Source organism: Pseudomonas sp. LBUM1655 (assembly GCF_059716085.1).
Window position 1 is genome coordinate 2585381 of sequence record NZ_CP166801.1, and the last position, 115343, is coordinate 2700723.

The window sequence follows — 115343 nt, forward strand, 5'->3', positions numbered from 1 at the left end:
AGGGACTATGCCGCTTGTGTATTACCGTTATGGCAACAGGATGTCGCCAAGACCTCGCAGACTTCGATTTCCAACGGCTATCGTATTACTGCGCCAAGCATTATCACGGCTGACGAGATTCTCGATATCGTGAAGTACAAGGACGGTAGCCGCGTGTCGTTGTACCAGGGGCCGCCATGGGCAAAATCCGGGTCGTTGCGCAAATCGGTGCGCGATTGCCTGTAACGCCATTTATGAGCGTAAAAAAAGCAGAAACCGCATCAACGGTTTCTGCTTTTTTTTGGCTTTTCAGGGGCGGTCAGTCTGAAATGTCGGTCAGTGGGATAGTACCGAAATTGCCCTTTTTCTCGCGGCGATCCTGAATCCAGTCCTCCACTTGCTGGCCGAACTCCGCTGGCGCTTTGCGTCCGACTTTTCTCGCAATGTCGAGAATGGTTTGCTGCGAAAGCGCTTCTTCCATGCGGTTTTGCGCGGTCATCATGGCCGCGTGGATCGAGCAGGTGCCTTCAATCGCCCACTCCGGGGGACTGCCTTCAAACAGCGCGCAACGCCCGCGAATGTCCCGGCATTCGAAAATATTCTTGCGACCATCGATGGCTTTGACGATATCGAGCAGGGTGATTTCGTCGGCCGGCCGCGCCAGGCTGAACCCGCCGCGCACACCTTCAGACGCCACTACCAGTTTGCCTTTGGCCAGTTTGGTGAAGATCTTCGCCAGATATTCCACTGGCACGCCTTGCAATTCTGCCAGGTCACGCACGCTGGCTTCGCGGCTGTCGCCTCCGCTACCCACCAGAAAAGTCAGGCAATGAATGCCGTATTCGACGCCTGCGCTGTAAAGAGACATATATAAGTCCGACTTGATTTGTCGTAAATGCTAACAGTCTGATGCCGACTCGGCAATCTGTCAGTTCAAATGCAGTTGCATCCTTCTGTGTCATTGCTCCAATAAATATTAGGTTTTTCGCAGGTCATCAAGCGCGATAAATATCTAATATTTCGTTTAAATCTATCAGTAAATCTGACTTGTTGGATTTATATCCGACCAATAGAGTCGGCGCTATTGGGTTGGTATTGTGTGGTTTTAGGCAACATCGATCACCTCTCTTTCAGCGGTTTGGCTTTTTCTGGAGAAACACAATGAAGCAGCAGATTCTGATTATCGGCGCGGGTTTTGGCGGTATGTGGTCGGCGTTGAGTGCGACGCGTCTGGTGGATCTTCACGGTCGTGATGACGTCGAAGTCAGCGTTCTCGCGCCGCAGGCCGAGTTGCGTGTACGTCCGCGATTCTACGAGCCGAATGCTCATCAACTGGCTGCACCGCTGAGTGAACTGTTCGAAGTGGTCGGCGTTCACTTCATCAAAGGCGCGGCCGAGACCATCGATGTCGCGCAAAAAACGGTCGGCTACACCGATGCCTCTGGCGTGAAGCAAGTGTTTCACTGCGACAAACTGGTGTTGGCGGCCGGCAGTGGCCTGGCACAATCAGACACACCTGGTGTCAGCCAGCACGCCTTTGATGTGGACCGGATCGAAGCGGCCATTCACCTGGAAACTCACCTCAAAGCCCTGAAAAATCTGCCGGAAAACCAGGCGCGCAATACCGTCGTGGTCGCGGGTGGCGGTTTCACCGGTATTGAAACGGCGACGGAAATGCCGGCGCGTCTGCGCGAGATTCTCGGTGAGCAGGCTGATATCAAGGTTATCGTCGTCGATCGTGGACAGAAGATCGGTGCCTCGATGGGCGAGGAAATCAGTAAATCCATCGTCGAAGCCAGCGAGGAGCTGGGGGTTGAATGGCGCTTGGGCGTTTCGGTGCAATCAATCGACGCTAACGGTGTGACCCTGTCGGACGGTCAGCACATCGACGCGAAAACCGTCATCTGGACAACCGGTGTGTGCGCCAGCTCTCTGACTGAACAAATCCCCGCCGAACGCGATAAGCAAGGGCGCCTGCACGTCGACGCGCACCTGAAAGTCATCGGTCAGGACGACATCTTCGCCACCGGCGATGTGGCCTACGCCGCTACCGACGATATCGGCAACTACGCGCTGATGACCTGCCAGCATGCGATCTCGCTCGGTCGTCACGCCGGCAATAACGTTGCGGCGCAGATTCTCGGTGTTGACCCGACGCCGTACAGCCAGCCGAAATACGTAACGTGTCTGGACCTTGGTGCCTGGGGCGCGGTGTACACCGAAGGCTGGGATCGTCAGGTGAAACTGGTTAAACAGGAAGGCAAAGCTTTGAAAACCCAGATCAACACTCAGTGGATCTATCCGCCGGCGGCTGATCGCGTGAGCGCTCTGGCGGCTGCCGATCCGATGATTCCTGTGGTTGCGTAAAGCCTCTTCGTTTCAAAAAAATCCCGCGCCGGTTCAATCCGGACGGGATTTTTTCTCAGATGCCGCAAGATGCTTCGCTGAGCACGATCCGACCGAACTCGGCATTGGCATCCTGCGGCGTGATTGCGAAGAGTTGGTCGAGACGGATGTCCTGTTGCGCACCTGCCTGTTCGATAACCAGGAACTCCTCTTTGTCGCTGGAGGTGCGAGTGGTGATGGCCCGGGCAACCAGCCGCTGACCATCGATCAACTCGATATCCAATTGATAGCCGCGCATGCAGGCGATTTCCAGATAGTCGTGCAAATCGCAGTTCAGTGGCTGATAGCGGGTCATGGCGTTACTCCTCGAAGCCTTGCAGAGTGATGATGAAATAGCCTTTTTCGTTGATCGCCGCAGCGACCTGCGGATTGGCCGGTTCGCTGTGGCAGAACTGGCACTGGCTCTGGGAAATGTCCTCGTCTTGCAAGCCGTTGTCGATCAGAAACTGCCGTGCGTAGGACTTCGCCGCGTCTGCCTGGCGATCGGTGAGCACATCGAAGTGCAGGTAGCGGCCATCTTTGGTCCGCACGTGGGTATCGAACACTTTGACGAACACTATTTACCCTCCTTCATTTTCCAGGTGCCCGGCAGCGAGAGGTCGCCAGAGGCAATGTCATAGACGCTGCTGACGCACAGCAACGGGTTGTGCAGGTCGGCGTTGACCTTCAGTGTGTATGAACCAGATCGAAAGCCGCATCGGCTTTGCCTGGCTCGCTGTGAATGCCTTCAGGCCCGTGAGCCAGGGCTTGCGTCGCTAGCAGCCTTTCTCCAGTTGTCTTCAAGGGGCCATGACTAAAAGTCATTGCCCCATGATTTTTAATGGTTACAGCCGGCTTATGGCCCGGTGTTAAAAAATCGCAAACACAGCTCATCAATAACAACCAGAGAGCGTTTGCAGCCATGTCGCATTTTCCCCGCCGCACCTCCCCATGCCCGTTATTGATCACGCTCGCCATCCGGCCCGCGTGAGCTGCCGATCACCCGAACAATCCCTCTGCATCACAAAGAGTAATGACTGATGAAAGAACTCGACCTGTACATCGGTGAAGGTTTCGAAGGCCCGGGCGTGAACGCTGCGCACATCAATATTCTGATCGGCCCGCGCAATGGTCCGGCGGGGCAGGCTTTCGCCAACAGCCTCGCGTCGCCGAGCCAGGGCCATTGCCCGTTCATGGTGATTGCGCAGCCGAACATCCCGGTCAAGCCGATGACCCTGTATGTGAACAAAGCCGCGATCAGTAGCGACCTGCACGGCAACGCAACGTGGGGCGCTTCGCAAGCCGGGATCGCTAAAGCAGTGCTTGAAGCATTGCTCGACGGCACGCTGCCACCGGAAGCCGAAGATGAGTGGGCGATCGTCACGGCCAATTGGGTCAACCCGGCCTGCGACGATCTCGACGCTGTGTATCTGAACAACTACAACGCCTGCCGCACTGCGATTCGCGCAGCCCTGACCGGCAAGCCGGAAACCGCGCAACTCAAAGATGTTGTCGCGCACATCAGCAACCCTTTCTACACGCCGAAAGCCTGAGGTCAGAGCCATGCAATACATTCGTTTGGGCAACTCCGGCCTGCAAGTTTCCCGCTTGTGCCTGGGCACCATGAACATGGGCACGCCGGACTGGAAACCGTGGATCTTCAATGAAAAGCAGAGCGAGCCGATCGTCGCGCACGCACTGGATAACGGCGTGAATTTCATCGACCTCGCAGACTTCTATTCTGCCGGTGTCGGTGAAGAGGTGGTGGGGCGCATCGTCAAGCGTCTGGCTCGTCGAGAAGACCTGGTGATCACCACTAAGGTCGGTTACGGCACGCGCACCGGCATCAATGCCAGCGGCCATTCACGCAAGCACATCATGGACAGCATCGATGCGTCGCTGAAGCGTCTGGACATGGATTACGTCGACGTGTTCATGCTGCATTACTTCGACGTGAACACCCCGGTCGAAGAAACCATGAGCGCCTTGAACGATATCGTGCGCTCGGGCAAGGCTCGCTATATCGGCGTATCCACCATGCTCACCGGGCAATTGGCGAAGATCCTCATGGCTTGCGAGCGCAATGGTTGGGTCAAGCCGATCAACATGCAGCTGCAATTGAATTGCGCCTACCGCGAAGAAGAGCGCGAGATGATTCCGTTCTGCCGCGACCAGGGAATTGGTGTCTCGGTGTTCAGTCCGCTGGCTCGCGGCTTGCTGACCGGTGACGTGCAGTCGACCCGCAACCAGACCGACTTCTTTACCCAGCAGATGTACAGCGACGAAGCCTCGTTCGAGATCGCCCATTCGGTGCAGCGCGTAGCCCGTGCTCGCGGCGTGTCGAATGCGCAAATCGCGCAGGCCTGGGTGGCCAATCACCCCGGTGTCGACTGCATGCTGGTCGGCGCTGATACCACGGCGCAGTTCGACAGTGCGCTGGCCGCGCTGGAAACCAGGCTCGACGCTGACGAGCTGCATGAACTGGAACGCAATTACACGCCGTGCGACGTGATAAACGATTACACCGCTGGCAAACGCATCTTGCGCATGGCCCGTCCGGGGCTGGAGCGGTTCACCCTGCAAGGAGCGGTGGCATGAGCGATTTGATCCGGTACGGCAACTTCATCGATGGCCAATGGGGCAGGGGTGGCTCGACTTATCCGGTGCGCAATCCGGCCAATGGCGAGTTGATTGCCGAGGTGCAAAAGGCCGGTGCCGAGGAAACCGTTCTGGCCATCGAGGCTGCCAACCGTGCGTTGCCGGCGTGGCGAAAACTGACGGCGAAGGAGCGCAGCCAACGGCTCAAGCGTTGGAGTGACTTGATGCTCGCCAACCAGAAAGATCTGGCGACTTTGCTCAGCCGTGAGCAGGGCAAGCCGTTGGCCGAGGCCATGGGCGAAGTAGTGTATGCCGCAAGCTTCCTCGAATGGTTCGGCGAAGAGGCCAAGCGGGCCTACGGTGATGTGATCCCGAGCCACAAGGCGGATGCACGGATCATTGTGGTCAAGGAAGCCATCGGCGTGGTTGCGGCGATTACCCCTTGGAACTTCCCGTTGGCAATGGTCACCCGCAAGGTGGGGCCGGCGTTGGCGGCGGGTTGCACGATGATTCTCAAACCTTCGGAAGAGACGCCATTGTCGGCGTTCGCCCTGGCGGTACTGGCTGAACAGGCCGGCATTCCGGCGGGTGTGCTCAATATAGTGTCCGGCGATGCCGTCGCTATTGGTGGCGCGCTGCAAGCTTCCAGCGTGGTGCGCAAACTGTCGTTCACCGGTTCCACGCGCACTGGCAAATTGCTGATGCGCCAGGCCGCCGATACGTTGAAAAAGGTCTCGCTGGAGCTGGGCGGCAACGCGCCGTTCATTGTCTTCGACGATGCCGATCTGGACGCTGCCGTCAAAGGTGCGATGGCCTCCAAATTTCGCAACACCGGGCAGACCTGCGTGTGCGTCAACCGCTTCTTCATTCAAGACAGTGTGTACGAGGCCTTCACCGGCAAACTGGCTGAAGCCGTTGCGGCGATGCGTGTCGGCAGTGCATTGGAAGGTGATACCGAGCAAGGCCCATTGATCAACGCTGCCGCGCTGGCCAAGGTTGAAAGCCACGTCAGTGATGCACTGGAGAAGGGCGCCACGCTGTTGTGCGGCGGGCGTCGTCATGCCTTGGGCGGCACGTTCTACGAGCCAACCATCCTCACCGAGGTCAATGGCGACATGCTGATCGCGCAGGACGAAACCTTCGGGCCGGTCGCCGCGTGTTTCCGCTTCAAGGATGAAGCCGAAGTATTGCAGCGCGCCAATGACACGCCATTCGGGCTGTCGGCGTATTTCTACAGTCGCGATATCGGCCGGGTGTGGCGCATGGCCGAAGGACTTGAGGCCGGGATGGTCGGGATCAACGAAGGGATCATTTCTACGGAAGTAGCGCCGTTCGGCGGGATCAAGGAATCGGGCCTCGGGCGCGAAGGTTCGAAGTACGGTCTGGATGACTATCTGGAGATCAAATACTTGTTGATGGGCGGTCTCTGACTTCTCCTGATGAAACCTTGTGAGGCGTTATGTGGCGAGGGGATTTATCCCCCGATGAGTTGCGCAGTACTCCCCTGCTTTTTGATTCAAAAGAAGGGCTGCTTCGCACCCCATCGGGGATGAATCCCCTCGCCACAGGGATCGCGTCCACCGTAAAAACAAGAGCAATCGATTTCTCCGTCAATAACAACAATTGGAGATGAACATGTCCGCTCAACCGATAAAAATCGACGACCTGCCCATCGGTCGCTTCCACATCAAAATCGCCGGCCTCACCTTCGGCGCGCACTTCACCGACGGCTATATCCTTGGCCTGATCGGCATTGCGTTCACCTTGCTCAGCCCGCAAATGCAACTGGATGCGTTCTGGCAGGGATTGATTGGCGCTTCGGCGTTGATCGGGCTGTTTTTCGGCAGTCTGTTTTTCGGCTGGATCTCGGACAAGGTCGGCCGGCAGAAAATCTTCCTGGTCAGTTTCGTGCTCATCACTGTTGCCTCGGTGATGCAGTTCTACGTTGAAACGGCGATGAGCCTGTTTCTCTGCCGCGTGCTGATCGGCATTGGGCTGGGCGGTGATTTCAGCGTCGGTCACGCGATGCTGGCCGAGTTCTCGCCGAAGAAGCATCGTGGCGTGTTGCTCGGGTCGTTCAGCGTGATCTGGACGTTTGGTTACGTTGCCGCCACCTTCGTCGGCACCGCGATGCTCAGCCTTGGCGATGATGCCTGGCGCTGGATGCTGGCCTCGTCAGCGATCCCCGCTGCGTTGATTCTGATTGCGCGGATCGGCACGCCGGAGTCGCCACGCTGGTTGGTCAATCAAGGGCGGGTGGCCGAGGCGCGGGCGATCGTCAAAAAACATCTGGGCGATAACGTAGAGCTGGATGAAACCCGCTCCACGGAAACCCGTTCCGGCTATGCGGTGTTGTTCAGCCGCGAGTACCGCAAACGCACCGCGTTCAACTGCCTGTTTTTCGTGTGCATCGTGATGCCGTACTTTGCGATCTACACATTTCTGCCGTCGATCCTGCAGCAGATGGGCCTGGCGGAAGGCTTTGGCACCGAACTGATGCTGAACATGCTGCTGATCCTCGGTGCGCTGATCGGCATCTGGTGCACGATCAAGTTCACCCGCCGCGGATTTCTGATCAACTCGTTCATCATCCTTGCGGTGGCGTTGCTCCTGCTGGCGGTGTTGCCGGGCAGTGCGGCGTGGCTGATGGTGCTGGTGTTTGGCGTGTTCACACTGGTGTTGTCGGCGGTGAGCAATCTGGTCGGGGTGTTCCCGGCAGAGAGTTTCCCGACCGAAGTGCGCGCCAGCGGTATTGGCCTGGCAACAGCAGTGAGTCGCTTGGGCTCGGCAGTGAGTACGTTCCTGCTGCCGGTCAGTGTGGCGGGGATTGGCCTGAGTCCGACCATGGGCATTCTGGCAGCGATTCTGGCGATCGGTGCGTTGCTGTCGTGGGCATGGGCGCCGGAGACCAAGTCGTTGACGTTGAGTCAGGCGTGCAAGGCGCAGAGTCCGGTGGAGGGCAGCGCGGTTGTCGTGACCAAGGTCGCCACCCCGATCTGACAAACCACTCTGCAGGAGTTGCCGCAGGCTGCGATCTTTTGACTTTCAAGATCAAAAGATCGCAGCCTGCGGCAGCTCCTACAGAGGATGTGAGATGTTCAAGGGTTACTGACCAGACTCAACCAGTCAGTAAACAGCTTCACTTTCGACAAGCCTTGCTTGTCATTCGCCACATCCAGCCAGTAACCGTAGGGGCCGATCACTTCAATCGGGGTGATCGGTAACAGGCTGCCGTTAGCCAGTTCCTTCTCGATCATCTGCCGATCGATCACCGCCAGGCCACCTCCGGACAGCGCGGTGTGGATCACCTGATCCAGTGTGCTGAATTCCAGTCCCTGCCCGGCATCGATGTCCTCCCGACCCATGGCCTCCAGCCAGTTCTCCCAAACCTTCAGGCGCTTGCCGTCGTGGAGGATGTGCAACAGTGGAAACTTCCTCAAATCCGGCGCTTGATCGCCATTGAATAACTCAGGGCTGGCCACTGCGATGTGCCGTTCCATCACCAACAATTGACTTGCGCAATGCGTAGAGGCGCAAAGGCCGAAACGGATGTGGCAGTCGATTTCTGCGGCGCTGTCGTGGCTGGCCTGATTGGTCACGCTCAGGCTGATGTCTGGATAGCGCTGACAGAACGCACGCAAGTGCGGCGATAGCCAGCGTGTCGCCCAGGTTGGCGGTGCGAGCACGCGCAGGCGTTGACGCAGGTTGGGCACGCGCACCGCTTGCAGCGCACGTTCCATGTGGTCGAACGCTTCGGCCAGATGCGGTTTGAGGTTGCTACCGGCTTCGGTCAGTGACAGGCCTTGCGGGGTGCGGACGAACAGCGCCACGCCCAGGTAGTCTTCGAGTTGTTTGATCTGGCGACTGACTGCGCCCTGAGTGACGTTCAGTCCTTGTGCGGCTTGACTGAAACTGCGATGGCGCGCGACTTCTTCGAACACGCGCAGGGTGTTGAGCGAGGGCAGTTGACGCATGGAGGCAGAACCCCGGATCGAGCGTTTAGCTCGGTTTTATTTTTGTAAGTTTGGTTTGTAGGGCCTATCTGACTATTGGTGAGGGGCGGATGCAAGTGGTGTTTGGCAGGACGCCTTCGCGAGCTTGCTCGCGAAGGCTGACTTTGATACGCAGTCAATCCCGGATCAGAAGTAATACCCAATGTTCACATACATCTGGTTCTCCCACTGATCCAGTCCGCCGGCACCCAGGCTCTGGGTGTAACTGCTGCCGCCGATGTAGGGATCGTTCTTGCCGATCAGCCATTCGGCGGCCACCCACAACTTGCTGACCGAAAACGAGCTGCCGAGGATCATTCGTTCCGACGTCTTGAAGCCGCTGGCAGACTTGTCGAAAGCGCTGTAGTTGGCGTAGAGCTTGATCCCGCTGACTTGATCGAAAAGGTACTTGCCGGCGACGTCATAACTCACATCCGCGACGTACAAATTGCCGCGACTGGCAACGTTGTAGGTGCCGTCGTAACCGCCGAGCGTTACCACTTCATCGCTGCCGGGGTTGCGCGGCGACATCTGCTGTCGCGCCGCCTGAAGTTGCACGCCCCACGGGCCGTTCTTGCCCAGATAGTGGACGGCGACGGCGTTGCGTCGCCCATCGTTGTCGGTGTCTCTGTTCTGAAGGCTTGAAGTCAGACCCGAGACGCCGACTTCGGATTTCCAGGGGCCAAGATCCATGGCCTTGGCCACTCGCAGCACCAGGGTGTTGCGCTCCTGGTTGTCGCTGCCGTCAGCGACGTAGCTGTCAGCCTCGGACACCACGCTGGAATAGGTCACGCCATTGCTGGTGCCTTTGCCTTGCCAGGCAGGACGCAGGTAGTAACCGGCCTGGAAATTCCAGTCGCCACTTTGCTGGATGTATTTGGCGCCGACCTGCTGCACATCTTCCAGGCCGATGACGTTGCCCAGGGTTTCGTAAAAGGTGCTGCCGAAATAGGGCTGCAAACCGAACGGCACCGTGTTCAAGCCCACCTGCACTTGCTGATCGGGATTGAATTTGTACCCGGCCCAAGCGAACTTGGCCAAGCGGATGTCGCCGTAGTTTTTGCTGTACTGGTAAGGGTAGGAGCGACCGTAGAAGCGGTATTGCGCCTCGCCGATCCAGGTATCGGAGTTGTACTTGGCGCTGAGGAACACCGTGTCGAGGCCGAACTTTTGAATGTCGCGATCAGGATCGACATCCCAGCGCGCGCGAATGGCGCCGCCCAGGTCAAGATTATCGGTGACCTGCACCGCCATTGCCGGAGCGGCAAAGCTGCAGAACAGAGCGATGGAGGTCGTGCGCAGGCGAAACAAAGAGGGGAAGGGCATGGAGCGGCTCTCGATTGTTTTTATTAGAGATGCCGCGCAGTTTTGCCATCCGACAGATCTTGAACAAACGATAAAAACGACGGAAGAACCTGCGTCGAATGCATGTTACTCGGAAATTCCTGTAGGACAGTCCGTCAAACTCGTGGGATGCTTCGCGTCTTGTCAGTGGTTTTCGAGTGCCTTGATATGAAACGCAAAATGCCCGGCCTGAATGCGCTCAAAGCGTTCGAAGTGGCCGGTAGCGCCGGCAGCTTCACCCGCGCCGCCGAGTTGCTCAATGTCACCCAAAGCGCAGTGAGCCGTCAGGTCCGGCAGTTGGAAGAGCAGCTCGGCGAAAACCTGCTGGAGCGTCGCCATCATCATCTGGAGCTGACCAGTGCCGGCAAGGTTCTGCTGCGGGCACTGCATCAGTCATTCGACAAGATTGAGCTGACGGTGCGCAGCATCCAGCAGAAAACCCACTCCAATCGTCTGCACATCAACGCGCCGCCAACCTTTACCAGTCGCTGGTTGATGCCGCGGCTGGGGCGTTTGCGCGAGCAGCACCCGGAACTCGAGTTGAGCATCACCACGCGCTTGCAGGACAGCCTGGCGGAAACCAGCAACCTGGACTGTGCGATCCGTTTTGGCGACGGCGAGTGGGACGGGCTCGACAGCTCTTTGCTGATCCAGGAGCGACATATCGCCGTGTGTGCGCCTTTTCTATACACCCGCGAGGGTAGCGAGCAGGGCATCGATCTCAATCGCCTGACACTGCTGCATGTGTTGGCCAAGGAAGATCAGCGTTACCTGACCTGGAAACACTGGCTCGACGCGGCACGTATCAGCGGTGTCGATACCCAGGGCGGCTATGAGTTCGACCTGCTGGATCTGGCGATACAAGCGGCGACCGATGGGCTGGGGATTACCATTGCCGACTGGCACATGGTCGCCGCAGAGTTGGCCAGCGGTCAGTTGACCCAAGTGCTGAACGTGCATGTCGAGGGGCATCAGTCGTATTGGCTGGTAACCCGGCCGGAGCAGACTGAAATGCCGCAGTTGCAGGTGTTCAGTCAGTGGTTGCAGGAAGAGATCTGGTTGGCCCAGCGCCAGTTGGAGCCTTCGACTGCGGCCATCTGAGACATCGCTATTGGGAGTAACCTGCATTTTTCGAATGTTCTGGCGCCCGATAAATCGTTTGTTCAACCTGCCATCGATGACAAGACTGGTGGCATTGATAAAAACAACGATGGGCGATGCACATGCGAACCGAGCGAAATTTTGTTAACGGCCAATTCATCGAGCCTGCCAGCGCGGCGCTGATCGCGGTCTACAACCCGGCCACCGAAGCGCTGCTCGGCCATGTGTCGGGCGCCACTGCTGAAGAGGCCACCGCCGCCGTCGACGCCGCCGCAGCGGCGCAAAAGGTCTGGGGCAAACTCACCAGCATCGAACGCGGCGAACATCTGCGAGCGCTCGCCACGGCTCTTGAGGATCGCGCCGAGGCCATCGGCGCCGCGTTGGCAGCGGAGTCCGGCAAAAGCATCAGCGATGCCAGCAACGAATCCCGCTACGCCGCACAGATCACCCGCTACCACGCCGAGTGGGCGCGGCGTATTGAAGGCGAAATCATCCCCAGCGACAGTCCCGACGAGAACCTGTTTCTACACCGCGAGCCCATTGGTGTCGTGGCCTGCCTGATCCCGTTCAACTACCCGGTTTATACCTTGCTGCGCAAAATCGCCCCGGCGCTGATTGCCGGCAATACCGTGGTGGTGCGTCCGAGCAACAACACACCGACTTCGGCGTTCGAAATCGCCAAAGCGGTGCAGCAGTCGGGCATGCCGGCGGGTGTCATCAATATCCTGACCATGGATCACGCCACCGCAGCGGCGGTTTGCACTCATAAAGCGGTGGGCCTGATTACCCTGACCGGCAGCGTCAACGCCGGGCGTATCGTGCTCGACTACTGCAAGACCAACATCGCCAAGCCGTCGCTGGAGTTGGGCGGCAAGACTCCGGCGATCATCGAGGCGGATGCCGATCTGGAAGCTGCCGCGAGCGCGATCATTGCCTCCAAGACCACCCATTGCGGCCAGTTGTGCACGGCGGTGGAGCGGGTCTATGTGCAGGAAAGCATCTACGAGCAGTTCCTTGGTCTGCTCAAGACCAAAATCGCCAACGTCAAATTCGGCGATCGCGCGACCGACGCAAACCTCATGGGCCCGCTGGTCAACGCCAGTTCGCAGAAGAACATCCACGCCATGGTCCAGCGCGCCGTTGCACAAGGCGCGATCCTCGAAAGTGGCGGTGTACTGCCGCAAGGACCGGGGCATTTCTACCCGCCAACGCTGCTGAGCGGCTGCCGTCAGGACATGGAAATCGTTCAGGAAGAAATCTTCGGCCCGGTGTTGCCGGTGCTCAAGTATCGGGATATCGACGAGGCGCTGGCCATGGCCAACGACCACCAGTTCGGCCTGGCGTCGGTGCTCTACACCGAGAACTATCGCACCGCGCAGAAAATCGCCAATGCCATCGAGGCTGGCGAGTTGTACGTCAATCGCACCCCGGCCGATCCGTATCAGGGCTACCACGCCGGCTGGAAACGCTCCGGGCTGGGCGGCGATGACGGCAAGCACGGCATGCTCGAATTTACCCAGACCCGACTCGTGGTCATGAAGTACTGATCCACCGCAACACGCCTCACGCTGCACCTATAAAAACAATTATCAGGGGCGCCCGGAGCACCGGGTTGCCCGAGGTCACTTCAATGTCCAAGCATGCATCCTCTGCTGCCGCTGTTCAGGGTTCCAATTCGGCTGTGAAAAGCCAAAGTGACAAAGGAAGTCGCTATTTCCAATTGATGTTGCTGGTGCTCGCCGCCGGCGCGATCTATCCGATTCTGTATCTGCGCCAGGTCTACCAGACCACGATGCTCGAGGTTTTTCAGATCAGCCACAGTGAACTGGGCTATCTGTACTCGATGCTCGGCACGATCTTCCTGCTCAGCTATTTGCCGAGCGGCTGGCTGGCCGACCGAATTGCGCCACGCTTTCTGATTTTCTTCTCGCTGGTTGCCACCGGCGCCTTGGGCCTCTGGTATTCGACCGCGCCGTCGATGACCGGGCTGATGATCATCTTTGGCTGCTGGGGCCTGACCACCGGTTTGACCTTTTGGGCCTCGGTGCTCAAGCGGGTGAAGATGATTGCTCACCACACCGAGCAGGGGCGTTTCTTCGGCATCCTTGATGGTGGTCGCGGTCTGGTTGAAGCGTTGCTGGCGACGGTCGCATTGGCGCTGTTTGCGTTCGCCACCGAGACCCGTGGCGAGTCCACTGCCGAAGGCTTCAAGCATGTGGTCTACCTCTACGCCTTTACCTGTATCGCCATCGGCTGTGTGCTGGTGTTGATCAAGGATCCGAAATCGATGGAGGACACGCCAGCGGTGGAGAAGGGCAAGTTCAACCTGCTCCAGGACCTGACGACGCTGGTGAAAATCCCTGAGTTGTGGCTCGTCACCGCCATCGTGTTCTGCGGTTACCACATCTTCTGGGCCACCTACAGCTTCTCGGATTACCTGCAAGGTGGCGGTCTGACGGCGGTCATGGCGGGCACCATCACCACGATCAAGTTGTGGATGCGCCCGCTGGGTGGCATTGGCGGGGGCTGGTTGGGCGACAAGTTTTCCAACATCTCGGTGCTGATCGTTGCTCTGCTGCTGGCCTCGCTGGCGATGATCGGGCTGATCGTGTTTCCGGCACTCAACAGCATGGGCTTGTTGATTGCCACGGTGATTTTCATCGGTTTGATGACCTACGCGATTCGTGGTCTGTACTGGGCGATCCTCGACAGCTGTGACATTCCGCTGCGCATCACAGGCCTGGCCATCGGCATCGTCTCGGTAGTGGGTTACATGCCGGATGCCTTTATTCCGCTGATCAATGGCTACCTCACCGAACACTACCCGGGCGCCCTCGGCTACCAGCTGTATTTCGGCTACATCGCCTTCGTCGGTCTGCTCGGCACTTTTGCCGCGCTGACCCTGCGTGCCCGGATCAACCGCAAATCACTGAAAAAGACAGGTGCCTGAGATGAAAGTCATCGCCCTTGAAACTCACATCGTCGCCGTACCACCGCCGCACATTGGCGGCATGTATTGGCTGTTCGTCAAACTCAAGACCGATTGCGGTATCGAAGGCGTCGGCGAGATCTACGCCGCTACTTTCGGTCCCAAAGCCATGCTGCCGATCATTGAGGACGTGTTCGAGCGCTATCTGCTCAATCAGGACCCGCACCACATCGAGCGCTTCTTTCGTCAGGCCTATTCCAGTGGTTTCACCCAGCGTCCCGACCTGACCATGATGGGCGTGGTCAGCGGCCTGGAGATGGCTTGCTGGGACATCATCGGCAAGGCGGCGAACAAACCGGTTTACGAATTGTTAGGCGGCAAAGTCAACGAGCGCCTGCGTTCCTACACCTATCTGTACCCGCTCAACAGTCGTGGCGAATACGACTACGACGATGCGGATCTGGCGGCCGAATGCGCCATCGACAACATGAACAAAGGCTTCACCGCCGTGAAATTCGACCCGGCCGGGCCGTATACCGCGTACTCCGGGCACCAGATCTCACTGGAAGTGCTGAAGCGCTGCGAAACCTTCTGCCGCAAGATTCGCGAAGCGGTGGGCGACAAGTGTGACCTGTTGTTCGGCACTCACGGGCAAATGGTGCCGTCGTCGGCGATCCGTTTGGCCAAGCGCCTGGAAAAATACGATCCGCTGTGGTTTGAAGAGCCGGTACCGCCGGGCCAGGAAGAGGCCATGGCGCAAGTCGCGGCCAAGACCAGCATCCCGATTGCTACCGGCGAGCGTCTGACCACCAAGTACGAATTCTTCAAGTTGTTGCAGGCGGGTGGTGCATCGATTTTGCAGATGAACGTCGCACGCTGCGGCGGCCTCCTGGAGGCCAAAAAGATCGCCAGCATGGCCGAGGCCTATTACGCGCAAATCGCCCCGCACCTTTACAACGGGCCGATCGGTGCGGCGGCGAGTTTCCAGTTGGCGACTTGCACGCCGAACTTCCTGATTCAGGAAAGCATCGAGACCTGGGGCGGTTTCCACGCCGAGGTGCTGACCAAACCGTTGCAGTGGGAGGACGGCTACATCATTCCGTCCACCGAGCCGGGCCTGGGGGTTGAGCTGAACATGGACGTGGTGCGCAAGCACTCGCCTTACACCGGCGAACGTCTGCACCTGCAAATGGCGCCGACGCCGGTGGATGTCAAAGACACATCGCCGGCCCGAGGCTGACACGGTTCCTGTAGGCCTTCGCCTGCTCGCGATAGCTGTGTGCCAGACATGCAAATGTCGACTGCCACGCCGCCATCGCGAGCAGGCTCGCTCCTACAGGGGATCGCAGTGTTCATTCCGATTTTTGTACAACGACTTACGCGGTAACCGTGCATGACATACGACTACATCATCGCTGGCGCAGGCGCCGCGGGTTGCGTGCTGGCCAACCGGCTCTCGGCCTCGGGGAAACACACCGTGCTGCTGCTGGAGGCGGGCGGCAAGGACAGCTCCTTGTGGTTCAAGATCCCGGTCGGGTTCGCCAAAATGTATTACAACCCGACCTTCAACTGGATGTATTACAGCCAGCCACAGAAGCAGTTGGGCAACCGCGAAATCTATGCACCACGCGGCAAGGTCCAGGGCGGTTCGGGCTCGATCAATGCCATGATCTATGTGCGCGGCCAGGCTCATGATTTCGACGATTGGGCAGCCAATGGCAATGACGGTTGGGGCTTCAAGGATGTGCTGCCGTACTTCCGCAAACTGGAAAACCATCCGCTGGGCGACAGCGAATACCACGGCGGCAGCGGCCCGATCAGCATTACGCCGATGAAGGGCCAGACTCATCCGATTTGTGATGTATTCCTTCAGGGCTGCTCTGAGCTCGGCTATCCGCGTAGCGAAGATTTCAACGGTGCGAAATTCGAAGGCGCCGGCCTTTATGACGTCAACACCAAAAATGGGCAGCGCTGCTCCAGCAGCTTCGCCCACCTGCATCCGGCACTGAAGCGTGCGAACCTGACGGTTGAGCATTACGCGTTGGTGGATCGGGTGTTGTTCGACGAAACCCGGCAGCGCGCGACGGGCATTGCCATTACCCAGCACGGCGTGGTGCGAACCTTCACAGCGCGCAAGGAAGTGATCCTCTGCGCGGGAGCAGTCGATACACCAAAAATTCTGCAACTGTCCGGTGTGGCTGACCGCGCGTTGCTGGCCAGGCACCAGATTCCTCTGGTCAAACATCTGCCGGCGGTCGGGCAGAACCTGCAGGATCACTTGTGCGCCAGTTACTACTACAAGGCCAATATCCCGACGCTCAACGATGAACTGAGTTCGCTGTTCGGCCAGCTCAAGCTCGGTGTGAAGTACCTGCTGACGCGCAAAGGTGCACTGGCGATGAGCGTCAATCAGGCAGGCGGTTTCTTCCGTGGCGACGAGCAACAGAATCATCCGAATTTGCAGCTCTATTTCAATCCGCTTTCGTACCAGATCCCGAAAAACAACAAGGCCAGTCTCAAGCCCGAGCCGTATTCCGGTTTCCTGTTGTGTTTCAACCCGTGCCGCCCGACCAGTCGTGGGCACATCGAGATCGCCTCAAAAAATCCCCGTGATGCAGCGCTGATCGATCCGAATTATCTGAGCACGCAGAAGGACATCGACGAAGTCATCCAGGGCAGTCGCCTGATGCGCAAAATCATGAACGCCCCGGCGCTCAAGAGCATCACCGTCGACGAAGTTCTGCCGGGACCTGCGGTAGAGACCGACGAACAGATGTTGCAATACTTCCGCGAGAACTGCGGCTCGATCTATCACCTGTGCGGCTCTTGCGCGATGGGCGCGGACGAGCAGACTTCAGTGGTCGACAACCGTCTCAAGGTGCATGGCTTTGAAGGGTTGCGGATTGTCGATGCGTCGATTTTCCCGAATGTGACGTCGGGCAATACTCACGCGGCGGTGCTGATGGTGGCGGAGAAGGGAGCGGATCTGATCTTGCAGGATGCTTAGGTTTTTCGGTCTCGGGTAATGACCTGTGACAGTTGGCGGCGAGCATTTTTTCAGCGTGCACTAGGCTTTTAAGTGCCAGCCCTCAATCGGGGGCGGCATGTCTTTCAAGGAGCCGCAGATCATGGATGATCTGGTCAAAGAAGTTATTCGGTTGCTGCAGTACCTCATCCCCGGATTTGTCTCAACCTGGATTTTTTACACGCTTACCGCATTCAAGCGGCCTGATACCTTCGGGCAGATTGTGCAGGCGTTGATATTTACGTTTGTGATTCATGGGGCGGTAACAGGTATTGGTGGGGTCTGTTTGTGGTTGGGGGCGAAGGGACTTTCTGTAGGAATATGGGATGGCAAGGCGCAGACGTCATGGGCATTCCTTTCTTCGCTGTTACTTGGATTGCTGTCCTGTTATTTTGCTACCAATGACAGGTTGCATGGCTGGTTGCGTCGCAGAAACGTAACGAAACAATCTTCCTACCCGAGTGAATGGTTCTGCGCATTTGCGCAATTTGATCGGCTCATCACCCTGCATTTGCATGACGAAAGGCGCGTCGCTGGCTGGCCGGCCGAGTGGCCGCCGGAGTCAGCCAATGGGCAGTTCCTGATCCATAATCCGCGTTGGCTCGATGGCAATGGCCAAACGGTGCCTTTTGGCGCTGAGTTTTTGCTGATAGATTCCGCGAAGGTTAAATGGGTTGAGTTCAGCCCGGCATCAGAGGGTTCGTCATGACCGCCAGAGCTATGCAGTTAATGCCAAAGAAATACGAATATCTATTCTTTGGACCCGACGGAAAGCCGTTGGAGAAACCACTGTTCAAGGGGCCGAGTGCGCCTCCACCGCTAAAGCGCTGATGCGGGTCAGAGCGTATCCACCAACCAATCCCGAAACGCCTTCAGCGATGGCAGCGCTTCATTGCGCGGCGGATACACCAGGTAATAGCTGCGACGACTGGTGATCGGTTCTCCGAGTTGCAGCAGCTCACCGCTGAGCAATTCATCCTCGACCAGAATGCGCGGCACCAAGCCAACACCAATATTCGCTCGCACCGCCTGAATCAAATGCGCAGTCATTTCAAAACTTGGGCCGATGCGCATGCTCCGATGCGGCAACCCGTGATGAGTGAACCACTCGGTCCAGGCTTGGGCGTTACTGCTGACATTGAGCAGCAATTGCCCGGCGACGTGCTTTTCGGCGTCATCGCGCTCGGCGGCGGACAATTGCGCACTGGCAATAACTACCAGTTCTTCAGTGTGCAGGGGCAGGGCGCTCAGCCCCGGCCAGTCCCCCGCGCCCACACAAATCGCCGCATCGATTTCACTGGTATCAAAGTCGATGGCTTCAATGCGTGAATGCAAGTGCACGGTCATGCCGGGGTGGGCGGTGTAGAAGTCCTTGAGTCGCGGCAGCAACCATTTCGAACCGAAGGTCGGTAGCGTCGCCAGCCGCAAGCTGTGGATGCCCGAACCAAACGCCATGGCTTGCAGAGTGGCGCTGCGAATTTGCCCAAGGGCCTCGGCGAGTTCGCGTTGATACATGCGTCCGACATCCGTCAGGACGACTTTGCGTCCCTCCCGATTGAACAGGCGCATGCCGAGCATCTTCTCCAGAATCTGCACCTGACGGCTGACCGCACTTTGCGTCAGCGACAGTTCATGGGCGGCACGGGTATAGCTTTCGTGGCGCGCGGCTGCCTCGAAGGCGAGCAATAGCGACATGGACGGGGTGAGCGTTCGCGGATTCATTCGTAAAAGTCATTAATAACGGGTCGAATTTACGGTTGTCCCAAGAACCTTCAGCAATGAATATGGACAACATGAGATGGCGGAGCCTGACGCAATCATTCGTTGCGTACAACTGTTCACCGCCACACGGCCTGATTTTGACCCGAGATACCCTGACCGATGATTGCCCAGCTGTCGCCCTCTACCGCTCTGACCTCCGATTATCAGCAGTTCCTCAAAGCCCTGAAGGCCAGTGGATTTCGCGGTGAAATCAGCGCCGACTACGCCAGTCGCGTGGTGCTGGCCACCGACAACTCTATCTATCAGCGCTTGCCGCAAGCTGCGGTGTTTCCCATGGACGCCGACGATGTGGCGCGCGTTGCACGACTGATTGCCGAACCGGCCTACCAACAAGTGGTCATCACCCCCCGTGGCGGTGGCACCGGCACCAATGGCCAATCGTTGACAGACGGCATCGTGGTCGACTTGTCGCGGCACATGAACCGTATTCTGGAAATCAATGTTGAAGAGCGCTGGGCGCGGGTGCAGGCCGGGGTGGTCAAGGATCAGCTCAACGCCGCGCTGAAATCCGCCGGACTGTTTTTCGCTCCAGAATTGTCGACCTCCAACCGTGCCACCGTCGGCGGCATGATCAACACCGACGCCAGCGGCCAGGGCAGTTGCACCTACGGCAAGACCCGCGACCACGTACTCGAGCTCGACATGATTCTGCGTGGCGGTGAGCGTCTGCACGGTTTACCGCTTGAGGACAGCGAACTTCAGACACAGTGCGCGCGCGAGGATCGGGTCGGCGAAGTCTATCGTTGTGCGCGGCAGATCATTGATGAGCAGGGCGCACTGATCAAACAGCGTTTCCCCGATCTCAACCGTTGCCTGACCGGTTACGACCTCGCACATCTGCGCGAGGCAGACAATCGTTTCAACCTCAACAGCGTGTTGTGTGGCGCCGAAGGTTCGCTGGGTTTTGTGGTCGAGGCCAGGCTCAACGTGCTGCCGATCCCCAAGTACACGATGCTGGTGAACATCCGCTACGCCGGGTTCATGGACGCGTTGCGCGACGCTCGCGCCTTGATGGCACTCAAGCCGCTATCGATTGAAACCGTGGACTCGAAGGTGTTGCTGCTGGCAATGCAGGACATCGTCTGGCACGGCGTTGCCGAGTATTTTCCGCAGAGCGCCGAGCGACCGACCCTGGGGATCAACCTCGTCGAGTTTTGCGGTGATGATCCCGAGGATTTGCAGAAAAGGGTCGAAGCCTTCATCGAGCACCTGGCCAGTGACCGCACTGTCGAGCGACTCGGCCACACCCTGGCCGTCGGTCACGCGGCAGTGAACAAGGTCTATGGCATGCGCAAACGTGCGGTCGGTCTGCTCGGCAACGTCGCCGGTGAAGCACGGCCGCAGCCGTTTGTCGAAGACACCGCCGTGCCGCCGCAGCACCTGGCCGAATACATCGCCGAGTTGCGCGAGCTTCTCGACAGCCACGGTTTGCAGTACGGCATGTTCGGCCATGTTGACGCGGGCGTGCTTCACGTGCGGCCGATTCTCGACATGAAAGATCCACAGCAAGCGGCGCTGGTGCGTCCAGTGTCCGATGGCGTTGCGGCGCTGACCCAACGTTACGGCGGCCTGCTCTGGGGTGAGCACGGCAAAGGCCTGCGCTCGGAATACGCGCCGGCGTTTTTCGGCGAACTGTATCCGGCCCTGCAAGCGTTGAAGGCGGCGTTTGACCCGTTCAATCAGTTCAACCCGGGCAAGATCGCCACCCCAGCCAACACCGGCGCGGCGTTGTTGAAAATTGACGAAGTGACTCTGCGTGGCGAACTGGATCGGCAGATCGACGAAAAAGTCTGGCAGAGCTACGGCGCGGCCATGCATTGCAATGGCAACGGCGCCTGCTACAACTTTGACCCTGACGATGCGATGTGCCCGTCATGGAAAGCCACCCGCGAACGCGCGCAATCGCCCAAGGGGCGGGCATCGTTGATCCGTGAGTGGCTGCGGTTGCAGGGCGAGGCGGGTGTAGATGTATTGTCGGATGCCGTTCGCCGACCGGCATTTTTCTCTTCGTTGTGGCAGCGCTGGCGCAATAGCCGCGCGCAGTCCGAAGACTTCTCCCATGAGGTCTACGACGCCATGGCCGGTTGCCTGGCGTGCAAGTCCTGCGCGGGGCAATGCCCGGTGAAGGTCAATGTGCCGGAGTTTCGTTCGCGGTTTCTTGAGCTGTATCACAGCCGGTATCTGCGCCCGGCGCGGGACTATCTGATCGCCTCGCTGGAATACACCATCCCCTGGATGGCGCGAATTCCCGCGTTGTACAACGGTTTGATGGGCGCCTCGTGGGTTCGCGGCATGCTTGAGCGTGTCGGCGGAATGGTCGATGTGCCGTTGCTCAGTCGCTTTGATTTTCACGCGGCGATGCGTCGTTGGCAGGTGCAACCGGCGACGGTGTCGACCCTGTCTGGCCTGACCCAGGCACAGCGTGAACGCAGCGTGGTGCTGGTGCAGGATGCGTTTACCCGCTATTTCGAAGCGCCGCTGCTGGCGGATCTGGTCGAGCTGATTTCGCGTCTGGGTTATCAGGTGTATCTGGCGCCGTTCAGTGCCAACGGCAAACCGCTGCATGTGCAGGGTTTTCTGTCGGCATTCAACCGTGCGGCGGTGCGCAACGCGCGGCAATTGCGAGCGCTGGCGGATGTCGGCGTGCCGCTGATAGGGCTGGATCCGGCGATGACACTGGTTTATCGCCAGGAATATCAGAAAGTGCCGGGCATGGAGCAATGCCCGGAGGTCGCGCTGTTGCAGGAATGGCTGCTCGACGTCATGCCGGAACAGACCAGCCAGAGCAGGGCCGAGACCTTCCGGTTACTGGCGCACTGCACCGAGAAAACCAATGCCCCGGCTGCCACTCGGCAATGGGAGCAAGTGTTTGAGCGCGTGGGGTTGAAACTGGCCACTCAGGCCACCGGTTGCTGCGGGATGTCCGGCACCTATGGCCACGAGGCGCGTAACCGCGAAACCTCGGCGGTGATCTACGAACAATCGTGGGCGCGTCAAGTCGATGCACCGGCAGAGAAGGGCGAGGCATTGGCGACCGGTTATTCGTGCCGCAGCCAGGTCAAGCGCCAGTCGGATCGGGCGCTACGCCATCCATTGCAGGTGCTGCTGGCGCTTCTGCGTCGCTGAGCGGTTCGTCGTCGGGGGCGTTGTCCCAGATCAGCCGCGGGTCAAAGCTCATTGCCGAGAGCATGGTGAACACCACCACCATGCCGAAAAACAGGATGCCCGGGCGTGGCTCGATATCGCCCAGCGCCTGGAATTTCACCAGCGCCGCGACCAGTGCGACCACCAGCACGTCGAGCATCGACCAGTAGCCGATCAACTCGACGAAACGGAACATTTTCGAGCGCTCGCGGCGGGCCCAGCCACTGTCGCGCTGCACAGTAATCAGCAGCAGCGACAGGGCGACGAACTTGACGCCCGGCACGGCGATACTCGCGATGAAGATGATCAGGGCGATGTCCCAGGCGCCGTGCTGCCAGAACTCGAGCACGCCGCTCATGATCGTGCTGTCGGAGCCACTGCCAAGCATGGTGGTGTTCATCACCGGCAGCAGATTGGCCGGGATATAAAACACCAGCGCAGCGAGCAAATAGGCCCAGGTGCGCGTCAGTGAATTGGTCTTGCGCCGGTGCAAGGGGGCGTCGCAGCGGGGGCATTCATGCGGTTCGTCGGTCATGTCGCAGGCCAGGCCGCAGCTGTGGCACAGGCACAGATTGAGTTCGCTGGCGGTCGCTGGTCGATTCATGGCATGTCCCAGAGGTCACGGATATCGCGGCCGGCAATACGGATCATCATCAGGCTCAGCACGGCCAGCGCAAAAAGGCCGATACCGGGCAAGACATCGAGCAGTCCGGCGAGTTTGAACACTGCCACCATCGCTCCCAGCAAACACACTTCAAGCATGCTCCACGGGCGCAGGGTTTCCAGCCAGCGCATGCACACCTTGAATCCCGGTGCGCGGCGCGACGACAGGGCGAAACTCAGCACCCAGATCAGCAGCACCAATTGAAAGGCAGGAGCAATGATGATCGAGATCGCCGCGACCATCGCCATGAACGTGATCGGCCCCTGACTCAGCGCGAGCACCGAATCCCACAGCGTCGCACTGTTTTTCAGGCCTTTGAGGCTGATGCTCATCACCGGATAGAAATTGGCGAACAGCCACAGCATCGCCGCCGTGAACGTCAGGGCCAGACGTTGTTCAACCGTCAGGCCGTTGTAGCGCTGGAGCACCCCGCCGCAACGTTGGCACAGGGTTTTCTGATGTTTGGCGAGCGCGACTTTTTCATACACGCAATCGCAGTGTTCGCAAATGATCAGGTGTTCGGTGTTGACCATGGACAGCGCTCGACAGCAGGCCACGAGGGCAATGGATTAATCCACTATAGACCTTCACTTGACGGTAGGTGCAGCGTCGGCACACACAGATAAAATTCGGTGTCTACTGTCAGACCTTACAGTAGACGGAAAAGACTGATGGGTAGCTACTTGAGTCGAGATCCCCCTCAAGGAACGCTCCATGAGCCACTCGAACAACACTGTGCGGACCCCCGGGTCGCTTGATGAAAGCTTTGCCGATGCCGGTATTTTTCGCCTGGATATTCCTCGTGTAGGGTCGCAAACCTTAATCCATGACGTCGCAGTGCAACGCTCTGCAAACCTTGAATACCTTTATTTTGCGGGCTATGCGATCGGAGGCGCTTTCGGTTATCCGTACGTATTGGGCCGCTTGATGCCGGATGGAACACTGGATGAATCCTTCGGTGTGGATGGCATTTCCAGCGGCTCATTTGCCCTCAACATGAACTCTGCGGGTAGATCCATCGCGTTGCTCGCTGACGGCAAAATTCTCCTGACAGGACAGGTGGGCACAATCCCCGCACTGGCCCGTTTCCTCTGCGACGGCACGCTGGACAGCGATTTTGGCTCTGAAGGCTTGGTTATTCTCCGATTGCCCGAAGACATTCAGGCGCAACGCGCCCCGCAATCGCAAGGCGAGATTCAAGACCATGCGTGTAGCCTCACGGCACTGGAAAGCGGAAAAATCCTGGTCGTGCACAACTATGTCGTCTCTCATGAGGCGGACACCCGTGCGTTGATCTTTTTGCTGAACAGCGATGGCTCTGCGGACGAATCTTTCAATCAGAAAGGCCATGTCCAAGTGGTTTACCCGGGAGGCGTCCCGGCGGATGTGAAACTGCGCAACGGCTTCATTGATCCCGACGGCAAGATCGTGGTCGGCGGCAATCTGGCGCCCCGTTCAGGTACGCCGGCGCCATTTTTCGCGCGCTATAACATCGATGGCCACCTTGATCGAACCTTTGGCGATGACGGGTTTGTCGTTGTGTCATTGCCGACACTGCAGACCCCTACGATCAACGCGATGATCGGGCAACCGAACAAGCGGCTATTGGCGATCGGGAGAACGGCTGCGGGTCAAGGCCTGCTGATCAGCCTCGAGCCGGATGGCAGCCCCAATATTCAGTTCAACCGTGGTCAACCGTTGCTGACCCGACTGGATAACGTCGACACCCTCTGGCGCCGCGCCGCCATGCAACCTGACGGAATCCTTGTTTTGCTTGGCAAGATCCAACGGCCAGAAGAGCAAGGGGAATTGGTTGTGGCCAGACTGCTTAGCGATGGTTCGCTTGACACTACGTTCAACGGCGTCGGCTGGGTCAGCACTTCACTGGAGCGGGTCGGCTCTTTTGACGGCATAGACCTGCAGGGCGATGGAAAAATCGTGATCGCAGGCTTTCTATCCACGCCAGATTCCCAATGCCTGGTACTACGTTATCACGGGCGAAATTGAATCAGGACAGATCATCGCGTCGGCTAAACGCACAAGGAGCAATCAGCATGAAAATCGACGCCTTGTTTTTGCGCGATGAAGGTCAGCTCGACCCGACGTTCGGGGAGGGCGGGTTGGTGTTGTTGAAAGGACCCGATGAGCCAGGAGACAACATTTCCCCCCGAGGTATGGCTGTCGATTCTGCGGGTCGTTTTTACGTCTGCGGCAGTATCCGCACCTCCACCAGGCGATTTGCCTACTACTGCGTCAGGCTGAAGGCAAACGGGGCGATCGACCCGACATTCGGTCAGGCGGGCTATGTGATCGCAGAGTTTGTCCAAAATAACGGTGGGCGCGCTTATTCACAGATCAACGAAGTGGTCGAGTTGCGCGACGGAAAGCTATTGCTGATCGGCAACTACCACGACGGCACTTTCAATACCTGGAAAGGCCTGATCCGTCTGCACCCTGATGGCAGTCCGGACCAGACGTTTGGCAAAAACGGGACAGTGCTGATCGCGCTCGGCAGTATCGGTGAGGGGCAGGATGACAGTTTCGGCAGCTTGCACAGTTCGTCCATGGCGCGAGCCACCGGCAACAGCGCGATTCTGCCCGACGGTAGAATCCTGTTGCATGAGCTGATTTATGACGGCATAGAAGAAACTCAAACCGCGATCATTCGACTGACACCTGATGGCGTACTTGATCCGGATTTCAACGAGAGCGGCATCGTCTGGGTCGCTCATCCGGACTTTACCCATACCCAAGTCACGAACATTCTCCTGGCGGACGATGGTAAGTATGTGCTGGTCGGTAACTGCCAGGAAATGTACATCCCGCACGCCCGGGCACTGTTCACGAGGTTGCATTCCACGGGTAAAACCGACACCTCATTTGCCGACAATGGTTATCTGTTGATTGAACCGCTAAGTGGCGAAATGAACTTTCTGATGGAAAACCTTGTTAAGCAGACGAACAAACGTCTATTGGGGATTGGTTACACCTCTGATGAGGATGATTGCGGGCTATTGATCAGCCGGGAGTCTGATGGCAGTGCAAACATACAGTTCAATCGCGGCAAACCATTGCTGGTGAAACTGGGCGACCGCGAAACCAGTTGGCATAACGCTTGTGTCCAGAAAGATGGCAGCATTCTGGTGTACGGACATCTTTATGGTCCCGGCCAGGTAGTGGTCGCGAAATTCACTGATGCGGGAGTTCTGGATAACACCTTCGGTGGGGGCAAAGGTTGGCTGCAATTCAGTGTCAGCCCCGCCGGGATGGCTTCGGCCTTGTTCACTGACTACACGTTGCTGTTCTTCGGAGCTGCCACCGTCGATGGTCAACAAGTGCCGTGTGTCGCCCGCGGTCTGATTGCTCAGAAAGTCTGAGTAAGCGGTTGCTGAACCCAAAGCCCCGTCATGTGAATGGCCGGGCTTTTCACTGTTCGAAGATCAAAAGATCGCAGCCTGCTATAGCTCCTGGCTGGTTTGGGGGCGATTGCGGGAGAAGTCGATGAAAGCCTTGAGCGGTGCCGGCACATGGCGGCGGCTCGGGTAGTACAGATGCAGGCCGGGGTAGTAGGGGCACCAGTCTGCCAGTACCTGGACCAGACGCCCGGAACGCAGATGTTCGCTGACCATTTCTTCGAACACATAGGCCAGCCCCAATCCTTGCAGCGCGGGGCCGACCATCAGGCTGACATCGCCCAGGGTCAGCGGGCCATTGACTTCGATTTCCTGGGTGATGCCGCCGCGTTCGAACTCCCAGCGGTACATCGCGCCGCTGGGGAAGCGGTGGCGGATGCACGGCAGATCATGCAACTCCTCGGGTTTTTGTGGCGTGGCGTGGCGCTGAAAAAATGCCGGCGAACCGACCACCACCGAGCGCATCGTCGGACCAATCGGCAGGGAAACCATGTCGGCCTCCAGTCGATTGCCAAAGCGCACGCCGGCATCGAAACCGCCAGCGACGATATCCAGCAGTGCATCGCTTTCGACTACTTCCAGACGAATATCCCCATAGACCTGCAAAAACTCACTGGCAATTGGCAGCAGCACCAGCTCACAGGCCTGGCGGCCGGCGGTGATACGCAGGTTGCCGGAGGGTTTGTCGCGAAAATGGTTGAGGTCTTCCAGTGCATCATCGATGTCGCGAAACGCCGGTTTCAGGCGCGCATAGAGGCGTTCGCCAGCCTCGGTCAACGCCACGCTGCGGGTTGTGCGGTTGAACAGTCGCACGCCGAGACGATTCTCCAGCGCTTTGACCGAGTGGCTCAGGGCCGACGGCGTCAGGCCAAGTTCAATCGCTGCTTTGCTGAAATTCAAATGCAGCGCCGTGCACAGGAATACCGAGAGGTCTGCCGCTGAGGGTGATTTCATCTGTGAATTCCTTTCACAAAGTCATGCAAAATTGCTGGGATTATCACATCAGTAGCACGCGCTTAAAGTCGCATCAACTCATCGAGAAGACCCGGCACCATCGCCAAGGGTCGCTGACAGGAGGAGTTGCTATGCGTACCTGGTTCATTACTGGAGCCTCCCGTGGTTTCGGCACACTCATCGCAGAACGCGCCTTGCGTTTTGGTGACGCCGTGATTGCCACTGCCCGTAACCCACAAGACATCACTGATCGCCTCGGCGATCACCCGAATCTGCTGGCGGTGCGTCTCGACGTGACCCGAGAAGAGGAAGCGCATCAAGCGGTCGCGGAAGGGATCAAGCGTTTCGGCCGCATCGATGTACTGATCAACAACGCCGGGTTTGGTGTGCTGGGCGCGGTGGAAGAAACCAGCGCGAGCGAGACCGAGCGCCTGTTCGCCACCAACGTGTTTGGCCTGCTCAACGTCACCCGCGCCGTTCTGCCACATATGCGCTCGCAACGCAGTGGCCATGTGATCAATATCTCGTCAATTGGCGGCTATCAGGCGTACATGGGTTGGGGCGTTTACGGTTCCACCAAGTTTGCGGTGGAAGGCATCAGCGAAGCGCTGCATCAGGAACTGGCACCGCTGGGCATCCATGCCACGGTGGTCGAACCGGGTTTCTTCCGCACAGACTTTCTGGATGAGCAGTCGCTGATCAAAACCGCACTGGTGCTGCCGGATTACGACGAAACCGTGGGCAAAATGCGCACCTTAGCCGAGGCCGCGAACCACTCGCAGCCGGGTGATCCACTGCAGTTTGCCGAGGCGATCCTCGCGCTGGTCAACGCACCGAATCCGCCACAACGCCTTGCGTTGGGTAGCGACACGGTTGCGCGAATCGAGGCGAAGAATCGGTTGGTGGCGCAAGAACTGGCCGAGTGGAACGAGTTGGCACTGTCTACCGACTTCAAAAACTGACGAACCTGTGTAGGAGCTGCCGCAGGCTGCGATCTTTTGCTCTTGTCCTAAAAAACAAGATCAAAAGATCGCAGCCTGCGGCAGCTCCAGGGTTTTAGGTGTCCGGATTATTTGCGATCCAGCCACACGGTTTGCGCATTGCAGAACTCGCGCACACCAAAGTGCGACAGCTCACGGCCGAAACCGCTTTTCTTCACGCCACCGAAGGTCACGCGAGGGTCACTGGCGGAGTAGCCGTTGATGAACACGCCGCCGGTTTCCAGTTCGCTGGTCAGTTGCTGGGCCAGTTGCACATTGGCGGTGTAGATCGTCGCGGTCAGGCCGAACTCGCTGTCGTTGGCCAAAGCGATGGCATGCGCGCAGTCACGGGCGGTGATGATCGAGGCGACCGGGCCGAACAGTTCCTGTTTGAACGAGGTCATGCGATCAGTGACGTCGGCCAGCACGGTCGGTTCGTAGTAGTTGCCCGCACCTTCAGCCTTGCCGCCACCCAGCAGCAGGGTCGCGCCTTCTTCGAGGGTATCGCGCACTTGTTGATCCAGTTCGTCACGCAGATCGAAACGCGCCATCGGGCCGATGTACGTGTCGGCGGACAGTGGATCGCCGACTTTCAGCTTGCGCGTGGCTTCGACGAACTTGCGGGTGAACTCTTCGACCACGCCTTGCTCGATAATCAAACGCTTGGCTGCGGCGCAGACCTGGCCGGAGTTCTGGTAGCGACCGATCACGGCGGCTTGCACCGCTTCGTCGATATCAGCGTCGTTGAGCACGATAAACGGATCGGAGCCGCCGAGTTCCAGCACGCATTTTTTCAACGCAGCGCCGGCCTGGGCGCCGATCGCCATGCCGGCGCGCACGCTACCGGTCAGGGTGACGGCGGCAATGCGCGGGTCAGCAATGGCGGTGGAAACGCCTTCCGGGGTGACGTTGAGCACTTCAAACACGCCATCGGCGAAACCGGCGCGCTTGAAGGCATCACGCAGCAGATAGGCGCTGCCCATCACGTTCGGCGCATGCTTGAGCACGTAGGTGTTGCCGGCGAGGAGCGTCGGTACTGCGCCGCGCAGCACTTGCCAGATCGGGAAGTTCCACGGCATCACCGCCAGAATCGAGCCGAGCGGACGGTATTCGATGCGCGCCTTGCCGCCTTCGACCTGGGTCGCTTCGGCGTCAAGCATGGCCGGGCCGTGTTCGGCGTACCACTCGCACAGCTTGGCGCATTTTTCGATTTCGCCACGAGCCTGGGCAATGGGCTTGCCCATTTCCAGGGTGATCATGGTCGCCATGGCTTCGGCGCCTTCACGCAGAGCGCCGGCAAGGGCGGTCAGCGCGCGGGAGCGATCCTGCAGCGGCTTGCGCTTCCATTTCGAGAAGCCGAACGCGGCCCGGGTCAGCGCGGCATCGAGGGCTTCTGCGGATTCAAAGGCGTACTGACCGATCTGCTCGCCGGTGGCAGGGTTGATCGAGATGGCGTGGGTCTGGCTGGAAATCTGGCTCATGGCTTTCGTCCTGCGTGTCGAATGTGATGGGCCTAGAGTAGGGTGGTGTTTGTTTTCTGGAAACTGAATAATAAAGATCGTTTCTTTCACGATTGGAGAATGACTGTGGATCTGGTGCAGCTGGAAATCTTCAAAGCCGTTGCCGAACACGGCAGCATCAGCGCCGCCGCGGCGCAGATCCATCGCGTGCCGTCGAACCTGACCACGCGCATCAAGCAGCTGGAGCAGGATCTGGGTGTCGACCTGTTTATTCGCGAGAAAAGTCGTTTGCGACTGTCGCCTGCTGGCTGGATTTTTCTTGAATACGCACGGCGCATTCTCGATCTGGTTCAAGAGGCGCGAGCCACCGTGGCGGGGGAGGAACCGCAAGGCGCGTTTCCCCTGGGTTCGCTGGAGAGTACGGCGGCGGTGCGCATCCCCGAACTTCTGGCGGCGTACAACCAACTGCATCCGAAAGTCGATCTGGACCTGTCCACCGGGCCGTCCGGGACGATGATCGAAGGCGTACTGTCCGGGCGTCTTGCGGCCGCGTTCGTTGACGGCCCGGTGCTGCATCCGGCGCTGGAAGGCGTGCCGGCGTTTGAAGAAGAAATGGTCATTATCGCGCCGCTCCATCACGCCGCAGTGCAGCGTGCGGCGGATGTGAACGGCGAGAACATTTATGCATTCCGCTCCAACTGCTCTTACCGTCATCACTTCGAAAAATGGTTCAGCACCGACGCTGCGGTGCCTGGCAAGATCTTCGAAATGGAGTCCTACCACGGCATGCTCGCCTGCGTCAGCGCGGGCGCCGGCCTGGCCCTGATGCCGCGCAAAATGCTGCAGAGCATGCCCGGCAGCGCAACGGTCAGTGTCTGGCCGCTGACGGCAGATTTTCGTTATCTGACCACCTGGCTGGTGTGGCGGCGCGGGACGGTGTCGCGCAGTTTGAGCATGTTTGTGCGCTTGCTGGAGGAGCGTGGGGTGGTGCGGGCAGGGGAGTGACTGGCGCCTCGCAGTCCGCAACGACCTACGCAGCGCCCACCAGACTCATTTCGATTCACCCTGTGGCTTGAGGCTGGCGATCAGTTCGTCGGTGCTGGCGATGACGTGGGCGAAGGTCGGGCCGTTGAGCTCGTGGGCGGCGTGCATCATCTCCGCTTTGAAAGCGGCGGTGGCATCGCGCACCAGGGTCACGTGGTAACCCAACTCCGACGCATAGCGGGCGGTGGCCTCGATGCAGGTGTTGGCCAGCAGGCCGACGATGATCACGTGGGTGATGCCTTTCTGCTTCAGCCGAAAATCCAGGTCGGTGTTGGCGAAACCACTGGAGCCCCAGTGTTCCTGCACGACGATGTCGCCATCCTTCGGTGCGAAATCCGGGTGCCATTCGCCGCCCCATTCGCCACGGGCAAAATGGTGCATGTGCATGATCTTGCATTGGGTCGGGGTGGGGTGATCCCAGTTTTCGTAGTCGCCTTTTTCCCAGCGGTGATGGGGTACGATGACCACCGGAATGTCTAGCTCGCGCACCGCGCGGTCGAGTTTGCGCAGGTTATCGAGCAAGCCGTTCTGCTCGGCCATCGGTTTGATCAGCGGGAAGATCTTGCCACCGTCCGAGAGAAAGTCGTTGTACGGATCGACCAGCAGGTAAGCGGTGCGGTCGAGTGGATAGAGAGAATTCGACATGGCTGTTGCTCCGGCAATTGGATTGATCGTTGCGCAGGACTTCTCCCGACATTGAGTTGATATGATAATCATAGTAAATGTAAATGAGGCAAGCACTGATGGTTGTAAACGATAGCTCTCCTGCGCAGACCCTTTGCCCGATTGACCGGGCCGAGGCGATCGTCGGCGACCGCTGGACGGTGCTGGTTTTGCGCGAGTTGTTCATGGGCAACCATCGTTATGACGAGATCCAGGCGCAGACCGGGGGCACCCCGCAAATGGTCGCCGCTCGTCTGAAAAGCCTGGAGGCGGACGGACTGGTCGAGCGTCGCTTGTACAACGAGCGGCCGAAACGCTACGAGTACCACCTCACCGCGAAAGGCGAGGCGTTCTACCCGGTGGTCATTGCTTTGCGAAAGTGGGGCGAAACCTGGTGCAAGGCACCGGAGGAAGGGCTGGCGGTGAACATGACCCACAAGCATTGCAATCACAGCGCAGGTCTCGGTCCGCTGTGTGATCACTGTGGCGAGCCGTTGCGGCGTGAAGACCTGATCAGCCAGCCGCAAGAAGCCTACGCCGCCGAACGGCAGGCGCGGCGTGAGGCGTTCAAGGCGAAATAGCGTCGATCACGGCGTGCCGTTGCGTCCGTGCAGCAGAAAGCCGGGCCGTTGGCTCAAACGCTCGTAATAGGCGTTAACCGCCGACAGGTGCGGATGCTTGAGCGGGGTTTCGAACCAGCGATTGACCGACAGCCCGATGGGGATATCAGCAAGAGAAAACTGCTCGCCGCTGACGTAGGCGCCGGTTTTTTCCAGCTGTCGGTCGAGGATTTCCATGTTCTTCGACCACTGCTCGATCCCGGCGGCCAGCGCGGTGCTGTCCTGATAGTCCGGCGAGTGGCGCACCAACGACATGAAGGGATACGACCACGAGCGGTTCAGTTCCGAAGCCTGCCAGTCAATCCACTGATCAACCCGCGCCCGGACTTGTGGTTCGGCTGGATAGAGGTGCAAGCCTTGGAAATTAGCCGCCAGATAACGAATGATCGTGTTCGATTCCCACAGGGTGAAATCACCGTCCTGAATCACCGGCACCATGGCGCAGGGATTCAAGGCGAGAAACTCCGCTGACTCGGTCGACCGAAAGCCTGTGCCCCAGTCCTCACGCTCGAATGCAATGTCAATTTCAGCGCAGGCCCAGAGCACTTTGCGCACGTTGATCGACGAAGCTCTGCCCAGTATTCGCAGCATTGGATTTCCCTGTCCGGTAGTGATTGGTCGCAAACAAATACCACACTCCAATGCAGAAGGCCCGCACACGGCGGGCCTTCCGTTTTCATCAAAGCAACCTCAATGACTGCTCGCCAACGGAGAGGTTGAAGCTGCCACGGGTGAGGAAATCATCGGTCTGAATGTGCGTGAAGATACAGCCGAAGCCGACGACGATGCCGATCCCCAGCACCCACGTACCGATGCGGTTGAGCACATGGATGAAGCGGTAGCCGATGATGCCGATGATCCCCGAACCTAGGGCACCGATGACGATGCCGACCGGCACCGGAACACTGTCGACCACGTTTGCAGCCTGTAGGCGGAAAAAGGCCGGGACATGCCCGGCCTGATTGACGAAAAAACAGTGCCTGCTGTCAGCGGTTAAGGAATGCCAACAGATCTTCATTCAACGCTTGCGCGTGAGTCACCGCAAAACCGTGCGGTGCGCCCGCGTAGACCTTCAACTCGGCACCCTTGATCTGCGCAGCCGCCTGCTTGCCAGTGGTTTCGAACGGCACGATCTGATCGCCGTCACCATGAATCACCAAGGTCGGTACATCGATCTTGGCCATGTCCGGGCGGAAGTCGGTTTCCGAGAACGCGGTGACGCAATCCACGGTGCCTTTGAGCGAGGCCAACAGGGCGACGTTCAGCGTCTGGGTCAGTACGCCGTCGGAGACCTTCTGGCCCTGATTGGTGCCGTAGAACGGCGCAGCGAAATCCGCGATGAACTGCGCACGATCCTTGAGCAGGCCAGACTTGATGCCATCGAACACCGATTTCTCGACGCCTTGCGGGAAGTCCGGCTTCTGGCCGAACAGTGGCGTCACGGCGCCCAGCAACACCAGCCCTGCAACGCGCTCGCTACCGTGACGGGCGATGTAACGGCTGACGTCGCCGCCGCCCATGGAAAAGCCCACCAGTGTCACTTCACGCAGGTCCAGATGATTGATCAATTGCGCGATGTCATCGGCAAAGGTGTCGTAGTCATAACCGGTCCAAGGCTGATCGGAACGGCCGAAACCGCGGCGGTCGAAAGCGATGGTGCGGTAGCCGCGGCTGCTCAGGTATTCCATCTGGTATTCCCACATGTCGGCATCCAGCGGCCAGCCGTGGCTGAACAGCACGGGCTTACCGCTGCCCCAGTCCTTGTAATAGATCTCGGTGCCGTCTTGCGTGGTGAACGTGCTCATGGAAGCTCCTTGGGTCAGGATTCTTTTGAAAGACATGCCGAAATGGCAGCGTTCACTATCCGCGCAATCATGACGAACCACTTGTATGCAGGTGCTGGGTTCGATTGCCGTTCAGGGTTGTATGATGCAACCCTGAGCCGCGAGGCTGATCACCGATTCGATGGAGTACTTAGACGTGAAGCGCAAAAGCCTGCAAGGCAATGCCTGCCCGGTCGCCCGGACACTGGACCTGATCGGCGACTGGTGGTCGTTATTGATCATTCGCGATGCGCTGGACGGGATTCGCCGGTTCAGTGATTTTCAGAAGAACCTCGATATCGCCAAGAACATGCTCAGCGCTCGCCTCAAGGCGCTGGTAGAGCAGGGGATCCTGCAAACGGTGCCAGCGGCCGAAGGTGGAGCCTACAAGGAATATGTGCTGACGGAACGCGGCAAGGCGTTGCAAACCGTGATCGTCGCGCTGTCGCAATGGGGCGGCGAGTTCATGTACGCGCCGGGTGAGCCGGGCTCGGTGATGGTTGATGCGAAGCATCGTCAGCCGATTCGCAAGCTGCAATTGATGGCCGAGGACGGACGTTTGCTGGCACCCGAGGACGTAGCCACCCGATTGAGCGTTGAGCACTGACGGACGGTTGCAACATAGATTTGACGTCAAAATGATGGCCATCTAATATCGCGCCACTATTTTGATGTCATTCTCCGTCTCGAGGGATCGAACATGTACCCACCCGCCCTCATGGCGAGGTTGTGCGTAGCTTTGCTGTGCCTGTCTCCGCTCCAATTCGCCGCCGCTGCACCCACCCCCGGCGACACCGATTTGATCCGCGAACGCCAGAACCGTCTGCTCGAAGAGCAGCAACGGCGTCTCGAAGAACTCAAGGACCTGCCCGGCAAGGACGTCAAACCCGCACAACCGGCAGCGCCGACCGACACCCGCTGCTTCCCGATCAAGGACATCGAACTCAAGGGCGCCGACAGCCTTTCCGAGCGCGACAAGGCTCGCCTGCTCAAACCCTACATCGGCGAATGCCTCGGTGTGCCGCAGCTCAACGAGTTGCTCAAAGTCATCACCGATTACTACATCGAGAAAGGTCTGGTCACCAGCCGTGCCTACCTGCCGCAACAGGATCTGTCCGGCGGACATCTGAAGGTGCTGGTGGTCGAGGGCAAGCTTGAAGGCATGAAAGGCGCCGAGAACAGCAAGCTGTCGGAGCGCGAACTGGCCATGGCGTTTCCCGGCAAGTCGGGCGAACTGGTCAACCTGCGCGAGATCGAGCAGATGGTCGATCAGCTCAATCGCCTGCCGTCCAATCAGGCAAAAATGGAACTGGCGCCGGGCCAGAACGTCGGCGGCAGCACCGTGCTGGTCAACAATACCCCACAGAAACCCTGGCGTGCAGGCTTGTCGCGTAACAACGACGGCCAGCGCAGCACCGGCGAGCAACAGTGGGGCACGACGTTCGACTGGGACAGCCCATTGGGCCTGGCCGATCAGTTGAGCCTGCGCGGCGGTCACGATGCGATGACCGATCACCAGCACACCTCCAACAACGCCATGCTCAATTACAACCTGCCATGGGGTTGGTGGAACTTCAGCTACACCTACAGCCAGAGCGAATACCGCTCGCAGATCGCTGCCAACGGCTACAACTTCAAGCAGACCGGCGACAGCGAAAACCATCAGATCCGCGCTGAGCGTGTGATCCACCGCGACGCCGTCAGCAAGACCTCGCTCAACGCCGGCCTGTCTTATCTGCGCACCAACGCCTATATCGAAGACAGCAAACTCAAGCTGAGCAGCAACCGCATCAGCGAAGCGCAGTTCGGCTTCAACCACGGCCGCCGTGTCGGCAGTGCGTTCGTCAACTTCGACGCCGGCATGCAGGAAGGCATCGGCGCATTCGATGCGCAGGGCAGCCACGATCCAGGCCCCGGCGAACCGAACGCACGCTACCGCAAATACACCGCCACCCTGAGCTACTTGCAGCCGTTCAAGGTGTGGGGTGAGTCCTTCAGCTTCAGCAGCCTGATGACCGGCCAGCGCAGCGAAGACCTGCTGTTCAGCTCGCAGCGCACCAGCCTTGGCGGGTCGTCGTCGATCCGTGGCTACAAGGACCAATCGTTGTCCGGCGACAGCGGCGGTTACTGGCGCAACGACCTGCGCTGGGCGCGTCCGGTCACCCTCGAATGGCTGCAACCGGTGTTCGCCGAATACGGCACCAGCCTCGGTTACGACCAGGGTGTGATTCGTGGCGATCGTTACAACGGCGATCAGCACGGGCGCATGTCGAGCAACTCGCTCGAGCTGTTCGCCCGTGGCCAGCACGTCGCTGCCAGCGTGACGTTCGCCCATTCCCTGGAACGACCGGACGCGCTGACCGAGCGCGAAGCACCGATCTATTTCCGCCTGGATTTCTTCATCTAATTTTTGCCTGCCCCGAGATTCTGACATGGACATCCGTCAATTCGCCTACCCGGCCGGTCAGCCTTCTGCTGCCGTAAAACACCGCGAACACTTCCTGGGCATGCCAAAACGCGGTCTGGCGTTCCTGCTGGCGAACGTCATGTTCTGGCAACCGATGTGGGCGCAGGCGGATGGAATTGTCGTGGCCAACCCGAACACCTCGCTGGATCGGGCCGGCAACGGCGTGCCGATCATTAACATCGCCACGCCCAATGGCAGCGGGCTGTCGCACAACCAGTTTCACGATTACAACGTCGGCGCTCAGGGCGTGATTCTCAACAACGGTGCGACCCAGACGTCGAACACCCAGTTGGGGGGGCACATCATCGGCAACCCGAACCTGAAAAACAGCGGTTCGGCGCAGGCGATTCTCAACGAAGTCGTCAGCGGCAATCCGAGCCAGTTGCGCGGTTATACCGAGGTAGCGGGGCAGTCGGCACGGGTGATCGTCGCCAACCCGTATGGCATCACCTGTAATGGCTGCGGTTTCATCAACGCGCCACGGGTGACGTTGACCACCGGTAAACCGGTGCTCGATAACGGCCACCTGGATCGCTTCCAGGTCGATCAGGGCTCTGTGGTCATCGAAGGTTCCGGCCTCAACGCGAATAACGTCGACCGCTTCGAAATCATCACCCGCAGCGCGAAGATCAACGCCGAGATTCAGGCGCAGAACCTGACCATCGTCGCCGGGCGCAACGACGTCAACGCGCAAACCCTCAATGCCACGGCGCGCGCCGATGATGGCAGCGTCAAACCGCAATTGGCCATCGACTCCTCGGCGCTGGGCGGCATGTACGCCGGGGCGATCAAACTGGTCGGTACCGAGGCCGGGGTCGGGGTGAAACTGGCGGGCAATCTGGCCGCCAGTGGTGGTGATATCCAGATCGATGCCAACGGTCAATTGACCCTCGCGCAGACTTCGGCGGCCACTGCCGTGAACGTCAAGGCCAGCAGCCTTGATGCCCACGGTCCGGTCTACGCCGGCACCGCGCTGAACGTACGAACCCAGGGCGACCTGAGCAACCAGCAAAGCCTCGCCGCGCGCGACAGCATCAGCCTCAGCGCCGGCGGCACCCTGATCAACAACGGCATCATCGAAGCCGGGGTCAACGCCGACAACAGCCGCAACAGCACGGGCGATGTGAGCCTGCGTGCGCAGAATCTCAACAACAGTGGCAAAAGCGTGATCGCCAGTCGCAACGTAACGGCGAACGTAACGCAAACCCTGAACAATCAGGGCGGCGCTTTGAACGCCGCGCAATCCGTCGACATCGTTGCCGGCACGCTGGACAACCAGAACAACGGCAGCGTCCTCGCTAATACCACCGTGCAACTGAGCGCCGGAAAAGTTCTCAACACGCAGGGCGTGATTACCAGCAGTGGCAACCTGAAGGCCGATATCGGCGAGCTGAACAACCACGATGGCGAGATTTCCAGTACGGGTACCCTCGGTATCAACGCGGTCACCCTCGACAACAGCGACGGCCAGGTCACGGGTGACGTGGCGCTGAACATCGGTTTGATCGGTGCGCTGAACAACCGCAACGGTGTGTTGGGTTCCGCTGCGAACGTCAGCATTACCGCCGCCAGCCTGGACAATAGCCACGAGGGCAGTCTCGTCAGCGACGGCAGTCTGACCGCGCGCATCACTGGCGTGTTCGACAACCAGAACGGCGACCTGAGCGCCAAAGGGCTGGTCGATGTCCAGAGTGGCAGCCTCGACAACCGCGGCGGCAGAGTGGTCGGCAAGGATCGCCTGACCCTGCGCAGCGATTCCGTGGACAACCGCGGCGGTAAAGTTCGCGCGACCAAAGACCTGCAACTCAGCGTTGGCACACTCGACAACCGCGACACGGGCCTGCTCGATAGCCAGGCCGCCGTCAACTACAGCGGCACGCAACTGGATAACCGTGGTGGCTTGCTCAGTGCGACAGGGCCGATGATTATCGGCGTTACGCGCATCGATAACAGCGCCGGGCGCATTTCCAGCCAATCCGATCTCACCGCCAACGTGGCGCAGTTCGTCAACCAGGGCGGTAAGCTGGTAGCCCCGGGCACCTTGTTGCTCACCGGCCAGTCACTGGATAACCGTAAGGGCGGTCTGGTAGCCGCCACAAACGCGCTGAAACTGACGGTCGATGACGTCGACAACCGCGGTGGTGAAATCTCCAGCACCGTCGATGTGACCGTCACCGGTCAAAGCCTGAACAACAGCGACAGCGGCAAGATCCTGGCCGGGACCACCCTTGGCCTGACCGTGGCCCGGGTCATCAATCAGACACTCGGACAACTGTTCAGTGTGGGCACCTCGACGCTGGTCGGGCAGAGCCTGGACAACAGCGGCGGCAGCTTCGTTACTCGACAGGGCAATCTGGACATTCGTCTCGACAACGCCTTGAGCAATATCGAGGGTCTGATCAGCAGCGAGGGGACGCTGACTGTAAACGCGGGCAGTCTCGATAACACGCGCGGTCACCTAGCGAGCGCCGGCGCCTTGGCGCTGACCACCACGGGCAACCTGAATAACCAGGCGGGTTTGATCGCCACCGACAGCGGACTGATCCTTGGCTCACAAAGTCTGGATAACAGTCAGGGCGGCTTGATCAGCGGCAAGAAAGCGACCGCGCTGACCACCGGTGTCTTCAACAACGCGTCCGGCGGCAGTTTGATCAGCGGCGACACCCTGGACCTTGACGCGACTGGAGTGAGCAACGGCACCGGTAGCCGGATCGCCAGCGAAAAAGCACTGACCGCGACCGTTACCGGATTCGATCAGCAGGGCGGTCAACTGTTCAGCAAAACGTCCCTGAGCCTCGACCTCAATCACGGCCAGTTGAACAACCGTAACGGCCTGATTAACGCACCGCTGCTGGTGCTGAAAAACCTCAAGGATGTCGATAACCAGGGCGGTGAAATTTCCAGCGCCCAGGCGTTCACCTTGACCGCGCAAAACCTCGATAACAGCAACGGCAAGTTGATCAGTAATCAGGGCCTGACCCTGCGCATCGAACAACTGCTGGCCAGCGTCAAAGGCCTGATTTCCGCGCAGAGCGTGGATGTCAAAAGCGCTCGCCTGGACAACGGCGGCGGCCTGATCACCAGCCGTGGCACCCTCGGGGTTACGGTGGACGGTCAACTGGTCAACCAAGGCGGTACGCTGATCGCTGATGATGAACTGAACCTGAAAGCCGACAGCGTCGACAACAGCGAAGGGCACATCGCCGGTAAAGCCGAGGTTATCGCCAACGTGGCGACTCTCAATAACCAGCACGGTGAGTTGGTGGCAACCGCTGGGCTGAAGCTCACCGGCAGCAGCCTCGACAACCGTAACGGCGGCCTCGTCGGCGCGAATAATGCGCTGCAACTGACGGTCGCTGCCGTCGATAACCGTGGCGGAGAGCTGTCCAGCCAGGCTGACGTGACGCTGGTCGGCAGTCGTCTGGACAACAGCGATGGCGGCAAGCTGATTGCGCAAGGTGCGTTGAGCCTGACCGTTGATGAAGTGCTCAACCGCGCCAAAGGCCTGCTTTCGGGCAAGACCGACCTGACGCTGACCGGACGCAGCCTCGACAGCACTGCGGGCGCGCTCCTGAGCCAGAGCAATCTGAAACTCGACCTGAGCGGCGACCTGAATAACAGTCAGGGCCTGATCAGTGCCGAGGGCAGCCTTGGCGTGACGGCGGCGAGTGTGACCAACAACCTCGGCAGCCTGTCCATTGCCGGGCCGTTGACATTGACCACCACCGGCGTGGTGCTCAACCGCGGGGGCCAGATCGTCACCGACGCCAGCCTCAACCTCACCAGTGCCAGCCTCGACAACAGCAACGGTGGCAGCCTCAGCGCCAAAGGCGCGGTAGTGGTGCAGACCGGTACGCTCGATAACAGCCACAACGGCAAGCTGAACAGTGGCGATACGCTGGACCTGAAGGCGACCCAGTTGACCAACCAGGACGGCGGGCGCATCGCGAGCGTCGCCGCGCTGACCGCGAACGTTACCGGTCTGGATCAACAGGGCGGCCAGCTGTTCAGCAATACCTCGCTGGCGCTGGATCTGAATCACGGTCAACTGAACAACCAGAACGGCCTGATCGGCGCGCCGTTGCTGATGCTCAAGAATCTTCAAGACGTCAACAACAACGGCGGTGAGATCTCCAGCACCCAGGCGTTCACCGTGACGGCGCGTAGCCTCGACAACAGCAACGGCAAACTGCTCAGCAATCAGGCGGTGACACTGCGCATCGATCAGGCGCTGACCAACATCAAAGGCCTGATTGCCGCCGCCGCGCTGGACATTAAAGCCGCCAGCCTCGACAACAGCGGCGGCACACTGACCAGCCGCGCGAATCTTGACTTGAACGTCGACGGCTTGCTCACCAACCAGAACCAGGGGCTGATCAATGCCACCACTGGCCTGACCGTCAACAGCAATGGCCTGAACAACCAGAGCGGTTCCCTGTTGGGCAGTGCCATCGCCATTGATTTCGGCGCGACCACTGCTGACCTGAACAACGACGGTGGCCTGATCACCACCGAAGGCCAGCTGAGCATTCAACACCTGCGTGACCTGACCAACCGCAGCGGCAAGATCGCCAGCAGCCAAAGTATCGATCTTGTCGCCCGCAGCCTCGACAACAGCGGCGGCAAGCTGGTGAGCAATCATCTGCTGAATATCAACACCGGTGCACTGGTCAACCAGAACGGGGTGATCTCCGGTGTACAAGGACTGACGGTCAACGCTGCCAGCCTCGATAACCGCAACAAGGGCACGCTGTCTGCCAGTGATGGCAACCTCAGCGTGACGTTGAGCGGGGACTTGCTCAACAGCGGCGCCGGAGCACTGGTTACCCAGAAGAACCTCAGCGTCACCGCAGCGAATCTGGATAACAGCAACAACGGCGTGGTCTCCAGCACCGGTGCGCAAACCCTGACTGTCAGCGGTCTGCTGAACAATGCGGCGGGTGGTCTAATCGCCACCGATGCGACCTTGGCAATGCAAGCCATGACGCTGGGCAACGCCGGCGGCACCGTCAACGCCACGCAGGATTTGAGCTTCACCGGCACCACCCTGGATAACACCGGTGGCAGTCTGGCCGGAAATGCCGCCGTTACCCTCGACCTGCTTGGTGCCCTGACCAACACCAACGGCAAACTCGCCAGTGGTGGCGCGCTGCTGCTGCAACGCGCCACGCAGATCAACAACCAGGGCGGCCAACTGGCCAGCCAGGGCCTGATGACCCTGTTGAGCGGTGGTCTGGACAACCGCAATCGTGGCACCGTCGCCGCCAGCGGCCTGTTGACGATCACCACGCCGGGCGCCATTCAGAACAGCGCCGACGGCTTGATCTACAGCCAGAACGGCGACCTCCAAGTCCAGGCCGCCAGCCTTGCCAACGCCAAGGGCACCGTACAGGCCCAAGGCGCAGTCACCGTTGTCAGCAACGGCGATATCGATAACCAGAGCGGCCGGATCCTCGCTACCAACGGTGATCTTTCCATCAAAGCCGATCATCTCGATAGCCGTGGCGGTGTCCTCGCCAGCCTGCAAGCGGCGTTCACCGCACGCCTGACCGGGGTACTGAAAAACGGCTATGACCTGAACAACAATCGTCAGGGTGGGGTGATCCAGGGCCAGCGCTTGAACCTCAATGCGGCGATGGGCCTCGACAACTATGGCGGCCGCATTTCCGCACAAAGCGGCGACGCTATCGTCGTCACCGGAAACTTCGATAACCGCAATGGCGGGCTCTACGCCAAAGGCAAAATCAACGTCACCGGCAATAACTTTGACAACAGCGGCGACAACGACGGCCAAATCGCCGGCCAACAGATCGACCTCAACCTGACCGGAGCACTGAACAACCGCCTGGGCATCATCGAGAGCGACAGCACCCTGGCCATCAAGGCCGCCAGTCTCGACAACCAGACCGGCCAGTTGCGTGCCCTCGGCATCAGCGGCAAAACCAACTTCCAGATTGGCGGCCTGTTCGACAACCGCAATGGCACGCTGGAAACCGCCAACACCGACCTGATGCTCGGCGCCGGCAGCTTCCTCAATACCGGTGGCAGCCTGTTGCACGTCGGCACCGGCATGTTCGACATCTCCACCAACAACGTCATCAACGCCGGCGGCACACTCGTGACCCGTGGTGGCCTGACCATCAACACCGACACCTGGACCAACAGCAGTTCGATTCAGGCCGGGCGCCTGACCGTCAACGTCAACAACCTGACCCAGACCGCCAGCGGCCAGTTGCTCGCCTCCGACAGCTTCACCGGCAACGGCGTCAATTGGTTCAACGAAGGTCTGCTGGCCAGTGACGGCAGCATGAACGTCGGCCTAGGTGCCGCTTATTGGGGCGCGGGGCGCCTCACCAGTCAGGGCAACCTGACCCTGAACGCGGCGCAAGTCAGCCTTACGGGCGCCACCTCCAGCATCGCCGGGGGTGGCCAGACCACGCTCAATGTCGGTGGCCAACTGGACAACGCCGGTCGCCTGACTTCCGGCGCGGGCATGACCATCAATGCCGGCAGCGTGCGCAACTACGGCACCACGGCTGCCGGCACTGACCTGACTCTGACCACCGGTAATCTGGTCAACGCCAAGGGCCTGATTTTCAGCGGCAGGAACATGTCGCTGCGGGTCGCCGATTTCAATAACTACTACGGCAACGTCTACAGCCTCGGCAATCTGATGATTGACCGCGATGGCCAGGGCGGGCTGGCCAACACTATCGTCAACCGCTCCGCATCGCTGCAAAGCGACGGCAGCATGACCTTGGCGGCGAGCTCGATCCAGAACATCCGCGACGTGCTCACGGTCAACAACGCCGGCATCTACACCGCGCGCATCGGTGAAGTCACCTGTATCGAAGGGGTCAACGCCGGTGACTGCAGCGGCAAGCAGAACCACGCGTGGGAAATCGTGCAGCGCGAAAAACTCGAGGTCACTGCGGCCAGCGCTGCGTCCAGCATCACCGCGGGTAGCAACCTGATCATCAATGGCGGTGACCTGCTCAACCAGAGCAGCACCATCGCCACGGCGGGCAACTTCAATGCCAGCGTGGCGAACCTGACCAACAGTGGCGTGGAAACCGGTGAAACCGAAACCACCCGCATCTACATGTCCGAGCGCACCCGCGGCGCCGGTGCCTGGTACAACGCCGCAAGCGCCTTCACCAACCAGTACTGGTATGAAAGCAGCGGCTACGACGCCAATAATCTGGGTGGTCTGCAGGGCGGTATCGCCAACTTCATCGGCATGACTGAACGGGAAATCCCGGGGCTGGGCAGCACCCGCAAAATCGCCGGCAGCGACCAGAGCTACGCCGCCGTGATCCAGGCCGCAGGCGCGGTCAACATCACCGCCCAGAACAACATTGATAACAGTGTTGTACGCCCGGGCTACACCTATATCGGCAGCGGTCCGCGCACCGGCACCGGTGCGGGTGGCAGCCAGTTCTCAACGCGCGTCACCGTCAATCAGCAACTGCCGCCGAACCTCGCCCAGCAGCAGGTCAATCCGGTGGTGTTGCCGGGCTTCGCGCTGCCGACCGGGCAGAACGGCCTGTTCCGCCTGAGCGGTCAGGAAAGCACCGCCCCGGTAGCGACCGGCCCGCAGAGCTGGACCATGGGCGGCGCCAGCGTCAACCCGAGCCAGCGCGATCAAACGTTGCCAGGCGTGCAGACGCGCAACATTCTCCTGACCAACAATGCTTCGGCCTCTGCCAGCAGCGTCAACCTGAGCACCGTCGATCACCAGGCCCAGCAACAGGGGGTTGGTGCCAGTGCGATCGACGTCAGCACGCCGGCAGCTGACGTCAGCGGCGCGACCCTGCCGGGTCGCTCCACCGCGTTCACCATCAACCGGGTGCAGGGCGTTCCGACCAGTACGGGCAAATCCAATCCGCAGAAATACCTGGTTGAAACCAACCCGGTACTGACCGACCTCAAGCAGTTCATGAGTTCGGACTACCTGCTGTCCAATCTCGGCTACGACCCTGATCAAAGTGCCAAACGTCTGGGTGATGGCCTCTACGAGCAGACCCTGATCCAGCAAGCCGTGGTCGCCCGTACCGGTCAGCGTTTTATCGACGGTAAAACGTCTAACAGCGAGTTGTTCAAATACCTGATGGACAACGCGCTCACCAGCAAAAACGAGCTCAATCTTTCGGTGGGCGTCAGCCTGACCTCCGAACAAGTCGCGGCGCTGACCCACGACATCGTCTGGATGGAAAACGCCGAAGTGAACGGCGAGCAAGTACTGGTGCCAGTGCTGTACCTGGCCAATGCCAACAATCGCCTGGCCCCTAATGGCGCCCTGATCCAGGGCAGCGACGTGACGCTGATCGCCGGCAAGGACCTGAACAACGCCGGTACCTTGAAGGCAAACAACAACCTTTCGGCCAGCGCCACCAACGACCTGGTCAACAGCGGCCTGATCGAGGCAGGCAATCGCCTCGACCTGCTGGCCGGCAACAACCTGATCAACAAATCCGGCGGCGTCATTGCCGGTAAAGAAGTCTCGTTGACCGCCACCCGTGGCGACATCATCAACGAGCGCACCGTCACCACCCACGAAAGCGACAGCGGCTACCGCAGTGAGCGCAGCGACTTTGTGGACAGTGCTGCGCGTATCGAAGCGGCCAACAGTCTGACCATCAAGGCTGGACAGGACTTCAACAACACCGGTGGCGTTCTGAAAAGCGGCTTGGACACCACGATCAATGCCGGGCGTGACGTCAACCTCGTTTCGGCCGAGCAGGTCTCAGGCGGGCAACGTGGTCTGCACACGGATCAGAATATTACTCAGTATGGTTCGGCCATTAATGCCGGTCAGAGTCTGATCGTAAGTGCAGGTCGCGATGTCACCGCCATTGCCAGCCAGATCGACGCCAAACGCGACGTAGATATGAGCGCCGTGGGTGACCTGACCCTGGCCTCGGCGGCGGATGAAGAGCACTCATACACCAAGACCAAAAAGGTGACCAGTCAGGAGGATCATGTCAGTCAGGTTTCCACAACCCTGACTGCTGGCGGGACTGTCTTGCTCAACGCCGGTAAAGACTTGAGCCTGATTGCCAGTCGGGTCAGTGCAGGGAATGAGGCTTATCTGACGGCGGGTGCCAATCTGGCGCTGCAATCGGCGCAAGACACGGATTACAGCTTCTACAGCAAGACCAAGAAAAGCTCTTCCGGTAAGAAAAGCCGCCTTGACGAGCAATCCAGCACCACCAATATCGCCAGCTCGGTAACGTCGGGGGGCAATGCAACGCTGGTTGCCAATAACGACATGCTCATCAAGGGCAGTGAAGTTGCCTCTGAAAAAGGTGGTGTGAAACTGGTCGCAGGCAATGACATGCAAATCGTTGCTGTCACTGACTCACAAAGCGTCCGCCATGAAAGCAGCTCCAGCAAAAGTAGTTGGGGCGGCTTGAAGTCGAGCAAGGTCAAGGATCAGGTTTCCGAAACGCAAACGACGGCAGTCGGCAGCATGATTTCGGGTAACACTGTAGATGTGGTGGCCAGTCGAGACGCGACGATTACCGGTTCAGCCTTGGTCAGCACCCAGGATCTAAAGGTACAGGCCGGTCGCGACTTGACCATCAACGCCGCGGAAAACACGTTTACCCGTAATGAACTGCACAAGGAAAAGAACCGCGACCTGACCGGTATATTGACCGCTAACAACCTTGGGGTCGATGACATCACCGGTAACCAGCATCTGTCTGTCGGTAGTCAGAATCATACTGGCCAATCGTCCCAGACCACTTTGACTGGCAGCACCATTGGCTCTAGTGCTGGCAACGTCAGCCTTTCCAGTGGTCGTGAGCTTAGCGTGATCGCCAGCGATCTGGTCAGCACTAAAAACATGAGCCTGACCGGCTCCAAGGTGGCCATTGCTGCGGGCATGGAAAGCTCGAGCCAAAGCAGTACCGACAAATCCAGCAGCCTGGGGGTAGGCCGGGTTATTGGTGGCATGATCGTTGATACGGTCAACACGATTCACAACTCGGTCGAAGCAGCGAAAAACGCCGATGATCCGCGCCTTAAAGCGGTCAAATACGCTCAAGCCGCCATGGCGTTGAACGACCTTGGCGGTATGGCGGGAAGTGCTGAAGGTGCAGGCTCCGACTATGGGAAAAAACAGGGTTCCGCCAGCAATGGCTCGTTGATAAAAATCGGTACTGAACTGGCGAATACCCACAGCAAGAGCACCAGTGAGTACAACAGTCAGACCGCCAAACAGAGCACGATTAATGCCGGCCAGAACCTGTTGATCATCGCTGATGGCGGTGCGCCGGGAACTGTCGGTGATATTCACGTCATCGGAAGCAGCTTGAAAGCCGCCGACACTGCGTTGATTGCCAAGAACGACATCGTTCTGGAGAGCGCGCAGAACACGGCTGACTGGGCCAACAACGGCAGCAATAACAAAACCGCCATCGGCGCTAGCTTTAACCTGGGCGAGCAAAACGGATTTACCCTTGATCTCGGAGCGTCTGTTGCCAAGAGCAAAGGAACCGGAAGCTCGGTCACCCAGGTCAATACAACCCTTGATACCGGATCTCTCTCGTTGCACAGCGGCAACGACACAACGTTAGCGGGTGCGCAAGTCCGCGCCGACAGTATCAAGGCGCTGATTGACGGTAACCTCAACATTACCTCGCGTCAGGACACCGAGACCCAGAGCAGCAAGCAGGGCAGTGCCGGTATCGGCGCGAGCATCTGTATCCCGCCGTTCTGCTATGGCGCAACCGTGACTGGGTCTGCAAGCCTTGCCGCGGGCAACATGAACAGCGACTACAAGGCCGTGACCGATCAGAGCGGTCTGTTCGCCGGCCAAGGTGGTTACGACATCACCGTTGGCAAAAATACGACCCTGCAAGGCGCGGTCATTGCCAGTGAAGCGACACCGGACAAGAACCTGCTCAGCACTGATCGCCTGTTCGTCAGTGACATCAAAAACACGAGTGATATCAGTGCCCAGTCGGCCGGCATTTCCCTGTCTTATGGCGGCAAGTCCGGCACCAGTGTCGGCGGCAGTATTCCGCTGGCGCTTGAAGATTCGGATCAGAGCAAGACTCGCAGCGCCGTTAGCGAAGGCACCATCATCGTTCGCAATTCGGCAGGCGTAAACGATCTGGTCGGGCTGAATCGCGATACCGCAAATGCCAATGAAACTCTGGACAAACCTGATCAAAAAGCCATTCAAGAGCGGATTGATCTGATTCAGAGCACGGTCTCGCTGTCGAGAAACATCATCGGCAAAGTGGCCAACGCCCAGCAGCAAGCGGCCGCTGACAAATTGAAGTCAGCTACGACCGACGAGGAGCGTAAGGCCGCGCTCGATGAGTACATCAGTTGGGGAGTGGGCGGTGATAAACGCATCATGGCGGATGTCGCGGCAGGTTTGATTGCTGTGGGCCTCGGAGGCGTGGGCGGTACGACAGCCATCGGTGTCATCGCCAACACCACGGCTAACGATGCGTTCAAAAAAATCGGCGATTACGCCACGCAGCAAGAACACAACGCTACCGATGCCGTCACTCGAGCGGCGTGGGCCGAAGGCGGGGTTGCACGCGTCATGCTGCACTCGCTGGTTGGTGCGGTGATGGGGTTGTCGGGCAGCAGCGTCGCAGCCGGAGCGTTAGGCGCAGGCGTCTCTGCTGCTTTGATGCCGATGATTGCCAAGGCACTGAAAGATAGCGGTCTGAACGATAAGCAGCAGGATGCGTTGGCCACCTTGATTGCTTCGGGTCTTGGCGCAGCAGCGGGGTCTGGTGGTGGAGCAACGGGCGCGACCACTGCGATTAACGCTGCCTCCAGCGTTGATATGTTCAACCGCCAATTGCACAAGCAGCAGGAGATCCCGCTGCTGAAGAAAAAAGCAGAGGATTTGCAAGCGCATGGGGCCTCGCGCTCGGGTGCTCGTTGGGAAGATTTGCTGCTGCTCGCCGCGGGTGCTGAAGTAGATGCGGCGGGTCTGGAGCACTTGAAAAGCGTCATGCAGAAAACTGTCGGCAATGATCCTGAGTCAAGGAACTTCGCTGAAGATATGGGCGATGCGTATGCAGCAATCACCCAACTGTCCGATCAGAAAATCCCGCTGACTTGGAGTGATGGTCGACCGATCATCGCCAACGGTGCACCGGTTTATGCGTTCAATGCGACAGATGCACAATTCAACGACTCCACTTTGTTCAACGCTGCAGGGACTTATGGGCCGGGAGCGGTTTACCAGCACTGGAGTCAGTTTGGTAAGTCTCAGACGACTCAGTATGAAAATGATCTGACCAAAATCTCCACTTACGCGTCTGATGTGGCGGATGCAGCGGAGCGATTGTCGGCAATAGCGGGTAAAGGAATCCTGTCGGTCAGCGCGATCGATGACGCGATCCTTTCAATGACCGGCCTTCGAGGTGGTAAGGCCGTTATTGATGCGGTTTTGGAGATGCTGGCGAAGAAGGAGGCGGCGAAAAAGTCGATTGCCGAAGTTGTTGCAAAGGACAAACCGAATGGATTTAGCGGCGGAAAACCAACAGTCGAAGGCGATCCTTATCATCCGGCAACTGTCGATCAAAGGGTTGAGATCAATAGAATTCTGTACGGAGCTGAAAATCTGGGGCCTAGTAATCCTAAATGGTTGGAAGTGAAGCAAGATCAAGTTGCGGATCTAAGGGCTTTGCTACCTGATAATCTCAAACGCGAAGGTAACGTGGCGGTGGCAGACGTGCATATTGATGGCCTACCTGCAAATATGGCTGCTCACAGTGGGGTGGATGATGCCATGAGCGGTTTCGTGGGTAGAGGTAGCGGAAGCCTGGAGTCTAAGGTTGTTAATAATGCAACCGGTCGCCCTATCGATAGAGACACAGATGCTGAGTACAAAATACTTGACAATATTTCTGACATGCTAGGAGGCTATAAAAACGCCAGCGGGACGATAGACATTTTTAGCGAGCTAAAGGTCTGCGCCAGTTGTAGTAACGCTATTTCGCAATTCAAGGAACGCTTTCCAAATATCAATGTGAATGTGATGGCTAACCCCAATGGCCATAGAATTTTGAGGGATTGATCATGTCGGTGGTTTTAAGCTATAAAGAAATAATGCAGCGGATGTTTTACTACTATCCTGTTTACTGTCGGAATAAGATCAGGAAGAACAAAAAAGCCGGTTTGTCCTGGGTTGAAGGGGAGCTTGAAGTCGGCTATGCGTTAAATGAGATGGAAGACAGTTTTGTTAATCCAGTGGAAAATCTTATGCTGCAAACTGCAGGGCTTGTGCTGTCGGCAGGAAGGGAACCCGAGGTTGCTTTCGATATTGCTTCTGCAGATATAAAGAAGATTATTGATGCGCATGGATTGGCGTTCCTTATGTCGCAGTTGTCTGATCAAGATGCTCAGCAGGTCAAGTCGGACTTGCAGTTGTTGGACATTATTTAATGGTTTCTGTAGCCCGGCAGGTTTATTAAGTCGATTAATCCGCCCGCTACGTCTTGCACAGGATAGTAAAAAGTGGCCAGAACCGGTCTGTTGTTTACGTTATTTTTCATACTGTCGGGCTGCCATTCCAACGTCCGAGACGCTTCCCCCAGTCTCCTGAACGATGGCATCCAGTTGCAGCAAAAAATGGTCACGGAAGATGCACAACACGCCAAAGTCATCATGAAAGCGTCGGGCTACACATACCCCGTCGAGTTCTCGGTCCGCCGTGCGGCAGATCCTGACCGGCGAATGGAAATGCTGGGCACCGTGGTGGATTCGGGGCGGGGCAAGGTGTTCGGCTGGATCGCCAAGCTCAGCGAAGCGGCCAATAGCGCCACGTTAAAACATTTCCCGCAGTTGGAAACGCAAGCCAATGCCGATGAACCGTTCGAGGTGTCGGGGCGTTCGAACGGCATGGGTACCGGGAATACCTATAGCTGCGGGCCACTGAACAGTACCTTTACGCCGGAACGAAGCAAGGTCTATCTGGTGGAGTTCCAGTTTGTCGGGCAGGGTTGCGAGCAGCATGTTTACGATGTCACCCGGCCGGGTCAACGCAGTCTCATCGGGGCTTGAACCACTTGAAATTAAGCATTGATTTCCCTGCCAACCTGATCACCGACGACTTGCTCAGACAGCAACGGATTCCATGCCTTTGCAAGGTTTCAACGCAGTTCGAAATTGTCTTCTCGGACACGGTCCCTGAATCATCCGGGATCGTCTCAGGCTGGAATCGTGAGGAACTGGAGCGACGCGCGGTCGCCGGGGTGGGGGGTCAATACACCCACTATGCCAATAGCCTGATCACCTTAAGCAAAATTGGCGAAGATCTTTACGAGATCATTGATCTTGAAATGTTCTACCGAAGCTTTGGTTGGTGCGCTGTTCTCCGAGATGGACAATACGCCCCCCCGGAAATTTCTGGGACGAAGAGCCCGCTCAAAACTAACACGCCCCGAACCCTGTCGGGGCGTTTTCATTTATCGGACTTAGCCAGCACAGCGTCTACCGAAACGCCGGCACCGCATGTTTGATAAACAGCCCCAGTGCCTCTGCTCTCGGCGCCCGGCGGATTTCCTTTCCTGTTTAGCCGGGTGTAACGCTTGGCGGGCAGGCAGCGTGGATCTGCTTACGTTGGTGGGAAAGCTGTTGAGTGGGTTGGAGGAAAGTGGGTTGATGCAAAAGGCAGCACTGCCAAGAGTCCAGACTCAATTGGTGCTATAGCCGATAGTGAGGCTGGAGGATTTTCCTACTACGATCAGTTTAAGAAAGCCGATGGAGGGGTGGGATTGGCCGAAAAACCTCGGATTCGCTGAAGATCCTGTTAAAAATACGTTACAAGTTGGCTCCAGGCTGGACCGCTATGGCGGACCAGATGGCTCATTTTGTCGCCCAAAGGCACTCCATTTGATCAAAGAGCATTGGCACCCGGCTCAAGGGCTGGGGGATACTACGAATATGAAGTACTTAAACCGTTACCTGTAATACAGGGGAAAATTGCCCATGCATTCAATCAGCCGGGTGGAGGAATACAAATTCTGCCGGCTTTTTCCGAGAGGGTTAACGTGCAATGGCTTATTGATAATCACTTTATAAGAGAGGTGCGGTAAAAATGGTTGCCTCTATTCATGAAATACAATCTATAGTTGATGAGCTTGGAAGAAGAGTTAATGTACCAAAATCATTGTTGATCGTCTTGTCAGCTCCCGCAGATGACGGGGCGCCTTATGTCGAACTTCATGACAATGGCTTTAGCTATGTGTCTTCTGAGAGAGGTTTTGAGATATATAATAAATCGACTGAGTCCTTGGATGAGTTGCTTTATTGGGTTGTGAACAGGGCCGTGCGACAGATGGCTGTTAAGTATGAGCTTGATAATAGAGTGGGTAATTGCGATACGAGAAGAGTTTATTTTTCCAGATTGGTACAACTGCTTGGTGAAATAAAGCCTGAATGGGCGGAGCTTGCAAGGCAGGAAGTTGATGCCGTGCTAAAGTCTTTCCCGTACGTAGATGGCTGAATCATGTGTTGGAGAAAAAGGGGGCTGATTTATTTTTACCTATTTTTACCTATGCTGACTTAAAAGGTTGAAAATAAATCTGTCCCCTTTTTTCCTGCCTTTTTTCCTTGGGCTCCAACGAAGGAGGAACTCGAATGGTTCAACGGTATAAAGAATATGATTAACGCAGTAACAGGTGAGCGCATTCTTGTCTGTATCGACAATGTTTATGGGCCCTACATTCGGGTGTCATCATTTCAGGACGGAGGGGCTCTGGAAGACCTGCTGGATGAAAAATTTTTCGTGCTCTACTGGAAAGGAACTCCGGACGATTTAAAGGATTTGGGTGGCAATGAGTATTTTTTTGGTGGTGTGGCCGATCCCGTCAAACTACAAGCCATTTTGGACTCTATCGAGTTTGAATAATAATCATGAAAGCCGTTTCTTATTATCGTTCGCTCCCGGACTCGATGCCTGAAGAAGATGTGACAAAGGAATTTCATGAACTTCTGCAAGAAGTACCTGGTTCTGAGCGGTTGAAACATGATTTTCTCCAGGCTCTGTTAGAGCTCAGCGATCGTCAGTGGCACACCTATAAAGGGATGGACCAGCCACTGAAGACTCAGATCGAGAAAATCTTGATCAATTGGTGGGATGGATACGATTTCGATTTTGCTGAGGGCTCGATCATCGTTGCTGCAATGCTTGGGTTGGTTGAACTTTTTGATTTTATATCAAATCGAAGTGTTGCCGAGCTTTCACCTGAAGTAGCTGTCGAGATTAAAGAGGCAATTGCTGAGCTGGGTGATAATATCGCTGATCCGTATAGTGGTCTGTGATTTGAAGCGACCAATAATCCGCGAATAGGAGTGGCCACATTTAAGCATCATTGAGAAAGGCGTAGGATGTGATTCCGGATTGAAATCCAGTCAGGCTAAAACAATGAAAACGCCCCGAACACTGTCGGGGCGTTTTTATGTGCCGTGTTCAATCAGTAAGGCATTTAGCGAAACGCCGGCACCACATCCCTGATAAACAACTCCAACGACTTTTTCTTCTCCTCATGCGGCAGACTGTTATCACACCAGAAACTGAACTCATCCACGCCCAGTTCCTGGTAGTACTTGATCCGCGGAATGATCTCTTCCGGCGTACCAATCATCGCGGTTTTGTGCAGACTTTCCAGCTCAAACTCCGGACGCCCGGCAAACTTCTCTTCCGGGCTCGGGGCGAGGAAGCCGTTGACCGGTGTCTCCTTGTTCCCAAACCATGCATCGAACGTGCGATAGAAGCGTGAGATCGCTTTCGCGCCAACTTTCCAGCCGTCCGGATTATCAGCGGTGTGAACGTGGGTATGGCGCAGCACCATCAATTGCGGGCGCGGTACGTCGGGGTTGTTGTCCAGCGCTGTCTGGAATTTGTTCTTCAGGTCGAGGACTTCTTCGTCGCCCTTCATCAGCGGCGTGACCATGACGTTGCAGCCGTTGGCCACGGCGAAGTTGTGTGAGTCCGGGTCGCGGGCGGCGATCCACATCGGCGGGTTGGGCTTCTGGATTGGCTTCGGCACGCTGGTGGAGGTGGGGAATTTCCAGATGTCGCCGTCGTGGGCGTAGTCGCCTTGCCACAGGGCGCGGACTACCGGGACCATTTCCCGCAGGGCCTGGCCACCGCTTGATGCTGGCATGCCGCCGGCCATGCGATCGAATTCAACTTGATAAGCGCCGCGTGCCAGACCGACTTCCATGCGGCCGTTGCTGATCACGTCGAGCAACGCGCATTCACCGGCGACCCGCAGCGGGTGCCAGAACGGCGCGATGATGGTGCCGGCGCCGAGGTGAATGGTGGTGGTTTTGGCCGCGAGGTAGGCGAGCAGTGGCATCGGGCTTGGCGAGATGGTGTATTCCATGGCGTGGTGTTCGCCGATCCACACGGTGCTGAAACCACCGGCCTCGGCCATCAGGGTCAGTTCGGTCAGATCTTCGAACAGTTGGCGGTGGCTGACGCTTTCGTCCCAGCGTTCCATGTGGATGAACAGGGAAAATTTCATGACGCTACCTCGGATCTTTTGTTATTGGCCGGTCGTGTGCGGACCTGACTGAGTGGTAATCGTAGGGATCAGGCGAAAGCGGGCAGGGCACCCATCTTGCCGTGGCAATACACCAGCGGCCCGGTGTGCTGCTCGGGGACGATCAGATTCTTCACCGCACCGACCATGATGGCGTGGTCGCCGCCTTCGTATTCGCGCCACAACTCACACTCGATGATAGCCGTCGCATTCGCCAAAATCGGGTTGCCCAGTTCGCTCAATGTCCATTCGATGCCTTGCGCTTTGTCCTTGCCTTTGCGGGCGAAGGCATAGGCTTCGCTTTGCTGGCCGCCGGATAAAAAGTGGATCGCAAAACGCTTGTTCTTGATCAGCACAGGGTAGGAGTCGGAGCTGTAGTTGGGGCAGAACAGCACCAGCGCCGGGTCCATCGATAACGAACTGAAGGCGCTGGCGGTCAGGCCGACAATCTGACCGTCATCATCCAGCGTGGTGATAACGGTTACGCCGGACGGGAACGAGCCCATGACTTGTTTGTAGATGGCGGCATCGATCATTGGACAGTCCTCGGGTGGTGTGACGCTGTTTTTATGTATTTGTTGGTCTGATGGTATACCACAAAATAATCTTTGCAAGGGCTTTTAAGCTGAACCGATAAACGTGCTGCGTTCGTCGGAAACTGTGTATCTACGGGGCTTTCGGCTGTTCTAGAAGCCGCTGTTTCAGCGAGGATGCCGGATCAGATAGCGCCGCAAACTGCGGATCAGCCTTGTGAAATGTTTGGAATACCATAATATGGTTCGCATCTGAGGGGCGACCAGAGAGTCCTCCCGGTTTGGCTTCATACAACGATAAGAACAGACAAACTCGAGTTCATGCATATGTCCCAGATGTCCCGGCAAGATCCGTTGATCGAGAATCACACGGTCGACTACGTCCCACTCGCGGAACGCCACGGGAAGGCCCGCGACCTTTTCACCCTTTGGTTCAGCACCAACATTGCGCCACTGCCCATTGTCACCGGCGCCATGGTGGTTCAGGTGTTCCATCTCGATTTGCTCTGGGGGCTGTTGGCGATTGCGCTGGGGCACTTGGTCGGTGGCGTGGTGATTGCGCTGGCGTCGGCGCAAGGCCCGCGCATGGGCATTCCGCAAATGGTCCAGAGTCGCGGCCAGTTCGGCCGTTATGGCGCGCTGTTGATCGTGTTCTTTGCGGCGATCATCTACATCGGGTTCTTCATTTCCAACATCGTGCTGGCGGGCAAATCCATTGTCGGCATTGCACCATCGGTGCCAGTACCGTTAAGCATTTTGATCGGTGCGCTGGCCGCCACCGCGATTGGCGTGATCGGCTACAACTTCATTCATACGTTGAACCGCATTGGCACTTGGGTGATGGGCAGCGCTTTGCTGGCCGGTTTCATCTACATCTTTGCCCATGACTTGCCGGCGGACTTTTTAACGCGCGGCAGTTTCAATCTGTCCGGCTGGCTGGCGACGGTGTCGCTGGGGATTATCTGGCAGATCAGTTTTTCCCCGTACGTGTCCGACTATTCGCGTTATCTGCCGGCGGACATCGGCATCGCCAAGCCGTTTTGGGCGACGTATCTGGGCGCAACGCTGGGCACGATTCTGTCGTTCAGCTTCGGCGCGGTGGCGGTGCTGGCAACGCCGGAAGGCACTGAAGCGATGGTCGCGGTGAAGCAGTCCACCGGGTGGCTGGGGCCGATTCTGATGGTGCTGTTCCTGCTCAATATCATCAGCCACAACGCGCTCAATCTGTATGGTGCGGTGCTGTCGATCATTACGTCTATCCAGACCTTCGCCAGCCAATGGACACCGAGCATCAAGGTACGCGTGGTGCTGTCGAGTGTGATATTGGCCGGTTGCTGCGTGGTCGCACTCGGCGCGTCGGCGGATTTCATTTCCGAGTTCATCGGTCTGATTCTCGCGCTGTTGCTGGTACTGGTGCCGTGGGCGACGATCAATCTGATCGACTTCTACCTGATCAAGCGAGGCTGCTACGACATCACCTCGATCTTCCGCGCTGACGGTGGGATTTACGGGCGCTTTAACCTGCACGCGATCATTGCCTATTTCATCGGCATCCTCGTGCAGTTGCCGTTTGCCAACACTTCGCTGTACATCGGGCCTTACGCCAATCTGGTGGAGGGTGCGGACCTGTCGTGGCTGGTCGGCCTGGTGGTGACGGTTCCGCTGTATTACTGCCTCGCGACGCGTGGCCAGACTCAGCAGAGCAGGGCGGCGAGGTTGGGTTACACCGACTGATCTGCGTCTGCAGTACAAACAATGCCCGGCCAATCGCCGGGCATTATTGTTTCCGCATTCTGGCGGACATTCAAATTGGCCACATCGATCCCCTTTTGGCCAATCGCCCTCTGTGATCCGTCTACGCTGTCAGCAAGAATCAGGGCCATAACGAGACGCCAGACCTTTTTTGCCCTCGGCTACCTTTAAAGCCGCTGCCGTGTACAGAACATAAAAACCATCGAACTCACGTCGCATTCTGGGGAAACAACCATGGTCACGATGAAACGCATACTGGGTGCCACCGTGTGTGGGCTGACGCTGCTGGCCAGCGCCGTCCAGGCTGAGCAGCGCGAGTTGCGGGTGTACAACTGGGCGGATTACATCCTGCCGTCCGTGCCCAAGGATTTCGCCGCAAAAAACGGCATCAAAGTGACCTGGGACACCTTCGACACCAACGAATCCCTGGAAGCCAAATTGCTGACCGGTAACTCTGGCTACGATCTGGTGGTGCCGTCCAACCAGTTCCTCGATACGCAGATCAAGGCTGGTGTTTTCCAGAAACTCGACAAGTCCAAGCTACCGAACTGGAGCCACCAGGATCCGGAACTGTTGAAGCTGCTGGGCAAGAACGATCCGGGTAACCAGTACGGCGTGCCGTACATGGTCGGTACCGTGCTGATCGGCTTTAACCCGGCCAAGGTCAAGGCTGCGCTGGGCGAGAACGCGCCGGTGGACAGCTGGGATCTGGTGTTCAAACCCGAGAACATGGAAAAACTCAAATCCTGCGGCGTGGCGATGCTCGATTCGCCGACGGAGATCCTGCCGCTGGCCCTGCATTATCTCGGTCTCGACCCGAACAGCCAGAACCCCGCCGACTATGAAAAAGCCAAGGAGTTAATGCTCAAGGTTCGTCCATACGTGACCTATTTCAACTCGGCCAAATACATGACTGACATCGCCAACGGCGACATCTGCGTGGCCATCGGTTACTCGGGCAGCTTCTACCAGTTCGGCAACCGCGCCAAAGAGGCGGGCAACGGCGTGGTGGTCGACTGGCGCTTGCCGAAGGAGGGCGCTCCGATCTGGTTCGACACGTTCGCGATTCCGAAGAGCGCGAAGAACGTCGCTGAAGCCCACGAATTCCTCAACACCTTGCTCGATCCGAAGGTGATTGCGCCGATCAGTGATTTCCTCGGTTACCCGAACGCGAACAAGGATTCAATGGCGCTGATCAACAAAGAGATTACCGGCAACCCGAATCTGACGCCGACCCCTGAAGCGCTGAAAACCCTCTACGTGGTTCAGCCATTGCCGCAAAAACTTGAGCGCGTACGCACGCGGGTCTGGACCAGCATCAAGTCCGATAAGTAATACCGGCAACTCTTCTATCTGCATGCAGCCCAGAGCGCGACTCTCGCGCTCTGGGCTTCTCCCGCAGAGCCGCGTAGCGGGTTTGGCAGCGGATCACGACAATAACGCCGATTCACAGGATCAATATGGCTTGAGCCAACTGCTGATCGGTGTAATCCGAATCCTTGAGCACTTCGCGAATCCGCAAAAATGCCGCCTCCATTCGCGCCCCGCGAATCTCTCCGGCACTGGCCACAAACGCCGCCGCATCGTCCTTGGCCGCCAGCACAACCTTGTCGTCCTTGAACGATCCGCTCGTCCCTTTACTCGAGCTGAGCGTCAGGCTCAGGGTGATGTCGGTGCTGATGACGAAACTGGTGGCATGTGCTTCGGCCGCCAGCAAGCAGCCGCCAAGCAGTAAAACCTGTGCAGTCTTCATGACGCATTCAAATCCGTGGGAAACCAGCCGCGAACGCTATCAAGCCGATTCCCCGCAGACTTTATGAACTTTGCCAATGATTGTTAAAAACTGCGTGAGTGCCGATCACCCGGCGGCGCGCGACGTGTGCCGCGAGCGTGTTAACATCCGCGTTTTTGCACGATAGACCCGTTGAGAGCTGAGCACTGATGGCCACCAGATCCGTTGTACTCGATACCGAAACCACCGGCATGCCGGTGACCGATGGTCACCGGATTATCGAAATCGGCTGTGTCGAACTGATCGGTCGGCGCCTGACGGGCCGGCACTTTCACGTTTACCTGCAACCGGATCGCGAGAGTGATGAAGGCGCCATCGGCGTCCACGGCATCACCAACGAATTCCTGGTGGGCAAGCCGCGCTTTGCTGAAGTCGCTGATGAGTTCTTCGAGTTCATCAAGGGCGCGCAGCTGATCATCCATAACGCGGCGTTCGACGTTGGCTTCATCAACAACGAATTCGCCTTGATGGGCCAGCAGGATCGCGCCGACATCACGCAGCACTGCTCGATCCTCGATACCCTGATGATGGCCCGGGAGCGTCACCCGGGGCAGCGCAACAGCCTCGATGCGTTGTGCAAACGTTATGGCGTCGACAACTCCGGCCGTGAACTGCACGGCGCTTTGCTCGACTCGGAGATTCTCGCCGACGTTTACCTGACCATGACCGGGGGCCAGACCAGCCTGTCGTTGGCCGGCAACGCTTCCGACGGTAATGGTACTGGGGAAGGCGCGGATAACTCCGCCACGGAAATCCGTCGCTTGCCGGCCGATCGCCAGCCAGCGCGGATCATTCGCGCGACGGAGGATGAACTGGCTGCTCACTTGGTGCGTCTGGAAATCATCGCCAAATCCGCTGGCGGTCCGGCGCTGTGGACGCAGATCGCAGAAGCCGACGCTCAGGCCTGAAGAGCAAAAGATCTTTTACTTTTGGCAGTACTGACAAGTGGCCACCCTCGCCACTTTCACTGCAACCCTCTACGCTGAGTGCATTGGCGGATTTGAATCCGCTGCTGCCTCAGGACACTGAGCCCCATGTACAAAGATTTGAAGTTTCCGGTGTTGATCGTCCATCGCGACATCAAGGCCGATACAGTCGCCGGTGATCGTATCCGTGGCATCGCCCGGGAGTTGGAGCAGGAAGGTTTCAGTATCGTTTCGGCCATCGACTACACCGAAGGGCGTCTGGTGGCTTCGACCCACCATGGCCTCGCGTGCATGCTGATCGCCGCCGAGGATGCCAGCACCAACTCGCATCTTTTGCAGAACATGGCCGAACTGATCGGCCTGGCGCGGGTGCGTGCGCCTGATCTGCCGATCTTTGCCCTGGGCGAACAGGTCACTCTGGAAAACGCCCCGGCCGATGCCATGGCCGAACTCAATCAATTGCGCGGGATCCTTTACCTGTTCGAAGACACCGTGCCGTTTCTGGCCCGGCAAGTCGCACGGGCGGCGCGAAAGTATCTGGACGGTTTGCTGCCTCCGTTTTTCAAGGCGCTGGTGCAACACACCGCCGATTCCAACTATTCCTGGCACACCCCCGGTCACGGCGGTGGCGTGGCGTATCACAAAAGCCCGGTGGGGCAGGCGTTTCATCAGTTCTTTGGCGAAAACACCCTGCGCTCGGACTTGTCGGTGTCGGTGCCGGAACTCGGTTCGCTGCTCGACCACACCGGCCCGCTCGCCGAAGCCGAGGCTCGGGCGGCGCGCAATTTTGGTGCTGATCACACCTTTTTCGTGATCAATGGCACCTCGACCGCCAACAAGATCGTCTGGCATTCCATGGTCGCTCGCGATGATCTGGTGCTGGTGGATCGCAACTGCCACAAGTCGGTGCTGCACGCGATCATCATGACCGGTGCGATTCCGTTGTACCTGTGCCCGGAGCGCAATGAACTGGGGATCATCGGTCCGATTCCGCTGAGCGAATTCAGCCGCGAATCGATCCAGGCCAAGATCGACGCGAGTCCTTTGACCAAGGGCCGCGCACCGAAAGTCAAACTGGCGGTGGTCACCAACTCGACCTACGACGGCCTCTGTTACAACGCCGAACTGATCAAGCAGAATCTGGGCAACAGCGTTGAAGTGCTGCATTTCGACGAGGCCTGGTATGCCTATGCGGCGTTTCATGAATTCTTCGCGGGGCGCTATGGCATGGCCACCTCGCGCAGCGAAGACAGCCCGCTGGTGTTTACCACCCATTCCACCCATAAGCTGCTCGCCGCGTTCAGTCAGGCGTCGATGATCCATGTGCAGGACGGCGGCGCGCGGCAACTGGACCGGGATCGGTTCAACGAAGCGTTCATGATGCACATCTCCACTTCGCCGCAATACAGCATCATCGCCTCGCTGGATGTGGCCTCGGCCATGATGGAAGGCCCGGCCGGGCGCTCGCTGTTGCAGGAAACATTTGATGAAGCCCTGAGTTTCCGCCGTGCGCTGGCCAATTTGCGGCAGCACATTGCCGCTGATGACTGGTGGTTTTCGATCTGGCAGCCACCGGGCGTCGAAGGCATTGACCGTGTGCAAACGGAAGACTGGCTGCTGCAACCGGATGCCGAATGGCACGGGTTCGGTGAAGTCAGCGACGATTACGTTTTGCTCGACCCAATCAAGGTCACGCTGGTGATGCCAGGTCTGAACGCCGGTGGCGCGTTGAGCGAGAAGGGCATACCGGCAGCCGTGGTCAGCAAGTTCCTTTGGGAGCGCGGGCTAGTGGTAGAGAAGACCGGGCTGTATTCATTTCTGGTGCTGTTCTCCATGGGCATCACCAAAGGCAAATGGAGCACGCTGCTCACCGAGTTGCTGGAGTTCAAGCGCAGTTACGACGCCAACGTCAGTCTGGCGACGTGCCTGCCATGTGTCGCGCAAGAAGACACGGCGCGCTATCGCGGCATGGGCCTGCGAGACTTATGCGATCAACTGCACGCCTGCTATCGCAGCAACGCGACTGCCAAACATCTGAAACGCATGTACACGGTACTGCCGGAAATCGCCATGAAGCCGGCTCACGCCTACGATCATTTGGTGCGTGGGGAGGTCGAGGCTGTGCCGATTGATAGGCTGGAAGGAAGGATTGCTGCCGTGATGCTGGTGCCGTATCCCCCAGGGATCCCCCTGATCATGCCCGGCGAGCGCTTTACCGAATCGACGCGCTCGATCATCGATTACCTGAAATTTGCCCGCACGTTCGATAGCAGCTTCCCCGGTTTTGTCGCTGATGTGCATGGACTGCAACATGAAGACGAAGGCAATGGGCGGCAGTACACCGTCGATTGCGTCAAGGAATGAGGACTTATCCCAGTATGCAACCGGTCATGAATCCGAAATATCCAGGTCTGTCGGTGCGGGTTGCCGATGAAGGCTTTGCGCCCTATATCTGGGGCAGCGACTTCAGTTTTGAGGTCGCCGCCTATGGCGCCGCGGTCATCGGCAAGCCCGTTGAACAGTGGCTGGTAACGCCGATCGTGCCGTATCGCAAGTGCTACGGCATTGATCCCGAGGAGTTCAGCAGCTTTCATAATGCCGCCGACAGCGCGATTTTCATGGCCTACCTCGATGACGAACCGGTCGGCCATCTGGTGATCAGCACCAACTGGAACGGCTTTGCCCATATCGATGAGCTGGCGGTGCACGCACCGGCCCGCCGTCATGGCGTCGCCAAGGCGTTGCTCGATGTGGCGCAGTTCTGGAGCCGTAAGAAGAAGCTGCCGGGGATCATGCTGGAAACCCAGAACAACAACCTCGGCGCCTGTCGTTTATATGAGCGTTGTGGCTACGTGATCGGCGGTGTCGACCAGTTGCGTTATCGCGGCATTGATCCGAATACCGCTGAAGTGGCGCTGTTCTGGTATCGATTGCTCGATAACCCGCTGGAAAACCCGCTCAGCTCGACAGCATCGCCTCGGCTTGTTCCGTGAGGATGGCCAGTAACGTCTGAATCGCCGAAGACGGCGCTGCGTGCTTGAAGGTCAAGGCATAGAGGCTGATCGGCACGGCGGGGGACAGCGGACAGACATCCAGCCCGGCAGCGCGGGCGCCTAACGCGGTAAACGGATCGACAATGGCCAGCCCTTCACCGGCCTCGACCATGCTGCGCATCATCTGGTGGGTTTGTACCCGGGTCTGGATGCTTGGGGCGGGGCGCAGTGCCTGGAGTTTGTTTTCCAGCGCCGGGCTCAGCGGGTCCTGACCTTCGAGGCCGACCATCGCTTGCCCGGCCAGATCCTGCAGGGAGATGTATTTCTGCTTCGGTTGCAGCCAGCCGTGGGGTGCCAGCAGTTGCAGTTTGCCCTGTGCCAGCGGCTGGCAATCAATGTCGGGGTGCTCAGGATCATGCAGACTCAGGCCCAGGTCACTCTCGCGCAGCAACAGGCTGCGGACGATGTCGCGGGTCGGTGCGCTGAGCAGGTTGCAAGGTGCATCGGGCAAGCGCCGGCGCAGGGCGGCCAGGCTTTGCGGCAATAACTGCTGGGTGAGTGGCGGAGTGCCGATGATGCATACAGGCGGGGCGAGGTATTGCTTGAGGCTACTGGCCAATCGTTGCACCGGCTCCAGTGCTTCGTAAACGTGCGCGATTTCAACCTGCAACGCCCGGGCTTCTGGCGTCGATTGCAGGCGTCCGCGAACGCTGGCGAACAGCATGAACCCCAACTGACTCTCGGCTTCGCGCAAGCGCTCTTCGACTTCGGTAACCGGCAATTGCAGCCATTCGGCGGCGGTGCCCAGGTGACCGGTCTGCAAGAGCGCCTGAATCACTTCGATATGACGTAAACGCATGCGTGAAGTCCATGTTCAGCAGGTGGGGGCAGGCTGAATCCTACCCCAAGTCTGCGCATATGACTTCTGCTCATAACACAGGGTTATGAGGCGACGGTGGTTTCCGTCAGGCTGCCGACGTAGGTGTCGGGCTCGCGAACGATCGTGACGCCCGATTGAACCAGCAAAAACTCGTTGTCACTGACCTTGTTGACACGATCGCCAATGGCCAGTTTGTAAGTGGTAACAGGCTCCATGCCAGCGAGACCGTCTACCGACGGGTTGGATTCCTGGAATTCATGCACGGAATAAACGCGGCCTTCCGCATCTCTTGCATGGAACTGACCGACGAGTACTGCTGCCATCTGCTTAGAACCTCTGGAGATAAAACGCTTGATTTGCGGCTTGGTAGACCTTCATCAAGGCCTGTAAGTTTTCCTACAGGAAAAAAATAATCAGCATGCGAGAATTTCCCTCGTTTGCTGGTGGAACCGGCACCGGATCATCTATAACTTGTGGCTCCTCCCACGGACATCGAGAGTCTTCCATGAGCAATGTCTACAACGTCGCCGTAGTGGTCGGCAGCCTGCGTAAAGCTTCGATCAATCGCAAAGTCGCTCTGGCGCTGGCGGAACTGGCCCCGGCCAACCTCAAGCTTGAGATTGTCGAGATTGGTGATCTGCCACTCTATAACGAAGACATTGACGGCGATTCTCCGCCGGCAGCCTACAGCACTTTCCGGCAAAAAGTGGGTTCATCCGACGCGGTGCTGTTTGTGACGCCGGAATACAACCGTTCGGTGCCCGCACCCTTGAAGAATGCCATCGATGTTGGTTCGCGGCCTTACGGCAAGAGCGTCTGGAGCGGCAAGCCGGGTGCGGTGATGAGCGTATCGCCGGGCGCCATCGGCGGATTTGGCGCCAACCAGCATCTGCGCCAGTCCTTTGTGTTTCTCGATGTGCCGTGCATGCAGCAGCCTGAAGCGTATCTGGGTGGCGCGGGTTCGGCGTTCGATGAGGCGGGAAAGTTGAGTGAATCGGTGAAGCCGTTCCTGCAAAAATTCATAGATGCTTACGGACAATTCGTAGAACAACACAAAAAGTAATTCTTATATGGGACAAATGTAGGAGTGAGCCTGCTCGCGATAGCATGTCAATCAGTCGACTGACATACCGCTATCGCGAGCAGGCTCACTCCTACAGGTTTTGTGTTCACTTCATTACTGCATTTCAATTGAAGGTTTTCGCGGATGCTCGCTGCGTCACTTATTTTCCTGCTGACCATTACCCTCGTTATCTGGCAACCCAAAGGCCTCGGTGTCGGCTGGAGTGCGACGTTGGGCGCCGTGCTGGCGCTGATCTTCGGTGTGGTACACCTGAGCGACATCCCGCTGGTCTGGCAAATCATCTGGAACGCCACCGGCACCTTCGTCGCGCTGATCATCATCAGTCTGTTGCTCGACGAGGCGGGTTTTTTCGCTTGGGCCGCATTGCATGTGGCGCGGTGGGGACGAGGCAGTGGGCGCAAGTTGTTTGCCTTCATGGTGCTGCTTGGTGCGCTGGTTTCGGCACTTTTTGCCAATGACGGTGCAGCGCTGATCCTCACGCCCATCGTCATCTCGATGCTGCTGGCGCTGCGCTTCTCGCCGGCGGCGACGCTGGCTTTTGTCATGGGCGCAGGGTTTATTGCCGACACCGCGAGCCTGCCGCTGGTGGTGTCGAACCTGGTCAACATCGTCTCGGCGGACTTCTTTCACATCGGCTTCAATCGCTATGCAGCGGTGATGGTACCGGTGAATTTCGTCAGCGTCGCCGCGACGCTGGGCATGTTGCTGTGGTTTTTCCGTCGCGACATTCCCAAGGCTTACGACCCCGAACAGCTCGAACATCCAGAAACCGCGATTCACGATAAAGCCACGTTTTATGCCGGCTGGGCGGTGTTGGCGATCTTGTTGGTGGGTTGCTTTGCCCTCGAGCCGCTGGGCATTCCGATCAGTGCGATTTCCGCCGTGTGCGCAGCATTGCTGCTGGGCATCGCCGCCCGTGGACACAAGATTTCCACGCGCAAAGTGATGAAAGAAGCGCCGTGGCAGATCGTGATTTTCTCGCTGGGCATGTATCTGGTGGTCTACGGTCTGCGCAATGCCGGTTTGACCGGCTATCTCGCCGGTTGGCTGGATATCTTCGCCGGTCATGGCGTGTGGGGCGCGGCCATGGGCACTGGCGTGCTGACGGCGCTGTTGTCGTCGATCATGAACAATTTGCCCACCGTGCTGATCGGCTTGCTGTCGATCGATGCCAGTCAGGCAAGCGGGGTGGTCAAGGAGGCGATGATCTACGCCAACGTGATCGGCAGCGATCTGGGGCCGAAGATCACGCCGATTGGCAGTCTGGCGACGTTGCTGTGGCTGCATGTGCTGGAGCGCAAGGGGATTCACATTGGCTGGGGGTATTACTTCAGGGTGGGGATTGTGCTGACGGTGCCGGTGTTATTGTTGACGTTGGCGGCTTTGGCTGTGCGGTTATCTTTTTAGAAGCAAGATCAAAAGATCGCAGCCTTCGGCAGTTCCTGCAGGGTGTACGCACTCCAAATGTAGGCGCTGCCGAAGGCTGCGATCTTCAAGCTTGGCCAGGGACATTCGGCCAAAGGTCGGACACCAGAAACAAGCGCTCCGCCTCTTCCCATTCGCCCTGTGCATTCTCGGTCAGGCGCACCATCAACTGTGCCGGGGCTAGCGGTTCCAAGCCCTCCAGCCACATCTGCAAATGCTCGGGAGCCCAGGTCTGATCCGCCGGGTAGTGCGCCGGCGCCAGCCAGGCATGACGGGGCAGGGGTTGCCAACGGCCTGCCGGACGCTGCGCGACGAACGCCGGCCAATCCTTCTGATGCAACCAACTGCCACGTAAATGCTGCGGGTGGGCGCCATCCGGCGACTGCGAAGGGCCGGGCCACGGATACAGCAGATACCCGCCCAGCCACAGTTGCGCACTGAATACTTCGATATCCAGTTTCGCCAAGACTTCGCGGCTTTCCGGGCGCGCTGAAATCGGCAGTTGATGCTCGACCAGATGCGCCAGTTTGCGATCCAGCCGATCGTGACAGCCCGGCCCCAGCCATTGCGCCGGATCATGGCCGTCACCCTGTTGCGGGCCGAGATAGAGTTTGATCGCCAGTTCGAGGTGATGCACGCCATCGCGGTCACGCAGCAGCATGTCCAACTCGCCCAGGGTATGGCCTTCGCGACGGATCGGCAGGTTCGCTGCGATCAGCTCAATCCCCGGCGCATGCTCCACGGCAAACTGCCACAAGCGCTCGTAATACAGGCCCAGACGCCGGGTGCGCGCCTGCGACAACCAGTGCAGCAGTTCGTAACTGTCACGATCAAGCTGACGTAGCCATTGCTCCAGACGCTCGGGATCGGCAACCCAGTCGCTACCGGCCAATGGATGACGCTGCGGCCACGGTGTAGTCGCAAGCATCGGCGGGGCGAGGATCACCCACGCCAGATCACGCACTTCGGGATGGCGTAATTGATGGGGCAACTGCAGCAGGTCGGGAAATAGGATCATCTTGCGAGCATAGCCTTAAACACGAGCCCACCCTTGAGGCTGAAAGGATTTTGTCTATCGCAGGCTTTCGCCCATAATCGTGGTTTTCGCGTTTTCGATTGTCCGCAGAGGTCCCATGGAGCAATTTCGTAATATCGGCATCATCGGTCGCCTGGGCAGTTCCCAGGTGCTGGATACCGTCCGCCGACTGAAACGGTTTCTGCTCGATCGTCACCTGCATGTGATCCTCGAAGACACCATCGCCGAAGTCCTGCCGGGCCACGGCCTGCAAACCTCGTCGCGCAAGATGCTCGGTGAAGTCTGCGACATGGTCATCGTCGTCGGCGGTGACGGCAGCCTGCTCGGGGCCGCCCGTGCGCTGGCAAAACACAATATTCCGGTGCTGGGGATCAACCGTGGCAGCCTCGGTTTTCTCACCGACATTCGCCCTGACGAGCTGGAAGTCGAAGTCGCCAAGGTCCTCGACGGCCACTATCTGGTGGAAAACCGCTTCCTGCTGCAAGCCGAAGTCCGCCGCCACGGCGAGGCCATCGGTCAGGGTGATGCGCTCAACGATGTGGTGCTGCACCCGGGCAAGTCGACGCGGATGATCGAGTTCGAGCTGTACATTGACGGCCAGTTCGTCTGCAGCCAGAAGGCCGACGGCCTGATCGTCGCCACCCCGACCGGTTCCACTGCTTATGCGTTGTCTGCCGGCGGGCCGATCATGCATCCCAAGCTCGACGCCATTGTGATCGTGCCGATGTACCCCCATATGTTGTCGAGCAGGCCAATTGTGGTCGATGGCAACAGTGAGCTGAAAATCGTCGTGTCGAAAAACATGCAGATCTATCCGCAAGTCTCCTGCGACGGGCAGAACCACTTCACCTGCGCGCCGGGCGACACCATCACCGTCAGCAAGAAAGCGCAGAAACTGCGATTGATCCACCCGCTCGACCACAACTACTACGAAGTCTGCCGCACTAAGCTCGGCTGGGGCAGCAAGCTGGGCGGTGGAGGCGACTGATGCTCGATCCCGCGCGCAGTTATGACCTGATTGGTGACGTGCACGGATGCGCCTTGACCCTCGAACATCTGCTTGACCGTCTCGGTTATCACAAGCAGGGCGGGGTCTGGCGGCATCCATCGCGCATGGCCGTGTTCGTCGGTGACATCATCGACCGTGGCCCGCGGATTCGCGAGGCGCTGCACATCGTCCACGACATGGTCGAGGCCGGTCAGGCCTTGTGCATCATGGGCAACCATGAATTCAATGCCCTCGGCTGGAGCACACCGGCGCCACCGGGCAGCGGCAAGCAGTTCGTGCGTGAGCACACGCCGCGCCATGCGCGATTACTCCATGAAACCCTGACTCAGTTCGAAGACCATCCCGGCGACTGGCACGACTTTCAGCAGTGGTTCTATGAACTGCCGCTGGTGGTGGATGCCGGGCGTTTCCGTGTGGTGCATGCGTGCTGGGACGCCGGCCTCATCGAACCGCTGCGCGGCCTGTTTCCCGATGCACGCATCGATGAGCATTTTCTCCAGGCCTCGGCCGTGCCCGGCAGCTTCGCCTGCACCGTGTTCGATCGCCTGCTGCGCGGCACCGACATGCGTCTGCCGGACGGCCAGACCATGACCAGTGGTGACGGTCTGGTGCGTTCGTTCTTCCGCACCAAGTTCTGGGAAGACGATCCGAAAACCTATGGCGACATCGTCTTTCAGCCCGATGCCTTGCCGGAGCCGGTGGCGCAGACGCCGCTGACTTCCACTGAAAAGAATTCTCTGCTGCGCTACGGCGTCGATGAGCCGTTGCTGTTCGTCGGCCATTACTGGCGCAGCGGCAAACCGGCGCCGATCCGCCCGAACCTCGCGTGTCTGGATTACAGCGCGGTGCTCTACGGCAAACTCGTCGCCTATCGTCTGGATCAGGAAACCCGCCTTGATCCGCATAAATTTGTCTGGGTCGATGTCGAGCGGCCGGAGGTGCTGCAATGAGTGCGGTAGCGGTATTGCGTCTGCCCCTGGCGGTGGACTTGAGCGGTTTCGTCACGCTGCTGCAACGCATGCAGGTGCCGCACCGGGTCAGTGAGGAGGCGGGCGAGCAGGTGTTGTGGGCGCCAGCGGAGGTCAGCGACGACGTTCGTTCGCTGTACGAGCGCTTCCCGGCCGGTGATCCCGAGCAAACCCTGGACATTCCGGTAGCCCAGACCTTCAAGCGTCCGGGCTTCGTCGAACAATTGAAGCACGCCAAGGCCACAGGCTTCATTCTGCTGCTGTGCCTGATCGTCGCCGGCCTGACCTTTCTGGGTGAAAACCTGGAAACCCTGCGCTGGCTGACCTTCCTCGATTTCCGTGTGATCGGCGAATACATACACTTCACTCCGTTGGCTGACAGCCTCGCGGCGGGGCAGTGGTGGCGGTTGGTGACGCCGATGCTGATCCACTTCGGCATCCTCCACCTGGCCATGAACGGCATGTGGTACTGGGAGCTGGGGCGGCGCATCGAGTCGCGTAAGGGCAGTATCAATTTGATCGGCCTGACGTTGCTGTTCAGCCTGGTGTCCAACTACGCGCAGTTCGCCTGGAGCGGCGCGACCTTGTTCGGCGGACTGTCCGGTGTGCTTTACGGGTTGCTTGGCCACTGCTGGATCTTCCAGTTGTTGTCGCCGAACCCGGCCTATCGCCTGCCGCGCGGCGTATTGGTGATGATGCTGGTGTGGCTGTTGGTGTGCATGTCCGGGCTGATCTCGATGATCGGCTTCGGCGAAATTGCCAATGCCGCCCACGTCGGCGGGTTACTCATCGGATGCTTCACCGGTTTGTTGGGCGGTTTGTATAACCGCCGTAAACTGGCCGCCTAAAATTTTCAGTGAATAAAGAGCACGGAGACCCTGATGTCCTCTTTTAACGAAATGATCAAAAACATCACCCCGGACATCTACGAGAGCCTGAAACTGGCCGTGGAAATCGGCAAGTGGTCGGACGGTGGCAAACTCACCGCCGAACAGCGCGAGCTGTCGTTGCAGGCGATGATCGCCTGGGAAATCCAGAACCTGCCTGAAGAACAGCGCACCGGTTACATGGGCCCGCAGGAGTGTGCGTCGAAGTCGATCGAAGTGCCGAACATTCTGTTCAAGTCGGATGCCATCCATTGATCGAGATTGGCCGCGGTGCAATCAGCAAAATGTCGGCGCGCCTTGACGGGCCGAACGTGCAATACGCGTTTCGTCTGGATGACGTCGAGGTGCCGGTCAATCCTTTGATCGGCACCACGGTGCGTCTGGAGTACCTGGGGGCGATCCACTGCACCCATTGCGGGCGCAAGACCAAAACCAGTTTCAGCCAGGGTTACTGCTACCCGTGCATGACCAAGTTGGCCCAGTGCGATATCTGCATCATGAGCCCGGAGCGTTGCCACTTTGACGCCGGCACCTGCCGCGATCCTGCGTGGGGCGAGCAGTTCTGCATGACCGACCATGTGGTCTATCTGGCCAACTCGTCGGGGGTGAAGGTTGGCATCACTCGTGCTACCCAATTGCCGACCCGCTGGCTCGATCAGGGTGCCAGTCAGGCGTTGCCGATCATGCGTGTGGCGACGCGGCAGCAATCGGGCTTCGTCGAAGATCTGTTCCGCAGTCAAGTCGCCGACAAGACCAACTGGCGCGCACTGCTCAAGGGCGATGCGGTGGCAGTCGATCTGGCGCAAGTACGCGATCAGTTGTTCGAAAGCTGCGCCGAGGGCCTGCAAGGCTTGCAGGAGCGATTCGGCCTACAGGCAATTCAGACGATTGCCGATGTCGAACCTATCGAAATCCGCTATCCGGTCGAGCAATACCCGGCCAAGATCGTCAGCTTCAACCTGGACAAGAACCCGATTGCCGAAGGCACGCTGCTGGGGATCAAGGGCCAGTACCTGATCTTCGATACCGGCGTGATCAACATTCGTAAGTACACGGCTTATCAGCTCGCCGTGCATCAATAAGGATTCCAGCATGCGCACCGAACAACCGAAGATGATTTACCTGAAGGACTATCAGGCGCCTGAGTACCTGATCGACGAAACACACCTGACCTTCGAGTTGTTCGAGGACCACAGCCTGGTCCACGCGCAACTGGTGATGCGCCGCAACCCGGCCCGTGGCGCGGGCCTGCCGCCGCTGGTGCTCGATGGCCAGCAGCTGGAATTGCTCGCGGTCACACTCGCCGACAAAGAGCTGAGCGCTGACGATTACCAGCTCAGCGAAAACCACCTGACCCTGCAACCGACCAGCGAAACCTTCACGGTCGACACCAGCGTCAAGATCCACCCGGAAACCAACACCGCGCTGGAAGGCCTGTACAAGTCCGGCACGATGTTCTGCACCCAGTGCGAAGCCGAAGGCTTCCGCAAGATCACCTATTACCTCGACCGTCCCGACGTGATGAGCAAGTTCACCACCACGGTGGTCGCCGAGCAGCACAGCTATCCGGTACTGCTGTCGAACGGCAACCCGATCGCTTCCGGCCCCGGCGAAGACGGCCGGCACTGGGCGACCTGGGAAGACCCCTTCATGAAACCGGCGTACCTGTTCGCGCTGGTGGCCGGTGATTTGTGGTGCGTTGAAGACACCTTCACCACCATGACCGAGCGCACCGTCGCGCTGCGCATCTATGTCGAGCCGGAAAACATCGACAAGTGCCAGCACGCGATGAACAGCCTGAAGAAGTCGATGCGCTGGGACGAAGAGGTCTACGGTCGCGAGTACGATCTGGACATCTTCATGATCGTCGCGGTCAACGACTTCAACATGGGCGCCATGGAGAATAAAGGCCTCAATATCTTCAACTCCAGCGCCGTGCTGGCCCGCGCCGAAACCGCTACCGACGCCGCGCACCAGCGGGTCGAGGCGATCGTCGCCCACGAATACTTCCACAACTGGTCGGGCAACCGCGTGACCTGCCGCGACTGGTTCCAGTTGTCGCTCAAGGAAGGCTTCACCGTGTTCCGCGATTCCGGCTTCTCTGCCGACATGAACTCGGCCACGGTCAAGCGCATTCAGGACGTGGCGTACCTGCGTACCCATCAGTTCGCCGAAGATGCCGGCCCGATGGCCCACGCCGTGCGCCCGGACAGCTTCATCGAGATTTCCAACTTCTACACCCTGACCGTGTACGAAAAGGGCTCGGAAGTGGTCGGCATGATCCATACCTTGCTCGGCGCCGAAGGCTTCCGTAAGGGCAGCGACCTGTACTTCGAACGCCACGACGGCCAGGCCGTGACTTGCGACGATTTCATCAAGGCGATGGAAGATGCCAACGGCGTCGACCTGACCCAGTTCAAACGCTGGTACAGCCAGGCCGGTACGCCACGTCTGGCGGTGAGCGAGTCTTACGATGCTGCGGCAAAAACCTACAGCCTGACCTTCCGCCAGAGTTGCCCGGAAACCCCGGACAAAGTGGAAAAACTGCCATTCGTGATCCCGGTGGAACTGGGCCTGCTCGACAGCAAGGGCAACGAGATCACCCTGCGTCTGGCTGGCGAAGCCGCTGCCCAAGGCACCACTCGCGTGATTTCCGTGACCGAGGCTGAGCAGACCTTCACCTTCGTCGACATCAGCGAGCAGCTATTGCCGTCTCTGCTGCGTGGCTTCTCGGCGCCGGTGAAACTGAGCTTCCCGTACAACCGTGACCAGTTGATGTTCCTGATGCAGCACGACAGCGACGGCTTCAACCGCTGGGATGCCGGTCAGCAACTGTCGGTACAGGTACTGCAAGAGCTGATCGCCCAGCAGCAAAAGGGCGAAAGCCTTTCGCTCGATCCTCGCCTGATCACCGCGCTGCGCACGGTGCTGTCCGACGAGTCGCTGGATCAGGCGATGGTCGCCGAAATGCTCTCGTTGCCGGGTGAGGCGTACCTCACTGAAATCAGCGAAGTGGCGGACGTCGATGCCATCCATATCGCACGCGAATTTGCCCGCAAGCAACTGGCCGACAACCTGTTCGAAGGACTGTGGCTGCGTTATCAGGCCAACCGCGACCTGTCGAAGAAAATCCCGTATGTGGCCGAGGCCGAGCATTTCGCCCGTCGTGCCTTGCAGAACATCGCGCTGTCGTACCTGATGCTCAGCGGCAAGCCGGAAGTGTTGGCAGCGGCGCTTGAACAGTTCGACACCAGCGACAACATGACCGAGCGCCTGACCGCGCTGGCGGTGCTGGTCAACTCGCCGTTCGACGAGCAGAAAGACCAAGCGCTGGCCACTTTCGCCGAGCAATTCAAGGACAACCCGCTGGTCATGGATCAGTGGTTCAGCGTGCAAGCCGGCAGCACCTTGCCGGGCGGTCTGGAACGGGTGAAAGCGTTGATGCAGCACCCGGCGTTCAACATCAAGAACCCGAACAAGGTGCGTGCGCTGGTCGGTGCGTTTGCCGGGCAGAACCTGATCAACTTCCACGCGGCGGATGGTTCGGGTTATCGCTTCTTGGCGGATCTGGTGATCGAGCTGAACGGCTTCAATCCGCAGATTGCCTCGCGCCAATTGGCACCGCTGACTCGCTGGCGTAAATACGACAGCGCCCGTCAGGCGTTGATGAAAGGGGAGCTGGAGCGGATTCGGGCTTCGGGGCAGCTGTCGAGCGATGTGTATGAGGTGGTTAGCAAGAGCTTGGCTTGATATGGCGTTTGGAGCTTTTCCCTCACCCTAACCCTCTCCCTGAGGGAGAGGGGACCGACCGAGGTGGATGGTCGAGTTACACCGACTTGAAAGACCGAGTCGAGCGTTGGTTTTGAAGCACATCGAGATCGGCTCCCTTTCCCCCTCGCCCCCTTGGGGGAGAGGGCTGGGGTGAGGGGGTTAAGATCTAAAAAACACCGAAATAATCCAGTTTGCATCCAAAAAAACGCCGCTTAAACAAGCGGCGTTTTTTGTTGCTCTAAATTACTTCAGGTCGAAGCGATCCAGGTTCATGACTTTCGTCCATGCAGCAACAAAGTCCTTAACAAACTGCTCCTTAGCATCCGAACTGGCATACACCTCCGCCAGCGCCCGCAATATCGCATTGGAGCCAAACACCAGATCAACCCTTGTCGCCGTCCATTTCACGCTACCGGTTTTACGGTCACGGCCCTCGAACTCGTCCGCGTCCCGTGACGTCGGCTTCCACTCCACGCCCATGTCCAGCAGGTTGGTGAAGAAGTCGTTGGTCAGTGCTTCTGTCTGGCTGGTGAACACACCATGACGCGTTCCCCCGACGTTGGTGTTCAACACGCGCAGGCCACCCAGCAGCACGGTCATTTCCGGAGCAGAGAGGGTGAGCAGTTGCGCCTTGTCGATCAACAGGGCCTCGGCTGACACCCGGTATTTGCCTTTGCTGTAGTTGCGAAACCCATCGGCAATCGGCTCCAGAAAGCCGAACGAGTCGACATCGGTTTGCTCCTGGGTCGCGTCCGCACGTCCCGGCGTGAATGGCACCGTGACCGAGTGCCCGGCATTTTTCGCCGCTTGCTCGACCCCGGCATTACCCGCCAGCACAATCAGATCCGCCAGCGAGACCTTCTTGCCGGATGCGCCACCATTGAACTCGCCCTGAATGCCTTCAAGGGTGTTCAGCACCTTGTCCAACTGCTCAGGCTGGTTGGCTTGCCAGAACTTCTGTGGTGCCAGACGCAGGCGGCCACCGTTGGCGCCGCCACGCTTGTCTGAACCACGGAATGTCGAGGCCGCCGCCCACGCGGTGGAGACCAGTTGCGAGACGGACAGCCCAGACGCCAGTACTTTGCCTTTCAGCGCGGTCACATCGTTGTCGTCGATCAGCGCATGAGTGACCTCAGGAATCGGGTCTTGCCACAGCAGTTCTTCGGCGGGCAGTTCCGGTCCGAGGTAGCGTGACAGCGGGCCCATGTCGCGGTGGATCAGTTTGTACCAGGCACGGGCGAAGGCGTCGGCCAACTGATCGGGATTGGCCAGGAACCGGCGCGAGATCTGTTCGTAGGCCGGGTCGAAGCGCAGGGCCAGGTCGGAGGTGAGCATGGTCGGCGATAGTTTTTTGCTCGGGTCATGGGCATGGGGAACGGTGCCGGCGCCTGCGCCGTTCTTCGGTTGCCACTGGTGCGCACCGGCCGGGCTCTTGGTCAGTTCCCACTCGAAGCCGAACAGGTTTTCCAGATAGTTGTTGCTCCATTGGGTCGGCGTGGTGGTCCAGGTTACTTCGAGGCCGCTGGTGATGGTGTCGCCACCCTTGCCGGTGCCGAAGGCGTTGCGCCAGCCGAGGCCTTGCTCTTCCAGGCCGGCGGCTTCCGGTTCAGCACCGACATTATCGGCAGGGCCGGCGCCGTGGGTTTTACCGAACGCGTGACCACCGGCAATCAGTGCCACGGTTTCTTCATCGTTCATGGCCATGCGGCCGAAGGTTTCGCGGATGTCCCGGGCCGAGGCCACTGGGTCCGGGTTGCCCTCAGGGCCTTCCGGGTTCACGTAGATCAGACCCATTTGCACGGCAGCGAGCGGGTTTTCCAGATTGCGTTCGCCCTGATCGGTGCGGCTTTCTTCTTTGCCGTGTAAATCAGGTTCGGCTACCAGCGTGCCGTCACCGGGTTCCTGCATGGCAGACTTGTCCTTGCCGTAACGGCTGTCGCCGCCCAGCCATTCGTGTTCCGAGCCCCAGTACACGTCTTCGTCCGGCTCCCACACGTCGGGACGGCCGCCGGAGAAACCGAAGGTTTTGAAGCCCATGGATTCCAGTGCAACGTTACCGGTGAGTACGATCAGGTCGGCCCAGGAAATATTACGGCCGTATTTCTGTTTGATCGGCCACAGGAGGCGACGTGCCTTGTCGAGGCTGACGTTGTCGGGCCAGCTATTGAGCGGGGCAAACCGTTGCTGGCCGGAGCCGGCGCCACCGCGGCCATCCGCGGTGCGATAGGTGCCGGCGCTGTGCCAGGCCATGCGGATGAAGAGTGGGCCATAGTGGCCGAAGTCTGCCGGCCACCAGTCCTGAGAGTCGGTCATCAGGGCGCGCAGGTCCTGTTTCAAGGCCTGAAAGTCCAGGCTTTTGAAGGCGGTGGCGTAGTCGAAATCCTTGCCCAGCGGATCGGACTTGGGCGAGTGCTGACTCAGGATTTTCAGGTTGAGTTGATTCGGCCACCAGTCACGGTTCGTCGTACCACCACCGGCGGCGTGGTTGAACGGGCATTTCGATTCGTTTGCCATGTTCGGATCCTTATCAGGTCTTGTACGGCCGGCTCGTGCCGACTTCGGACTTGTAAGGCTAGACCCGACTTGGCAAGTCAGCTAATAGCCCGACTATTGGACACTGATAGGCAGAACCTTTTACCGCGCGATCAACTGGATTGCGCCGCTTCGTCCTCCGGTACTTCGTCCAGCAGTTCCTCCTGCCCCGGCACTTCGGTGATCACACTGAAATCCGTCACCTCTACTGCACCCAGTCCATATCCCAACAGGTGAAACGAGAAGGCTTTGCGCTGCTGCGGGTTATCAAAACTGAAATCCATCTCCAGCGGTTGATCCGCTGTGGCAACCATCTCCGCCGGCAATCCCAGTTGCACGTCCTGTTCAAACTCTTTGGCCTTGAGCTGAATGTATGCCGCCTGCTGCGGATCGACCGAACGTACGGTCAGGCGCACGCGGGTTTGCGTGCCCTTGGGCATTTCCAGATATTGCGCGCCAATCAGGTTGTCGGCCCAATCGTCATTGATCTGCGCTTGCAACGGGATGACGTTGGTGCTGCCGAACTGATAGCGCTGATTGAGCGGGGTGCGCAGCAGCGACAGATCGAGGGCATTCGCGCGGGCCGCGATCTGTCGAGCGCGCTGACCGCTGTAGGTGCCCTTGAACGTGGCGCTCTCGGCGATAAACCCTGCGCTTTCGTAGTAGCGGCAACGGCGTGGCATGTCACATTCGGAAAAAATCCCCCGACCGTCGTGATAGCGCAGTTTGCCGTTGGTAAACGACATGATCTCGCGCCCGGAGTCATAGTCGCGAAACAACGAGCGGCCACTCAGCGCGCTTGGCACTGGCAGGTCGAAGTAATCGAGGATGGAGGTGCTCAGATCGACATGGCCATACACCCCGGCGTTGAGGCGCGGCAGTTGTTCATGTTCGGGCGCCAATGTCAGGTTGAAGCCCCAGGAGGAGGCCAGACGCACGCCGTCGATGCCGTGGGATTCATCCGAAGTGATCACGACGAGGGTGTCTTTCAACACGCCCTGGCGTTCAAGTCCGATCAGGAACTGATCCAGCGCATCGTCCAGATAACCGACCGCTGCCTGTTTCGGCGTCTCGTAGCGCTGCAGATAGTCTTCTGGCGCGGAGTAGGGCTGGTGGGTGCCCACGGTCAGCAACGTCAGCATCCACGGTTGCTTCTGCTTCTTCAATTGGCCGACATAATCCAGCGCACCTTCGAAGAACGCCTTGTCATCCTTGCCCCAAGGGAACTCCAGATAGTTGGCGTTGGTGAACCATTCCAGGCCATGGGTCGCATCGAAACCGATGTGCGGCATGATCTTGTCTTTGGCCATGAAGCGCAGACCGGCGCCTTGCAGGTAGTGGGTGCTGAAGCCGTGTTCGCGCAGTTGTGCCGGCAGGCAGGCCTGATTGCGCTGTTGCTGGGTGAGCATTTCCACGCCTTTTGGCGTGCCGTTGTTGAGCTTGTCGTAATCGCCACAGAGCATGGCGTACAGACCGCGAATGGTCTGGTGGGTGTGCAGCACGTAGTCCGGAGTGTTCATGCCGCGCTCGGCCCAACGGCTGAGGTTGGGCATCAGGTCTTCCTGATAATGGCTGCCGATGGCCTCGCGGTTGGCGCGGATGTAGGCGCCGGGAATGCCTTCCAGGGCTATGACCAATACGTTGCGCGCCTGACCCGGGGCGGTCAGCAGCTTGTGGCCATTGAGATCGACGTCGGTCAGCCCGGCCATCGCTGGCGCGGCTTCTTCGACATCGCCGTCCAGCCATTCCTCGGCCTGGATCTGTAAATCAGCAACCTGCGTGGCCAGCAACTGATGCGGCAAGTTGTACGCCCGCCACGGATCGTCCTCGCTCGGCCACAGGTTCTGCGCACCCCAGTGCGCGGCGAACAGCACCAGCGGCGCACTCCAGACAGCGCGGGGCAGGGCCGGGCGGGCAATGCCGCGTCCGGCAAACTGAGTCAGCAGCCAAAACATCAGGGCCAGCAACAACGCGATGCCCACGCCCGGATGGGCCAGACCGCCGCCGGTGGAGTTTTCCACGAACTGCGGATCGATCAGGTAATGCAGATCCGTCGGATTCGGCAGGCGTCCTACGGCGCTGACCAGTTCAGCCGTCGCCACGCTCAACAGTGCGCAAAACAGCAGCACCGGCAATGCCAGCCACCACGGACGACGATGCAGCAACACCACCAGCAAACTGCCAATGGCCAGATCCGACAAATAACCCAGCGGCGTCGACCAGCCGAGCGCCGCGCGCAGGCAGACCGGCACGATCAGAACCAGAAAAATCAAGGAAAAGAGGCGGGCATGTGGGTGTCGCAACCCGGTCAAAAGAGCGCTCACAAAAAAAGACCTTCCAGTCATCAAACCGTCAAAAAAGTGTGGGCGATGATACCAAGGGTGAGCTGTCTGATCGCCTTTTTAAACGTGCGGGTGATCTGCTGGCAGATAGCAAATTGAACCGCTTGGGAGGCTTGAGGCCTTGATCGGCGTCCGTCCCGGAGGATCAGGTCGAGTTCGGCTGGCATACGGCGGCGGGGTTTTATTTGTTTCAGGCTGTTTAGTCGGCCTTTGCTCTGCTGCCATTTCAAAAAGTTGCCGCTGGCGCTGGTCGAGCAAATCGTCAAAGACCCGAGATCGATTTCGCGCGGTTGCCGCAGCGCACGTTTATCCATGCGCAGAAATTACAGTAATCGGGGGTGTTGAAGAACAAGCCGGGGAGTGGGAAGGATTACTTCTTTGCGCAGGCAGATGACCACGCCGGCAATTAAGCGAAGCGTGCAAAGCCTCAAGAATAAGGCTCACCGGGCGATACCAGTGGTCAACGTGCGCCGAATCAACCGATTCGGCGCAAAGCATGGATCAATTGGCAAGCACGGTATTAAACAATGCTACGGAAAGTTTTCAGCACATTGGCCACGTGGGGCGCTATTGCCTTGAGTGTTTCCCTGTTGCACGGGTGCACGACTGCGCGCTACGACGGCAAGCGCGCACCGGATGCGGCCAAGGCGGTGATCATCGGCTCCATTACTGAAGGGTATCTGACTCAGCCGCACGGGCTGATGGTCGATATCAAACAGCAGGGAGAGCCGAACACAGCCATTGCATTGACCACGCTTTATAACGAGGACGACCAACCCTCTCCCCATTTGCTAGGGCATCTGTTCATGTACGAGGTGCCGCCTGGGCGTTACCAATTTACCGACTGGCGCTATCAGTTCTACTTGGGCCACGCGGTCGCGCGCCCGTCTCCTGTGGTGTTTAACGTGAAGGCAGGGCAGACGCTCTACATTGGCAACCTGTATGCCAATGCGCTGACGTATTGTTTGTCCAACGTCGATGACGCCGAAGAGACTGTCGAGGGTCTCAAGCGCAAATACCCGATTCTAAAAAGCCGAACCATCATCAATCTGACCTCCGAAAGCGCCTTCAAGCCTTGGCCAACCTCTGATGCCAAAGACTACGGCAAAGGACTTTGCATGCCTTGATGCGGCAGGGCCATGGCTTTGGCTCATCCCATGAAGCTTTCTATTTCAAGGAAATATCAATGAACCGCATCACATTACTTTTGGTTGGCCTGCTGGCCAGCCTGTCCCTGCTGGGTGGATGCAGCACCGGGCCCGACTTGAAGGGGCAGCCATTTTTTAGCGCCGTGGAGCAGACGCGACCGGATCAGGCGACCCTCTATTTTTATCGTCCTGCCGCCAGCGTCGGTTACTTCGTGACCCCCACGATCAAGGTCGATGGGAAAGCCATCGGCGTTCTGCCGTCCGGTGGCTTCTTCAAGACAACCCTGCCAGCCGGTCGTTACCGGATTGAGTCGACTTCTCCACCGTTTGTCAGCAGCAGTGTCAACAAGCGTTTCGACCTGAGTGTCGAAAACGGAAAAGTCTATTTCATTGCTGATCAGACCAGTTCCCTGGCATTCAGCGACAAGCAGGCGTTAGGTGAAGTGAATGATGCTTACTACTCGGGTGCGCATTTCTTTTTTCGCTACGCGTTAGTGCCTGAGGAAGAAGCATTGCGGGCGATCAAGTGGTGTCAGCAGGTGCCACCCCCAGCATCGTGAATCTTAAGGCTTGCGAAGCGGGACTTGCTCCAGGAAGGGATCAGTACTCGACGCTGGGTGTTCATCGCTAGCGTCGAGATCTGTTCTTCAAAACATTTTTGGCTTCCGAGTTAAATCGCCTCTTCGCGCTTCACCACCAACGTCAAAATGTCATAGCTTGCCACCAGCTCACCGAGTTGGTTCGTCACTTCCACATCCCACGCCACCACCCCTTGCGGAATGCCTTGCGGGCTCTTCTTGCCCTGGTCGATCTTGCGCTTGCAAGTCAGGCGCGCCTGGATGGTGTCGCCGATGCCGACCGGGTTGATGAAGCGCAGGGTGTCGAGGCCGTAGTTGGCCAGCACCGGGCCGGGGGCGGCGGAGACGAACAGGCCGGCGGCGGCCGACAAGACGAAGTAGCCGTGGGCAATGCGTTTGCCGAACTGCGACTCTTTGGCGGCGATGTCGTCGAAGTGCATGTAGAAGTGGTCGCCGGACAGGCAGCCGAAGTTGACCAGATCCGCTTCGGTGACGGTGCGGCGATGGGTCAGCAGCGATTCGCCGATCTGCAGATCCTGGAAGTGCCGACGGAACGGATGCACTTCGGTTTCGATGACTTTGGCGCCGCGCACGTGTTCACCGATGACGGCCGCAAGCATGGTCGGCGAGCCTTGTACCGCCGCGCGTTGCAGATAGTGTTTGACCGCGCGCAGACCGCCCAACTCTTCACCGCCGCCAGCACGTCCAGGGCCGCCGTGTTTGAGTTGTGGCAGCGGCGAGCCATGGCCGGTGGATTCGGCGGCGGATTCGCGATCCAGTACCAGCAGGCGTCCGTGCCACGCGGCGGCAGCAGGGATGGCTTTGGCGGCGATGGCAGGGGATTTAGTCACCAGGCTGGCGACCAGACTGCCCTTGCCGCGAGCGGCCAACGCCAGTGCTTCGTCGAGATCGTCGTAAGCCATCAGAGTGCTGACCGGGCCGAACGCCTCGATGTCATGGGCGCCGCCCTCGGCATGCGGATCGCGGGCCAGCAGCAGGGTCGGGGCGAAGAACGCGCCCTGACTGACGTTTTCGCCGCGCGGTTCGAAACCGTCTTTCGCACCGAATAATTGATCGCAGCTTTGCAGCAGGCTTTGCAGGCGCTCACCGACATCCTTCTGTTGATCGTGGGAGGCCAGCGCGCCCATGCGTACGCCCTCCACCGACGGGTCGCCGATCACCACTTTCGCCAGGCGATCACGCAGTCGTGTGGCGACCGCATCGATGTGTTGCTTGGGCACGATGGCACGGCGGATGGCCGTGCACTTCTGCCCGGCCTTGGTCGTCATTTCCCGGGCGACTTCCTTGATGAACAGCTCGAACTCTTCGTCATTTGGGGTGACGTCCGGGGCGAGGATCGCGCAGTTCAGCGAGTCGGCCTCGGCGTTGAACGGCACCGAATGGCGGATCAGGTTCGGGTTGACCCGCAGCTTGGCGGCGGTGTCGGCGGAGCCGGTGAAGGTCACCACGTCCTGACCTTGCATACGGTCGAGAAGGTCGCCAGTGCTGCCGATCACCAGTTGCAGGGTGCCGGTCGGCAACAGGCCGGATTCGTCCATCAGTCGGACCACGGCTTCGGTCAGGTAACTGGTGGCGCTGGCCGGTTTGACGATGCACGGCATGCCGGCGAGAAAGCACGGTGCGAATTTTTCCAGCATGCCCCAGATCGGAAAGTTGAAGGCGTTGATGTGGACCGCGACGCCGCCACGCGGCACCAGAATGTGCGTGCCGGCGAAGCTGCCGAGCTTGCCCAGTGCCATCGCGGGGCCCTCGTGGACGATGTTGCCCGATGGCAATTCCCGCGCGCCGAGGCCGGCGTAGGTGAACAGCGTGCCGTTGCCGCCCTCGATGTCGATCCAGCTATCGGCACGGGTGGCGCCGCTGTGATGTGAGAGGGCGTAGAGCTGTTCTTTGCGTTCGCTCAGGTACAGCGCCAACGCCTTGAGCCGTTGCGCGCGTTGCTGGAAGTCGAGCTTCATCAGTTCGCTGACGCCCTGGCGACGACCGAAGTCGATGGCTTCGGCGAAGTCCGGGCGCTCCTCATGGGTACGCGCCAGGTCATGGCCGTCGATGGCGCTGCGCAGGATCTGCGCGCCGTGCTGGCCGATCCAGCGGCCGGCGAGGAAGCTTTGCAGGGTAGGGGCGTGGGACATGAAATAAGCTCCTGTACTTGTAAAAGAGTCAGTGTTGGCTGGCGCCGGCCGCGCCGATGCCGGTCATCGAACGGATGAACTGCGCCAGATAACGGCCGCGCTCAAGGGCTGCGCGGGGCGAGCGGTCGGTGACCGAGAACAGCCAGGCGCTGAAAAACGCCAGGCTCATGGAAAACAGCGCCGGGTTGGAGTACGGGAACAGCGCTTGCGGGTGATGCAGGACGTTGACCCACACCGCCGGACTCAGGATCAGCAGCACAATGGCCGAGACCAGCCCCGCCAAACTGCCGATCACCGCACCGCGTGTGGTCAGGCCTTTCCAGAACATCGAAAGGAACAGCACCGGGAAATTCACCGAGGCAGCAATGGCTAACACCAGTCCGGAGAGGAAGGCGATGTTCTGCGACTCGAACAACAAACCGAGGACGATGGCGAGCACGCCGATGCACAGGGTGGCGATGCGCGAGACGCGGATTTCTTCCTTCTCGCTGGCCTGACCCTTGCGCATCACGCAGGCGTACAAGTCGTGCGACACCGCCGAGGCACCGGACAGCGCGAGGCCGGCGACGACCGCCAGAATCGTCGCGAACGCCACCGCCGAAATGAAGCCGAGGAACAGGTTGCCACCCACCGCTTGCGCCAGATGCACGGCGACCATATTGCCGCCACCGATGATCGCGCCGCTGGCGTCGCGAAAGGACGGATCCGTGCCGACCATAACGATGGAACCGAAACCGACAACGATCAGCAGCAGGTAAAAGTAGCCGATGAAGCCGGTGGCGTAGAACACGCTTTTACGCGCCTGTTTCGCATCGCTGACGGTGAAAAAGCGCATGAGAATGTGCGGCAACCCGGCGGTGCCGAACATCATGCCCAGCCCCAGGGAAATCGCGTCGATCGGGTTCGACAGCAACCCGCCCGGCGCCATGATCGCCGTGCCTTTGGCGTGTACGGCGGTGGCGCCGGCGAACATCGCTTCAAAGCTGAAGCCGAAGTGCTTGAGCACCATGAAGGCCATGAACGTGGTGCCGAACAGCAGCATCACCGCTTTGATGATCTGCACCCACGTGGTGGCGAGCATGCCGCCGAAGGTCACGTAGAACACCATCAGCACACCGACCAATACCACCGCGTAGAGGTAGTCGATGCCAAACAGCAACTCGATCAGTTTGCCGGCGCCGACCATCTGCGCCACCAGGTACATCAACGCCACTGTCAGGGTGCCGAAGGCCGAGGTCAGGCGCACCGGGATTTGTTCGAGGCGATACGAAACGACGTCGGCAAAGGTGTATTTGCCGAGATTGCGCAGGCGTTCGGCGATCAGGAACAGGATGATCGGCCAGCCAGCCAACACGCCCAAGGCGTAGAGCAAGCCGTCGTAACCGTTGAGGAACATCATCGCCGAGATGCCCAGAAACGAAGCGGCGGAGATCATGTCGCCGGCAATCGCCAGACCGTTCTGGAAACCGGTCATGCCGCCACCAGCGGTATAGAAATCGCTGGTCGAGCGGGTGCGCAGCGCGGCCCAACGGGTCACGCCGAGGGTGAACAGGACGAACACCATGAACATGCCGATGGCGTTCCAGTTCAATGGGCGGGTACTCGTTTCGGCAGCGAGGGCAAGGTCCGTGACCAGCACGCCGGGGAGCAGGAAAAACGCGGCCAGACGTTTCATCGTGCGCACTCCTGCTTGAGCTTTTCGTTGAGCGGATCGATCACGTTGTTGGCGCGATAGACGTAGAAACCGGTCAGGGCAAAGGCCAGCAGCACCACGCCGACACCGACCAGCATGCCCACGGTGGTCACGCCGCCGCTGAGGGATTGGCCCAATGTGGCGGGGGAGAAAGCCACCAGCAGGACGAAGCCGTAATAGATCACCAGCATCAATGCGGTCAGCGACCAGTACAGGCGCTGTTTGCGGCGGACCAGCAGAATGAAGTCGGGGTGTTGGCGGATCAATTCGACGTCTTCGGGGCTCATGATCGTTTCCTTGTTTGTTGTTTTTGTTTTGGGTGGAACAGGGCAGACACACCGCCCCACTGTAGGAGTGAGCCTGCTCGCGATAGCGGTGTTTCAGGCGACATCGATGTTGAGTTTGATGGCCTCATCGCGAGCAGGCTCACTCCTACAGGGATCTGTGTGAGCTTTTAAAACTGGTCGAAATCGAGCACAACCTTGTCGCTCACCGGATATGCCTGGCACGACAGCACATACCCGGCCGCCACTTCGTAGTCCTCCAGGGCATGGTTGCTGTCCATATCGACTTCGCCTTCGATGACCTTGCACTTGCAGGTCGAGCACACCCCGGCCTTGCACGAATACGGCAGTTCCAGACCTTGGGCGTTACCAGCGTCGAGCAGGCTCTGGCTGTTGCGCGGCAAGTCGAAGGCCACGGCGCGGCCGTCGCTGATGACGGTGATCTGGCTGGTGCCAGCGTCGAGCACTTGCGCGGCCTGGCGGGCTTCGCGTTTCTGTTGGCTGCCGGCGGCGGCGAACAATTCGAAGTGGATGCGCTCGGCGCCCATGCCCTTGGCCTTGAGGCTGTCGCGCACGGTTTCAGTCATCTCTTGCGGGCCACAGATGAACGCGGCGTCGAGGGCTTTGACGTCGAGCCAGCGGCTGAACAGTTGCTCGCATTTCTGCGCGTCGATGCGACCGTTGTAGAGGTCGACATCCTGCTGCTCGCGGCTGAACACAAAAATCAGGTTCAGGCGTTGCAGGTAACGATTCTTCAGGTCTTCGAGCTGTTCGCGGAACAATGCGCCGGAGCTGGAACGGTTGCCGTACAGCAGGGTGACGCGGCTGTGCGGCTCGGTTTCCAGGGTGGTCTTGATGATCGACAGAATCGGCGTGATGCCGCTGCCGGCGGCCACCGCCAGATAGTTGCCGTGGCGTGCCGGATCCAGTTCAACATGGAAGTGCCCGGCCGGCGGCATCACTTCGAGGGTGTGCCCGGCCTGCAACTGCTCGTTGGCGAATGCCGAGAAGCGCCCGCCCGCCACGCGTTTGATTGCAATGCGCAGTTCACCGTCGTTGACCCCGGTGCAGATCGAATACGAACGACGCACTTCTTCGCCATCCATCTGCGTGCGCATCACCAGATGCTGGCCCTGGGTGAACTGAAAGCTGTCCTGCAAGTGCTGGGGAATGTCGAAAGCGATGGACACGGCGTCACGGGTTTCGCTGCGGACATCCTTGATGGTCAGGCTGTGGAATTTGCTCATTATTGTTCTCCCGACACGGCATTCGGCCGCTCAGATGCACTTGAAATAGTCGAAGGGCTCGCGGCAATCGCAGCAGCGGTACAAGGCTTTGCACGCGGTGGAGCCGAATTCGCTGAGCACTTCGGTGTGGACGCTGCCGCATTGCGGGCACAGCACCGTCGGGCTTTCGCCGAGCAGCGTGCGTTTGCTGGCGCTGCCGTCCGGCGGGGCGATGCCGTAGGCGCGCAAGCGTTCGCGGCCATCGGCGGTGATCCAGTCAGTGGACCAGGCCGGGGTCAACTTGCGTTCCAGTCGTGGCGCGCTGAAACCGGCGTGTTCCAGTGCGGCGCGGATGTCGTCCTCGATCACTTCGGTGGCCGGGCAGCCGGAATAAGTTGGCGTGACCACCACGTGCAGATGCCCGGCCTGCCAATCGAGGTCGCGGACGATCCCGAGGTCGACCACGCTGACCACCGGCACTTCCGGGTCCATGACCTCGGCCAGGGTCGCCCAAGCCTTGTCCAGATCACCGTTCAGCGCTGGCCGGGCGCCGCGATCGCTGGTGATCAGCTCACCAGGTTGCATCGGGGTACGCTCGTGGCAGGAACTGCATTTCCGCCAGCAAAATGCCCAGGTGTTCGCTGTGCAGACCGCGACGGGCATTCAGGTAGAAATAGCTCGGCGCCGTCGGGACGGGCAGGGTGGCGCGGTCGAACACGGCACTGACCGTTGCTTGCCATTGCGCGGCGACAGTGGCGATGTCCGGGCTGATGCCGGCCGCGCACAGACGCTGTTCGCTATCGTCGGCGGCGATCAGTTCGATGGTGAAACGCCAGACTTCCGGGATCGCCGTGAGCATGCGCTGATGGCTTTCTTCAGTGCCGTCGCCCATTCGCTCGATCCACTCGCCGGAGCGGCGCAGGTGATAGGTAACTTCCTTGACCGCTTTGGCGGCGATCCCGGCAATGCGTTCGTCACTGGACTGGCTCAAGCCCTGCAACACCGGCAGGTGCCAGGCGTCGTAGAGGAATTGCTTAAGCATGGTCACCGCGTAGTCGCCATTCGGTTGTTCGACCAGCAGCAGGTTGCGATAGGCGCGCTCATCGCGGCGAAACGCCAAGTGGTCGGCATCACGGCCATCGTTCAGCAGCTCAGCGGCGTATTCCAACCAGTTTCGCGCCTGACCAACGAGGTCGAGGCCGACGTTCATCAGCGCCAATTCTTCTTCCAGTGCCGGGGCCTTGCCGCACCATTGGCACAGACGCTGGCCCTGGATCAGGGCGCTGTCGCCGAGGCGCAGCAGGTATTCGATCAGATCGGTTTTATCGTTCATGGTCGACCTCACATGTGTCCGACTTCGGCCGGCAGTTCGTAGAAACTGGCGTGGCGGTAAACCTTGTCGTCAGAGGGATCGAACAGCGGGTCTTTTTCATCCGGCGACGAAGCGGTGATCAGCGCTGAAGGCACCACCCACAGGCTCACGCCTTCGCTGCGACGGGTGTAGAGCTCGCGGGCGTTCTCGATAGCCATGGTGGTATCAGCGGCATGCACGCTGCCGACGTGTTTATGGTTGAGGCCGTGCTTGCTACGCACGAAAACTTCGAAAAGGGTCCACTGGGACATGTCATTCACTCCACATCAGATGGCCGATCAAGCGGCGTTCTTGTTCTGTTTTTTACGAGCGTGGGCGACCGCGGCTTCGCGGACCCAGGCACCGTCTTCAATGGCTTTTCGGCGGGTGGCGACGCGTTCCTGATTGCACGGGCCGTTGCCCTTGAGCACTTCGTAGAACTCGCTCCACTGGATCTCGCCGAAGTCGTAATGACCGCGCTCGGCGTTCCACTTCAAGTCCGGATCGGGGCAGGTGCAGCCGAGCAGTTCCAGTTGCGGGATGGTCTGGTCGATGAAGCGCTGGCGCAGTTCGTCGTTGCTCTGGCGCTTGATCTTCCAGGCCATCGACTGCGCGCTGTTCGGTGAGTGTTCGTCGCTCGGGCCGAACATCATCAGCGCCGGCCACCACAGACGATTGATCGCGTCCTGAACCATGTCTTTTTGCGCCTGATTGCCGTGGCGCATCATGGTCAGAAGAATTTCGTAGCCCTGGCGCTGGTGGAAACTCTCTTCCTTGCAGATCCGCACCATGGCCCGGGAGTAGGGGCCATACGAGGTGCGCTGCAACACCACCTGATTGACGATCGCCGCGCCATCGACCAGCCAGCCTACCGCGCCCATGTCGGCCCAGTTCAGCGTCGGGTAATTGAAGATGCTCGAATACTTGGCCTTGCCGCTGTGCAGCTTGGCGATCTCTTCGTCGCGATCAGCGCCGAGGGTTTCCATGGCGCTGTACAGATACAGGCCGTGACCAGCCTCGTCCTGAATCTTCGCCATCAATTGCAGTTTGCGTTTGAGCGACGGCGCACGGGTCACCCAGTTGCCTTCCGGCAGCATGCCGACGATCTCGGAGTGGGCGTGCTGGGAAATCTGCCGGATCAGCGTCTGGCGATACGCATCTGGCATCCAGTTCTTGGCTTCGATCTTGATTTCTGAATCGATTTTTTCCTGAAAGGCGCGTTCCTCATCGGACATCTCCGAAAGGTCCTTGATGCGTTTGACGCCTGTTTCTACGAGCTGTGCGTACATTCTTGTTCTCCTGCCTCGGTTTTTTCGAAGGCATGTTCGAGGGCATGGAGAACTTTATAAGTGATACGGAAATTAATATCAAACACAAAATAACGTGTCGTATATTTTTGTGTATCGCTTCCGATCAGTGGTGAAGGGATGTTTTCTGGACAGGGTGATGGTCGCTCAGTAGCATTTGCGCCCTACGGATCTCTCCCATGCGCGTTGTTCGGCGTGGATCTCTCAAGGAATCGATATGAGCGACGTTCCCCGTGACGACAAACCCAAAGTGTTTACGCTGATAAACGGCGAAATACGCGAAAGCCAAATCAGTTTCAGCTCGGTTTCGGGCCTTGATGGTGAAATTCGCGTGCATACCGTTGAGGGCGACCGAATTGACGTGCAGGTGCCTGGATCGAACTTCGCCCTGCGCTTCGATCTGGATGGGGTGCAGAAGGTGCCGGCGGCGCCTGAGCGCGAGCCGGCGGAAGACAAAAAGAAGTCCGCAGAACAGCCGCTGACACCGTTCAACTGGAAAACGTTGCTCATCACCTTCGTGCTGTGGAACGTCGTTGGTGTTGTGATTTCTGGTGTGGTGGGCTTGTTTGTCGCCTTGCTGTATTTCGGCTATCAGTGGCGCGAAGTGGCCAAACGCAAGAAACAGCTGGCCGACGAGTTGGCGCCAGAGACGACTGAGGTGAAGGCCCAAGCGCAGGAAACCGGTTCGAAAATGTCCCGAGAGCGCGTACGCAAAGCGTTGGCCCGCAAACGCTGAACGGCGAAGGCATTGCGCCTTCCCCGCTTCTTAAGGGCCGAATCAGTCCTTGGCGCGCTTATCAATCACATGGCACGCCTTGCCTTCCGAACGCTTGATCGAGAACGGCGGCTGCAGCAATACCCGTGAACTGATCCCGATGTACGTTTTGATGTGCCGACTCAGTTCGCCGCACAGGGCCTTCTGCTGCTCGTCACTCAGGCCCTGATGCTCGGCCTTGAGTTCGACGTGGACATCGACGCTGTCCAGATTGCCGTTGCGATACAGGTGAATCTCGTAGGACTCGGAAAGCTGTTTGATCTTCAGCACCTGTTCTTCAACTTGAGTCGGGAACACGTTGACGCCACGGATGATCAGCATGTCGTCGCTGCGCCCGGTGATCTTGTCGATGCGGCGCATCGGGCGTGCGGTGCCGGGCAGCAAACGGGTGAGGTCGCGGGTGCGATAGCGGATCATCGGCAGGGCTTCTTTGCTCAGCGAGGTGAACACCAGTTCGCCCATCTGCCCGTCCGGCAACACTTCGCCGGTAATCGGATCGATGATTTCCGGGTAGAAATGGTCTTCCCAGATCGTCGGGCCGTCGCGGGTTTCCGCGCATTCCATGGCCACGCCCGGGCCCATTATTTCCGAGAGGCCGTAGATGTCGAGGGCGGTGATGCCCAGGCGTGCTTCGATGGCGCTGCGCAGTTCAGCGGTCCATGGTTCGGCGCCGAAGATACCCAGGCGCAGGGCCAGTTTGTGCGGGTCGATGCCTTGGCGTTCGATCTCGTCGGCGATGTTGAGCATGTACGACGGCGTGACCATGATGATATCGGGCTGGAAATCCTTGATCAGTTGCACTTGTTTTTCGGTCTGGCCGCCGGACATCGGAATCACCGTGCAGCCCAGGCGTTCGGCACCGTAGTGCGCGCCCAGACCACCGGTGAACAGGCCGTAGCCATAGGAAATATGCACCTTGTCGCCGCGTCGACCGCCACCAGCGCGGATCGAACGGGCAACGATGTTGGCCCAGGTGTCGATGTCGTTTTGGGTGTAGCCAACCACCGTCGGTTTGCCGGTGGTGCCGCTGGAGGCGTGCAGACGCACGACGTCATGCATCGGCACGGCAAACATGCCGTAGGGGTAGTTGTCGCGCAGATCGGATTTGGTGGTGAACGGAAACTTCGCCAGATCGTCCAGCGAACGAATGTCGTCCGGGTGTACGCCTAGCGCGTCGAAGCGTTGGCGGTACAGCGGCACGTTGTTGTACGCGTGGTTGAGGCTCCAGCGCAGGCGTTCGAGTTGATGCTGGCGCAATTGATCGACGCTGGCGGTTTCCAGCGGATCCAGTTCAGGGTTGAGCACGGCTTGGGCAATTGGCATGTTCATGACTTCACTCGAATTATTTTTGTGTTTCAGCCCCGTGCTTGCGGGGCGCTGAGTGCATGCCCCAAGGATACCGCTCGGCACCTCGGGAATCGCGGTTCTTTAGTCGGACAAGCGTTCGATCACCAACGCAATGCCCTGGCCGACGCCGATGCACATGGTGCACAGCGCATAACGGCCACTACGTTCTTCCAGTTCGTGCAGGGCAGTGGTGACCAGTCGTGCGCCACTCATGCCCAGCGGATGACCGAGGGCGATGGCGCCGCCGTTCGGGTTGACCCGCGGATCGTCGTCGCCCAGACCCAGCTCACGCAGCACTGCCAAGCCCTGGGCGGCGAAGGCTTCGTTGAGCTCGATAACGTCCATATCGGCAAGACTCAGGTTGGCCAGTTCCAGCACTTTGCGCGTGGCTGGCACCGGGCCGATGCCCATGATTCGTGGTTCGACCCCGGCGGTGGCCATCGCCACTACACGGCCACGGGCCTTCAAGCCGAAGCGCTGGGCGGTTTGTGCATTGGTCAGCAGCAGGGCGCAGGCGCCGTCGTTGACCCCGGACGCGTTGCCGGCGGTGACGCTGCCACCTTCACGGAATGGCGTACCGAGTTTTTGCAGTTGTTCCAGCGTGGTGTCGCCGCGCGGGTGCTCGTCGTGCTCGACCACTTTGGCCGGGCCTTTGCGCTGCGCGATTGCCACGGCGACGATCTCTTTGGCCAGACGTCCATTGGTCTGCGCCGCTGAAGCGCGCTGTTGGCTACGCAGGGCGAAGGCGTCCTGATCAGCACGGGAAATGTTGAACTGTTCGGCGACGTTCTCGGCGGTCTCCGGCATCGAGTCGATGCCGTAGGCTTTCTTCATCAAGGGATTGACGAAACGCCAGCCGATGGTGGTATCGAACAGCTCCGCCGAACGCGAAAACGCAGTTTCAGCCTTGCCCATCACCAACGGCGCGCGGGACATCGATTCGACACCGCCGACCAGCATCAATCCGGCTTCACCGCTGCGAATCGCCCGCGCGGCAGTGCCGATGGCATCCAGACCGGAGCCGCACAAACGGTTGAGCGTGGTGCCCGGCACGCTGACCGGCAGCCCGGCCAGCAGCGCCGACATACGCGCGACGTTGCGGTTGTCTTCGCCGGCCTGATTGGCGCAGCCGTAGATCACATCGTCGACTTGATTCCAGTCCACTTGCGGGTGGCGGCGCAGCAATTCACGCAGCGGCACGGCACCGAGGTCGTCGGCGCGCACGCTGCTCAAGGCTCCGGCGTAGCGCCCGATCGGGGTGCGGACGGCGTCGATGATCAGAGCGTCATTCATGGGGAGTCTCCTGCGCCAGCACCGTGCCGCGCACTTTGTAGGATTTGCCGTGGAACAGGGCGATCAACTGGCCCTGCTGGTTTTCGATGCGAACGTCGTAATTGCCGGTACGGCCCGAGCGCGATTGTTCGGTGCAGCGTGCCGTCAGGGTGTCGCCCAAGTGGGCAGGGGCGATGTAATCGATGCTGCAACCGATCGCCACAGTGGCGTCGTTGTAGCTGTTGCAGGCAAAGGCGAACGCCGAGTCGGCGAGGGCGAACAGAAAACCGCCGTGGCAGGTGCCGTGGCCCTGGATCATGTCGGCGCGCACGCCCATGCCGAGGGTGCAACTGCCGGGCGCGGCGCTGATCAGGCGAATGCCCATGCCCTGAGTGGCGGCGTCACGCTCGAGCATCGTTTGCGCGCAGCGACTGGCGAGGCTCATGGCTTCAAGGCTGGTCATGAAATGTGCTCCCTTCGGCGACTTTGCGGCGCAACAGCAGCGATGGCCGGTAGCGCTCTTCGCCGTAAGTGGCTTGCAGGTTGTCGAGGACGCGGGTGATCTGCGCGAGTCCGATTCGGTCAGCCCAGGCCAGTGGGCCTTGCGGATAATTGACGCCAGCGCGCATCGCCAGATCGATATCCGCCGCCGACGCTACGTCGTGCAGCACGGTGTCGGCAGCTTCGTTGGCGAGCATGGCGACGGTGCGCAACACGGCCAGCCCCGGTGTGTCGCTGAGCAGGCTGACGTGCAGGCCGGCGCGTTGCAGCAGGGCGACGCCTTGATCGCGAGCGCTGTCGCTGATGTCCGCCGAACAACTGATGGCGATGCGTTTGGCTGTGGCGTAATCGAAGGCCAGATCGATCAGGATCAGGTTGCGCAGGCCGTCTTCTTTGGCGCGTTGGCTGGCCATGCGGCCGTCGCTCAGGGCCAGAATGGCCTCGCCGACTCTCAGCAAGCCGCTGCCGTCACGCTGGGTGACGTTGGTTTTCAGGCGCGGGATCAAGTCGTTCAGGGCGCCCAAATCGCCTTCCACCACGCAGTTGTCGACAATCGCATCGCTGCTTATGGATTGCGCGTCAGGACGCTGCGCACCCTCGCTGTAGTCGTAGAAACCACGACCGCTTTTGCGCCCGAAGCGTCCGGCATCCACCAGTTCCTGCTGGATCAGCGACGGCTGAAAACGGGTGTCGCCGTAATAGGCGTCGAACACCGAACAGGTCACCGCATAATTCACATCGTGGCCGATCAGGTCGGTGAGTTCGAACGCGCCCATGGCGAAGCCGCCGGCGTCACGCATCAGGGCATCAAGGGTGGCGCAATCGGCGGCGCCTTCCTGCAACAGGCGCAGGCTTTCGGCGTAGAACGGCCGCGCCACACGGTTGACGATAAAACCCGGCGTCGAGCGGGTGTGTACCGGTTGTTTGCCCCAGGCTTTTGCCGTGTCAAACAAGGTGCTGGCGAGCGCGGGATCACTGGCCAGACCGGAGACGATTTCCACCAGCGGCATCACGGGCGCGGGGTTGAAAAAGTGCAGGCCGAGCAAGCGCTCCGGGCGTTTCAGGTCGGCGGCGATGCGCGTGATCGACAGCGAAGAGGTGTTGCTGGCGAGGATGCAGTGTTCGCTGCACAGGCTTTCCAACTGAGCGAAGAGTGCGCGTTTGACCTCAAGGTTTTCGACAATCGCTTCGATGATCAGCGTGCAGTCGGCCAGCGCTTCGATGGCCTCTACGGCTTGTAAGCGAGCAATGATTGCTGCTCTTTCGGTGGGGGCAAGTTTGCCTTTCTCGACGCGTTTGCCGAGTTGTCGGTCAATGCCATCAATGGCTTGAGCAGCCGCGCCCGGACGGTTGTCCAGCAGCAGCACTGGATGCCCGGCCTGCGCGGCGACATGAGCGATGCCGGCGCCCATTGCGCCGGCACCGATTACGGCGATTTGTGCGTTGCGGTTGAGAGCGTTCATGTTCAGCGACCCTTGAACGCAGGCGTGCGTTTTTCCATGAATGCGCTGACGCCTTCGCGGTAGTCCTCGCTGCGCCCGGCCAGGCGTTGTAGATCGCGCTCAAGTTCCAGTTGTTCGTCGAAGGTGTTGCTGAGGCTCGCATTGAGGCTGCGCTTGATCAGCGCCAGGCCGTAAGTCGGTTGCGTGGCCAGATGGCGGGCGAGCGTCAGGGCTTCGTCGCGCAACTGCGCATCGTCGACGCAGCGATAAATCAAACCCCATTGCTCGGCTTGTTCGGCGCTCAAGCGATTGCCCAGCAGGGCCAAGGCCTTAGCGCGGGCCATGCCGACCAGACGCGGCAGCGTCCAAGTACCACCGGAATCAGGGATCAGACCGATTTTGCAGAACGCCTGAATAAAACTCGCCGAACGCGCCGCCAGCACCAGATCGCAGGCCAGCGGAATGTTCGCCCCGGCCCCGGCTGCCACGCCGTTGACTGCGCAAATCACCGGCATCGGCAGATCACGCAACTGGCGAATCAGCGGGTTATAGAAGGTCTCGATGGACACGCCAAGATCCGGCGCCTCACTGCCCGGCGCCACATTGCGGTCGCTCAGGTCTTGCCCGGCACAGAAGCCGCGACCTTCGCCGGTCAGTAGCAGCACGCGCACTTCAGGGGTCTGCCGCACCTGCTTCAGCGCTTCTTTGACTTCCAGGTGCATGGCGGTGTTGAAGCTGTTTAGCTGATCGGGCCGGTTGAGGCTGAGCAAGGCGACGCCGGCCTCGATGGAAAACAGGATGTGTTCGAAGTTCATGGGCAGGGTTCTCCGGGAGGTCGTTCGATTCGATTACTGGCCGCGAAACTGCGGCGCACGTTTGTCCTGAAAGGCGCGGATGCCTTCATCGCGATCGGCGGTACCGGCCAGCAACGTGAAGGCATGGCGCTCGAAACGCAGGCCGCTGGCCAGATCGGTGTCCATCGCCTTGAGCAGCGCTTCCTTGGCCAGACGCACGGCCAGCGGTGCCTTGGCGGCGATGGCGTGGGCGATCTGCAGGGCGCGTCCGACGGTGAATTCCGGTTGGGTGATTTCGCTGACCAGGCCTGCGCGCAGGGCGTGGCGGGCGTCGATGGCTTCGCCGGTCAAAACCATTTGCATCGCCAGTGACTTGCCGACCGCACGCAATAAACGTTGGGTGCCGCCCGCGCCGGGCATGATTCCGAGGTTGATTTCCGGCTGGCCGAAACGCGCGTCTTCGCCGGCAATCAGGATGTCGGCGTGCATTGCCAACTCGCAGCCGCCGCCGAGGGCGAAGCCGTTGACGGCAGCGATCAGCGGTTTGCTGAAGCGGGTGATGATTTGCCATGAGGCCTGGCGCGGGTCGTTGAGGATGCCGACCAGATCGCGCTCAGCCATTTCCTTGATGTCGGCGCCGGCAGCAAAGGCTTTGCGGCTGCCGGTCAGGACTACGGCGCGGGTATCCGGGTCGGCCTCAGCGGTGCTCAGTTCGGCGGCGAGTTCGCCGAGCAGTTCGGTATTGAGGGCATTCAACGCCTGCGGACGTTGCAGGGTGATCAGGCGCACAGCTTGCAGCTGTTCAACGGCCAGGGTTTGAGGCATGGCAAAGGCCCTCACGGTGTGCGCTCGGCTGCTGCCGGCTTGTTGTTGGTTCGACGTCGGGCGTCGGTTTTGCCGAAGTATAGACTTAACGTGATACGCAAAAGCAACAATGAAATGCTATTAATGTGTCTCAAATAGAATTTCGTCCGGTCTATCACTTTCTGGTTTAGCTCGTTTCGTATTAATCAAATTATTGATAAATAACGAATAAATACTAAATTGTTTAAGGGTCTACGCGCGACAAGCGGTGGCTCTATAAAGCGATACGCTTTTCTTGCTTTTATGTCGTGAAACGATGTGATACAAAACAGGCCTGTTTGCGCATCGCTTTGCGTATCTCACTGCACAACGTCCGGCAAAGGAGCCTGCGATGACCTGTTACAGCCTTGATGGACTGACTCCGGTGGTCGACCCAACCGCCTATGTGCATCCGTCCGCCGTGCTGATCGGCGATGTGATCATCGGGCCGCACTGTTACGTCGGGCCGCTGGCGAGTTTGCGTGGCGACTTCGGCCGCATCGTTCTGGAAGATGGCGCCAACCTGCAGGACACCTGCGTGATGCACGGCTTTCCCGACAGCGACACCGTGGTCGAACGCAACGGCCACATCGGCCACGGCGCGGTGTTGCACGGTTGCCGGATCGGCGCCGATGCACTGGTGGGCATGAATGCGGTAGTGATGGACAACGCGCGGATCGGAGCACGGTCGTTCGTGTCGGCAGCGGCGTTTGTGAAGGCAGGGTTCGAATGCCCCGAGCAGTCGCTGGTGATGGGCGCGCCGGCCAGTATCAAGCGTGAACTCAGCGACCAGGAAGTGGCGTGGAAGCAGGCCGGTACGCGTGAGTATCAGGAACTGGCCCAGCGTTGCCTGACGCAGATGCGAGTCTGCGAACCGTTGAGCGAGCCAGAGCCGAATCGGCCACGGATCAGCGACAGCGGATTGCGGCCCAAGAACAGTTCACTATGAACACCACCCGTTTCGATTCGGTATATTCCTTTCTTTTTTTCAACCCGGTACGCCCATGTCATCACTGACACCTTTGAACCATCTGATTACCCGCTTCCAGGAGCAGACGCCGATCCGCGCCAGTTCCTTGATCATCACGCTGTACGGGGATGCCATCGAACCCCACGGCGGCACGGTGTGGCTGGGCAGTCTGATTCAGTTGCTGGAGCCGATCGGCATCAACGAGCGGCTGATCCGTACCTCAATCTTTCGTTTGACCAAGGAAGGCTGGCTGACCGCCGAGAAAGTCGGCCGGCGCAGCTATTACAGCCTCACCGGCACTGGCCGGCGGCGTTTCGATAAAGCCTTCAAACGGGTTTACAGTTCAACCGTGCCGGCCTGGGACGGTTCGTGGTGCCTGGCGATGCTCACGCAGTTGAGCCAGGACAAGCGCAAGCAGGTGCGCGAAGAGCTCGAATGGCAAGGTTTTGGTGCGATTTCCCCGGCGGTGCTGGCGTGCCCACGCAGTGATCGCGCGGACGTCAACGCCACGTTGCAGGACCTCGGGGCGCTGGAAGACACCATCGTTTTTGAAACCACCGCACAAGACGTGCTGGCCTCCAAAGCCCTGCGGGCGCAGGTGCGCGAGAGTTGGAGCATTGAGGAGCTGGCGGCGCACTACAGCGAGTTTATCCAGTTGTTCCGACCGCTCTGGCAAGCGCTTCGCGAGCAGGAAAACCTGCTGCCGGCAGACTGTTTCATGGCACGTCTCCTGCTTATTCACGAATACCGCAAACTGCTGCTGCGCGACCCGCAACTGCCGGACGAATTGCTCCCCGGCGACTGGGAAGGTCGCGCGGCGCGGCAGTTGTGCCGCAACATCTACCGTTTGATCTACGCCAAGGCCGAAGAGTGGCTGAACACTGCGCTGGAGACTGCTGACGGGCCGTTGCCGGACGTCGGCGAGAGTTTCTATCGACGCTTTGGCGGCTTGAAATAATCGCCACAGCGAGGGAGCCGCACTGTTCAGGAAGAACGCTTGGATTGACGTAGATAATAAAAACAAGCCTGCGTGAGGCCAGACATGATTCCTTCAACTGCACAACGCCGTGACGGCTTCGATCAGTGGATCCATCAGATCAACCAGATCTGCGGCGCCTTCAATGCGCAAACCCTCGGCGCCGGTTTTACCGGGCGCATTCGTGAGTACCAGAGCGGTGCGCTCAAGCTCAGTTTTGTCGACGCCTGCCAGGCGCGGCTGTATCGCACGCCGGCGGAAATCGCCGCGGGCGAGGGCGGCAAATACTTTGCCGTGTTTCAGCTCGAAGGCTCGGCGGGCATGGCCCAGGGCGACAACAAAGCCTTGCTGTCGGCCGGTGATATCACCCTGATCGACGCCTCCCGGCCGAGCGATTTCACCTACCACGAGAACTCCCGGCAGTTGTCGCTGATTCTGCCGACTCATCTGGTGGAGAAGACCCTGCGCTTCAATCAGGTCAAGTGCGGTCACCGCATCCCGGCGAGCTCCCCGATGGCCATGCTTTCGCATCATTTGATCCTCGATGCCACCCGTCAGAAGAACCTTAGCTTGAGTGAAAGCGAAGCGACGCTGGAGGCAATTGTCAGCCTGTTGCGCCCGGCGATCAGCCAAAGCGAAGACTGCAGCGATCTGCATGAACGGATCTTCCAGAAAACCCTGGCGTGCATTGACGAGCACATTCGTTGCGAAGAACTGTGCCCGGAATGGCTGGCGCGGGAAGTCGGGATGTCGGTGCGCGGGCTGTACCGGATTTTCGCGAAGAAGGGCCTGGTGGTGGCCCGTTACATCAAGAATCGACGGCTGGACTTGTGCGCCGAATCCCTGCGTCAGTCGGGGGGCGAGCAGAAACTGTCGGTGCTCGGTTACTCGTGGGGCTTTACCGATTCGAGCCATTTCTCCACAGCGTTCAAATCGCGCTTCGGCATTGCGCCGGGGGAGTACCGCAAGCAGCACGCTTGAGGTTCAGTCGTTCATGCCGTCATCGATTGCGATGCCTTGGGCGCGCATTTCCTTAATCAGCTGTGCTCGCGTGCCGGGCAGGTTGAGCATGGTTTCGTGGCGCAACTGCGCGACTTCGTCGGCGCTGTACGGCGGGTAATTCTTCGGCGCACTGGCACCGGCCATGCCGTCCTCGCGGAGCAGCCAGTTGAGCAGGTCGGCCAGTTGCGCGTTGTTCAGCGCGGACTGCGACATGCCGGGAACGCGCACCAGAAACTCACGGCCGCCGGGGACTTTCAGGAAGTTGCCGACAAAACCGGCCATACGCGGCGTGTCGTTGGCGGCCGAGCCTGTACCGTCGGGCAAGTGGCAACCGGCGCATTGCAGTTGGTAGTTCACGCCGACGCTGTAATTGGCCTGAGCGATGGGGGTTTGTGGCGCCTCGTTGCCCGGCGCGTGGCGTTGGTTCGGGTTGGGGATGGCGCGGGCGTAGACCGACGGTGCGGCTATCGCCAGCGCCAGACCAAGAATGAGCAAATGACGCATGACAACTCCTTCAAAATTCACACAACACCCCTGTGGAAGCGAGCCTGCTCGCGAAGACGCCGGCACATCCAATAGAGCTGTCGCCTGAAACACCGCTTTCGCGAGCAGGCTCGCTCCCACAGGGGAAAGTTGCTGCGCTCTGGTCAGACAGCTACACCCCGAATAATCGAAACCGTGCAGTGATAGATGTGCGATTTCGCCGCCAGGCACCAGTTCACGTCGTTGTTGTTGAACGGCCGGTACGCAGGTTCTTCACTGTCATTACGTGTACACGCGCACTGCGCACAGCTCTGCTTACCGCAGCAGTCGTTGTACGAAATGATGTAGTCCTTGCCATCCGCCGGGTTGCGGCAGGTGCCGATCCAGGTCACTTGCGAGGCTTCGGTGCCCGGCGGGCACGACGTCACTGAACCGCCGCAGCAACTGCACAGAAAGCCGTCGATCGAGCAGTAGCGCCAGTAGTCGCAACTGTTCGGATCACCCGGATCGCCAGCCTTGGGATTGTCCGCCGCCAGTGCCTTGCTGGTGCGATCCAGCGGCAACAGCAGTGGCAGTGCGGCGCCAGCGACCATCAGCGAACCCATGCGCGCCAGCAGTTTGCGTCGCGACGTGGTGTCGGCCACTCGGCGGGCCGAGCGTTCGAACAACAGATCCAGAATTTTCATCAGTCTCTCCCCGCTCAGTGGCTATGGCCGTGGCTGTGGTGATGCGGCTGTGGCTGGCTGTTGAGGTAGTCCTGCAATGTCGCGCTTTGCAGGTGTTCGACCTCGAACAGGCTGTCCAGATGCTCGCGGGAATTGACCAGGCCTTTGGCGCGCAAAGTGCCGGTCTTGTCGATCAGCGCGGCGTAGGGCAGCTTGCCGATCTGATAGGTCATGCCCACTTCGGGGCCGACCACGTAGGTGACGTCGTCGAGTTTGTGTTCGCGGATCAGTGCTTGCTGGGCCTCCATGTCGCCGTCGCTGATGAACACCACGTCGAGGCGGTCAGCTTGCTGTTTAGCGATGGATTTGATCGCCGGCAACAGCGATTTGCAGATCGGGCAGGTCGGCGAGAGGAAGAACAGCAACTGGTTCTTATCCCCGGCGTAACCGAAGTTGACCGGGCGCCCGTGGCGATCGGCGGCGGTGACTTGCGGTGCGGCTTCATTGACTGCGACGCCTTTATCGACCATCAGCGCACCGGCCGGGGCAATGCGCCCGTGCAGCACGCCAATCTGCCGCACCAGCCCCATCACCGCGAACGCCAGGGCAATCAGTAGCACCCACAGCAACACATTGGAAATCATCAGACCTTCCATAAATCACCTACCAATCAATTTGAGCAGAAGAGGGGAGTTGGCCAGCAAGCCATCAGCGGCGGCGTAGATCAGCAGCGCCACGGCACTGGCCGCGACAGTGACGAAACCGTCGAACAGATTCAGGTCGCGAACCAGCGGTGTTGCGCTGGCCAGTAGCGCCACGGCAATCAACACCGCGTTGCGCAGCAGCAAAACCGGACGCAGCGGTTGCACCTGATCGGGCCCTGCGCAGCCGCAATCGATGTCACGACGACCGCGCCACAGATTGATGCCGATGGCCGCCGCATATAGGGCGATCAGCGCCGCCGCCACCCATGCTGCCGGGCCGCGACTGAGGGGAACCAGCAGGGCAAAAGCGATCAAAAGTTCCAGCAACGGAACCACTCGCCCAACCGGACGAACCAGCGACTCGGGCAGCAGTTGATAGTCAGCCAGTTGCCGGGCGAAGCGGGCCGGCGCGCGTAGCTTGTGGGTTGCGGCGCTGGCCAGCAGCACCGCAACCGCGAGCGCACTGGCAAGGATGAAAATCGGGTCAATCGTCATGGCGGCAACCCCTTAATAGCTCATGACCTGAGTCGCGGTTTTGGCGACTTTCGGCATGCTTGCGCTGAGCGTGTTGGTGGTCAGGTCGAAGATCTGCAAGCCGCCCTCGATATCGGCGCCAAGCAGCAGTGGTTTGTCATCACCAGTGGCTTGCAGACTCCACACCGGTTTCGGTGCTTCGAGGGTCGCGAGTTTCTTTCCGGTCTTGAGATCGAAGGCCCAGATCAACGTGCTTGGGTCTTCCCACTTCATCGCTTCGTGGGCGTCGTGCATCAGCACGTACAAGCGATCGAGCTTTGGCGCGACCGCCATCAGTTGCCAGCCACCGGGTGCCCAACCGGTTTTCTTCTCGGCGTCGTTGACCAGCGACCACGACGGCAGGAGCTTCGGCGCATCGCCAGCAAAGTCGACCGGGCGCACGGTGCCGGTGGTGGTGACGAAGTAGTAGGTGTCGCCGACGTTCACCGCGCGTTCGTTGAGCTTCTCGGCATTCGGGTCGAAGAACGGCGTGCGGCTGCGCGCGGTTTCCTGGCCTTGATCGTTGAGCGTGACGACTTGCAGGCTGCCGTCGCCGCACAACGAAGCGAAGCGACGATTGCCCACCGGGTAATTGAGCACGCAACCGGGAATCGCGATTTCGCTGCTGACGGCCCGAGCCTGGGTGTCGACCACGGTCACCGAGGTCGACGGGGTGAAGTTGTAGACGTAGACAAAGCGGTCATCGCCGCTCGGTTTCAGGCCATAGCGCTGGGTCAGGGATTCGGCGCGTTTGCTCGGGATCACCACTTCCCAGGACGGCGACAGGGTCGAGGTGTCCCATGCAGTCAGCACGTCGGTGCGCGTGCCGCGAGTGCCGCGCGAATAGAACAGGTCGGCGCTGAACAGGGTTTTGCGGTCGTGGCTCAGGGCCGACGGCGCGGCAAAACCGGTGGGCACCATGCCGAGGATTTTTTTCTGGTCGGGGTCGACCACGGTGACGCGGCCCATCACGAAGTTTTCGAATTCGACGTCAACCACATAGGCGCGGTGCGCCTCGGGCGGGAACGCGAGCGTGGTCTGGCCGATGGTGTCGGGCGGCAGTTCGGCGCGGGCGCTGTTCAAGCCGAGCAGCAACAGGCTCAAGCCCAGCGCTGACGGTACGGTGATCCGGTTGGTTCGCATTGAAGGGGAACTCCCTGACTGGTGCCCTGAATAGTGGGTGCCAGTGGATTTTGCCTCTGCGCAAGAATCGGGGAATTGCTGTGTCTGCCAAGTGCTTGTGTGTTTGTGCCAGTGTCGTGCGGCGCAATTGGCAGCCGCGCCAAAGCGACTGGCAGACAGGGCAAAACCCGTGTCGTCGCAAGCCCCGACAATCGACACAAATCCCTGTGGGAGCGAGCTTGCTCGCGATGGCGGTCTGGCATTCAACATTGATGGCGACTGACACGCCCTCATCGCGAGCAGGCTCACTCCTACAGGTGACGGTGGGTATTCAATAATTTTCGGGTTGGTCTTCTATGTTCACTCCGCTCAGATTTGCCTTCGCTTCTTTGTTTTCCCTGACAGTGGCCCAAGCCGCCATCGCCGCCGATTGCGCGCCCGACACCCGTCATGGCGCTCAGGTCTTTGCCACTGAATGCGGTGTCTGTCATGCGGTAAAAAAAGACGTCACCGGGATGATGGGGCCGAACCTCAACGGCGTGATCGGGCGAAAATCCGGTTCCCTGGCGGGCTTCAGTTATTCCCCGGCGATGCGCAACAAAGATGTCAGCTGGCAAGCCGAAACCATCGCCGAACTGATCACCCAGCCCCAGGCCTACGTGCCCGGGACCTACATGCCTTATATGGGCCTGGCTTCGGCTGACGACCGTCAGGCCGTGGTGTGTTTCCTCAAATCCAAGGAGGCTTTATGAGCAACGTTGAAGTGCTGCCGCAGGTCGCGGCGTTCATTGATCGTCGGCATGGCTGCTTTATCGATGGTGAATGGCAATTCGCTGAAGGCCCGACGATTGCCGTGGTCAATCCCGCCAGCGGCCAGACCTTGTGTGAAACGCTGGATGCCCCGGCGCAACTGGTCGAGCGCGCCGTGCAGTCGTCCCATGCCGCGTTCAAGTCCGGCATCTGGTCGGGGCTGCGGCCGGCGGATCGCGAGCGCATCCTGCTGAACTTCACTCGTCTGGTCGAGGAACACGGCGAAGAGCTGGCGCAACTGGAAACCCTGAGTCAGGGCAAGTCGATCAACATGGCCCGCGCACTGGATGTGAACGCCACGGTGGAGTTCATGCGCTACATGTCAGGCTGGGCGACCAAGATCGAAGGGCAGACCTTTGACGTGTCGATTCCGTTGCCGCCTGGCACGCGTTTCACCACGTTTACTAAACGCGAACCCGTGGGCGTGGTGGTCGGCATCGTGCCGTGGAATTTCCCGCTGATGATCGCGGCGTGGAAGTTGATGCCGGCGCTGGCCACCGGTTGCACAGTGATCATCAAACCGGCAATGGAAACACCGCTGACGGCGCTGCGTCTGGCGGAATTGGCCGTTGAAGCAGGCATTCCGGCAGGTGTGTTCAATGTGGTCACGGGCGGCGGTACTTCAGTGGGCGGCGCGCTGACTGCGCATCCGCTGGTGAGCAAAGTGTCATTCACCGGTTCCACCGCCGTGGGCAAAACCGTTGGAGTGGCGTGCATGGCCAACATGACCCGTTTTGCGCTGGAACTGGGCGGCAAGAACCCGATGATTCTGCTGGCCGATGCCGACCTCGAAAAAGCCATTCAGGGCGCGCTCCTCGGTGGTTTGCTCAATAACGGTCAGGTGTGTGCGGCGGCTTCACGCTTCTATGTGCATCGTTCGATCCACGACCCATTTGTCGAAGGGCTAGCGGCGGCAGTGTCGGCGTTGCCGATCGGTGCGGGCATGGACGCCGAAGCGGCGATCAATCCGTTGGTGTCGCACAAGCAGCAACAAAGTGTGCTCAAGCACATCGAACTGGCGCGGCGCGAAGGTGCGCGGGTGGTCTGCGGCGGGGAGTTGCTGGATCGTCAGGGATTCTACGTGCAGCCGACGGTGCTGGCAGATGTCGATCACAGCATGGCCGTGGCGCGCGAAGAGGTGTTCGGGCCGGTGTTGGCGGTCATCGCGTTTGATGATGAGGACGAGATGATTGCACTGGTTAACGACAATCCCTACGGCCTGGCGGCGAGTCTGTGGACCAATGATCTGAGCAAGGCGATGAACCTTGTGCCGCGCATCGAGGCCGGTACGGTGTGGGTCAATGCCCACGTACTGCTCGACCCGGCGATGCCGTTTGGCGGGGTGAAGCAATCGGGAATGGGCCGGGAGTTTGGCCGGACGGTGATCGAGGCTTATACCGAACTGAAATCCGTCTGCATCGCGCATTGATTACAGGCAACAAATAACCTGGACAGGCCAATCACCCTTCAGCATTCGTCGACTTGATCAGGTTGTTACGCAATTTCACGATCGATTGCTGCATCTGCGTGAACTCGTCCACGGTCAGCCCGGTTGCGTCGAACAGGCTGCTGCCCGAGGACACGTTGCGCAGGTCTTTGCCGCTTTGGGTCAGGCCGATCCGCACCTGACGCTCGTCCGCCGGGTCGCGTTGACGTTGCAGATAGCCCATGGCTTCGAGTTTTTTCAGGATCGGGGTGAGGGTGTTGGATTCCAGGAACAGCTTTTCGCCGAGACTGCCGACCGTTTGGTCGTCCTGTTCCCAGAGTGCAACGATGGTGATGTATTGGGTGTAGGTCAGGCCGAGCCGTTCGAGGATCGGTTTGTAGGCCTTGCCGAACGCGAGGTTGGTCGAATACACGGCAAAGCACAGGAAGTCGCTGAGTTTGAGATCGGTGGGGGCCAGGGTGTTTTTCATGTTCATCCTCGTGGGTCTGCTGAACCGTTGAAACGTATGGGGCGAACTATACGTCGGATGCGATTTTATCGGGAGTGCTGCTGGTGTTTGAAACGCCAATCGGTTCGCCCGTGAACGCAGGGCGAACCGATTGTATCTCTATCCTATGCGCCTATATCGCATGCGATGTATTTGGCTGAATAAAATCATTCGGTAATGACATTCAACGCCACATCGATGTTGCCGCGAGTGGCTTTCGAGTAGGGGCAGATCTGGTCAGCGGTGTGCGCCAAAGTTTTCGCGATGTCGTCGGCAATGCCCGGTACGCGCAGGGTCAGACGAGCCTGAAGGAAGTAGGCCGGGCCTGTCTGGCCGAGGTCGACTTCGATGTCCACGGACATGTCGGCCGGCAGCACCACATTCAGGTCATTGGCGACCAGGCCGACCGCGGCGGTGTAGCAAGCGGACCAGGCGCCGGCAAACAGTTGCTCGGCAGTTGGGTGCGGCAGGGCGTTGGCAAACACATGGGCCGGTTTGGCGCTGCCCGGCGACGACAGTTGAATGTCGAGGTTACCGTTGTGACCGCGCGAAGTGATGCCGGCGCTGGCAGCGGTGGTGTGGGTTTTGCCGGTGGCCAGGACTTTTTCGATTTTGCTCATGGGATTAATCCTCAAAGACATAATGATTGGAGTTGTTATCGCATGCGGTTAGATCGCATGCGATGTAATAATAATCCTCTTGCCCCAGAGTTCTGTCAACCCGCTCGACAGGCCCCACGCGACGAGTGGTAAACGTTTCCTTCGCGCAAAAAAAACGGGGCGGCCTGATAACGATCAGGCCGCCCCGCGGGTGTTTCAGTCAGTCAGATCAATGCATTTTGCTGTGATCGTGACCTTGCATGTTGGTCAGCGAACGCACGGCGGCCTTCACTTCAACGGTTTCTTTCTCGCCTTTGGCGTTTTCCACAGTCAGGGTCAAAGGCACGGTTTCGCCTTCTTTCAACTGACCGGTCAGGCCCATCAGCATGACGTGGTAGCCGTTTGGATCAAAGCTGACGGCTTTGCCGGCTGGCAGGTCGACCGATTTCACCGGGCCCATGCTCATGACGTCATTCTTCATGGTCATTTCGTGGATCTGCACGTCTTTGGCCACCGGGCTCGCGACGCTGAGCAGCTTGCTGTCGCTGTCGGCGGTGACGGTCATGAATGCGCCGCTGGCGGACTGGGTCGGCACGGTGGCACGTACCCAGGCGTCGCTGACGGTGGTTTGTGCCGACGCCTGAAAAGCCAGGCCCAGCAGGGACAGACCGAACACGACGCGTTTGATGTTGTTCAGAACGGGGTGCATCAGCAAACCTCCATAACAGTAAGCAAATCTTCCGTGCATTCTTCTGCCGAAAGCGATGTGGACAGACCCAGGCGCAGCTCGCCGCGCGAGTCATAAACGTAACTGGTGGCGGTGTGCGAGATGGTGTAGGTGTCGCCGGCCGGCACCTTCTCGAAGAACACGTCGAACTCCTTGGCCGTGGCCTTGGTTTCCTCAAGCGTGCCGTACAGCGCGACGAAGGTAGGGTCGAAGGCTTTCATGTAGGCGTCGAGGATTTCTGGCGTGTCGCGCTCGGGGTCGAGGCTGATGAAGATCACCTGCAAGCGATCGCCATCCTTGCCCATCAGTTTTTTGATTTTGGCCGCGCGGGCGAGCGTGGTGGGGCAGATTGCCGGGCACTGGGTGAAGCCGAAGAACACCATCGGCATCAAACCGCGAAAGCTCGACAGCGTCATGGTTTCGCCGTCGGTGTTCTTCAATTTGAAGGTGCGTCCCATGATCTTGTTACTCAGATCCTTGCCGTACTTGTACGACAGTTGGCCGCGGGTGTCGCAGCCGGCGAGCAGGCCGAGCCCGAGCACGCCCATTCCCGCAAGTACCTTGCGGCGAGTCAACAAAGCCGTCATCTAATACCGCCTTTTGCAGCCCGTCAGTCGGCAGGACTGGCGAGGGGTTAACCGTAAAAGCGGCGCATGATACCAAACTGAACCGGCGAGTCGGTTTTCGATCGGCTGACAGGGTGTCGCAGGGCGACAAAAGGTGTAAGAAAAAGTGACGAGTACTTACTGAATCGTCGCCTCTGCCGCCCGCCAGCCGCCGCCCAGCGCGGTGTACAGATTCACCTCGGCGACCAGTTGCGCCAGGCGATCAGTGATCAAGCCTTGCTGCGAACTGAACAGTGAACGCTGGGCATCAAGGAACACCAGACTGCTGTCGACGCCGCTCTGATAACGGTGTTGCGCCAGGTTGTAGTAGTCCTGTGTGGCTTGCACCAGATCGCGCTGCGCTTGCAATTGCTGCTGATAAGTCGTGCGCGCCGCCAGTCCGTCGGCAACTTCCTGAAACGCCGTTTGAATCGATTTTTCGTATTCGGCGACCGCCACATCTTTCTGCAACTTCGAATAATCCAGGCTCGCGCGCAGGCTGCCGGCATTGAAAATCGGCAGGCTGATCTGCGGCTGAAACGTCCAAGCCCCGGAGCCTGCGCCAAACAGGCCAGACAGGTCACGACTGGAGGTGCCGGCATTGGCGGTCAGGCTGACGCTGGGGAAAAACGCTGCCCGCGCCGCGCCAATATTGGCGTTGGCTGCCTTGAGTTTGTACTCGGCCTGAAGAATGTCCGGCCGCCGTTGCAGCAGATACGACGGTAGCCCCGCCGGCAGTTGTTGCACCAGATCGCTGGCCAACGGCCGCGCCGGTAGGGACTCAGGCACCGGCGCGCCGACCAGCAGCGTCAGGCTGTTCAAGTCCTGCGCGACCTGACGCTGATAGCGCGCCAGATTGGCCCGTGAGGTGTCGACGCTGGTTTTCGCTTGCGCCTGCTCCAGTGCCGACGATTTACCAGCCTCACGGTTGCGCGTGGTCAGGCGCAAGCTCTGTAGATCGGCGGCGAGGGTCTCACGGGTCAGCGCCAGCAGTTCCTGATCGGCGCGCCAGGTCAGGTAGGCGCTGGCGACGTTGGCCACCAGGCTCAACTGCGCGCTGCGGCGAGCTTCTTCGGTCGACAGCCAAGTCTGCAACGCCTGCTCGCTGAGGCTGCGTACGCGGCCGAAAAAGTCCAGCTCATAGGCGCTGATGCCGAGATTGACCGAATAGGTCGAATTGATCAGCGCTTTGCTTTGGGTCACGCTCGGTGGCATGCGCTGGCGCGATTCGCTGGCATTGGCCGACACCGCCGGCCACAGGTCGGCGCGCTGGATACGGTACTGCGCCTGGAACGCTTCGACGTTCAATGCGGCCACGCGCAAATCGCGGTTGTTGACCAGCGCGTGCTCGATCAACTGTTGCAGGGCCGGATCATTGAACAGTGTGCGCCAGTCTTCGTTGCCCGCAGTCTGGTTCGATGCCGGATAGGCTGCACCTTGCGGATATTGCGCAGCACTCGGTGGCGCGGGCCGCTGATAATCGGGAATCAGTGAACAGCCGCCCGCCAGCATTGCCAGGCAGAGCAAGGAAATTCGCAGGGTGGACATCGAACAGCCTCATGCACGGAAGACGGCGGGCACGTCTTGTATCCGTGCCCGTTTTTCAGCAGAACTGCCGGATCAGGCCCCAGCCATCCATTTGGCAAGACCATGCCGGCCACTGACCCCAAGCTTGGCCGTGGCGCGCTTGAGGTAGGTCTCGATCGAACTGTTCTTGACCCACAGCCTTTCGGCCATTTGCGGCACTGTGCCGCCGGTCAGCAAGCCCAGGCAGACTTCTTTCTCGCGCGCTGACAAGGCGATGCCGCTCAATGCCAATCGTTCATCGAACACTCGCGCAAGCGGTGCCTGATCCAGATCAGCCAACGGCAGGCGCGGTTGTTTGGCCAGGGTTTGCCGACTGATCTGCGCATGGCGTTCGATCAGCGGCAGCAGGGTGTCGGACAGGCTCTTGAGAAAAGACAGTTCCGGCAGGGAAAACACGCGCTGGGTATGCGGCCGGTAGAACGAAATGACACAGCGGCGGTTGGAGCTGCGCGACACCAGGTTGCATTGATGGACGCTGTGCTGCGGATGTCGGGATAGAAGCGAGGCTTTCAGTTGAATCAACAGCGAGTCGTTCATCTCGATCATTTTCTGCAACAACGGATGATTGTCCGGGCTCTCCAGCGGATCGCGCGCAGGGAAAGTCTGCGGTAGACCGGCACTGCCCAGCGGCTTGATCTCGACCACGCTGGCTTGACGCTCATCCAGCGTCCATTCGCTCAGATCGACCCGGTTGACCGGCACCAGCGTGTCGACCAACTGGAACATGTTCGTGGCGAAGTGATCATCGCCCGTGCTTGCAATCAGCTCCCCGAGTTGCCAGTAGAAGTGCGGGTTTTCCATATTGCGAATACTACCGGTCAGATTCATATCCTTGTCATCCCTGGTTCAGAGCCATCACTGAATCGTCTGCCGTCGTCAAAGCCGCCCACCCAGTCATTTCTCCTTGAACATGATCTGGGGCAGGATTTAAACCTATACATTTGTCATGCGTCTGTAGGGGAAAACAGGGACACAAAGTGCCAGCATTTCTGATTGTTGGCGCCGGGGTTCTGACGGGACTGATGGCACAACAGTTGTCGCGAATGACTGCCCAGTCACGCCAAAGGCCCTGAAAACGGGGCAGTCGTGATTTCCGGTCGGCAGCGCCTGAGTAAAAGGCGGTATGGGCATGTGGTTCTTTTCCTACAAGCTTTTCAGTATTTCCTCTCCGGATTTTTAGACAATACCTGCGCGATTCGCCTCAATAGAGGCTGTCAGGCGTGTGCGGGCGGGGTGGTTGTCCGGGTTTCAGGTGTCATGTCGGTGGAGAGGCCGATGCTTGAATACGCGACAAATTACATGAGATGGACCTTATGCAGCCTACTTCTGCCAACGCGGCGGACGATCTGTCCGCGCCTGTCGAGACGTTCCCCCTGACCGCCGCCCAACGGGATATCTGGCTTGATCAACTGAGCCGTGGAGATTCGCCGCTGTACAACATTGGTGGTTATGTCGAACTGACCGGGCCATTGGATGCAGATTTGATGTACGCGGCCGTTAAGTCTCTGGTTGCCAGTCACGATGCCTTGCGAACAGTCCTGTTGGTGGGCGCCGGTGCTGACGGTTTGCCGTTGCAACGGTTCGCCCGGTCTCTGCCGGTGTCTATGCCGGTTTTTGATTTTTCCGCGCACCCGGAGCCGCAGTCGGCGGCGCAGGTTCTGATCCAGCAGGCGATGGAACAGACTTACGAGCTGGATGGACACCCGCTTTTTCGTTTCTCTCTGATCCGCCTGGACAACGACCGTCACTGGCTCGCCACCCAGGCCCATCATCTGATCCTCGATGGCTGGGGGTTTGGTCAGATGCTCAAAGCGCTCGGCGAGATTTACAGCGCGCTGACCCAAGGGCAACAACCGCAGATGCGGACGCCTTCCTACGCTGAGTTCATCCAGGACGACGCGCGTTATCACCACTCTGTTCGTCATACGCGCGACCGTGCCTACTGGCTCGACAAGTACCGGACAGTCCCGGAACCGCTGCTAGTGCCACGTTATCGCGAGCGTTTTGCCAAACGGGCAGCGGCGACCCTGACACACGTTCAAGCCTTTCCTTCGCTGCTGCACGAACGCATGAAACACACGGCCCGACAGTCAGGCGGCTCGGCATTCCATGTGTTGCTGGCGGCACTGCACGTCTATTTCAGCCGCACCTTGCAGCGTGATGAATGGGTTGTCGGGCTGCCGATTCTCAACCGTTCCGGTGCCCGATTCAAAGCGACGCTCGGGTTATTTACCCAGGTCAGTGCGGTGTGTCTGTGCTTTGGCCGGGAGCAGTCGTTCGCGCAATTGGTCCGGGCCATTGGTGATGAACTGAAACAGGATTTCCGCCACCAGCGTTTCGCCCTGAGCGAGATGAATCGCGTACTCGGCCTGATGCGCGAAGAGCGTTCGCAGCTTTTTGAAGTGTCGGTGTCCTACGAACAGGATGATCATGATTACCGCTATGGCGCGGCGTTGGGGCATACGGTCAAGGTTTCCAATCGCCACGAGGCCACACCGTTGGCGATTCACCTGCGCAGCAACCGTCACAACGACAAAGTGTGGCTGCATCTGGTCTACAACGAGGCATTTTTCGAGACCGATGAGATCGAGGCGCTGGCGGCACGGTTACTGTCGATTCTGGAGCAAGGGCTGGAGTGCCCGGAGCTTTCGGTGAGCGATTTTTGCCTGAGTACTGAATCCGAATCGATGCTGCTGCAGCAATGGAACGACACGCTATTGGAGTGTCCGCAAGGCCAAACGATTCATCAGCGCTTCGAAGCGCAAGCGGCTGAGCGACCGGACGCAATTGCGGCGGTTTATCAGGGGCAATCGTTGACGTTTGCTGAACTCAATGGCCGGGCCAATGCCCTGGCCCAGCGCTTGATCGACCTCGGTGTGCGGCCGGATCAGCGCGTGGCGATTATCGCTTATCGCGGGCTGGACACTTTGGTCGGTTTGCTGGCCATCCTCAAGAGCGGGGCAGGTTACGTACCGATTGATCCACAGCATCCTGCCGAGCGTTTGAGTTATCTGCTTGGCGACAGCGCACCGATCGTCGTATTGACCCAGAGTGTTCTGCGCGATCGGCTACCGGTGCTGGACGTGCCGGTTCTTGAACTCGATCTGGAGGGTGGGTCGGCGACTGTTTCCAACCCCGAAGTGCCGGGATTGACCACGGCCAATCTCGCCTATGTGATTTACACCTCCGGCTCCACTGGCCTGCCAAAAGGCGTGATGGTCGAGCACCGCACGCTGAGCAATCTGGTGGATTGGCACTGTGACGTCTTTGAACTGCGTGCCGGCCACCACACCTCAAGCCTCGCCGGGTTCGGCTTCGACGCTATGGCCTGGGAAGTCTGGCCGGCGCTGTGTGCCGGCGCGACTTTGCATCTGGCGCCCAGCCACGAGGCCAGTGAAGACATTGATGCCTTGCTCGCCTGGTGGCGCGCCCAGCCGTTGGACGTGAGTTTCCTGCCGACACCCATCGCTGAATATGTTTTCAGCCGCGAACTTGACCACCCGACACTGCGCACCTTGCTGATCGGCGGTGATCGCCTGCGTCAGTTCAATCGGCAGCAATCCTTCGAAGTGATCAACAACTACGGGCCGACCGAAGCCACGGTGGTTGCGACCTCAGGCCGGATCGAGTCCGGGCAGGCGGTGCATATCGGCAGGCCGGTGAGCAACACAAAAGTGTACTTGTTGGACGAGCAGCAACGGCCGGTGCCGATTGGCATTACGGGCGAATTGTATGTCGGCGGCGCCGGAGTCGCCCGAGGCTATCTGAACCGGGCAGACCTGACCGCCGAGCGCTTCCTCGACGATCCTTTCAGTCATGCGCCCCGCGCGCGCATGTACCGCACCGGCGACCTCGCGCGCTGGCGTGCCAACGGCAATCTCGAATACCTGGGGCGCAACGACGATCAAGTGAAAATCCGGGGCGTGCGAATTGAGCCGGGCGAAATCGAAACCGCGCTTGTCAGTTACGACGCGGTACAGGACGCCGTGGTGCTGGTTCGCGACGGGCAACTGCTGGCGTGGTTTACCGAGCGCCAGCCGCTGGATATCAATCAGTTGCACGCGCACCTGAAAACCCGCCTGACCAGCGCCATGCTGCCAAGCGCCTATGTGCGCCTGACCTCGTTGCCGCTGACCGCCAACGGCAAGCTCGACCGCAAAGCCTTGCCGGCGCCGGGGCCGGAGGCGTTGATTCGCCGCGAATATGAAGCACCGCAAGGCGCAGTGGAAACTGCGCTGGCGCAAATCTGGGCCGAACTGCTGCAAGTCGAGCGCGTAGGACGCCACGATCATTTCTTCGAACTGGGCGGGCATTCGTTGATGGCCGTGATCCTGATCGAACGCATGCGCCAGATCGATCTGAGCAGCGACGTCCGTGTGCTGTTCAGTCAGCCGACATTGGCAGCGCTGGCGGCTTCGGTGGGGTCGGGGCGTGAGGTCGAAGTGCCGGAAAACCTTATCGCAGCGGATTGCACCCACCTCACGCCGGACATTTTGACGCTGGTGCAACTGGATCAGCCGACCATCGACCGCATTGTCGCCACAGTGCCGGGTGGCGCGGCCAACGTGCAGGACATCTATCCGTTGGCGCCATTACAGGAAGGCATTCTCTACCACCACATCACTGCCGCGCAGGGTGATCCGTACCTGCTGCAATCGCGGCTGGCATTCGACAGTGTCGAGCGGGTCGAATCCTTCGCCGACGCGTTGCGTCAGGTCATGGCCCGTCACGACATTCTGCGCACCGCAGTGGTCTGGGAAGGGTTGACCACGCCAGTGCAGGTGGTGTGGCGCGAGGCGATTCTGCCCGTGGAGGAAGTCGTTCTTGATCCCGCTCAAGGCGCGATCATCGATCAATTGCACGAGCGCTTCGACGCCCGCCGTTATCGCCTTGATGTCAGCCAGGCACCGCTGATTCGCCTGGTGTATGCCCGTGATCCGGCCTTCGGCAGGGTAGTCGGCATCTTGCTGTTCCATCACTTGGCGATGGACCACGTTGCGCTTGAGGTGATGCGCGGCGAGATGCAGGCCAGCCTGTCCGGGCAGGTCGAGCCGCTGGCGCCACCGGTGCCGTATCGCAACTATGTGGCGCAGGTGCGCCTGGGAGTCAGCGAGCAGGAGCACGAGGCGTTCTTTCGCGAGATGCTCGGCGATATCGACGAGCCCACTTTGCCGTTCGGTCTGCAAGAGGTGCACGGTGATGGTCGCGGCATCGAAGAAGCGCAGCAAACACTGAAAGAGGGCGTGTATCAGCGCTTGCGCAGCCAGGCGCGGCAGGCCGGCGTCAGCATCGCCAGCCTGATTCATCTGGCGTGGGCGCGGGTGCTGGCGGCGACTTCAGGCCAGGAGCGAGTGGTATTCGGTACCGTGCTGATGGGGCGCATGCAAGGCGGCGAGGGCGCTGACCGGGCGCTTGGCGTCTTCATCAATACCTTGCCGCTGCGCATCGATGTCGATACGGGTGTTCTGGCTGGGATGCAGGCGACGCATGCACGGCTGACCGCGCTGCTGGGGCATGAGCACGCCTCGCTGGCACTGGCTCAGCGTTGCAGTGGTGTGGCGTCGCCATCGCCGCTGTTCAGTGCGTTACTCAACTACCGACACACAGACCCCAGCGAGCTGCTTGGGCCGGCACGTCAGGCGTGGCAAGGTATCGAAACGTTGGCCAATGAGGAGCGCACCAATTATCCGCTGACCCTGAGTGTGGACGATCTGGGCAGCGACCTGCGCCTGACCGCCAGAACGGTGGCAGGGATCGGCGCGCAACGGATCTGCGGTTATGTGCAAGCAGCCTTGAGCGGCTTGGTGGACGCTCTGGAGCAGGCACCGCAACAACCGCTCAACCGCTTGCCGATTTTGCAGACTCAGGAGCTGCAACGCTTACTCATCGAGTTCAACGCTACTGAAGTCGATTGCCCGCTGGAGCAACCGCTTCACGCACTGTTTGAGGCGCAGGTCAGGCGCAGACCGGATGCCATCGCAGTGCAATCCGAGCAAGGACGTCTGACCTATCGCGAGCTCAATACGCGCGCCAATCGACTGGCCCATCACCTGCGTGAAATCGGTGTGCAACCGGATGCGCGAGTGGCGATTTGCGTCGAGCGTGGACTGGATCTGGTGATCGGTCTGCTTGGCATTCTCAAGGCAGGCGGGGCGTATGTGCCGCTGGATCCGGATTATCCGCTGGAGCGCTTGAGTTACATGCTCAAGGACAGTGTGCCGGTCGCGGTGCTGGTGCATGAGGCTACACGCAATCTGCTTGGCCAATCCGAGGTGGCGCTGATCGATCTCGACCACAGCCAGTGGCAGGATCAACCGGAGAACGATCCGCAAGTGCCCGGCCTGAGTGCTTCAAACCTCGCCTACATGATCTACACCTCCGGCTCCACCGGACTGCCGAAAGGCGTCATGGTCGAGCACCGCAGCGCCTGCAACATGGTGCATTGGGGCTCGCAGATCAGTCCGCCAACCGAACACGGCGCGCTGTTGCAAAAGGCGCCGTTCAGTTTTGACAGTTCGGTATGGGAAATTTTCTGGCCGCTGTGTTCCGGTCTGCGTCTGATATTGGCGCGGCCCGACGGCAACCGTGATTCAGCCTATGTGGTGCAGACGATTCGCGAGCAGCAGGTCACCGTGGTCAAGTTCGTACCGGCGCTGCTCCAGCATTTCATCGAGCAGGACGATGTCGAGCAGTGCACCAGCCTGACTGACGTACTCAACGGTGGCGGTGAACTCAGCGCCACGCTGGCCCGCCAAGTGCGCGAGCGCCTGCCGTGGGTACGCCTGCATAACGTCTATGGCCCGACTGAGAGCACCGTCGACAGCACCGGTTGGACGCTGGAGCCGCATATGCCGGTGCCGGACAGCGTGGTGCCAATCGGCAAGGCACTGGCCAACACGCGGCTGTACGTTCTCGATGCCCATGATCAACCAGTGCCGCTGGGAGTTTGCGGTCAGTTGCACATCGGCGGAGTCGGCGTGGCGCGCGGTTATCTGGGACTGCCCGAGATGCAGGCCGAGCGCTTTATAGACAGTCCGTTTGTGCAGGATGATCGGCTTTATCGAACCGGCGATCTGGTGCGCTACAGCAGTGACGGCAACCTGCAATTTCTGGGTCGCAACGATTTCCAGGTCAAACTGCGCGGTCTGCGCCTGGAACCGGGGGAAATCGAGGCGCGGCTGATCGAGCATCCGGCGGTGCGTGAAGCAGTGGTGATGGTGCGTGATGAGCGTCTGGTGGCCTGGTACACCGTGCGTGCCGGCGTTGTTGCACCAAGTCTGGGGGATTTGCGCGCGCATGTGCTGGGGTGTTTGCCGGAGTACATGGTGCCCGGGGCTTTTGTGCAGCTCGACGCGCTGCCATTGACGCCCAACGACAAGATTGATCGCAAGGCCTTACCGGAACCGGGTGTGGAGGCGGTGCTCAACCGACCTTACGAAGCGCCCGAAGGTGAAGTTGAAAATACCGTGGCGCAGATCTGGGCGCTGGTGCTCAACGTCAATCAGATCAGTCGTCACGACAACTTCTTCGAGCTGGGTGGGCACTCTTTGCTGGCGGTGAGTCTGGTGGCGCGCATGCGTCAGGCCGGGCTGCATGTCGATGCGCGGACGCTGTTCAGTCAGCCAACATTGGCAGCGTTGGCAGCGCAGACCACCCGGCAGGCGAAACAGGTGGAAATCGCTCAGACCACCATCCCGAACCTGAACCGCAAACGCCGCCTCTGACAGGGAGTTCTCCCCCCTGTAGGAGCTGCCGCAGGCTGCGATCTTTTGACTTTGACTTTAAAAAGCCAGATCAAAAGATCGCAGCCTTCGGCAGCGCCTACACAGAAAATCAAAGCGCCGCGGCCCTTGGTGAGTACGGCTTGTCCCCGCTTCCCATGTCAGACACCCAAGCCCCGATGTTTTAGTTTTTCCAGGCTGCGCGCCGCTTGCACGGACTGGCTGCTGCGCGCTCCTTTTTCCCGTATTTACAGCAGGTTACTCCATGCATTTCAGCGAACTGATGGCTGTTATTTCGACCCGTGCGATCCGCCTTCAACAGGAAGATGAAGACCTGGTCATTCTGGGTGACGACGCGCTGGATGACGCGTTGTGGGACAGCC

At 59.3% G+C, this 115343-nt stretch carries 98 protein-coding genes and 1 pseudogene (2 of these 99 running past the window's edge); 51 read left to right on the forward strand and 48 right to left on the reverse strand.

From position 1 onward, the window contains the following. Nucleotides 1–225 carry the 3' portion of a hypothetical protein gene (locus tag ACA074_RS11685; RefSeq protein WP_187680696.1) on the forward strand. It extends 111 nt beyond the left edge of the window, so only the last 225 of its 336 coding nucleotides appear in the window; its start codon lies off the left edge, out of view; its stop codon occupies nt 223–225. A gap of 73 nt (nt 226–298) precedes the next feature. On the opposite strand, the gene ACA074_RS11690 is transcribed toward ACA074_RS11685, so the two are convergent. Beyond that, nucleotides 299–847 (reverse strand): RrF2 family transcriptional regulator, encoded by a 549-nt coding sequence (locus tag ACA074_RS11690; RefSeq protein ID WP_401265394.1) that lies wholly within the window; start codon nt 845–847, stop codon nt 299–301. A gap of 293 nt (nt 848–1140) precedes the next feature. Between ACA074_RS11690 and ACA074_RS11695 the strand changes: the two genes are divergently transcribed. Then, nucleotides 1141–2346 carry an NAD(P)/FAD-dependent oxidoreductase gene (locus ACA074_RS11695; RefSeq protein WP_497679057.1) on the forward strand — a complete coding sequence of 402 codons (1206 nt, stop codon included), beginning with the start codon at nt 1141–1143 and terminating at the stop codon, nt 2344–2346. Between the two features lie 55 nt (nt 2347–2401). Here ACA074_RS11695 and ACA074_RS11700 read toward each other — a convergent pair whose 3' ends face one another. Then, nucleotides 2402–2680, reverse strand: coding sequence for a Rho-binding antiterminator (locus ACA074_RS11700; protein ID WP_489880087.1), 279 nt, complete (start codon nt 2678–2680; stop codon nt 2402–2404). A 4-nt stretch (nt 2681–2684) separates the two neighbouring features. Next, a complete protein-coding gene (locus ACA074_RS11705) occupies nt 2685–2942 on the reverse strand; it encodes a DUF2024 family protein (protein WP_187680692.1) in 258 nt (85 codons plus the stop codon). A gap of 462 nt (nt 2943–3404) precedes the next feature. Here ACA074_RS11705 and fae point away from each other — a divergent pair, with 462 nt between their 5' ends. The 4 genes from fae to ACA074_RS11725 all read left to right on the forward strand — a co-directional run bounded on the left by fae (nt 3405) and on the right by ACA074_RS11725 (nt 7962). Further along, the gene (gene fae, locus ACA074_RS11710) at nt 3405–3917 is read left to right on the forward strand and encodes a formaldehyde-activating enzyme (RefSeq protein WP_093437400.1); all 513 of its coding nucleotides are present in this window, start codon (nt 3405–3407) and stop codon (nt 3915–3917) included. A 10-nt stretch (nt 3918–3927) separates the two neighbouring features. After that, nucleotides 3928–4962, forward strand: coding sequence for an aldo/keto reductase (locus ACA074_RS11715; RefSeq protein ID WP_497659314.1), 1035 nt, complete (start codon nt 3928–3930; stop codon nt 4960–4962). Beyond that, nucleotides 4959–6392, forward strand: a complete 1434-nt coding sequence (locus ACA074_RS11720) for an NAD-dependent succinate-semialdehyde dehydrogenase (RefSeq protein WP_187680688.1) — start codon at nt 4959–4961, stop codon at nt 6390–6392. The genes ACA074_RS11715 and ACA074_RS11720 overlap by 4 nt, the downstream gene beginning before the upstream one ends. Nucleotides 6393–6597: 205 nt before the next feature. Continuing rightward, a complete protein-coding gene (locus ACA074_RS11725) occupies nt 6598–7962 on the forward strand; it encodes an MFS transporter (RefSeq protein ID WP_489880089.1) in 1365 nt (454 codons plus the stop codon). Nucleotides 7963–8060: 98 nt separating this feature from the next. On the opposite strand, the gene ACA074_RS11730 is transcribed toward ACA074_RS11725, so the two are convergent. Beyond that, nucleotides 8061–8936 carry a LysR substrate-binding domain-containing protein gene (locus ACA074_RS11730; RefSeq protein WP_497679058.1) on the reverse strand — a complete coding sequence of 292 codons (876 nt, stop codon included), beginning with the start codon at nt 8934–8936 and terminating at the stop codon, nt 8061–8063. A gap of 165 nt (nt 8937–9101) precedes the next feature. After that, a complete protein-coding gene (locus ACA074_RS11735; protein WP_497679059.1) occupies nt 9102–10280 on the reverse strand; it encodes a hypothetical protein in 1179 nt (392 codons plus the stop codon). A gap of 186 nt (nt 10281–10466) precedes the next feature. Between ACA074_RS11735 and ACA074_RS11740 the strand changes: the two genes are divergently transcribed. The 6 genes from ACA074_RS11740 to ACA074_RS11765 all read left to right on the forward strand — a co-directional run bounded on the left by ACA074_RS11740 (nt 10467) and on the right by ACA074_RS11765 (nt 18062). Beyond that, entirely contained in the window at nt 10467–11399 is a 933-nt protein-coding gene (locus ACA074_RS11740; RefSeq protein ID WP_497679060.1) for a LysR substrate-binding domain-containing protein, read from the forward strand. Between the two features lie 122 nt (nt 11400–11521). Next, nucleotides 11522–12946 (forward strand): aldehyde dehydrogenase, encoded by a 1425-nt coding sequence (aldA, locus tag ACA074_RS11745; protein ID WP_497679318.1) that lies wholly within the window; start codon nt 11522–11524, stop codon nt 12944–12946. Between the two features lie 83 nt (nt 12947–13029). After that, nucleotides 13030–14349 (forward strand): MFS transporter, encoded by a 1320-nt coding sequence (locus ACA074_RS11750; RefSeq protein WP_401265374.1) that lies wholly within the window; start codon nt 13030–13032, stop codon nt 14347–14349. Between the two features lies 1 nt (nt 14350). Continuing rightward, nucleotides 14351–15568 carry a mandelate racemase/muconate lactonizing enzyme family protein gene (locus tag ACA074_RS11755; protein ID WP_497679061.1) on the forward strand — a complete coding sequence of 406 codons (1218 nt, stop codon included), beginning with the start codon at nt 14351–14353 and terminating at the stop codon, nt 15566–15568. Nucleotides 15569–15721: 153 nt separating this feature from the next. Beyond that, nucleotides 15722–17335, forward strand: coding sequence for a GMC family oxidoreductase (locus ACA074_RS11760; protein ID WP_489880094.1), 1614 nt, complete (start codon nt 15722–15724; stop codon nt 17333–17335). A 121-nt stretch (nt 17336–17456) separates the two neighbouring features. Next, complete coding sequence (locus tag ACA074_RS11765; protein WP_497679062.1) at nt 17457–18062, forward strand: DUF6338 family protein; 606 nt, start codon at nt 17457–17459, stop codon at nt 18060–18062. Between the two features lie 128 nt (nt 18063–18190). Here the strand turns inward: ACA074_RS11765 and ACA074_RS11770 are convergent, their stop codons facing one another. Next, complete coding sequence (locus ACA074_RS11770) at nt 18191–19075, reverse strand: LysR substrate-binding domain-containing protein (RefSeq protein WP_497679063.1); 885 nt, start codon at nt 19073–19075, stop codon at nt 18191–18193. A 159-nt stretch (nt 19076–19234) separates the two neighbouring features. Between ACA074_RS11770 and ydiJ the strand changes: the two genes are divergently transcribed. Then, entirely contained in the window at nt 19235–22261 is a 3027-nt protein-coding gene (gene ydiJ, locus ACA074_RS11775; RefSeq protein WP_497679064.1) for a D-2-hydroxyglutarate dehydrogenase YdiJ, read from the forward strand. On the opposite strand, the gene ACA074_RS11780 is transcribed toward ydiJ, so the two are convergent. Continuing rightward, entirely contained in the window at nt 22194–22883 is a 690-nt protein-coding gene (locus ACA074_RS11780; RefSeq protein ID WP_187680677.1) for a paraquat-inducible protein A, read from the reverse strand. The genes ydiJ and ACA074_RS11780 overlap by 68 nt on opposite strands. Continuing rightward, nucleotides 22880–23476 carry a paraquat-inducible protein A gene (locus tag ACA074_RS11785; protein WP_401265361.1) on the reverse strand — a complete coding sequence of 199 codons (597 nt, stop codon included), beginning with the start codon at nt 23474–23476 and terminating at the stop codon, nt 22880–22882. The genes ACA074_RS11780 and ACA074_RS11785 overlap by 4 nt, the downstream gene beginning before the upstream one ends. Nucleotides 23477–23657: 181 nt before the next feature. Here ACA074_RS11785 and ACA074_RS11790 point away from each other — a divergent pair, with 181 nt between their 5' ends. After that, on the forward strand, nt 23658–24950 hold the full coding sequence (locus ACA074_RS11790) for a delta-60 repeat domain-containing protein (protein ID WP_497679065.1): 1293 nt from the start codon (nt 23658–23660) through the stop codon (nt 24948–24950). A gap of 47 nt (nt 24951–24997) precedes the next feature. Next, entirely contained in the window at nt 24998–26320 is a 1323-nt protein-coding gene (locus tag ACA074_RS11795; RefSeq protein WP_497679066.1) for an NHL repeat-containing protein, read from the forward strand. An 81-nt stretch (nt 26321–26401) separates the two neighbouring features. On the opposite strand, the gene ACA074_RS11800 is transcribed toward ACA074_RS11795, so the two are convergent. Further along, nucleotides 26402–27310, reverse strand: coding sequence for a LysR family transcriptional regulator (locus ACA074_RS11800; protein WP_497679067.1), 909 nt, complete (start codon nt 27308–27310; stop codon nt 26402–26404). Between the two features lie 131 nt (nt 27311–27441). Here ACA074_RS11800 and ACA074_RS11805 point away from each other — a divergent pair, with 131 nt between their 5' ends. After that, nucleotides 27442–28272 carry an oxidoreductase gene (locus tag ACA074_RS11805; protein WP_497617752.1) on the forward strand — a complete coding sequence of 277 codons (831 nt, stop codon included), beginning with the start codon at nt 27442–27444 and terminating at the stop codon, nt 28270–28272. Nucleotides 28273–28379: 107 nt separating this feature from the next. Here the strand turns inward: ACA074_RS11805 and ACA074_RS11810 are convergent, their stop codons facing one another. Further along, entirely contained in the window at nt 28380–29771 is a 1392-nt protein-coding gene (locus ACA074_RS11810; RefSeq protein ID WP_497679068.1) for an aldehyde dehydrogenase family protein, read from the reverse strand. 105 nt (nt 29772–29876) lie between these two features. On the opposite strand from ACA074_RS11810, the gene ptrR reads away from it, so the two are divergent. Then, complete coding sequence (gene ptrR / locus ACA074_RS11815) at nt 29877–30755, forward strand: putrescine utilization regulator PtrR (protein WP_497679319.1); 879 nt, start codon at nt 29877–29879, stop codon at nt 30753–30755. 45 nt (nt 30756–30800) lie between these two features. Here the strand turns inward: ptrR and ACA074_RS11820 are convergent, their stop codons facing one another. Then, nucleotides 30801–31439 carry a cysteine hydrolase family protein gene (locus ACA074_RS11820; protein WP_401265346.1) on the reverse strand — a complete coding sequence of 213 codons (639 nt, stop codon included), beginning with the start codon at nt 31437–31439 and terminating at the stop codon, nt 30801–30803. A gap of 98 nt (nt 31440–31537) precedes the next feature. Here ACA074_RS11820 and ACA074_RS11825 point away from each other — a divergent pair, with 98 nt between their 5' ends. Then, nucleotides 31538–32038 (forward strand): winged helix-turn-helix transcriptional regulator, encoded by a 501-nt coding sequence (locus tag ACA074_RS11825; RefSeq protein ID WP_401265344.1) that lies wholly within the window; start codon nt 31538–31540, stop codon nt 32036–32038. A gap of 6 nt (nt 32039–32044) precedes the next feature. Here ACA074_RS11825 and ACA074_RS11830 read toward each other — a convergent pair whose 3' ends face one another. The 3 genes and pseudogenes from ACA074_RS11830 to ACA074_RS11840 all read right to left on the reverse strand — a co-directional run bounded on the left by ACA074_RS11830 (nt 32045) and on the right by ACA074_RS11840 (nt 33882). Then, the gene (locus ACA074_RS11830; RefSeq protein ID WP_497679069.1) at nt 32045–32668 is read right to left on the reverse strand and encodes a glutathione S-transferase family protein; all 624 of its coding nucleotides are present in this window, start codon (nt 32666–32668) and stop codon (nt 32045–32047) included. Nucleotides 32669–32786: 118 nt separating this feature from the next. Further along, nucleotides 32787–32993 (reverse strand): annotated as a pseudogene (locus tag ACA074_RS11835) (cytosine permease); the annotation flags it as partial. Between the two features lie 70 nt (nt 32994–33063). Next, nucleotides 33064–33882: an alpha/beta fold hydrolase gene (locus ACA074_RS11840; RefSeq protein WP_497617760.1), complete on the reverse strand. Its 819-nt coding sequence runs from the start codon at nt 33880–33882 to the stop codon at nt 33064–33066. Between the two features lie 175 nt (nt 33883–34057). Here ACA074_RS11840 and ACA074_RS11845 point away from each other — a divergent pair, with 175 nt between their 5' ends. The 10 genes from ACA074_RS11845 (at nt 34058) to ACA074_RS11890 (ending at nt 52672) form a co-directional block, all read left to right on the forward strand. Next, complete coding sequence (locus tag ACA074_RS11845) at nt 34058–34507, forward strand: winged helix-turn-helix transcriptional regulator (RefSeq protein ID WP_497617761.1); 450 nt, start codon at nt 34058–34060, stop codon at nt 34505–34507. Between the two features lie 93 nt (nt 34508–34600). Further along, nucleotides 34601–36307, forward strand: a complete 1707-nt coding sequence (locus tag ACA074_RS11850; RefSeq protein ID WP_489880106.1) for a ShlB/FhaC/HecB family hemolysin secretion/activation protein — start codon at nt 34601–34603, stop codon at nt 36305–36307. A gap of 25 nt (nt 36308–36332) precedes the next feature. Then, the gene (locus ACA074_RS11855; RefSeq protein ID WP_497679070.1) at nt 36333–49424 is read left to right on the forward strand and encodes a hemagglutinin repeat-containing protein; all 13092 of its coding nucleotides are present in this window, start codon (nt 36333–36335) and stop codon (nt 49422–49424) included. A gap of 2 nt (nt 49425–49426) precedes the next feature. Further along, nucleotides 49427–49792, forward strand: coding sequence for a hypothetical protein (locus ACA074_RS11860; RefSeq protein ID WP_497659333.1), 366 nt, complete (start codon nt 49427–49429; stop codon nt 49790–49792). A gap of 72 nt (nt 49793–49864) precedes the next feature. After that, entirely contained in the window at nt 49865–50410 is a 546-nt protein-coding gene (locus ACA074_RS11865) for a hypothetical protein (protein WP_497659334.1), read from the forward strand. 5 nt (nt 50411–50415) lie between these two features. Then, a complete protein-coding gene (locus tag ACA074_RS11870; protein ID WP_497659335.1) occupies nt 50416–50868 on the forward strand; it encodes a hypothetical protein in 453 nt (150 codons plus the stop codon). A 351-nt stretch (nt 50869–51219) separates the two neighbouring features. Beyond that, nucleotides 51220–51444, forward strand: coding sequence for a TNT domain-containing protein (locus ACA074_RS11875; RefSeq protein ID WP_497659336.1), 225 nt, complete (start codon nt 51220–51222; stop codon nt 51442–51444). Between the two features lie 2 nt (nt 51445–51446). Further along, nucleotides 51447–51854, forward strand: a complete 408-nt coding sequence (locus ACA074_RS11880; protein ID WP_497659337.1) for an Imm63 family immunity protein — start codon at nt 51447–51449, stop codon at nt 51852–51854. A gap of 156 nt (nt 51855–52010) precedes the next feature. Then, nucleotides 52011–52259: a hypothetical protein gene (locus tag ACA074_RS11885; RefSeq protein ID WP_497679071.1), complete on the forward strand. Its 249-nt coding sequence runs from the start codon at nt 52011–52013 to the stop codon at nt 52257–52259. Nucleotides 52260–52264: 5 nt separating this feature from the next. Further along, on the forward strand, nt 52265–52672 hold the full coding sequence (locus tag ACA074_RS11890; protein WP_497659339.1) for a hypothetical protein: 408 nt from the start codon (nt 52265–52267) through the stop codon (nt 52670–52672). A 164-nt stretch (nt 52673–52836) separates the two neighbouring features. Here ACA074_RS11890 and ACA074_RS11895 read toward each other — a convergent pair whose 3' ends face one another. Both ACA074_RS11895 and ACA074_RS11900 read right to left on the reverse strand, forming a co-directional pair. Further along, nucleotides 52837–53880: an LLM class flavin-dependent oxidoreductase gene (locus tag ACA074_RS11895; protein WP_497659340.1), complete on the reverse strand. Its 1044-nt coding sequence runs from the start codon at nt 53878–53880 to the stop codon at nt 52837–52839. A 68-nt stretch (nt 53881–53948) separates the two neighbouring features. Then, nucleotides 53949–54434 carry a flavin reductase family protein gene (locus ACA074_RS11900; protein WP_401265326.1) on the reverse strand — a complete coding sequence of 162 codons (486 nt, stop codon included), beginning with the start codon at nt 54432–54434 and terminating at the stop codon, nt 53949–53951. Nucleotides 54435–54758: 324 nt separating this feature from the next. On the opposite strand from ACA074_RS11900, the gene ACA074_RS11905 reads away from it, so the two are divergent. Then, nucleotides 54759–56165, forward strand: a complete 1407-nt coding sequence (locus tag ACA074_RS11905; RefSeq protein WP_497679072.1) for a purine-cytosine permease family protein — start codon at nt 54759–54761, stop codon at nt 56163–56165. A gap of 252 nt (nt 56166–56417) precedes the next feature. Next, entirely contained in the window at nt 56418–57518 is a 1101-nt protein-coding gene (locus tag ACA074_RS11910; RefSeq protein WP_187681007.1) for a polyamine ABC transporter substrate-binding protein, read from the forward strand. A 112-nt stretch (nt 57519–57630) separates the two neighbouring features. Here ACA074_RS11910 and ACA074_RS11915 read toward each other — a convergent pair whose 3' ends face one another. Further along, a complete protein-coding gene (locus tag ACA074_RS11915) occupies nt 57631–57936 on the reverse strand; it encodes a DUF2388 domain-containing protein (protein WP_489880917.1) in 306 nt (101 codons plus the stop codon). 188 nt (nt 57937–58124) lie between these two features. Here ACA074_RS11915 and dnaQ point away from each other — a divergent pair, with 188 nt between their 5' ends. The 3 genes from dnaQ (at nt 58125) to ACA074_RS11930 (ending at nt 61894) form a co-directional block, all read left to right on the forward strand. Further along, the gene (dnaQ, locus tag ACA074_RS11920; protein WP_401265319.1) at nt 58125–58883 is read left to right on the forward strand and encodes a DNA polymerase III subunit epsilon; all 759 of its coding nucleotides are present in this window, start codon (nt 58125–58127) and stop codon (nt 58881–58883) included. Between the two features lie 126 nt (nt 58884–59009). Beyond that, nucleotides 59010–61265 (forward strand): Orn/Lys/Arg family decarboxylase, encoded by a 2256-nt coding sequence (locus ACA074_RS11925; RefSeq protein ID WP_497679073.1) that lies wholly within the window; start codon nt 59010–59012, stop codon nt 61263–61265. Between the two features lie 14 nt (nt 61266–61279). Further along, the gene (locus tag ACA074_RS11930; RefSeq protein ID WP_497679074.1) at nt 61280–61894 is read left to right on the forward strand and encodes a GNAT family N-acetyltransferase; all 615 of its coding nucleotides are present in this window, start codon (nt 61280–61282) and stop codon (nt 61892–61894) included. Here ACA074_RS11930 and ACA074_RS11935 read toward each other — a convergent pair. Further along, complete coding sequence (locus ACA074_RS11935; protein WP_401265314.1) at nt 61860–62753, reverse strand: LysR substrate-binding domain-containing protein; 894 nt, start codon at nt 62751–62753, stop codon at nt 61860–61862. The two genes, ACA074_RS11930 and ACA074_RS11935, sit on opposite strands and share 35 nt — an antisense overlap. An 83-nt stretch (nt 62754–62836) precedes the next feature. After that, nucleotides 62837–63097, reverse strand: a complete 261-nt coding sequence (locus ACA074_RS11940) for a hypothetical protein (RefSeq protein WP_401265312.1) — start codon at nt 63095–63097, stop codon at nt 62837–62839. Nucleotides 63098–63279: 182 nt separating this feature from the next. Between ACA074_RS11940 and ACA074_RS11945 the strand changes: the two genes are divergently transcribed. Together ACA074_RS11945 and ACA074_RS11950 are read left to right on the forward strand one after the other, a co-directional pair. Further along, nucleotides 63280–63837 (forward strand): NADPH-dependent FMN reductase, encoded by a 558-nt coding sequence (locus ACA074_RS11945; RefSeq protein ID WP_401265310.1) that lies wholly within the window; start codon nt 63280–63282, stop codon nt 63835–63837. A gap of 144 nt (nt 63838–63981) precedes the next feature. Next, nucleotides 63982–65265 (forward strand): arsenic transporter, encoded by a 1284-nt coding sequence (locus tag ACA074_RS11950; protein WP_497659343.1) that lies wholly within the window; start codon nt 63982–63984, stop codon nt 65263–65265. Nucleotides 65266–65350: 85 nt separating this feature from the next. Here the strand turns inward: ACA074_RS11950 and ACA074_RS11955 are convergent, their stop codons facing one another. Then, nucleotides 65351–66301 carry a DUF1853 family protein gene (locus tag ACA074_RS11955; protein WP_187678752.1) on the reverse strand — a complete coding sequence of 317 codons (951 nt, stop codon included), beginning with the start codon at nt 66299–66301 and terminating at the stop codon, nt 65351–65353. 115 nt (nt 66302–66416) lie between these two features. Here ACA074_RS11955 and ACA074_RS11960 point away from each other — a divergent pair, with 115 nt between their 5' ends. The 6 genes from ACA074_RS11960 to pepN are packed head-to-tail and all read left to right on the forward strand — an operon-like array spanning nt 66417 to nt 72933. Then, complete coding sequence (locus ACA074_RS11960) at nt 66417–67307, forward strand: NAD(+) kinase (protein WP_187678751.1); 891 nt, start codon at nt 66417–66419, stop codon at nt 67305–67307. Next, complete coding sequence (locus tag ACA074_RS11965; RefSeq protein WP_370872657.1) at nt 67304–68278, forward strand: metallophosphoesterase; 975 nt, start codon at nt 67304–67306, stop codon at nt 68276–68278. The genes ACA074_RS11960 and ACA074_RS11965 overlap by 4 nt, the downstream gene beginning before the upstream one ends. Further along, nucleotides 68275–69144, forward strand: coding sequence for a rhomboid family intramembrane serine protease (locus ACA074_RS11970; protein ID WP_497679075.1), 870 nt, complete (start codon nt 68275–68277; stop codon nt 69142–69144). Before ACA074_RS11965 ends, ACA074_RS11970 begins: the two co-directional genes overlap by 4 nt. Before the next feature lie 33 nt (nt 69145–69177). Next, the gene (locus tag ACA074_RS11975; protein WP_093221961.1) at nt 69178–69438 is read left to right on the forward strand and encodes a YeaC family protein; all 261 of its coding nucleotides are present in this window, start codon (nt 69178–69180) and stop codon (nt 69436–69438) included. Next, entirely contained in the window at nt 69435–70265 is an 831-nt protein-coding gene (locus ACA074_RS11980; protein ID WP_497659344.1) for a DUF2797 domain-containing protein, read from the forward strand. The genes ACA074_RS11975 and ACA074_RS11980 overlap by 4 nt, the downstream gene beginning before the upstream one ends. 10 nt (nt 70266–70275) lie before the next feature. Next, nucleotides 70276–72933, forward strand: coding sequence for an aminopeptidase N (gene pepN / locus ACA074_RS11985; protein WP_497679076.1), 2658 nt, complete (start codon nt 70276–70278; stop codon nt 72931–72933). Between the two features lie 264 nt (nt 72934–73197). Here pepN and katG read toward each other — a convergent pair whose 3' ends face one another. The 3 genes from katG to ACA074_RS12000 all read right to left on the reverse strand — a co-directional run bounded on the left by katG (nt 73198) and on the right by ACA074_RS12000 (nt 78142). Continuing rightward, nucleotides 73198–75468 (reverse strand): catalase/peroxidase HPI, encoded by a 2271-nt coding sequence (gene katG, locus ACA074_RS11990; RefSeq protein ID WP_187678747.1) that lies wholly within the window; start codon nt 75466–75468, stop codon nt 73198–73200. A gap of 131 nt (nt 75469–75599) precedes the next feature. Beyond that, complete coding sequence (locus tag ACA074_RS11995) at nt 75600–77810, reverse strand: LTA synthase family protein (RefSeq protein WP_497679077.1); 2211 nt, start codon at nt 77808–77810, stop codon at nt 75600–75602. Between the two features lie 20 nt (nt 77811–77830). Continuing rightward, entirely contained in the window at nt 77831–78142 is a 312-nt protein-coding gene (locus ACA074_RS12000) for a hypothetical protein (protein ID WP_497617792.1), read from the reverse strand. 261 nt (nt 78143–78403) lie between these two features. Here ACA074_RS12000 and ACA074_RS12005 point away from each other — a divergent pair, with 261 nt between their 5' ends. Next, complete coding sequence (locus ACA074_RS12005; RefSeq protein WP_401265286.1) at nt 78404–78955, forward strand: hypothetical protein; 552 nt, start codon at nt 78404–78406, stop codon at nt 78953–78955. 59 nt (nt 78956–79014) lie between these two features. Further along, nucleotides 79015–79536, forward strand: a complete 522-nt coding sequence (locus tag ACA074_RS12010) for a DUF2846 domain-containing protein (protein WP_497679078.1) — start codon at nt 79015–79017, stop codon at nt 79534–79536. Nucleotides 79537–79646: 110 nt separating this feature from the next. On the opposite strand, the gene paaZ is transcribed toward ACA074_RS12010, so the two are convergent. The 8 genes from paaZ to paaA form a co-directional block, all read right to left on the reverse strand. Then, nucleotides 79647–81707, reverse strand: coding sequence for a phenylacetic acid degradation bifunctional protein PaaZ (paaZ, locus tag ACA074_RS12015; protein ID WP_497679079.1), 2061 nt, complete (start codon nt 81705–81707; stop codon nt 79647–79649). 28 nt (nt 81708–81735) lie between these two features. Then, entirely contained in the window at nt 81736–83382 is a 1647-nt protein-coding gene (locus tag ACA074_RS12020; protein WP_489880904.1) for a cation acetate symporter, read from the reverse strand. Further along, nucleotides 83379–83687, reverse strand: coding sequence for a DUF485 domain-containing protein (locus ACA074_RS12025; protein ID WP_401265278.1), 309 nt, complete (start codon nt 83685–83687; stop codon nt 83379–83381). The genes ACA074_RS12020 and ACA074_RS12025 overlap by 4 nt, the downstream gene beginning before the upstream one ends. Nucleotides 83688–83854: 167 nt before the next feature. Next, nucleotides 83855–84931: a 1,2-phenylacetyl-CoA epoxidase subunit PaaE gene (gene paaE / locus ACA074_RS12030; protein ID WP_489880902.1), complete on the reverse strand. Its 1077-nt coding sequence runs from the start codon at nt 84929–84931 to the stop codon at nt 83855–83857. A gap of 30 nt (nt 84932–84961) precedes the next feature. Then, nucleotides 84962–85495 (reverse strand): 1,2-phenylacetyl-CoA epoxidase subunit PaaD, encoded by a 534-nt coding sequence (paaD, locus tag ACA074_RS12035; RefSeq protein WP_497679080.1) that lies wholly within the window; start codon nt 85493–85495, stop codon nt 84962–84964. After that, nucleotides 85482–86243 carry a 1,2-phenylacetyl-CoA epoxidase subunit PaaC gene (gene paaC / locus ACA074_RS12040; RefSeq protein ID WP_497679081.1) on the reverse strand — a complete coding sequence of 254 codons (762 nt, stop codon included), beginning with the start codon at nt 86241–86243 and terminating at the stop codon, nt 85482–85484. Before paaC ends, paaD begins: the two co-directional genes overlap by 14 nt. An 8-nt stretch (nt 86244–86251) precedes the next feature. After that, nucleotides 86252–86533 carry a 1,2-phenylacetyl-CoA epoxidase subunit PaaB gene (gene paaB / locus ACA074_RS12045; RefSeq protein WP_401265268.1) on the reverse strand — a complete coding sequence of 94 codons (282 nt, stop codon included), beginning with the start codon at nt 86531–86533 and terminating at the stop codon, nt 86252–86254. Between the two features lie 27 nt (nt 86534–86560). Further along, nucleotides 86561–87550, reverse strand: coding sequence for a 1,2-phenylacetyl-CoA epoxidase subunit PaaA (paaA, locus tag ACA074_RS12050; protein ID WP_401265265.1), 990 nt, complete (start codon nt 87548–87550; stop codon nt 86561–86563). Nucleotides 87551–87785: 235 nt separating this feature from the next. Here paaA and ACA074_RS12055 point away from each other — a divergent pair, with 235 nt between their 5' ends. Next, complete coding sequence (locus ACA074_RS12055) at nt 87786–88304, forward strand: hypothetical protein (protein ID WP_497679082.1); 519 nt, start codon at nt 87786–87788, stop codon at nt 88302–88304. Nucleotides 88305–88346: 42 nt separating this feature from the next. Here ACA074_RS12055 and paaK read toward each other — a convergent pair whose 3' ends face one another. From paaK to paaF, 6 genes are all read right to left on the reverse strand, one after another. After that, complete coding sequence (gene paaK / locus ACA074_RS12060; RefSeq protein WP_497679083.1) at nt 88347–89672, reverse strand: phenylacetate--CoA ligase PaaK; 1326 nt, start codon at nt 89670–89672, stop codon at nt 88347–88349. Between the two features lie 99 nt (nt 89673–89771). Beyond that, the gene (gene pcaF / locus ACA074_RS12065) at nt 89772–90983 is read right to left on the reverse strand and encodes a 3-oxoadipyl-CoA thiolase (protein ID WP_497679084.1); all 1212 of its coding nucleotides are present in this window, start codon (nt 90981–90983) and stop codon (nt 89772–89774) included. After that, nucleotides 90976–91425, reverse strand: a complete 450-nt coding sequence (paaI, locus tag ACA074_RS12070; RefSeq protein WP_497679085.1) for a hydroxyphenylacetyl-CoA thioesterase PaaI — start codon at nt 91423–91425, stop codon at nt 90976–90978. Before paaI ends, pcaF begins: the two co-directional genes overlap by 8 nt. Next, nucleotides 91412–92926, reverse strand: coding sequence for a 3-hydroxyacyl-CoA dehydrogenase PaaH (paaH, locus tag ACA074_RS12075; protein WP_497679086.1), 1515 nt, complete (start codon nt 92924–92926; stop codon nt 91412–91414). The genes paaI and paaH overlap by 14 nt, the downstream gene beginning before the upstream one ends. A 2-nt stretch (nt 92927–92928) precedes the next feature. Continuing rightward, the gene (paaG, locus tag ACA074_RS12080) at nt 92929–93720 is read right to left on the reverse strand and encodes a 2-(1,2-epoxy-1,2-dihydrophenyl)acetyl-CoA isomerase PaaG (RefSeq protein WP_497679087.1); all 792 of its coding nucleotides are present in this window, start codon (nt 93718–93720) and stop codon (nt 92929–92931) included. A gap of 33 nt (nt 93721–93753) precedes the next feature. Further along, complete coding sequence (gene paaF, locus ACA074_RS12085; RefSeq protein ID WP_497679088.1) at nt 93754–94524, reverse strand: 2,3-dehydroadipyl-CoA hydratase PaaF; 771 nt, start codon at nt 94522–94524, stop codon at nt 93754–93756. A gap of 370 nt (nt 94525–94894) precedes the next feature. On the opposite strand from paaF, the gene paaY reads away from it, so the two are divergent. The 3 genes from paaY to feaR all read left to right on the forward strand — a co-directional run bounded on the left by paaY (nt 94895) and on the right by feaR (nt 97469). Continuing rightward, nucleotides 94895–95491 carry a phenylacetic acid degradation protein PaaY gene (gene paaY, locus ACA074_RS12090; RefSeq protein ID WP_497617814.1) on the forward strand — a complete coding sequence of 199 codons (597 nt, stop codon included), beginning with the start codon at nt 94895–94897 and terminating at the stop codon, nt 95489–95491. Between the two features lie 55 nt (nt 95492–95546). After that, nucleotides 95547–96470: a phenylacetic acid degradation operon negative regulatory protein PaaX gene (paaX, locus tag ACA074_RS12095; RefSeq protein WP_305443021.1), complete on the forward strand. Its 924-nt coding sequence runs from the start codon at nt 95547–95549 to the stop codon at nt 96468–96470. 84 nt (nt 96471–96554) lie between these two features. Then, complete coding sequence (gene feaR, locus ACA074_RS12100; RefSeq protein ID WP_497617815.1) at nt 96555–97469, forward strand: transcriptional regulator FeaR; 915 nt, start codon at nt 96555–96557, stop codon at nt 97467–97469. A gap of 3 nt (nt 97470–97472) precedes the next feature. On the opposite strand, the gene ACA074_RS12105 is transcribed toward feaR, so the two are convergent. From ACA074_RS12105 to ACA074_RS12125, 5 genes are all read right to left on the reverse strand, one after another. After that, the gene (locus tag ACA074_RS12105; protein ID WP_489880892.1) at nt 97473–97994 is read right to left on the reverse strand and encodes a c-type cytochrome; all 522 of its coding nucleotides are present in this window, start codon (nt 97992–97994) and stop codon (nt 97473–97475) included. A 143-nt stretch (nt 97995–98137) separates the two neighbouring features. Next, a complete protein-coding gene (locus tag ACA074_RS12110) occupies nt 98138–98659 on the reverse strand; it encodes a methylamine dehydrogenase light chain (RefSeq protein WP_401265240.1) in 522 nt (173 codons plus the stop codon). A gap of 14 nt (nt 98660–98673) precedes the next feature. Beyond that, nucleotides 98674–99294 carry a methylamine dehydrogenase accessory protein MauD gene (gene mauD / locus ACA074_RS12115; protein ID WP_497679089.1) on the reverse strand — a complete coding sequence of 207 codons (621 nt, stop codon included), beginning with the start codon at nt 99292–99294 and terminating at the stop codon, nt 98674–98676. 3 nt (nt 99295–99297) lie between these two features. Then, nucleotides 99298–99837 carry a MauE/DoxX family redox-associated membrane protein gene (locus ACA074_RS12120; RefSeq protein WP_497679090.1) on the reverse strand — a complete coding sequence of 180 codons (540 nt, stop codon included), beginning with the start codon at nt 99835–99837 and terminating at the stop codon, nt 99298–99300. A 12-nt stretch (nt 99838–99849) separates the two neighbouring features. Continuing rightward, entirely contained in the window at nt 99850–100998 is a 1149-nt protein-coding gene (locus ACA074_RS12125; protein ID WP_489880888.1) for an amine dehydrogenase large subunit, read from the reverse strand. Nucleotides 100999–101333: 335 nt separating this feature from the next. On the opposite strand from ACA074_RS12125, the gene ACA074_RS12130 reads away from it, so the two are divergent. Further along, nucleotides 101334–101729: a c-type cytochrome gene (locus ACA074_RS12130; RefSeq protein WP_401265229.1), complete on the forward strand. Its 396-nt coding sequence runs from the start codon at nt 101334–101336 to the stop codon at nt 101727–101729. Continuing rightward, nucleotides 101726–103216, forward strand: a complete 1491-nt coding sequence (locus ACA074_RS12135; RefSeq protein WP_497679091.1) for an aldehyde dehydrogenase family protein — start codon at nt 101726–101728, stop codon at nt 103214–103216. Before ACA074_RS12130 ends, ACA074_RS12135 begins: the two co-directional genes overlap by 4 nt. 31 nt (nt 103217–103247) lie before the next feature. On the opposite strand, the gene ACA074_RS12140 is transcribed toward ACA074_RS12135, so the two are convergent. The 6 genes from ACA074_RS12140 to ACA074_RS12165 form a co-directional block, all read right to left on the reverse strand. Then, nucleotides 103248–103703 carry a MarR family winged helix-turn-helix transcriptional regulator gene (locus tag ACA074_RS12140; RefSeq protein WP_497679092.1) on the reverse strand — a complete coding sequence of 152 codons (456 nt, stop codon included), beginning with the start codon at nt 103701–103703 and terminating at the stop codon, nt 103248–103250. A 185-nt stretch (nt 103704–103888) separates the two neighbouring features. Further along, nucleotides 103889–104341, reverse strand: a complete 453-nt coding sequence (locus tag ACA074_RS12145) for an Ohr family peroxiredoxin (RefSeq protein WP_187678742.1) — start codon at nt 104339–104341, stop codon at nt 103889–103891. 208 nt (nt 104342–104549) lie between these two features. Beyond that, nucleotides 104550–105029, reverse strand: coding sequence for a copper chaperone PCu(A)C (locus ACA074_RS12150; protein ID WP_497679093.1), 480 nt, complete (start codon nt 105027–105029; stop codon nt 104550–104552). Further along, nucleotides 105029–105634, reverse strand: a complete 606-nt coding sequence (locus ACA074_RS12155) for an SCO family protein (RefSeq protein ID WP_187678740.1) — start codon at nt 105632–105634, stop codon at nt 105029–105031. The genes ACA074_RS12150 and ACA074_RS12155 overlap by 1 nt, the downstream gene beginning before the upstream one ends. A gap of 156 nt (nt 105635–105790) precedes the next feature. Then, on the reverse strand, nt 105791–107200 hold the full coding sequence (locus tag ACA074_RS12160; protein WP_497679094.1) for an efflux transporter outer membrane subunit: 1410 nt from the start codon (nt 107198–107200) through the stop codon (nt 105791–105793). 72 nt (nt 107201–107272) lie between these two features. Continuing rightward, nucleotides 107273–108067 carry a helix-turn-helix transcriptional regulator gene (locus ACA074_RS12165; RefSeq protein WP_497679095.1) on the reverse strand — a complete coding sequence of 265 codons (795 nt, stop codon included), beginning with the start codon at nt 108065–108067 and terminating at the stop codon, nt 107273–107275. A 485-nt stretch (nt 108068–108552) separates the two neighbouring features. Between ACA074_RS12165 and ACA074_RS12170 the strand changes: the two genes are divergently transcribed. Then, nucleotides 108553–114963, forward strand: coding sequence for an amino acid adenylation domain-containing protein (locus ACA074_RS12170; protein WP_497679096.1), 6411 nt, complete (start codon nt 108553–108555; stop codon nt 114961–114963). Nucleotides 114964–115225: 262 nt separating this feature from the next. Next, nucleotides 115226–115343, forward strand: partial view of an amino acid adenylation domain-containing protein gene (locus tag ACA074_RS12175; protein ID WP_497679097.1) — the 5' end (the start) only. 12857 nt of this gene lie beyond the right edge of the window; 118 of the gene's 12975 nt are visible here — the first part of the coding sequence; it begins with the start codon at nt 115226–115228; the stop codon falls past the right edge of the window.

Excerpts from the sequence above, each read along its gene's own strand:
- ACA074_RS11690 (WP_401265394.1), bottom strand. The coding sequence starts at position 847 with ATGTCTCTTTACAGCGCAGGCGTCGAATACGGCATTCATTGCCTGACT.
- ACA074_RS11695 (WP_497679057.1), top strand. The coding sequence starts at position 1,141 with ATGAAGCAGCAGATTCTGATTATCGGCGCGGGTTTTGGCGGTATGTGG.
- ACA074_RS11700 (WP_489880087.1), bottom strand. The coding sequence starts at position 2,680 with ATGACCCGCTATCAGCCACTGAACTGCGATTTGCACGACTATCTGGAA.
- fae (WP_093437400.1), top strand. The coding sequence starts at position 3,405 with ATGAAAGAACTCGACCTGTACATCGGTGAAGGTTTCGAAGGCCCGGGC.
- ACA074_RS11715 (WP_497659314.1), top strand. The coding sequence starts at position 3,928 with ATGCAATACATTCGTTTGGGCAACTCCGGCCTGCAAGTTTCCCGCTTG.
- ACA074_RS11720 (WP_187680688.1), top strand. The coding sequence starts at position 4,959 with ATGAGCGATTTGATCCGGTACGGCAACTTCATCGATGGCCAATGGGGC.
- ACA074_RS11725 (WP_489880089.1), top strand. The coding sequence starts at position 6,598 with ATGTCCGCTCAACCGATAAAAATCGACGACCTGCCCATCGGTCGCTTC.
- ACA074_RS11730 (WP_497679058.1), bottom strand. The coding sequence starts at position 8,936 with ATGCGTCAACTGCCCTCGCTCAACACCCTGCGCGTGTTCGAAGAAGTC.
- ACA074_RS11735 (WP_497679059.1), bottom strand. The coding sequence starts at position 10,280 with ATGCCCTTCCCCTCTTTGTTTCGCCTGCGCACGACCTCCATCGCTCTG.
- ACA074_RS11740 (WP_497679060.1), top strand. The coding sequence starts at position 10,467 with ATGAAACGCAAAATGCCCGGCCTGAATGCGCTCAAAGCGTTCGAAGTG.
- aldA (WP_497679318.1), top strand. The coding sequence starts at position 11,522 with ATGCGAACCGAGCGAAATTTTGTTAACGGCCAATTCATCGAGCCTGCC.
- ACA074_RS11750 (WP_401265374.1), top strand. The coding sequence starts at position 13,030 with ATGTCCAAGCATGCATCCTCTGCTGCCGCTGTTCAGGGTTCCAATTCG.
- ACA074_RS11755 (WP_497679061.1), top strand. The coding sequence starts at position 14,351 with ATGAAAGTCATCGCCCTTGAAACTCACATCGTCGCCGTACCACCGCCG.
- ACA074_RS11760 (WP_489880094.1), top strand. The coding sequence starts at position 15,722 with ATGACATACGACTACATCATCGCTGGCGCAGGCGCCGCGGGTTGCGTG.
- ACA074_RS11765 (WP_497679062.1), top strand. The coding sequence starts at position 17,457 with ATGGATGATCTGGTCAAAGAAGTTATTCGGTTGCTGCAGTACCTCATC.
- ACA074_RS11770 (WP_497679063.1), bottom strand. The coding sequence starts at position 19,075 with ATGAATCCGCGAACGCTCACCCCGTCCATGTCGCTATTGCTCGCCTTC.
- ydiJ (WP_497679064.1), top strand. The coding sequence starts at position 19,235 with ATGATTGCCCAGCTGTCGCCCTCTACCGCTCTGACCTCCGATTATCAG.
- ACA074_RS11780 (WP_187680677.1), bottom strand. The coding sequence starts at position 22,883 with ATGAATCGACCAGCGACCGCCAGCGAACTCAATCTGTGCCTGTGCCAC.
- ACA074_RS11785 (WP_401265361.1), bottom strand. The coding sequence starts at position 23,476 with ATGGTCAACACCGAACACCTGATCATTTGCGAACACTGCGATTGCGTG.
- ACA074_RS11790 (WP_497679065.1), top strand. The coding sequence starts at position 23,658 with ATGAGCCACTCGAACAACACTGTGCGGACCCCCGGGTCGCTTGATGAA.
- ACA074_RS11795 (WP_497679066.1), top strand. The coding sequence starts at position 24,998 with ATGAAAATCGACGCCTTGTTTTTGCGCGATGAAGGTCAGCTCGACCCG.
- ACA074_RS11800 (WP_497679067.1), bottom strand. The coding sequence starts at position 27,310 with ATGAAATCACCCTCAGCGGCAGACCTCTCGGTATTCCTGTGCACGGCG.
- ACA074_RS11805 (WP_497617752.1), top strand. The coding sequence starts at position 27,442 with ATGCGTACCTGGTTCATTACTGGAGCCTCCCGTGGTTTCGGCACACTC.
- ACA074_RS11810 (WP_497679068.1), bottom strand. The coding sequence starts at position 29,771 with ATGAGCCAGATTTCCAGCCAGACCCACGCCATCTCGATCAACCCTGCC.
- ACA074_RS11820 (WP_401265346.1), bottom strand. The coding sequence starts at position 31,439 with ATGTCGAATTCTCTCTATCCACTCGACCGCACCGCTTACCTGCTGGTC.
- ACA074_RS11825 (WP_401265344.1), top strand. The coding sequence starts at position 31,538 with ATGGTTGTAAACGATAGCTCTCCTGCGCAGACCCTTTGCCCGATTGAC.
- ACA074_RS11830 (WP_497679069.1), bottom strand. The coding sequence starts at position 32,668 with ATGCTGCGAATACTGGGCAGAGCTTCGTCGATCAACGTGCGCAAAGTG.
- ACA074_RS11840 (WP_497617760.1), bottom strand. The coding sequence starts at position 33,882 with ATGAGCACGTTCACCACGCAAGACGGCACCGAGATCTATTACAAGGAC.
- ACA074_RS11850 (WP_489880106.1), top strand. The coding sequence starts at position 34,601 with ATGTACCCACCCGCCCTCATGGCGAGGTTGTGCGTAGCTTTGCTGTGC.
- ACA074_RS11855 (WP_497679070.1), top strand. The coding sequence starts at position 36,333 with ATGGACATCCGTCAATTCGCCTACCCGGCCGGTCAGCCTTCTGCTGCC.
- ACA074_RS11860 (WP_497659333.1), top strand. The coding sequence starts at position 49,427 with ATGTCGGTGGTTTTAAGCTATAAAGAAATAATGCAGCGGATGTTTTAC.
- ACA074_RS11880 (WP_497659337.1), top strand. The coding sequence starts at position 51,447 with ATGGTTGCCTCTATTCATGAAATACAATCTATAGTTGATGAGCTTGGA.
- ACA074_RS11885 (WP_497679071.1), top strand. The coding sequence starts at position 52,011 with ATGATTAACGCAGTAACAGGTGAGCGCATTCTTGTCTGTATCGACAAT.
- ACA074_RS11890 (WP_497659339.1), top strand. The coding sequence starts at position 52,265 with ATGAAAGCCGTTTCTTATTATCGTTCGCTCCCGGACTCGATGCCTGAA.
- ACA074_RS11895 (WP_497659340.1), bottom strand. The coding sequence starts at position 53,880 with ATGAAATTTTCCCTGTTCATCCACATGGAACGCTGGGACGAAAGCGTC.
- ACA074_RS11900 (WP_401265326.1), bottom strand. The coding sequence starts at position 54,434 with ATGATCGATGCCGCCATCTACAAACAAGTCATGGGCTCGTTCCCGTCC.
- ACA074_RS11905 (WP_497679072.1), top strand. The coding sequence starts at position 54,759 with ATGTCCCAGATGTCCCGGCAAGATCCGTTGATCGAGAATCACACGGTC.
- ACA074_RS11910 (WP_187681007.1), top strand. The coding sequence starts at position 56,418 with ATGGTCACGATGAAACGCATACTGGGTGCCACCGTGTGTGGGCTGACG.
- ACA074_RS11915 (WP_489880917.1), bottom strand. The coding sequence starts at position 57,936 with ATGAAGACTGCACAGGTTTTACTGCTTGGCGGCTGCTTGCTGGCGGCC.
- dnaQ (WP_401265319.1), top strand. The coding sequence starts at position 58,125 with ATGGCCACCAGATCCGTTGTACTCGATACCGAAACCACCGGCATGCCG.
- ACA074_RS11925 (WP_497679073.1), top strand. The coding sequence starts at position 59,010 with ATGTACAAAGATTTGAAGTTTCCGGTGTTGATCGTCCATCGCGACATC.
- ACA074_RS11930 (WP_497679074.1), top strand. The coding sequence starts at position 61,280 with ATGCAACCGGTCATGAATCCGAAATATCCAGGTCTGTCGGTGCGGGTT.
- ACA074_RS11935 (WP_401265314.1), bottom strand. The coding sequence starts at position 62,753 with ATGCGTTTACGTCATATCGAAGTGATTCAGGCGCTCTTGCAGACCGGT.
- ACA074_RS11940 (WP_401265312.1), bottom strand. The coding sequence starts at position 63,097 with ATGGCAGCAGTACTCGTCGGTCAGTTCCATGCAAGAGATGCGGAAGGC.
- ACA074_RS11945 (WP_401265310.1), top strand. The coding sequence starts at position 63,280 with ATGAGCAATGTCTACAACGTCGCCGTAGTGGTCGGCAGCCTGCGTAAA.
- ACA074_RS11950 (WP_497659343.1), top strand. The coding sequence starts at position 63,982 with ATGCTCGCTGCGTCACTTATTTTCCTGCTGACCATTACCCTCGTTATC.
- ACA074_RS11955 (WP_187678752.1), bottom strand. The coding sequence starts at position 66,301 with ATGATCCTATTTCCCGACCTGCTGCAGTTGCCCCATCAATTACGCCAT.
- ACA074_RS11960 (WP_187678751.1), top strand. The coding sequence starts at position 66,417 with ATGGAGCAATTTCGTAATATCGGCATCATCGGTCGCCTGGGCAGTTCC.
- ACA074_RS11970 (WP_497679075.1), top strand. The coding sequence starts at position 68,275 with ATGAGTGCGGTAGCGGTATTGCGTCTGCCCCTGGCGGTGGACTTGAGC.
- ACA074_RS11975 (WP_093221961.1), top strand. The coding sequence starts at position 69,178 with ATGTCCTCTTTTAACGAAATGATCAAAAACATCACCCCGGACATCTAC.
- pepN (WP_497679076.1), top strand. The coding sequence starts at position 70,276 with ATGCGCACCGAACAACCGAAGATGATTTACCTGAAGGACTATCAGGCG.
- katG (WP_187678747.1), bottom strand. The coding sequence starts at position 75,468 with ATGGCAAACGAATCGAAATGCCCGTTCAACCACGCCGCCGGTGGTGGT.
- ACA074_RS12000 (WP_497617792.1), bottom strand. The coding sequence starts at position 78,142 with ATGGATAAACGTGCGCTGCGGCAACCGCGCGAAATCGATCTCGGGTCT.
- ACA074_RS12010 (WP_497679078.1), top strand. The coding sequence starts at position 79,015 with ATGAACCGCATCACATTACTTTTGGTTGGCCTGCTGGCCAGCCTGTCC.
- paaZ (WP_497679079.1), bottom strand. The coding sequence starts at position 81,707 with ATGTCCCACGCCCCTACCCTGCAAAGCTTCCTCGCCGGCCGCTGGATC.
- ACA074_RS12020 (WP_489880904.1), bottom strand. The coding sequence starts at position 83,382 with ATGAAACGTCTGGCCGCGTTTTTCCTGCTCCCCGGCGTGCTGGTCACG.
- ACA074_RS12025 (WP_401265278.1), bottom strand. The coding sequence starts at position 83,687 with ATGAGCCCCGAAGACGTCGAATTGATCCGCCAACACCCCGACTTCATT.
- paaE (WP_489880902.1), bottom strand. The coding sequence starts at position 84,931 with ATGAGCAAATTCCACAGCCTGACCATCAAGGATGTCCGCAGCGAAACC.
- paaD (WP_497679080.1), bottom strand. The coding sequence starts at position 85,495 with ATGCAACCTGGTGAGCTGATCACCAGCGATCGCGGCGCCCGGCCAGCG.
- paaC (WP_497679081.1), bottom strand. The coding sequence starts at position 86,243 with ATGAACGATAAAACCGATCTGATCGAATACCTGCTGCGCCTCGGCGAC.
- paaB (WP_401265268.1), bottom strand. The coding sequence starts at position 86,533 with ATGTCCCAGTGGACCCTTTTCGAAGTTTTCGTGCGTAGCAAGCACGGC.
- paaA (WP_401265265.1), bottom strand. The coding sequence starts at position 87,550 with ATGTACGCACAGCTCGTAGAAACAGGCGTCAAACGCATCAAGGACCTT.
- ACA074_RS12055 (WP_497679082.1), top strand. The coding sequence starts at position 87,786 with ATGAGCGACGTTCCCCGTGACGACAAACCCAAAGTGTTTACGCTGATA.
- paaK (WP_497679083.1), bottom strand. The coding sequence starts at position 89,672 with ATGAACATGCCAATTGCCCAAGCCGTGCTCAACCCTGAACTGGATCCG.
- pcaF (WP_497679084.1), bottom strand. The coding sequence starts at position 90,983 with ATGAATGACGCTCTGATCATCGACGCCGTCCGCACCCCGATCGGGCGC.
- paaI (WP_497679085.1), bottom strand. The coding sequence starts at position 91,425 with ATGACCAGCCTTGAAGCCATGAGCCTCGCCAGTCGCTGCGCGCAAACG.
- paaH (WP_497679086.1), bottom strand. The coding sequence starts at position 92,926 with ATGAACGCTCTCAACCGCAACGCACAAATCGCCGTAATCGGTGCCGGC.
- paaG (WP_497679087.1), bottom strand. The coding sequence starts at position 93,720 with ATGAACTTCGAACACATCCTGTTTTCCATCGAGGCCGGCGTCGCCTTG.
- paaF (WP_497679088.1), bottom strand. The coding sequence starts at position 94,524 with ATGCCTCAAACCCTGGCCGTTGAACAGCTGCAAGCTGTGCGCCTGATC.
- paaY (WP_497617814.1), top strand. The coding sequence starts at position 94,895 with ATGACCTGTTACAGCCTTGATGGACTGACTCCGGTGGTCGACCCAACC.
- paaX (WP_305443021.1), top strand. The coding sequence starts at position 95,547 with ATGTCATCACTGACACCTTTGAACCATCTGATTACCCGCTTCCAGGAG.
- feaR (WP_497617815.1), top strand. The coding sequence starts at position 96,555 with ATGATTCCTTCAACTGCACAACGCCGTGACGGCTTCGATCAGTGGATC.
- ACA074_RS12105 (WP_489880892.1), bottom strand. The coding sequence starts at position 97,994 with ATGCGTCATTTGCTCATTCTTGGTCTGGCGCTGGCGATAGCCGCACCG.
- ACA074_RS12110 (WP_401265240.1), bottom strand. The coding sequence starts at position 98,659 with ATGAAAATTCTGGATCTGTTGTTCGAACGCTCGGCCCGCCGAGTGGCC.
- mauD (WP_497679089.1), bottom strand. The coding sequence starts at position 99,294 with ATGGAAGGTCTGATGATTTCCAATGTGTTGCTGTGGGTGCTACTGATT.
- ACA074_RS12120 (WP_497679090.1), bottom strand. The coding sequence starts at position 99,837 with ATGACGATTGACCCGATTTTCATCCTTGCCAGTGCGCTCGCGGTTGCG.
- ACA074_RS12125 (WP_489880888.1), bottom strand. The coding sequence starts at position 100,998 with ATGCGAACCAACCGGATCACCGTACCGTCAGCGCTGGGCTTGAGCCTG.
- ACA074_RS12130 (WP_401265229.1), top strand. The coding sequence starts at position 101,334 with ATGTTCACTCCGCTCAGATTTGCCTTCGCTTCTTTGTTTTCCCTGACA.
- ACA074_RS12135 (WP_497679091.1), top strand. The coding sequence starts at position 101,726 with ATGAGCAACGTTGAAGTGCTGCCGCAGGTCGCGGCGTTCATTGATCGT.
- ACA074_RS12140 (WP_497679092.1), bottom strand. The coding sequence starts at position 103,703 with ATGAAAAACACCCTGGCCCCCACCGATCTCAAACTCAGCGACTTCCTG.
- ACA074_RS12145 (WP_187678742.1), bottom strand. The coding sequence starts at position 104,341 with ATGAGCAAAATCGAAAAAGTCCTGGCCACCGGCAAAACCCACACCACC.
- ACA074_RS12150 (WP_497679093.1), bottom strand. The coding sequence starts at position 105,029 with ATGCACCCCGTTCTGAACAACATCAAACGCGTCGTGTTCGGTCTGTCC.
- ACA074_RS12155 (WP_187678740.1), bottom strand. The coding sequence starts at position 105,634 with ATGACGGCTTTGTTGACTCGCCGCAAGGTACTTGCGGGAATGGGCGTG.
- ACA074_RS12160 (WP_497679094.1), bottom strand. The coding sequence starts at position 107,200 with ATGTCCACCCTGCGAATTTCCTTGCTCTGCCTGGCAATGCTGGCGGGC.
- ACA074_RS12165 (WP_497679095.1), bottom strand. The coding sequence starts at position 108,067 with ATGAATCTGACCGGTAGTATTCGCAATATGGAAAACCCGCACTTCTAC.
- ACA074_RS12170 (WP_497679096.1), top strand. The coding sequence starts at position 108,553 with ATGCAGCCTACTTCTGCCAACGCGGCGGACGATCTGTCCGCGCCTGTC.